Raw genomic sequence first — 115,343 nt, 5'->3', positions numbered from 1 at the left:
TGATGGTTTTGTTGATATAGTTCCTTCTGAGGGTCTTCTAAATTTGGGTCAAGTGTGCCTAATGCAGAACCATGTAAGATCATCATATTTTGTTCGTTAATGGTTAGCCAGTACTTCACCCGGTCACCATATTCTTTGAATAAAACTTCCGCATATCTCTCAAATGCATCCACTACTTCACGTCTTGACCATCCGCCTTTTTCTTGTAAGGCATTGGGTAAATCAAAATGATACATAGTTACAATCGGTTCAATTCCATTGGCAAGCAATTCATCAATTAAATCACTATAAAATTGAATCCCCTTTTGATTGATTTCCCCTGTACCATTTGGAATAATCCGTGTCCATGCAACCGAAAAACGATAGGCTTTAAACCCCATCTCCGCAAATAATTTAACATCTTCTTTATAACGGTGGTAATGGTCACTTGCGATTTTATAGTCCGTTGTCCCTTCAGGGATTTTCTTAACATCAATAACAGATAGACCCTTTCCATCCTCATTCCATGCACCTTCAACCTGATAAGCAGATGTAGAAGCACCCCAGAAGAAGTCCTTATTGAATGCTTTTAATGTTTTAAATTCCACATTTATCCCTCCCATTGTTAATGTAAGAAAAGAAGGAAAGTCATATATTCTTTCCTTCTTTTCTAGAAATCATTGTTTATGCCTTTTTCTCCAATTCAATTAAAACGTCCCCAACCTTCATTTGTTGGCCTGAATAGATCTTCATTTCAAACTGCCGAAAATTGGTAACGACAACAGGTGTTGTCACAATATAGCCTGCTTCTTTAATTTTCTCTGGTTCGAACTCAATTAAAAGCTGGCCTTTTTCAACTCGGCTACCCTGCGAAACTTTTGATGAGAAGTGTTTGCCTTCAAGCTGAACTGTATCCATTCCAATGTGAATCAGGATTTCTGCTCCTTCTTCACTTGTGATACCGATCGCATGGTTCGTAGGGAATAGAGCAGTTACTGTACCTGAAATTGGCGCATATAATTTCCCTTCTGCAGGCTCGATTGCCACACCTTGTCCAAGTGCTCCAGATGCAAAAGCAGCATCCTGTATTTCAGATAATGGTAAAACTGCACCATTAAATGGACTGTATACAGTTTCATTTTGAGTATTTTGAGTAGCTGCTACTGGCTTTGTTTCAGATGTTACAGCTGCTTCTGCTTTAGCAGTTCCAACATTTTTGCCAGTTGTTTCATTTGCTGTTGATCCTTTTTTATTTACTCCACCGAAAAACAATGTTAGGACAAAACCTAAAACAAATGCTACTACTAACGAAAGAATCATTCCCCAGAAACCTGCATCAATCCCATGTTCAGGATGAATGAAAGTTGGTATTTTAAAGATTCCAAGTGGACCAGCTGAATAAAGAGCTGAACCTGTTACTGCAATGACCGCTCCACCAACACCAGCTGCGATACAACTCATGATGAATGGTCTTTTAAGTGGTAATGTAACCCCATAAATGGCTGGTTCTGTGACTCCAAAAATCCCTGAGATAAACGCTGGAATACTTAATGATTTCAATTTTTGATTTTTTGTTAATACCAGTACCCCTAATACAGCACCAATTTGTGCAAAAGAAGCTGGAATTGTCATTGTAATAAATGTATCGAAACCATGTACAGCTAAGTTATTATAATAGATTGGAATTAATCCCCAATGAACTCCAAAGATAACAAGCACTTGCCAGAATCCACCTAACACTAAACCTGCAACAATCGGAGCCGCTTCATAAATAAATGTTGCACCTTGACCAATAGAATTTGCAGCCCAAGTTGCAACTGGACCAATAATCAAAAATGTTAATGGTACGATGACAATTAATGTAAGGAACGGAACTCCGAATGATTTCAAAACTGTAGGAACAATTTTCGCGAATGCTTTCTCAAGTTTCGCAGCAAAATAGGTTGCTAAAATAATCGGAATAACGGAAGATGTGTAGCTCATTAAAATGACAGGTATACCTAAGAAGGTAATTTGTACTGGCGACTCAAACATCGTTCCACTAAATAGTGTCATGATTGCTTCGCCGGCTTTAATTCCTGGTAGACTAGGATGAACTAACGCTGTCGCTATTGCCATTCCTAGGAAAGGTGTCCCACCAAATTTTTTCATCGCAGTATATCCTAAGAATATTGGTAAGAATACGAAGAATCCATCTCCGATTGCATTTAACAATAGATATGTGCCATCGGTGTTTTCAAGCCAACCTAACGCAAGGAATAAAGAATTAAAACCTTTGATAATACCTGTAGCGGCAAGTAAGCTTAGAACAGGTTGGAATATACTTGAAATAATATCGATAAAACGATTGAACAGGTTTTGCTTTTCTCCATCACCCTCATCTGCATCAACTGGTTGTGCTGAATCAAATCCACCAACCCGAACAACATCCTTATAAACATCAGGTACATGGTTCCCAATTACCACCTGATATTGACCACCACTTTTCATAACAGTGACGACGCCATCCATATTTTTTAATACATCTGTGTTTGCTTTGTCCTCATCTTTTAGCTTAAAACGTAAACGAGTGATACAATGAACAACATTGTTAACATTTTCTTTTCCACCGACATTTTCAATAATGTCTTTGGCCAATTGATCATATTTCATAGTTGACCCTGCTTTCTTTTGAATTTTTACAAATAAAAAACCTGAACCAATTTAAATACACGCTTAACGTGTTTTTAAATCGATTCAGGTTATGCCCAATTAAGGTAACATTCCTTCGAAGGATATGAATTTTACAATTTCAATATAGCATGTTGATTTCTATCTTGTCAACGCTTTCTTAGACAAAATAATTCTTTTTTCGACAAAGTTCTACTCTATCTTTTGATTGAGCAAATGGCGATTTGTGACTCGATGAATATGCACCGTTAAATATATCTCTTCCTCCTTGGAAATCTCCCAGCCAAACTCTTTATTCAAATAGGTAGCCACTTTTTGCGTACATGCGTAAGCATCCGAGTACTTAAGCTTAATCTGCTCATGGAAAAAGTCGTCAATAAAATCCGTCGATTTTTCATTACGCATGTACCTCATTCCAAAAAAGCGCAGATGTGTTAAAAACCGTTCATAATTCAATGAGGTTTCATCGAGTTCCATTTTAAAATGGTATTTAACAATGTTTAAAATATCATTCACCATTTGTGTTATTTGAATCGTTGCCGCCATATTATCCCCTGAGACCTGACCGTTCACCAAATGCAACGCAATCGATGCTGCTTCATTCTCATCAAGCCTGATACCTGTTTCTTGTTCTATGATATCCAGTGCTTTTAAAGCGACCTGAAACTCTTTTTTGTAATATTTTCGGATTTCCCATAATAAAGCATTTTTGAACTGTATTCCTTGCTTATGGCGACTGATTGCAAAGCTTAGGTGATCTGTTAAGGCCACATATAAAAAATCATCCAATTTATTTGGCAACTGGGTTTTTGCGTATTCTAATACTTTGGAGGATATACTTAAATAAAGCTCTGATGTGTCTTCAAGCAATTTGGCAAGCTTTTCGACAATTCCATGCTTTTGTAGTATAAAGGTTTTCTCAACTTTTGAAACATCAATGATGTCTCCAGATTTTCGTTGAAAGGCTAAACCCTTACCCATTGCGACAATTTCTTGGTCTGATTCATTTCTACACATCACAACGTTGTTATTTAAAACCTTTTCAATTTTCATGCTTCCACCTCGCCCTTAGCCAAACAAATAAAAAAACCTATATTTGTACATAAGAATACCATTGTTGATATTCTACCACAAACATAGGTTTTGCCTGCCGAACAGTAACAATCCTTTTAACTTTGCAAACGATTACCCTTTTTATATCAAAAATATTTGAGCCTGTCAACGGTAATGCTTTATAGGTGATACTCCCTCAACATCTCTTCGATTGCAAAAGCAACCCCATCTTCCTCGTTTGTTTTCGTCTTAAATTTGCATAGATTTAAAATTTCTTCATCGGCATTCCTCATTGCAACGCCACGTCCTGCCATTTCAAGCATACTTTTATCGTTTAAATTATCTCCTAATGACATGACATCCTTCATGTCAATCCCCATACTTTTTGCCAATTCCTTAAGCGCTAAGCCCTTTTTAGCCTCTGGATGGTTAAATTCAAGATTTAAATATCCTGAGGAGGTTATCACCACTCCGGCCTCATCTTTTAGTTCATTAAATACTTGTTTATGCCCTTCCTCATCTTCCGCAAAGCTTAACAGTTTATAAATTTTCAGATCGTCAATGGCCTCTAATTGCTCGTAATCCTCAACAAACTGAACACTCTCATTTTGGAAACGAAACTCAATCTTTTGATTAATTTCCTCATCGGTAAAATAAGGATTAACTGTTTTCCACCATCTGGTCATCCGCTCAATAAATCTTTCTCTTCCAAATGAAAATAAGCCCTTGTTCGTAAAAAACTCAGTATACATTTCACCGTTATGACATGCTATGTACACCTTCTTACAAACTGACGCATCCATTGGAATATCACGTAAAACATTTCCGTCTATATCAAATGAACTCGCACCGTTTAAGGTAATAATCGGACAAGTGATCCCAACTTCCTGAAGTGGCATATTTGCAGCATCATAGGATCTTCCAGTTGCAACAACAAATTTTACTCCTTTTTCCATCGCTTTTTGAATGGCGCGTACATTAGCCTTACTTACCTTGCTATTTTCGTTTAAAAGAGTCCCATCTAAATCAGAAGCAATCAGTTTCATCCCAAATCCCTCTTTCTTATAAAAAGTAAAAAACCTAAATAAACTGTCTCTCCAAAAGAAACACCTTACTTAGGTTTTGCCTGCTTTACCAGTAACAATCCTAGTATCTATTATAACAAGATATATAATTTTTACAAAGGAGAAGCCATATCCCTTAAATTTCCTTTTCCTTTTTTGAGTTTAGCGTGGGCCCATCAAAATCTAATGCAATTAAATTCATGACTTTTACCATCTTTATATGAATCTTACATAAAGAAAGTTAAATAATTTAATAAAGTTGGTTTTGACATAAAATCAAATCCAACCTACCATCAATTGATTTTCCCAACTTTATAATGAAAAATGGGGGAAATTTTTTATGGAATTTCCTATAATTCTTCACCATTTGTTCTAATAACATTTTGATACCAGTAAAAGGATTTTTTCTTCTTACGCTCTAATGTTCCGGTTCCGTCATCATGTTTATCTACATAAATAAAACCATATCTTTTTGCCATTTCCCCAGTTCCAGCGCTAACAAGATCAATACACCCCCAGGAAGTATATCCAATCATTTCTACACCATCTTCAATAGCATCAGCCATTGCTTTAATATGTTCTCTTAGATATTCAATGCGGTATTCATCGTTAATCGATCCATCTTCTTCTATTTTGTCATAAGCACCTAGTCCATTTTCTACAATAAATAATGGTACTTCATAACGGTCATATAATTCATTTAGAGAAATACGAAGACCAGTAGGGTCAATTTCCCATCCCCAATCACTGGCTTTAAGAAATGGATTTCTTAGCCCGCCAATCATATTTCCTTCACCTTTATCATGATTATCCTTTTTATCAGTACGTGACATATAGTAGCTTAGTGAAATAAAATCTACTTTTCCTTCTTTAAGCAATTCTAAGTCTCCGTCTTGTATATCAAGTTCAATATGATGTTCTTTGAAATATTTAGTAATAAATCTAGGATATTTACCTTTTACTTGAACATCTCCACAGAAATAATTAAAGAAACGTTTTTCTTCTAAAGCAAACATCACATTTTCAGGATTACAGTCGTAAGCATATACTGGTGCATAAAGAATCATACAACCAATTTGAGAATCTGGAATGATTTCATGCCCAAGTTTAACAGCTATTGCACTGGCAAGGAATTGATGATGAAATGCTTGAAATGTTGGTTGATATTTATCTTCTTCTGTTTTTCTAATAAATCCAAGTCCATAAAGAGGGATTCTTAATCCACTATTAATTTCATTAAATGTTAACCAATATTTAACTTTATTTTTATAGCGATTAAAAACAGCACTAGCATATCTTTCAAAGAAAGTGACGACTTCACGGCTTCTCCAACCACCATATTCTTTAATTAAATGGAGTGGCATTTCATAATGGGAAAGAGTTACCACTGGTTCAATTCCATACTTGTGTAATTCATCAAATACTTTTTCATAGAAAACTAAACCGTCTTCATTAGGTTCTAATTCATCACCATTCGGGAATATTCTAGACCAAGCAATGGACATACGATATGCTTTGAATCCCATTTCTGCAAATAAAGCTATATCTTCTTTATAATGATGGTAGTGGTCAATCGCTTCATGGTTTGGATAATGATATTTATCATTGTTAATGGTAAAGTCAAAATTAGGATCTATTCTTAAAGAACTTCTGATTTTTCCTCCTGGTAAAACATCAGCTAAGTTCAAACCTTTATTACCTTCATTAAAGCCACCTTCTAGCTGATTAGCAGCTGTTGCACCACCCCATAAAAAACCTTTTGGAAACTTTTTATTATTTTTCATCCTATTTATCCTCCATATAATAATTTTCTTAAATTATTTAATTCTAGTAAAAACAAAAAAAGACAGACAATACCAGTTACATAAATTAAATACATCTCGTGTATTTTAATAAATGTAATTAGGTTTTGCCTGCCTTACCAGTAACAATCCTTATACATAAAGATATTTTGCTTTTACAATCTACTTAAACTATATTGACTTCTTAAAAGATTGTCAAAAGATTTTATATAGAGGGTTTTGGATGTCCGCATTTTCAATAAGATACAAAAAACACGATGAGCGGTTGATAACTACGCATCGTGTTTTGTTCGTACCTTATTCTTCAATTGGTTCTGCGCTTAGAGAGCCATTTTTGATAACGCTAATTAAAAATCCGATTACCCCACCAACAATCGCAGGGACAATCCACCCTAACCCTACAGTATAAAGAGGAAGAACCGCTGTAAATAGGTCATTAATAGCAGCAATTTTCACACCTGCCGCATTCAATCCATCATTCACACTTAAGATAAATGTAACTAAAATACTTACTTGGTATACTTCCTTACGCCCTTTAAAGAGAGGATGCAAGAAAGTTAAGACCATTAAACACATTGCTAATGGATAAAGTAAAACTAACACTGGAATCGAAAAGCTAATAATCGTGTTTAACCCAAAGTTCGAAATAACAGCACTGAACAATGTAAAGATAACAGCCCACTTCTTATAAGAAAGAGCAGGAATTAATTTTGTGAAATAAGTAGCACATGATGTAATAAGTCCAATACTTGTAGTTAAACATGCTGCGATTACAATTACTGCAAGAATGACTTTCCCATACCATCCGAAGAAATGTTGAGAAGCAGCCGCTAAAACAGCACCGCCATTGTCTAAAATTCCAAGTCCCTCTACACTTGTTGCTCCTAAAAATGCAAGTGAAGAATAGATAGCACCTAGTAATACACCTGCAATTAATGCCACTTTACCTGTTGAAATCATAATTTCTTTTTTCGTTCTTGCGCCGCGTTCCTTCATGATATTTATGACAATAATTCCAAATACAAAGGCTGCAAGTGCATCCATTGTATTATAGCCATCTTGGAATCCCTTGAAGAAGCTATTTGTCATATAAGTTTCTGTTGGTTCTTGAATCGCCCCAATTGGGTTTACAAACGCCGCAATAATTAAAATCGCAATCACGATTAATAATATCGGTGTTAACATCTTTCCAACGATATCTACTATCTTACTGGATTTCAGTGAAAAGTATAAAGTTAATCCGAAAAAGATAATTGTATAAATAACTAATGGAATAGAACTTGCTGGGTTCGAAACAAATGGTGCAATTCCAATTTCATAAGAAACCGTATTTGTTCTTGGTATTGCAAATAACGGACCAATTGTTAAATAAAGTGCAACAGTAAAAAACACTGCATAAAGCGGATTAACTCGACCAGCTAGTGACTCCAAATCGCTCTTTCCAGAGAATGCTAAAGCCAAAATACCCAGAACGGGTAAACCTACGCCAGTTATAAGAAAGCCAAGATTCGCTGAAAAAACATTTTCTCCAGCTAACTGACCTAATTGTACCGGAAAAATTAAATTCCCTGCACCAAAGAATAATGCAAATAACATAAACCCTACTGCTACTAAGTAGCTAAATGAATCTCTTGATGACATATCTATTCCTCCTAAAACACCCTAGATATTTTTTAAATAATCGTTCTCCTGATAGCAAATCTAGAGCACAAAAATTATTCTAGTAAACTCACTTGCTTACAAATCTCAATTTGATAGTCATTAATATATCACACAAAATACCCAAAAGCAACACTTTTCAGAAAATAGAATTATATCAAAATATTATTTATAATAAATGTAAGCATTGGAATTTAGTTCCATTGTACTAGAAGGTCTTTAGTGAAGGTTCCATTTGTCCCGGTGCTTTCATGGATGTACTTTAGTTTTTGGCATAAGAATCACTCACTTAGAACAAATTAAGAAAAAATTGGTTCGAAAGGATTGTTTTACATGATGAAAAATTCACTGAGAGTCCTTATCGTTTTATGTTCGGTGGTTGCTGCAGTGTTCCTTCCTAAAAAATCGTACATTACATATTTACCTGTTGCCTTATTTTCTACGAGCGTTCTATTGTTTGAGATCTTCTATTTTACGGTACACAAACTATGGACGGTAAAAGGCAGCGTTCGGGAAATGGTATGTGATGCCCTAATCTTTATTTTAGGTCCCTATTTATTCGCGAATTTTTGGGTGTTTAATCTAACTCGCGGGAAATTTGTCCCATACACAATTATCAATCTTGTATCAGATTTAATATTTGCATACCCAGTCATTACATTATTAGAAAAGCTAAATTACTTTAAAATAAAAATTAGTTCAGCTAAGTTATTTACATTAATCTTCTCAACTTCACTTACCAATTTTATCTTCTATAAATTTTATGAGGTATTCATCGCTCCAAAACGATTGGAATATGACCTGGAACTCAGCGAGGCTGACTTTTATTGAAATGTATAAACCAAAAGAAAAGAGACCTTTTTAATTCACTACGAATTAAAAGGTCTCTTTTAAAGAATACTTTAAAATGGTTTCTCATTAATGTGTTACTCTACTACAGTATCGGCCCCACCTTCGCCAAATACCATGATGACCACACATGTCATCCACCTGATTTTATTATAGTTGATAGCGCTTTCATTTTCAATAAAAACAATTCCCTAAGATTCGACAGAATCAACCGAGGGATGGTTGTATTGGTCCATTCCTAGAATTCAACCTGTTTTCAAACTGGCATGTTTAAGTGCTCGTCGATCTTTGAACCATTGAAAACTCCATATTGAAAAACCTATCCATGTCGCACTCGCAAAATAGCCGCCAATTATATCGGTTGGGTAATGGACTCCCAAATAGATACGGCTCATTCCAATGCCAACAATCATAATTGCACTAAATAAAACCAGAGCTGCCCTCCTCCACCCTACTCGAATATGACGCCACAACAGGAACGTGAAAATCCCATAAAACGTAAAAGCATTCATCGCATGTCCACTTGGAAAGCTATAGCCCGAGATTTCGACTAATCTGTGGAAATCAGGTCTTTCCCGTACAAAAAATCCTTTTAGCAAGTAATTTAAAATGGGTGAGCTGACCATCACTCCAATAAACAAGACTAACTCATAACGGTGCTTTAATACATTATAAAGGAAAAACAGAATAACAATTGATAAAACGATTATCACAGGAACTGACCCAATAAACGATAAGAATTTCATTAGAAAAGTTAGCCACACAGACTCCAGCCCCTGGACAAACGTGATTACACGGCTATCAAATCGAAGAATATCATGGCCATGAACAACATACGCAAGTAAGCCAAACACGATAAATGAAAAAAGAAAAAGAACAAACGCTACAGTTAAAGGACTTTTTAATTTCATATACAGCACATTCTTTCCTATTAATACCCTTAGTATTTTTTTCTTTAAAAAGGATTATACAACTAGCCGTCCTCGTGAGGAAGGCGGATGTGATAGAATAGAGGCACATAAAAAATCGTTGTTGGTAAAGGTTGTGTCATGTGTGAAGCGAATGCTTGCGATAAGTGATATTCATGGGGATTTAGATAAATTTGAGAGGCTTTTAGAGCTTGTACAATATAATCATGAGCAAGATCAGCTTTTACTCCTAGGAGATTATGTGGATCGCGGATTCCAATCAAGGGCCGTTTTAGAAAAAGTAATTCAATTATGCAAGAATGGAGCGATTGCGTTAATTGGTAACCATGAAAAAATGATGATGGAAGCCTTTCGGGCTGATTCGATGAGCGTCAAAAGATGGTTTTACAATGGCGGGATTAAAACCCTGCAAAACTACGGTTATTACATTGAAAAAGATGATGCAAACTATTGGTACACGACTGAGGAAATGCCAAATCTTCTGGAAATGAACGAAGAAATCCGCCCGCACTTGGAGATGTTAAAACAGCTTCCTTATTACTTTGAAACAGATTCACATATTTTTGTTCATGCAGGAGTTCATCCGGAAACACCCTTAGAAACAACAGATCCCCATTTACTCGTCTGGATTCGAGAAGAATTTCATAATGGATATTCCGGTGAAAAGACTGTGATATTTGGCCATACCCCTACAAAATATTTACATCAAAGCAGTGAAATGTTTTTCGGTAAAAATAACATCATTGGCATTGACGGGGGCTGTGCTTATGGTGGAAGACTTTATTGCTATGACGCTACTAATTCGAAAATTTACTATGTCGAATGAGTACCCGGACGGTTCAAATGGCAGAAGAACCGTCCCCATGATTCCTAATAATCTCCAAGAACTTCGTGGACGCAGGTGACAATGGTACGTTTTTGACATAACAGATGCCAATGCTTCGATTAGGAATCCTTTCTTTTAGTTGCACTTCATGCAAGATGCCCTTCTCTAAATATTCCAGTGAAAACTCTTTTGTGACACAGGCAATTCCTAGATTGATTTTTGCAAACTCTAAGAGTAAGTCATGGGAGCCCAACTCAAATTCTGGCGAAATCCTTAATCCTTTCGATAACAAAAACTCATCTACATATTTTCGGGAAACCGACTTTGGTTCAAGAAAAATTAATGGATGCTGAATTAATTCTGTCAAGCTTACCACCTTCGGCAAGAGTCTTTTGTAAGTATCTCCACAAACAAAGACATCATGAATATCCATGCATGGTATTTGTGCTAAGGTCGGATCATCCACTGGGAAATTACAAATCGCAAGATCAACCTCTCCTAACTTTAATAATGAAATAAGCTCATGGGTTGTCCCGTTTTCAATTTTGAACTTAATATTAGGGTATTCTGTGTGAAAAATTTCTAAGTACGACAGCAAAAAGTACTTCGAAATGGTGTCCCCCACACCAATTCTCAATTCGCCTTTTGTTAAATTTTTAAATTCTAAAATCATTTCTTCCCCAACATTGAGGAGATTCATCGCAGAATGAACATATTCAAATAACAACTTTCCCTCATTTGTCAAAGTAACCCCTTTTGGCGTCCGATTAAACAGCCGGATATCCAGTTCCCGCTCCAGCTGCATCATCGACTGACTAACTGCAGGCTGTGTCATAAAAAGGTCCTTTGCTGCCTTTGAAAAACTCCCATTCTTTGCAACTACAGTAAAAACATTATATAAATCTAATTTTCCTATCATATAACTCACCCTTATACCTGTTATTAGATATATTAATTTTACTTATATCACATATTAGATGTATAGTACTAGTGGATACTATTTACATTAATCTTATCAGCATGTAGGAGTGATTGTTTTGGAAAGAGTAGTAGGAACAGTTGTAAGGGGTTTACGTGGTCCAATTATCAATAAAGGTGACAGCATTGAGCAAATCGTTGTTGATACTGTATTAACAGCTTCTGAAGTTGAAGGCTTTGCTATACAAGATAAAGACATCGTGACAATAACGGAATCCATTGTCGCTCGTGCTCAAGGAAACTATGCGACCATTAATGATATTGCAAAAGATGTAGAGGCCAAATTTGGTAACGACACAATCGGTGTTATTTTCCCAATCCTAAGTCGTAACCGTTTTGCAATCTGTCTTCGTGGAATTGCGAAAGGTGCGAAAAAAATTGTCCTTATGTTAAGCTATCCTTCAGATGAGGTTGGTAACCACTTAGTGGACCTTGACCTTCTTGATGAAAAAGGAGTAAACCCATGGACAGATGTATTAACTGAACAACAATTCCGTGACCTTTTTGGACACAATAAACATCCTTTTACTGGTGTAGATTATATCGATTACTATAAATCATTAATCGAAGAATATGGGGTTGAATGTGAAGTTATCTTCTCAAACAATCCAAAAACTATTTTAGACTATACTAAGAACGTTCTAACTTGTGATATTCACACAAGAAATCGCACGAAGAAAATTTTAAAAGAAAACGGCGGCGAAAAAGTATACAGCCTTGATAATATTCTTTCTGAATCAGTAAATGGCAGTGGCTACAATGAACAATATGGTTTACTTGGTTCAAACAAAGCGACAGAGGAAAGTGTGAAGCTCTTCCCTCGTAATTGTCAACCAATCGTTGATCAAATCCAAGAACTTCTTAAAGAAAAGACCGGTAAAAATGTTGAGGTAATGGTATACGGAGACGGCGCATTTAAAGACCCTGTCGGAAAGATTTGGGAGCTTGCTGACCCAGTTGTTTCCCCTGCTTATACTGCCGGACTTGAAGGTACACCTAATGAAGTAAAATTAAAATATCTTGCTGATAACAATTTTGCAGACTTAAAAGGTGAAGAACTTAAAAATGCAATCTCTGAGTTTATCGCAAACAAAGAGGGTGACTTGGTTGGTCAAATGGAAGCTCAAGGTACAACACCTAGAAGATTAACTGACCTAATCGGTTCACTTTCTGACTTAACGTCCGGAAGTGGAGATAAAGGTACACCATTCGTGTATATCCAAGGTTATTTTGATAACTATACAAAGTAATAATCGTTCCCCTGTGGTTGCACAGGGGGTTTTTTTATATAGAAAATATGTTTCATATTAGTGGAATGTGGTATCCTCTTACTATGAAAAAAGATAAGTACGAGGAAGGATGATAATAGCTTGTTTGATTTACTCATTATTAATTGGGAGCCCCTGCTAATCAAAGTAGGAATCATCGCCCTAAAAATAATTGGAATACTTATAGCGTTTGTCATTGTAAAAAAGATTGGGAACAAGGTCATTGACCGTACTTTTACAAGATTACAGGATAAACAAAATATTTCATTGGGACGGGCCCATACCCTCCAAAAGTTAATGGAAAACATCCTCTCGTATGCGCTGATCTTCATGTTAGTGGTTTCAATCTTTGGGATTTTTAATATCCCTGTCGCAAGTCTTATTGCTGGCGCTGGAGTCGTCGGACTAGCAATTGGATTTGGAGCGCAAGGACTAGTTAGTGATGTTGTAACTGGCTTTTTCTTATTGTTGGAAAAGCAAATTGATGTGAACGATTATGTAACCCTCGGAGCTATCAATGGTATTGTTGAATCTGTAGGATTACGTACTACGCAAATCCGTGGTTTTGATGGAACCTTACATTATATTCCGAATCGTGATATCAAAAGTGTCAGCAATCATTCTCGAGGAAATATGCGTGCTCTTGTTGATATAAAAATTTCTTACGATGAGAACATTGATCAAGCCATTATTCTGATGCAAGAAGCTTGTGACCAAGTTGCTGTTGATAATCCATCTATTGTCGAAGGACCAAATGTCATTGGTGTTCAAGAGATTGGAACTTCTGATGTTGTGTTACGAGTAATTGCTAAAACAGTAAATGGCGAGCAGTGGGAAGTTGAACGTCAATTGCGGAAGGCAATCAAGGATGCATTTGACGCAAGAGGTAATTCTACTATCACATCAACTCAACCTTCATCTTAATAGCGAAGGACCGGATAAAATAGACTGTATAAATGGAAAAAGGGGCTTCCATTTTACTGGATGCCCTTTCACGTATATAGTGTTGTTTTCACAATTTATTGTGCTGTATATCCACCGTCAACAATTAAGCTGTTTCCTGTCATGAATGAAGAATCGTCACTAGCAAGGAATAAAACAGCTTTCGCCATTTCTTCTGCTTGTCCAAGACGCTTCAATGGAGTCATACTGCGCAATACTTCTTTGCTTTCTTCAGGAATGATTGGAGTATCAATGAATCCTGGGCATAAAGCATTCACACGAATGTTTTGTTCTGCATATTCAAGTGCAAGTGAACGAGTTAAGTTCACTACGCCACCTTTTGCTGCATTATAGGCTGCTGAACCTGGTGATCCAACCCAACCGTACATAGAAGCAGTGTTTACAATTACTCCGCCATCTGCTTTTAAGAATTCACGGATTGCTTCACGTGCAACTAAGAAAACGCCGTCTAAGTCAACGTTAACCGTATTTCTCCACTCAGAGTATTCTAATTCATGTGATGGTTGAACACGTCCGATTCCTGCATTATTGAAAACAACATCCACTTTACCGAATGCTTCAATTGTTTGTTTATAGATATTTGCAACTTCTTCTTCACTTGTAATGTTAGCTTTTACAAACAAAGCCTCTGCGTTTAGCGCTTTCAATTCTGCCTCAAAAGCTTTTCCTTTTTCCTCGTTTAAATCCACTAGAACAACTTTAGCTCCTTCTTCAACAAATAAACGGGCTGTTGCTGCTCCAATTCCAGAAGCTCCACCAGTGATGATTGCCACTTTATCTTGTAATTTACCCATTATGAAGTCCTCCCCTTAATATAGAATATAGTATTACCCTAGTGTAGGATACTAGTTTTCACAAATGATATTGTCACCATTTGTTCACAATTTCATTCTACTATTCTGGGTATAATAAACAATCATCAAAGAAAATCAAAATGTCTAACTGGTAGACAGTTCTGACAAAACTGTCTATTTTGGGGAGGTTTTTTACATGCATGGTGAAAACGATATCCTATCGAAACGTCGAATTCGAACAAAAGAACATCTAAAGCTCGCTCTCATTGATCTCATCAAAGAAAAAGGCTATCATTCCGTTTCTGTAAAGGATATTGTGAACAAGGCTTCCTATAACCGCAGCACTTTCTATGTTCACTACCAGGATAAAATTGATTTAGCTGAGGACTTACTAGATTCCATGATGACAGGATTATGGAACTCTGTAGGAAAGCCATATACCCCCGGGCAAAAAGTACTAACAGCAAAGATCAGCAAACCGTCTTTTAATATTGTTTCTTTTATTGATGAGCATCGTAATTTTTTTGAACTCATAAAATATGACGACACATTACCGGGATTACACACGAGTTTCCCTCAAACCATTTTGAAAATATATCAAGAGAAATTCATCTTTGAAACGATAAACAATATCCCAGTCAACATGGACTATTTTAAACGCTACACAGCATTTGGCTTTTACGGGCTTATCCAAAATTGGATTACAAATGGTTTCAAGGAATCTCAGGAAGAGTTTATTGAAGAGGCCATTGAGTTAACAAAAACACATATCTACTCATTTAAATATACGGGGAATTGAATGAAGAAATCCTTTACATAACAAATAAGAGAAGGAAGGGCAGCCCCCTATCCTTCCCTTATTCTATTACTATATTATTTTTCTAGTATTAAACGTCTTCTTTTTGAAACGACGAAAATCATAGCTCCCGATAATAACAGAGAGGTTCCAACTAAAAGCAAATTGTAATAATTTGTTGCTGTTTTTGGCAATTTACCTTTTGATGTACTTTTCTTTGTATCCTTTTTTGTATCCTTTTTACCACTATCTTTTGGTCCTTTTGAAGGATCTTTGGCAACAGGAGGCGGTGTCCCACCGTCATCCTTTGGATCGTCTACAGGATCTTTAGTAACAGGAGGTGCTGGTTTATCAACTTGGGCAAATACACCATAGTTTGAAAAATGTGTTACATCCAAGCTGATTGTCTTTAACTCCTTATTCTTTTCACCTTGCTGAATTTCCCATTTGCCACTCTCTTTATTAAAATGATAAATGGCAACATTATCTGGTGAGTCGGTGTCATAACCCATTGTTAGCCTAAACGTGCCGACAAAGTCTTCAAATTCCTCTGGGTATTTAAATTTGAAATTCAAAGCAGCCCCAAAAAGCTCTAATTCTCCTGTTTTTGCTTTAGAAAGCACCTCCTCACTTGTTGTTGTAACAGAAAGTGTTGTTCCTTCTGGTAGGTTATCTGGTAATAATAAGGTCACATTCGTTCCTTTAATTTTAATAAATTCATCTGAGTTTACAAGAGTCTCTTCCCCTAAATCAATTTCTTGTTCAATTGGAGAAGGTTCGGTAACAACAGGATATGCAACATTTATTTGAGCCATGAATGCACTAGCAAGAGCTCTATACCCCGCTTCACTAGGATGAATATTTCCCGGATTTGGTAGATACGTTAGATGGTTTCCTTCAAACAAATCGGCAACAGGTACGAATGTCGCACCTAATTGAGTGGTAGCTAACTCGATTGCCTTATTTAATTTATCAAGTATCGGTTTTGTCATGCTTTCTTGTACTTCAGTAGGTAAATACGGTAAGGCATTATAGTAACCCATGACGTAAATCTTTGCAGTAGGGTTTACCTTTCTAATTGAAGTCAGTATTTGCGCTGTATTCGTGCCAACATTCTTTAGAACCTCCGGGACTTTTACTCCAACTGCTTCTGCTATGGCTGTTGTTGCGGCAAGTTGTGCCGCTTCAGCTTTTGCCTTTGCTTCAAAATACGTATTTACTGCTAGTTTAGTAGATTCAATTTTTGAATTCGCAGAGTCCATTCCTGTAATTGCTTCATTTGCCTTGGCTTTAACGTTTAGGATATTGGGAATAGCCAATGAAATATTTAACGACTCGATCATTCCAATTACATCCACTACTGAGTTTAATTTTTGTGCTGCAATGCCTAGATGGCTTGTAACTGCCTCTAGGTTCCCTAGGACATCTTGGGCATTTGTGTCAAGAGCCAACGTTGCACCATCTACATTTTCTTCTGCTTTAGTTATACTAACCTTTGCTTCTTGAATAAGACCGAGCGCGGGAGTTATTTTAGCCAATTGCTCAGGTGTTAGATATTGCCCAAGCAAGCTTATTTCCTCAGATGCTAAAGTTACAGCATCGTCAACCTTCACAATAGCTGTTTTAGCTTCATCTACTGATAGTCTTACCGCGTTAATCGCATCAGACGCACTACTTTTTGCGATTAACGATTCTTGTGTTGCTACCTGTGCCGCCTGCTGTAAACCAAGTACCGGTTGAACCACAGCTAATATATCATTAGCACCTGCACTAATCGTAATAATATCGGCATTTGCTATTTCTAAAATAGGTAACCCTGCAAGTACATTCTCTGTCTTAAAACCACGATAACCTGCATTATGTACGTTTATCTGGTATCCGTTAGTCTCAAGATCGCTCTTTATCATTCCTACATATCCACTTCCGAATGAACTATCCGATAACATTCCTTCTGCCAATGAATCCCCTAATGCAACATAATTAATTGTAGGATTTTCCCCTTCGGCAAGTACAGATAATGGTGAAAATGCTAGCATGACCATGAGCATAATCAACAATGAACGGGTTCTTCTCATTAATTTCTGCAAACTTAAATCCACTCCTTCCCTATTAGGTTTTGCCTTCATTTTGCTTTTAACAAATTACAATCACAACACTTTTTTAATTTGTGCTCAATAAAGAAATAAGCCTCCTTATTTCGTTCTTTATATAAGTTTAACAGAAACCAACTCCATTGCAATACTCTACCTACCAATTACTTGAATATTTTTACTATTGAAACACTACAATTTTTCTCATACTAAAAACACCTCTAAAAGGGCTTCCCACTATAAGAGGTGTTTTAATGATCTAATGATTATTTAGCAGATTTATCCATTTTTCTAGATCTTCTTCCTAAGCTCCGACGCTACCAGTTGCATATCTTCAAGAAGAAGAGGATACAAATTTGGCCTTCTTCTAGCCGCAAGTGGATGGTACGCAACTGTCGTTTGATAGCCGTTCATCTGATAAAAGTTTCCTCTTAATCCTTTAACCTCTAGCTCTGGATTTCCGAAAAAAGACTGAACCGCCACATTTCCAAGACATAAGATGAGCTTGGGTTTTTGTTCTTCCAATTGTGCATACAAATGCTGGATACACGTTTTCCTTGTATTTTCCTTATCATAGGCTTTTACCGGTCTTCTTTTTAAAATATACGTAACGTACAAATGCTCTTTATCAATACCAGCTTCATTGGCAGCTTTCTGTAAAGTCTGCCTTGTCCCACAAATCATTGCATTGCCTTCACGATCTTCACGCGCCCCCGGATTATCCAATATAATCATAATTGGTGCCTTCGGGTTTCCCTCACCCCATACCATTCGTGAACCTTGTTGATACAATCCGCACTCTTTACAGTCCTTCTGGTCCTCTGGAATCCGATCCTCATTCCACATTATCGGACAAAATGAACTCACATCGCTCACACTCCTTATGGTTAGGATAACCAAATTCGGAAAGTGAAAATCTAGACTGTTTTATATAGTCCGGATATTTTTTTACGTCCTATTGGACACAAAAAATTAACATATTTTTCACATTTATATATTCAAATTTCTTTTACAATAAGACATAGAAAGGAAGTGGAAGTATGATACTTAAAACACGAACGGAATCAAATGAACTGTTAACGCTGAGATCATTAAATATAAGATCTGAGTTAACAACAAAAGAAAGATTTTACTATGAAAACCTAGAAAGAGGCTATGAGGGAGAGTTAAGATTTGTCTCTTTATCACAAAGTCTTCAGGAGGAAAGGTATATTATTAATGACTTATTACTAGAAGTAAACAATTCATTTTTCCAAATTGATACCCTGATTATCTCAAAGAGCGTTATTCATCTTTTGGATATTAAAAATTTGGAGACTGTTACCTTAACTCAGACAATCTTTATTCTGTTTCAACTGGCCGTGAATATAAAAACCCCCTAAATCAATTAAACAGATGCTCCTCTTTATTCCGCCAGCTACTGCAAAGCCTCAATCTTAATTTCCTTATAGATGCATCCATTATTTTTATCAATCCAGAATTTACATTATACCAAGCACCTCTTAATCAGCCTATCATTTTACCAACCCAAATAAACCGGTTTTTAAAGGAATTAGATAATGAATCTTCCCAATTAAATGAAGATCATAAGAAACTAGCCAAAAAATTACTGGAGTTACACCAACCAAAAAACCCTTATGAAAAGTTGCCGGCTTATACGTATGGTCAACTTAAAAAGGGATCCTACTGTAAGAACTGTAAATCATTTCGGGTGATCATAAAAAATCGCGAGCTATTATGTACTAACTGTGGTGAACAGGAAAAAATAGACCAAGCTATTTTACGAAACGTGAAGGAATTTAATTTATTATTTCCTGATCAAAAAATAACAACCCAAGCAATATTTGATTGGTGCCAGTTAGATTTATGTAAGCGGACGTTTTCAAGAGCCCTAAAGAAAAAATACATTTCGGTTGGCAATACAAGAAATACTTTCTTTAAACAGAGATAATAGGAGTAAACATTGCATCTCACATACCCTGCAGATTTTAAGGCAGGGTATTTCCATCGTCGTTAAGAGAACTTTGAATTAAGCTTTCCATATTGTCTTTTTTATCCCTATACTGCAAAATGGAAATCATTTTTAGACTCTTTTTTTCTTTTTCTCTATCTTTCTGTCAGATTCACAGCGGGATTTGGACTACGTTCCGTCATTTCACTACCGGTCTGTCCAAATGACACCCTTATCCCTCATTTGGACTCCGATATTCTAGTTCAGACTCTATTCAGCCTCTTCTTCCTCCCCATCCAAACCTACGTGTTCTGAAAAACAAAAAAACCACTTGCTTCACGTCAAAGCAAGTGGCTTTCCTTTATATTCTCTACCCCATAATTAGCAAATAAATAAAGAATACGACCATCACAACTAATCCAAATGGCACACCAAATTTTGCCCATTCTTTACTAGTGATTCCAAGTTTGTTAGCTGAAATGATGTTTGGAATATTTCCCGGGATTAGCATTCCACCACTAATGATTAGTCCTAGCAGCAAGAAGCGAATCGTTTCCGTAGTCATGGATGGACTTATTTCAGCTGCAGCAAGTGTAGCATTATCGAGCACGGCTGAAATCATATTAATCCAGTACAAGGCACCTGGCTGTAAATGCAGTAAATATTGATTTACTAGTGGTTCATAACCAGCTCCTAGTAATGTTAGACCCATTACAAATAGATAGATTTTAAATGAACGAACAATAATCTCAGAGTAGCTTTCTGCCTGGTTGTCCCCTTCCAAGCCACGTCTACCTTTAGTAGGCTTTAATGCAAAGAATGCGACAACACCTATCAAAACTACTGCAATAATTACTTCAGCACCTATCAATTCAAACAGATAAAAGAAATCCTCTTTTAGTTTGCTTGTGGTAATTGTTGATAAAGGTTCCCCAACTGGTGTAAGGACCGCACCTAACCCAATCGAAAAACAAGCCAAAATAACAGTTCGAATCTCAGTTCTGCGATCCAAACTTAAAGTACTTACAACCGACACAAGCACGATCGCAGCAATTATGGCCGTAATCACGCTTGATAATAATCCTAAAACAACAATAATGATTGCAAGGAATAGACGAATGTCCATTTTGTGACTTACCTTTAAGATAGCCCCTTCAATTGGTGTCTTCAACCATTTGAATAGTAAGCCCGCGATAAGTACGGCAAGCGTAATGAAAATAGGATCCTTCAAAGCATGAACGAACAATTCCAGATTAAAGACACCACTTACTAGTGCTGCCAGAAAACCCATAACAAATAAAAAGGGCTCTAAGTTTCGTTCAATTGGTTTTACAACGAATGGTAAAAATAATACGAGTAGTAAAATGATAATTAGACCAGCAGTCATAGTTTTTCCTCCCATCCTCTATGGTGTCGCGACTACTTTCTAGTAGGATAGCGCCGCAGAGTTCGACCAGAAGATATCCAGTCTATGATAATCTTATTTCGACTCTATCTATTTTAACACACTTTTCAGAAGACTTTACTTAAATTTTTCTGAAAATAATTCTATGAATACTACTTTTTAATAATATGTAAACCTCTACTTGCTAAATCCGAAAATTTTATAATCTGTATCCTGCTTTACAATCTAAAAAACAACATAACACTCACATTTCCATCCATTCTTATTCCATAATTCGGTATTTGGTACCATTCCTAAGATAATGAGTGATTATGTCTACTAGAAAGCCTTTAATCACGTCTAAAGGCAAAATAAACAAGTTTTTCACGTTTGCAAACTTTATTTTATTACTGATATGCTTACAATTGGTTAAGCGAACCGTGCATTACTATTTATTTTGTACGAAACAAACTTGTGAAATCATTCACAAATAATAAGGGAGTTGATATGATGGGATCTGTTATCCAATCGGAGCAAAATCGCAACGACACATTAAGTGATGATTATTCCTTGGATAGAGTACCACTTAACAAGAGAAACATGAGTTGGTTAAGTATAACGAATATTACATTCGGAATTGCAACGGCTATTTTTTATTTTCAAATGGGCAGTGTGATGGCACTTCAATTTGGTGCTATTAACGCTATTATTTCCGCTATCTATGCGATTATCGTTGCCGGTATTCTTGGAACATTCATTGCGTACTTATCTGCAAAGTCGGGTATGAACGTAAATTTATTATCAAGGAGTGGCGGTTTCGGCTATATAGGCGCATCATTAACCTCTATTATTTATGCCACAAATTTCATCATGTATTGTGCACTTGAAGGTTTAATTCTAGTTTCCGCAGTCCACGAATTCTTACCCGTTATTCCTGAATGGGCTTTAATTCTATTCTTTGGTACCCTCGTCATTCCATTAAATTGGTTTGGAATCAAACAATTGGACAAATTACAAAAATGGTCATTACCACTGTTTGGCGTCTTTTTAATTGCCGCGATTATTGTCGCAGCTATGACACCGTCTTTATACGATGGAAGTTTCTGGACCTATCTGCCGGAAAATGTTCAAGTTGGAGGAACTGCACTTTTACTTTGTATTGGTATGCAGCACGGAATTATGGGATTAACTCCCCTGCTTGCGTCCGACTATGCACGTTTTCTTAAACCAAAAGACAGGAAAATTGGAATATTTGCAATTGGCTTTGTTCCGCAGATTTTCTGTTTTGGTGTAATGGGTGGCTTAGGTATTTGGTTCGGTGTTCGTCTTGGTGAACCAAATCCTGGTGTGTACATCGTTACGCTTCTAGGTATGTGGGGAGCATTATTCACAATGATTACCCAAGTTAGGATTAACGTTACAAATATTTATAGTGGTTCACTATCACTATCGAACTTTTTTGAAAACGTTTTTCATTTTAAACCAGGAAGACGTTTTTGGGTCGTTGTAACCGGAGTATCGGCCATCCTCTTAATGCTTGGTAATATTGTCAATCATCTTGGTACAGTCTTGACCTTCCAAGGAGTCTTCCTATTATCTTGGGCATCTATATTAGTGACAGATGCCGTATTCGTTAAAAAAATACTAAAGCTTAGCCCAGGTTACTATGAGGCTAAACAAGAGTACTTATATAAATGGAATCCAGTCGGCGTTGGCGCATTATTAATTTCAAGCACCCTTGGTACGGTTGCTGCGCTAGGATTTATGGGAACCTTTTTACAAAGTACAGCCGCGTTTTTTGCAAGTGTTCTTGCATCTATCCTAACGATCATTCTTGCGATTGTTACAAAAGGAAAATATTACGCGAAAAAAGAATCAACTCAAATTAATAAAGAAGAGTACGTCGCTTAACGTTAAGTGGTGGCCTATTAAAAGGTCACCACTTTTTTATTTTCATTATTGCCTCACCGAGAGACATCAGCGGTGTCCTCCCCAGAACACGCAGTGGTATCGTGGAACCTTCAAAAGAGCATTCATAAAAGAAAGAGATGGAGCAGCTCTCACTGGGAGGTATGGCTATACCTCGGCGGTGCCCATACCTTTTAACACTTTAAATAACACCAAATTTCACTGAAAAATAGATCAAATTAAGATATAATCAGAACTAGATATACCAATCTTATGAAAATTGCAAAAGGGAGGAATAACGATGTATTCTACTATTCTAAGACATCCTGGACCTACTCCGATTCCTAAAAAAGTGGAACAGGCAATGGCCCAAAACATGATTAGCCATCGGACTGAAGAATTCGTCAAGCTATATCAAGATGCCACACAACGAGTCAAAGGTGTTTTTGGGACTAAACAAGATCTTTTACTTCTGCCTTCAGGTGGAACAGCAGCATTAGAAGCAGCTGTCGTAAATACAGTTTCCCCTGGAGATGAGGTCGTTGTCATTACCGTAGGGGCCTTTGGCGATTATTTCGTTTCAATCTGCGAAAAATATGGCTTAACTGTACATAAACTGGCGAAACCTTGGGGTGAAGCTTGTACCGAGGAAGACCTGACCGAATTTTTGAAACCGCTCTCTACTATTAAGGCTGTTTTTGCTACGTACAATGAAACATCAACGGGAATTTTAAACCCCGTCAATAAACTGGCAGAAGTGGTACGTAATCATTCAGATGCTCTCTTTATTGTCGACGGCGTAAGCGGTATTGGAGGCGTACCTGCCGAAATGGATGATTGGGGTATTGATATTTTAGTAACAGGTTCACAGAAAGCGATGATGCTTCCTCCAGGACTTGCCCTACTAGCCGTAGGTGAGAGGGCCTGGAAAGTGATAGAGGCAAATCAAACAACTGCCTATTATTTAAACCTACTAAGCTATCGTGATTGGGCAGAAAAAGGAATGACACCTAATACACCAGCCATTTCGCTCATCATGGGCCTTTCAGCTGTGTGTGATTTAATTGAAGAGGAAGGTGGATTTTCGAAAACAGTTGAACGACATGAATTAATGAAAAACATGGTTCGAGAATCTATGAAAGCCCTCTCGATTGAATTATTAACAAGTGATGAGTATGCATCACCAACAATTACGGCAATCCGTGCCCCAGAAGGATTGGATCTCGCTGCCTATTTAGGATACTTAAAGAAGCAGTATCACCTTGACTTTGCTGGTGGTCTTGGCCATCTCCAAGGCAAGATTTTCAGATTTGGACATATGGGCTATTGCTTCCCTAGCGATATCCTTCAAGCCGTTTCCCTAATGGAAGCAGGTTTGCAGGACTTTGCCTATCCATTCGAGCCTGGTGCTGGAGTGAGTGCAGCACAAAATGTGTTCTTATCGTCATTAAGAAAGTAACAAAACAAGGTGTCAGACCCTCTACTAAATGGGTCTGGCACCTATCATTTCCGAACTAATTAGTCATTCATTTCAGCCTCAATTCTGCTCATGAATTCCTCTGCTGCGTTGTACCCTTGCTGCCTTAAATACCAGTTATTTGCCGCTGCCTCAATGAGACCCGCTACATCACGACCTGGCTGCAGTTGAATTTCAATTGATGGAATCTTAACCCCCATATATTCCATTGTGTTGATCTCTTGATCTAAATCATTATACAGACCGTCTTTTTCCCATTTTGTCAAATGAATATCAAGGGAGATACGTGTTTCATCTTGAAATGCTTTTCGTCCGTACATGCGAACCACGTTTAATAACCCGATACTGCGGAGGGCCAAAAACTCTTTTGTTTTTTCGTCATGTGTTCCGAGAATCGTTTGTGGGCTTAGCTTCTTCAAAACGACAATATCATCCGCTACGAGCCGGTGCCCTCTCCGAATTAACGTGTGGGCTGTCTCACTTTTCCCTACACCTGAATTCCCGCGAATAAGAATCCCAATCCCAGACACATTCATACAAACACCGTGTACGGCAATTTCTTCGGCTAATTCCTTTATCAAAAATGCATCCAGCCTTACGATAAAGTCAGAGGTAATCTCTATTTCTCTTGTTACCAGCAACGGAATTCCTTGTTCCACACAATGCCTTTTTAAATAGGTGAGCCCCTCTTCCCCACATGTAACGATAAAACAAGGTGGATGATATTGAACAACGTTTCCAATCCGGACTCTGCGTTCTTCTTTTGTAAGTTTATGTAAATAGGTCACTTCTTTTTTTCCTAAAATTTGAACCCGTTCTGTCGGAAAAAAGTCGAAATGGCCAACGAACTCTAGGCCTGGGCGATGCACCCGCGATTGCGTAATCGTATTTTGAAGTTTGCTTTCACCGGCCAATACCTTCAACGAAAACTTGCGTACCAAGTCCTCTACTGTAATCTTTTTCACCCTTCCATTCACCCGCCCAATATTATTTATTATTTGATTATACTTTAAATACGGTGGAAGCGTCATCATATTAGAGGGTTTTGTTTGATATTTTTAGAGAGAATGATTTTTTTGTCCGATATATGGTGGCGCCGGTCCGATATCTGCATGATTTCGTCCGATAAGCTCAAAAAAAGAGGCTCCAATAAGGAAAGCCCCTAAACCTCTTATAACTTTTTTACAGTTTCCCAGATATCTTTGTTAACTGGAATTCCCTCTTTTAGATTTTCCTTGCGCTCTCTAGCTGTTCTCTCACCTGGGTAAAGAATATCTGTTACGCCGTCCATTTTGGCAGAGGTCTTTATATACTCAGACATATTCTTGATATATTCATCGGCATAATTTTCTCCCGCATAAGCAGTTGGATTTATAGCAATAAATACTTGTGATATCCCTTCATCCCTCGAATCCATTCTCATATCAAACGTAGATCTTCCCATTGATAACGCTGAGACCACCATATCTATGGCGATTGAGAGTCCTGAACCTTTCCAAAAACCAGCAGGTAGAATCTCACCGCCATTTAAAATAGCGTTCGGATCCTTCGTAAGATTACGCTTTTCATCATATCCTCCATCAAATGGGAGTTTCTCTCCCGCTAGCGAATAGGTTTGTAGCTTCCCAAATGAGAAAAGAGACTGTGCCATGTCTAATAAAACATGTTCTCCGTTTTTCTGTGGAATGGATATGATCAAGGGGTTATTCCCGATTCGCTTCTCTGCTCCACCCCATGGTGGCATATTTGGAAATGTGTTGGTCATACAAATTCCAATACAGCCCGCATCAGCTGCCTTCAATCCATATGTGCCCCCACGAAGCCAGTGATTCGTGTTATTTAAGGCAACACAGCCAATGCCATATTCCCCCGCTAGTTCCACCGCTCTTTCCATCGCAATTGTTGCATTTAGTGGACCAAAGCCCAACTGTCCATCCCATTGCTCAAGTGCGCCGATGCCATTACGTTTTTCTGGACGCATATTAGGTTTTATTGCACCCTCGTCTATCGCTGTTACAATTGAGGGAAATCTGTTCAAGCCATGGGAATAAACGCCATCTCGGCTATTATCGGCAATGATTGATGCTGCCGTCTCTGCCAATTCCTCCTCAAAACCTCTTTTTAAAAGTACTCTTTTAAATTCATTTTTTAGTTCATCATATGGTACACGCATGTCCACAACTCCCCTTGCGAAAATATTAAGCTTCTTTCCCCTTTGCTACTGGGTTTTCTTCATAAGAAACCCAATCACTATAGCTTCCTGCATATAGTCGTACATTTTTAAACCCTGCCATTTTTAAAGCTATAAAGTTCGGGGTCGCCGTTACACCTGAGCCACAATAGACGATAATTTCATCTTCCTTGTTTAGGTCTGCAAATCTCTGTTTCTGGTCTTCACTATTTTTAAAGCTACCTTGAATCATTCCTTCTACCCAACACTTATTAATTGCCCCGGGAATATGCCCTGCAATCCGGTCGATTGGCTCAACTTTCCCTAAATAGCGGCTTTCATCTCTTGAATCTATTAAGATGGGTGACTTTTTCCTCTGGTTAACTATTTCTTTTACTTCCTCGTAGGAAGCTAGCATTTCTTCATGAATGTTCACTTTAAATGAAGTCGCTTCTACTTTAGGAGCTTCCTTTGACGTTGGGTATCCCGCTCCAATCCAACCGTTAAAACCCTCGTTTAAGACATATACCTTGTCATGACCAAGATACGTTAGCAGCCACCAAAAGCGAGACGCAAACTGACCCTCTCCACCATCATAGGCAATTACTGTTTTTGAATTGTCTATTCCCGCTCTTTCAACTTCTTGCCTAAACTGCTCCACACCGGGAAGCGGATGCCTTCCCCCATGCTTTGATACTGACCCGGACAACTGCTGTTCTAAATCAAAATAAAAAGCACCTGGAATATGGCTGTCCTGATAAAGCTGTTGCCCTTTGGTTGGATTTCCCAATTCAAATCGGCAATCTACTATTTTTACATCCTTATTTTGCAGATGTTCGAAAAGCCATACCTTATTCACAACAAAATCCACTCAAACCGCCTCCAAAATTTATTTACTATTTCCATTTTACAATGTATCTTGCTAATCATTCAAAGAAAGGATGATAAAAACGTTTTTTAATTCTATCTCAGGGAAAAATAGGGGGAAATAGTGATAGAAAGGAAGATTCCAATGAAGGCATCAGACGTACTAGTTCATTGTTTAGAAAACGAAGGTGTTGAGTATGTATTTGGCATTATGGGAAAAGAAACTCTGGATCTCATGGATTCATTATCAAAATCGAAACAAATTACGTATATCAACGTGCGTCATGAACAAGGAGCCGCTTTTATGGCTGACGTATACGGCAGATTAGCCAAGAAGGTTGGCGTATGCCTAGCGACCTTAGGTCCGGGTGCTACAAATCTTTTAACGGGGATATCAAGTGCAACACTTGACCATTCTCCGGTTGTCGCAATTACAGGACAAGCAGGCTTTGAAAGTCAACACAAAGAGGCCCATCAGTACCTAGATATCGTTAAAATGTTTGAACCTGCTACAAAATGGAGCGTTCAAATTAAAGACTCAAAAACCATACCTACAATAATCCGGAAAGGTTTTAGAGTAGCACAAATGGAAAAACCAGGTGCTGTCCTAATTGAGTTACCAGAGAATCTAGCACCTGAAATGACCACCTCCCAGCCAATACCGGTAACACCTATCCCGATAAGCAAACCCAATACAAATGCAATTGATGCTGCACGAATGTTAATCGAACAGAGCCAAAAGCCAGTTGTCATCGTGGGAAACGGAGCAATACGGCAAGACGCTGTACAAGAGCTTCGAAAATTCGTCGAACAACTTCAATCACCTGTGGTCCATAGTTTTATGGCAAAGGGGATATTAACAAAGGAGCACCCACTCAATTATTTTACATTTGGGTTTATAAAAAAGGATGCAGCTCTCCCTTTAATAGATGAATCGGATTTATTAATTGTCATTGGATTTGATGTAATTGAGAAACCGCCTAAGGATTGGAATAAAAAGAAATGTCCAATTTTACATCTCGATCCGCTCCCAGCCGAAGTAGATGAATACTATCCCGTTAAAGGGGAATTAATTGGCGATTTAAATGAAACATTGCGGGCACTTACCCAACAGAAACTCCCAATCAAACAATGGGTTCCGACTGGAAATCTGAAAGAACAAATTGAAACAGCATATCAAATCAATAAGATAATTAAAGGAAAACAAGCACTTTCGATAGAAAACGTTCTTACCGTAATCGAATCTCATTCAACCGATGAAACCATTGTGGTCTCTGATGTTGGGGCCCACAAACTAGCCATCGCAAGCACGTATCAACCAAAACAAGCAGGAAGACTGATTATCTCGAATGGATTGGCCTCAATGGGGATTGCCCTGCCTGGTGCCATTGGTGCCAAATTAGCACGCCCTGATGCTCCAGTTATTTGTATTACTGGTGATGGAGGAGCGTTAATGAATATTTCTGAATTAGAGACTGCTAAGCGATTAGGACTATCCATTATTGTCATTGTGTTAAATAATTTGTCGTTAAAATTAGAGGAACAAATGATGGAAGAAAAGTTCTTTAATAGCTATGGAGCAAGCTTTGGAAACCCTGATTTTTTGAAGCTTGCTGAAAGTTTTGGGGTAAAAGGAGTTAGACCTTCCGAACTGATTGAGTTTGAGAAAGTCTTCATAGAAGCATTAAACAGTGCTAATGAACTCACATTGATTGAGATTCAAATACCAAGTTGAAAAAATAAAGGGGATGATTAATATGCTCCAACGCAAAATAACCATCCCCTTCATAAATCCAGTGACTCTCTCTAGTCATTCAGTTTTTTTATAAACACAACCTTGAGGTAGTTTCCTTCCTTAAACTGCTTGATCGTTTGGAAATCCTGAGGTAATGAAAATTCTTCTTCGATTCTATATATGCTATTACTTTCCTTGAATGCCCGATCAATAAACCCTTTGAACTTTTTCATATCAAATGATGCGCTATTTGTTGAAGCGACAATGACTCCACTATTCTCCGTAATCGCAATTGCTTCCTTCAGAAGGTTCTTATAGTCTTTTTCAGCACTAAAGGTGAATTTCTTTGACCTCGCAAAACTTGGTGGGTCAAGGATAACCATATCAAATTTCAGATTCTTTTTACCCGCATATTTAAAGTAATGGAATACATCTTCCACGATAATATCATGGGCTTCATAATCAATTCCATTTACACTAAACTGCTCAATCGTCTTCGGTAAACTACGATTGGCCAAGTCAACACTTGTAGTCTTTTCCGCTCCACCCAATGCTGCAAAAACAGAAAATGCTCCAGTATATGAAAAGGTATTTAATACGGTCTTCCCTTTTGCATACTTATCACGAATGGTTCTTCTTACATCCCGCTGATCTAGAAAAACTCCAACCATCGCTTCCTCGTTAAAATAAATGGCAAAATTGACTCCGTTCTCTTTCACAATAATCGGAAACTGCCCTCGTTTCCCGTCTACAAATCCATCTTCTTCAATAAATTTTCCATCAGCACGGAACCTCTTTTTCTGGTATATCGCTTTATATTCAACTAAATTTTTAAGTGAGGCAAGCACATGCTCATAATAGGCATAAATTCCTTTACTATACCAATTAATTAAGTAATATCCAGCAAAATAATCAATGGTGAAGCCTCCGATTCCATCTCCTTCTCCATTAAATACACGAAAAGCTGTTGTTTCCTCATCTTTATAAAAGGACCTTCTTTTATCAAAAGCTGCCTTCATCTTTCTTTCAAAAAAGGTTTGGTCAATCCTTTCATCCTTGTTCCTGGTAAGCACCCAACCGTATCCTTTGTTTTGCTTACCGTAATAACCCTTAGCTATAAATGAATGCGTTTCGTCAACAAGGTTAAGCAGTGCGCCTTCTTCTACAGGATTTATGTTGTTCATTATTTCTTTTGTAATAAGAGGGTATCCTTCTCTATACTTATTAACAAGATTTGATTTTACCCTTATTGTCATTTCCGTTCCCATTATCTTCATCCTTATCTCTTGTCTACTTTTTACCTATGATACATTTCTCTACACCAATTTAAAAGGGGCAGTCCACGCTTGCTTAAAGCAACGTAGAACTGCCCCTTATGTTTACTTATTCATTGCGGAAAGGAAATCCCCTAATAAGCCATCTAAATCAGCTTCATCCTGATCATTTTCCTTTTCTTTCGGTTCATCTTGTTTTGCAGTTTCCCAGTTAAAATTATTCAAATCATCTTCAAAGGTATCTGCAGCATTCGTTGAGGTGGTTACTTCTTCCTCATTTGAAGCTGCTATTTGCGGCTCAACAGCGGAAACCTCTTCCTGAAGGTACAAAGCTTCGTCCAAATCCAAGGAATTGCTATTTAATGAAGCAAGCAGCGCAGTTGCACGAACTGGGTCTGTTAATAACTGATAAATTATACTGCCTAGCAGGGCCTCAGAGTGTTCATGCTTCAGCCAATTCCGCTGGGATTTACTTAATGTATGAGGGAGTGGCACGGTTATGACCTCTCGTTCTCTTGAGAAGGACTGGCCGACGCCCTGCATAACAAACTCGGCAATTTTACTCGAAAAGTTCCTTCGCTCTGTTTCCTTCAGCTTTTGCAGGTGCTTTAATACATGATCAGGTGTATCGGATGGAACACGAAATGAGATTGCTTGGCCTCTTTTCACCTCAGTCGAGGTCGTCTTTTTCATAGGATCACCCTATTCTATTTCTTTACTGGCTCTTTTACCGGCTCTTGTGGTACTTTTTGCTTCTCATTCTTCCTCACATAATCAGTTATAAGCTTATAATAAGCATTGGCCATCATCCAAATACTTTCTTTTTCATCTTCAAAGAATTCAATATTATAGCCATCAAGATTATTATTCAGTGTTTTAATATATTCCTTTAACACGATTGACCCGCCGCCAACGAAATAGCAGATTTCGGTTTGGGAGTTTTTTAACCAAACATTGCGGAGTAACCGATATTGTTTTTTGGCTAAATCAAGCAGGATGCGGTCTGTTATTTCATGGACGCTTGTCCGACTTCCTTTTACCATAATATGATTTCGGTTGTTTTTTCTTGTAATAATTTCGACTACATCTCGACGACTATCTAATTCGATTCCGTGCTTAGAGCGGATTTCCTCTCGAATCGCTTCCAAAGATTCAGACACTCCAAGATTAAAGCCCTGTGCCTTATCATCATCGACAGTTCGGTTACGAATGACCGCAATATCTGTTGAGAGACCCCCAATATCTTGAATTAAAATTCGTTTATCAATCAAATCCTTATTAATTACCTTCAAATTGTTATCCATTACAAGATTAATATAAGCGGCAAAGCCTTCCGGGTAGATTTTGACTTCATTAAATTTAATATTAACCTTTAGCCCTTGATATCTCGGTGTTACAAGAAATTCTACCTGATGAACGGATCCTGTTAATTTTGAACGATATCCCGCATCCTTGCCTTCCTTTACTTCACGAAGAGGCAAGCCTGTTCCAAGGTTGTAATTTGCATCAATTACATTTTTCGAGCGAGGGAAGGCAGATGTGTTTTCCTCTCTTACAGCATCCAATGCCAATGTAGTAAAAAGCATAATCAGGGTTTGATCTTCTTCTGATTTGCTGCTTCCTGGATCCAATTCTGATGCACTACTGCTCTTAGTCGCCAAATGGCCGACGCGATAAATCGCATTATTTTCTTTTAGAGCAGGGGAGTGAATCTTAATATGTATTCCTTCCAGTGGGTCCTTGCTATTTAATTCTTCTATTCCTATTACCGGACGGTCCTCAGTATCTCTTGCAATAATATTAGGTATATTTAATTCGTAATCTAGCTCTCCAAAGATTGCTTTAACAGAGTCATTACCAACATCAACCGCTGCAATTCTAGACATAGACATTTTTAACATCACCCTTTTTAGTAGATTTTTTCTTGCTATGTATGTGTGTTGACTTACTTAAAGGTTATAAGAGAATACTAGATTCCACAATGACTCTGGGCGAAAAGAAATATAAATGTAAACCTGTAAACACCTTGTAAACATGTCGACTTTTGTAAACATTTTTGTAAACTTTTGAATACAAAATTGTACACATGTTGTTACCTCGGGATGTATACAGATTTGTAAACATGTAAACGGGATTGTACACATCTTGTTTACACTTTTGTATACACGTAAACATATTTGTAAACCACAAAAATAAAAAAGGATGCTCCCAAATTTCTTGGAAACATCCTCGTGTATTTACCCTATTTTACCTTATTTGCCCATTTCCACGAATTGTATATTTGGTAGATGTAAGGGCAGGTAAACCCATTGGTCCACGCGCATGTAGTTTTTGAGTGCTAATCCCGATTTCAGCACCAAATCCAAATTCAAATCCATCCGTGAATCGGGTCGATGCATTATGATAGACGGCTGCTGCATCTATTTCTGTAAAGAATTGCTCGACATTTGCAACAGATTCAGTAATAATCGCTTCTGAATGCTTTGTTCCATATTGGTTAATATGGGCAATGGCCTCTCCTACATTCTCAACTACTTTTACGGCAACCTCTAGCCCTAAAAATTCCGTACCCCAGTCTTCCGTTTCTGCAGGAATGATGTCTTTTCCTTCATGTTGAACAGCCTCATCACCGTGAATTTGTACATCATGTTCTTGTAAAGCCGTTATTAATTCCTGTAAATGGTTGGACGCCCAATCCTTTTGGACGAGAATATTTTCAATCGCATTACATACAGATGGTCGCTGTGTTTTTGCATTAATCGCAATCTCAATTGCCATCTTTGGATCAGCTGTTTCATCAATAAACACATGACAATTTCCTGCACCTGTTTCCAATACTGGAACGGTTGAGTTTTGAACAACAGTTTGAATCAATTTTGCTCCACCACGCGGAATTAATACATCAAGATACTCATTTAGTTTGAACATTTCTGATGCAGTCTCTCGGCTAGTATCTTCTAATAATTGTACTGCCTCAATTGGCAGATGACTTAATTCAAGCGCACGCTGTATTACCTGTACAATCGCTTTATTCGAATGAATCGCAGTTGAACTACCTCGTAGCACTACAGCATTTCCTGTTTTCAAGCAGAGGCTTGATGCATCCACTGTTACATTTGGTCGTGCCTCATAAATCATTCCGATAACCCCAAGCGGAACTCGAACTTGGGCAATTTTAAGGCCATTTGGTCGCTCCCATTCTTCTAATAATTGCCCGATTGGATCTTCTAGCTTTGTTAATAGAATCAGGGCATCTGCCATATCTTGAATCCGCTGTTCGTTTAGCTTTAAGCGATCAAGTAACGACTCACTCATCCCATTTTCTCTTCCAGCTTGTAAATCTTTTTGATTTTCTTCTAAGATATACGCTTGTTCCTTTAGCAGTTGCTCGGAAATAACAGAAAGTGCCTTGTTTTTTTGTTCTGTTGTTGCTTTTGCTAGAATCGAAGCTGCTTTTTTTGCTTTCTTTGCTTTTTCAATTAGCTCACTCATACTTTACTCTCCTCCCTTTTTGACTAACCCAATTGTCTCTATGAATGACAACACCTTGACCGCTGTTTACCTTCACCATTGCTTTTGTACTCGATAATCCTTTGATTTCTATTAATTGATCGGAAGAAAAATTGACTTTTCCTTTTCCGATAATATCTCCCCCTACATTCACGACCTCAACAACGTCATTGATTCTAAAATTACCAATAATATTTGTCACTCCTGCTGGGAGAAGACTTTTACCATGTCTTAGAATAGCCGTTGCCGCACCTTGATCAACTTCAATTTTCCCACTTGGAATCGAATGTAAGGCAAGCCACTGCTTTGATGTTTTCATACTAGTTAGTGAGGAGTTCCCAATATACGTTCCATCCCCTTTACCCGCAAGAATATCAACAAATTTTTCCTCACCAGAACCAGAGCCAATAAACACTTTAACACCGAGTCCTAACGCTGTACGAGCTGCCTCTATTTTTGATTTCATTCCTCCTGTACCTACATTTGATCCCGCTCCAGTGGCACCACTTAACAGTTCATCATGAATTTCCTCAAGGAAATTATACCTTTTTGCATCTGGATGTGTTCTTGGGTTTTGATCATAAATGCCATTGACGTCTGTAATAATCATTAAAAAATTAGCATGCACAAGGCCACTTACGAGTGCCGATAACATATCATTATCTCCGAAGTTTAACTCTTCTAGTGAGACTGAATCATTTTCATTGATAATAGGTACTACGTTTCGTTTTAACAGTTCGGATAAAGTTGCATACGCATTATTATATTGATCTTTGTATAAGAAATTGTGCCTGGTTAATAGCAATTGTGCAGCAACAATCCCATGTTTCTTAAATTCCTCCGTATACCCTCTTAAAAGTAATCCTTGACCTACAGCTGCAGCAGCTTGTTTACCTGCAACCGTCTTTGGGCGGGTAGAATATCCAAGGTCCATAAAGCCAGCTGCAACCGCACCAGATGATATGAGAATGACATCATGCCCGAGTTTCTTCAATCGGGCAATCGCATCAACATGCTCCCGCAACTTCTCAATACTAAGACCACCATTTTGATTGGTTAATGAACTACTCCCTATTTTGACAACAATTCGTTTCTTCTTCTTCATTTCATTCACCACCAAATTGTAATAGTACGAAGAGTACTCCGCCTATCGGATAAACGCTTATTCCGACTGGCTTCTCCAAGCTCGATAATAAAAAAAAGCCCTTCCGTCCCTATAAAAAGGACGAAAAGACCGTATCTTTCGTGGTACCACCTTTATTGGCACTAGTATCTCTAGTACCCACTCGAAAACCTTTAACGCAGGCCGACGGTTAGGTTTTGCCTAACAGCTCAAGGGACAGGTTCAATAGCATTGCAGGCGCGTAAAATCTTTCAGCCCATGAATTTTACTCTCTTTTACCTGAGGACTATTTACTAGTTCCCTATCATTACTTCTTATATTTAACTATTCTGATTTTGAATTTATGATTAGGAATATTATGAATCATATTCGTTGCAATGTCAATGACGCTAAATGATAAAATAGATAAAGATTGGGAATAGAATTATTTTGGCTAAAATGTGTAAAATACTATTTAGTGATAATAATTAGAGCTTTATCGTTGACATAAATAATAATGTCTATATAATAATTAGTATAAACAAGTAATAATTATAGATTTTTAGTCAATACTACTAATAATCTATTTTTAAATATTATCACATTGGAGGAATTTAGTATGTCACTTATTGGAAAACAAGTAGAAGAGTTCAAAGCACAAGCTTATAATGCCGGTACTGGCGATTTTATCGAGGTTTCTCAAGAAAACCTAAAAGGTCAATGGAGTGTTGTTTGCTTTTACCCAGCAGATTTTACATTCGTTTGCCCAACTGAACTTGAGGATCTGCAAAACCAATATGCAACATTAAAGGATTTAGGTGTTGAAGTATATTCTGTATCAACAGATACACATTTCACACATAAAGCATGGCACGATTCATCAGAAGCAATTGGTAAAATTACCTATACAATGATTGGTGACCCTGCACACGTTCTTTCTCGCCAATTTGATGTTTTACGTGAAGAAGAAGGTGTTGCTGACCGCGGTACTTTCATCATTGATCCAGACGGAGTTATCCAAGCGGTTGAAATTAATGCAGATGGCATTGGCCGTGACGCTAGCCAATTAATTGATAAAATTAAAGCTGCACAATATGTTCGTAACAATCCTGGTGAAGTTTGCCCAGCTAAATGGCAAGAAGGCGGAGAAACTCTTAAGCCAAGCCTAGACCTAGTAGGTAAAATTTAAGGGGTGCTATAAATGATACTAGATGCTGATATTAAGCAACAGTTAAGCCAATATCTACAGCTTTTAGAAAATGATGTGCTGCTTAAAGTCAGCGCAGGTTCTGATGATGTATCAAAAGACATGCTGTCTCTTGTTGAAGAGTTGACAGCTATGTCACCTAAAATTAAAGTTGAACATACCCAATTAGAAAGAACACCTAGCTTTAGTGTAAACCGTGTCGGTGAAGATAGTGGAGTAACATTTGCTGGTATCCCACTTGGACATGAGTTTACTTCATTCGTGTTGGCTCTTTTACAAGTGAGCGGAAGAGCTCCAAAGGCTGACCAAAAGCTAATTGATCAAATTAAAGATATTAAAGAAGAATACAACTTTGAATCATATATTAGCCTAAGTTGCCAAAACTGTCCTGATGTTGTACAAGCGCTCAACTTAATGAGCGTACTTAACCCTAACATCACACATACGATGATTGACGGGGCTGCTTTCAAAGAAGAAGTTGAAAGTAAAGATATCATGGCAGTACCAACAGTATATCTAAATGGAGAACCATTCAGCAGTGGTCGTATGTCATTAGAAGAAATCCTTGGGAAACTCGGAAGTGCTCCTGATGCATCAGAGTTTGCTGATAAGGATCCATATGATGTTCTTGTTGTTGGTGGCGGACCTGCTGGTGCAAGTGCAGCAGTTTATGCAGCTCGTAAAGGCATTCGTACAGGTCTTGTTGCGGACCGCTTTGGTGGTCAAATTTTAGATACACTTGGCATTGAGAACTTTATCAGTGTGAAGCGTACTGAAGGACCTAAGCTTGCAGCAAGCCTTGAAGAACATGTAAAAGAATACGACGTTGATGTGATGAATCTTCAGCGTGCAAAACGTATTGAAAAGAAAGACTTTGTTGAAATTGAGCTTGAAAACGGCGCTGTTCTAAAGAGTAAAACCGTTATTCTTTCAACTGGTGCCCGCTGGCGTAATGTAAACGTTCCTGGTGAAGCAGAGTTCAAAAACAAAGGTGTCGCATATTGTCCGCATTGTGATGGACCACTGTTTGCCGGTAAAGATGTAGCCGTTATTGGTGGCGGTAACTCTGGTGTTGAAGCTGCAATTGACCTTGCAGGTATTGTAAAGCATGTAACAGTTCTTGAGTTTAATTCAGAGCTGAAAGCTGACACTGTATTGCAAGACCGTCTATTCAGTCTTCCAAATGTAACAGTTATTACAAATGCTCAAACAACAGAAATTACAGGAACTGACAAGGTAAACGGTATTTCTTATGTTGACCGTGAGACTAAAAAAGAACATCATATTGAATTACAAGGTGTGTTTGTTCAAATTGGTCTTGTTCCAAATACTGATTGGCTTGGTGACACAATCGAACGTAATCGTATGGGTGAGATTGTAGTTGATAACCATGGTGCAACAAATGTCCCTGGAGTGTTTGCTGCAGGAGACTGTACGAATAGTCCATATAAGCAAATTATTATTTCTATGGGATCTGGTGCAACTGCATCCTTAAGTGCATTTGACTACATTATCCGAAACAATTGGGATACAAAAACGGATGAAACGGATCCAAAAACATTAGTTCATCAATAAGTTTGTTGACATATAAGAAAGCCACTCTATTACCAGTTGGTAACAAAGTGGCTTTCTTTTTTTGATATAACTATAAAGTTATGTATATTTTTATTGAAGTATAGTTTTGTAGATAATCATTATAGACCACTATTTTCAGCAATTGCCCCTATCATAATCAATACCCAAAACCCCAATTTGAAGATAACTAATGAGATGATACCTAGAATTAATCCAGCTAAAGCCATACCTTTTTTCTCTTCATTATTTCTTTCTATAACCCCAAAAATAATAGCTAAAACCGGCATTACATAGCCTAAAAAAGGAATCCATGCAAAAAATAACCCAATAATACCTAAAACTAAGGCTGCTACCGCCAAGATTCCCACCTCCCTTTCTATACTGACTTCATTTATTATCTACATCAAGTAAAAGACCTACCAAGTTCATATAGTAGTACATATGAACTACCATATCAAAAGTATACAATATTATCCTGACACATGTTATTTTATTTCCATTAATTAGTTACAATTCTCGCCTTTATCTAAAATGGCGTTATTTACAAAAGCTAATGGGAAAAAGGTAAGAACATATAAAAAAATGTTCTTACCTTTTTTGTATTACTTATATATCCCTTTTATTCATGATGTTCATTTTCATTTTTGGGCAATGTCATAGGTACTTGCGCTTCAGTACCTGGTTCAACCAATAAGAATTGGCCCATCATACCGTCGTCTTCATGGCGCAACAAATGGCAGTGATACATGTAAGGTACATTAGGATCTGGATAGTTCCCAAACTCTACAACAATTCGAACCTTTGATCCATTTGGGACAAACACAGTGTCCTTTCGACCTCTTTCATACTCGGAAGGTTCTTTATCATTAATGTCTAAAATACGGAAAGCTGCATTATGAATATGGAAATTATGAGACCAACCAAAATTATTGATTTCCCATATTTCCGTCGTACCAGCTGGAACAACCTCATCAATACGATTCATATCCATTATTTTGTCATTAATCTTGTTCTCCATCGTTAATTTGAATTGACGAACTGGGGCATCCTCTGGAACTTCGATTGGTGGAACGGTTGAAAGCTGTCCTTCTATTGGCGGAACTTGGGTTAATTCATTAGCCGCAATAATCTTCAACAAATCAAACTCCCCACTATCAATACCGTTATTCCCACTATAACTACGGAGTATGGTTTCATCCCCTGGCTCGAATTCCACTACTATTTCTGCGCGTTCCCCTGGGCTTAACATGAAGCGATCCAATGTAACCGGCTCTTGAAGGAGCCCAACATCATTTGCAACAATCTTAAAAGAACGTCCATCAGTAAAGCCAAAATGATAAGCTCTAGCATTAGAGCCATTCAGCAAACGAAAGCGAATCTGATTAGATGTCACTTCAAGATAAGGGTTATAAGTTCCATTCACAAGTATTTCATCCCCAAGTGTGCCAAAGACCCCTTCGTTATCTTCCTTCATTTGGCCGTCACTTGTAAATAATTTATCTTGGATAATGAGTGGAATATCATCAACCCCATAATTAGAAGGAAGTTTTTTAGAGTCTTCATCATCAATAATGAACATGCCTGCAAGTCCACGATATACATGCTGTCCTGTTTTCCCATGTAAGTGAGGGTGATACCAGGTAGTTGCAGACGGTTGGTCGATTGTCCAATGTGGTGTCCACGTTTCCCCTGCCTCAATCATCTGGTGAGGACCTCCATCCATCACAGCTGGCAATCTCATCCCGTGCCAGTGTAAAGTGGATGTTTCCCCCAAATTATTAACAACATTAAAGGATACTTTGTCACCGCGCGAAGCCCTTATAGTTGGCCCTAAATAGGACCCATTAATTCCAAAGGTGTCTGCCATTTTCCCTGGCAACAATTCAGTTGTTCCTGTTTGCATGGTTAATGTAAAGTTTTTTGTACCATCAGGTTCTATTGTAGGTTCGACGAGTTCTGGAATTTTTAAGGCTTGCGTAAAATCTAGCTCGCCTACATTTGTTAGGATATCATCCTTGCCACAGCCTACTAAACTCACCAAAAATAACATCATTAGTACTGAAAAAAATCTATTATATAATCTCATTTTTTTCGCTTACTTCCTCTCTAACCCATTTGGTAAATAAACAATCTTTACCCTGCTTCTATTTTACTACGTTTTTTCTTTGTCCATTTTTAATCACCTTTTTGTCATAAAATCGCCATAAATTTAGTAAATAACCCCAACATCGTTTTGAGAAAGTCTTTTTTAGAATGTCTATGATCGAATAAATCGGATAAAATGAAAGTTGTATACAAACCAATTATGAGGAGTGTTGAGATGTCTGTAGATGTTTATCTTGTTTTTAATGGCAATTGCCGAGAGGCTGTTGAATTTTATGCAAAAGTGTTTAATATTGAAACACCTCAAATTATGACTTTTGCTCAAGCACCACAAAGCCCAGAATACGAGCTTCCAGAGGAAGCAAAAGATTTAGTGTTGCACGCACGTCTTAATATTGATGGAAGTAATGTCATGTTTTCAGATACATTCCCTGGTCAGCCATTTGTGGTAGGCAACAACATTACTCTTGCATTAATTAGCGAAAATATGGATGATTTAAAATCCTGGTATGAACAATTAAAAGATGGCGGAAATGTCGAAATGGAACTACAAGAAACTTTCTGGAGCAAGCTTTACGGTCAAGTAACAGATAAATTCGGAGTCCATTGGCAACTTAACTATGGGAGTGGCGAAATGTCCATGTAGAAAATGGATACAGTTTCTTTTCTTTTAGAAAAGACTGTATCTTTTTTATTTGACTTGCCGTTTTTTATTGGATAGTACGTGATAAAGTCTCCCAAAAACAACCTGCGGTTTTTCTCCATTTTAAACTTGCCATTTCTTACATGGTTTTACCTAATAAAAGACATGCTAATGAAGGATAAAGCGCAAAGCCTTCTACTACATTTCATTACTCTAATGATTTTTCGCAGCTTGATAATCCTATAGTTGAAGGGAGTTTTTTTAGTGAAATTGTTTCAGGTTAGAAAAGGACAATTTGTCTATTACAACAACGAGTTACATAAGGTTTATGGGGTAAAACCCATGTATAAGCAATCTGTTCATCTGATTCGATTAAGGGATTTATCACAGCATTTAACCAGTGCAGCACAAGTGGAAAAGTATAAACCTAAGGAGCTTGATAGCTTTATTTTCAATCATAAAGCCTATACGCTCAAACACGACCAAAATGCTGAAGAAGGGGATTATATTTTAATTCACAACCCAAGGCCAGATTCCTTAGATACGTATTCGCTAAATGAAATTGAATTGGTTGAAACAGTAGATAAAAAAGGAATCATTACAAGTAATTCTCACGGTGTCAAGCATAACGAGTATCTGTTAATGGCGCCTGGCCGGGACAAAAACAGTAACCCAATCGATTTTAAAGACATGGATTCTAGTGAGGCAGCAGACCTACAGGATGCTCCACCTCAAAATGTGAATCTTTTAGACAATGTATTACTGCCTGCCTTAGGAGACATCTATCAAAAAAAGGACAGTACAGAATTATTTATAACGATGGTTCTGGCAGTGAAAGCCGAAACTGTTTATCTGGGAGGCGGACTAGAAATATCAGCATTTGAGTTGATGAACACCGATAAGTGGGAGTTTCTTTACAATCTTCAGGACCAGGATACGTGAGTTCATCTTTAAATGAATCCTACTATTCACTTTCCAAAATATTGATTTTATCTTACAAGGAGGTTTCCATGGCTAGAAAAAGTCAAAACGGATCAAGCGTATTTATTATTTCATTAATCCTTACCCTCATTTTTATTATTTGGGGTGTCTTTTTTACAGATAATCTCGCTCATGTCACCGACATTATCTATAATGGTTCAATTGATTACCTGGGCTGGCTATATTTAGCTGCGACCTTATTCTTTGTGATTTTCTCTATATTTTTATTGTTCTCGAAATACGGTAATATTCGGCTAGGTAAGAAAACAGACCGCCCCGATTTCAATACCGCCTCTTGGCTTGCGATGTTGTTCGGTGCCGGGATGGGTATCGGGATTGTCTATTGGGGTGTTGCTGAACCAGTTACCCATTACACAAATCCTCCCTATGGGGAACCTTATACGGTTGACGCAGCGAATACCGCAATGAAATATACCTTTTTTCATTGGGGGCTGGACCCTTGGGCAATCTATACAATCATTGGTTTAGCTCTTGCTTTTTTTCAATATAACAAAAAGCTTCCCGCATCGATAAGTTCGGCGTTCTACCCAATGCTAGGCGATCGAATTTACGGACCTATTGGGAAAACCATTGATATCCTGTCCATTTTCGCAACCGTTTTTGGTATTGCTACATCCTTGGGTCTAGGTGCTATGCAAGTGACAGCCGGAATGCATGATTTATTTGGCGTTCCGAATGGATTAGTTGTCCAGCTGATTGTGATTGCAGTCGCAACTGTCCTATTTACAATCTCGATTAATACTGGATTAGAAAGAGGAATCCAATACCTATCAAATACAGCGATGATTTTATCGTTTGCGATTATGCTGATGATTTTAATTGTTGGTCCTACCTTGACTGTTATCAAAGTCTTCTTTAATACGACAGGTCTCTATATTAGTGACTTTATTCATATGAGTTTAAGGCTAAAGCCTTTTGGTGAAGGAGAATGGATTGCTTCATGGACGTTATTTTATTGGGCATGGTGGATTGCCTGGGCCCCATTTGTCGGTATGTTTATTGCTCGAGTCTCTAAAGGCCGAACAGTAAGAGAGTTTGTCATTGGTGTGTTGATTTTCCCTACACTGGGTACATGCCTTTGGATGTCCGTATTCGGGGGATCCGCACTAGAGCTTATCCTTAGCACCAACAATCAAGACCTGGCAGCCCATATTACCGAAAACGTCTCATTGTCTATATTTACATTCTTTGATTACCTCCCATTAAGTTCTCTGATGAGTATTTTGGGGTTTGCTGTGGTAGCCATTTATTATATAACAGTTGCCGACACAGCCACCTTTGTATTGGGCATGTTAAGTGAAGGAGGTACATTAAATCCTTCAAATAAAATTAAAGTAACATGGGGAGTGATTCAATCCGCGTTAGCTGCTGTTCTACTCTTAGCTGGGGGACTGAATGTATTACAAACAGCCTCCATCGCAGCTGCTCTCCCTTTTACGATTATCTTGATCATCATGTGCTTCTCGTTATTGAAAGGTTTAAAAAGTGAAGTGGAAGTACAAAGAGGAAGTAAAAATATGACTCGCTCCATAAAGAATTAACAGCACAAAAAATCTCCTTGATGATATCTTTGGTCAAGGAGATTTTTTATTGAAACGATTTCCAAATAGAACCACTCTGATAAAGTACGAAAAAGACCAGCCTCCCTCCTCTGTATGCTATAATAGTCTAATAGTTTTGCACAACAGGAGGTTTCAAAATGAAAATGAATAAGGGCATCTTATTTGTATTATTAGGTGCTGGATGTTTTGGTTTCACACCCATTTTCGCCAAATTGGGGTTCAGCTATGGCTATTCCCTTGGCCAAATTAATATCGTTCAAATGTTGATATCCTCATGTTTATTATGGTCTATCACTCTGATTAAACGCCCCAGCTTTAAAGGAATAAATAGAAAGAATGTTCCTCAAATGATGATAACCGGTTGTTTTATCGGATTAACCAGTATTTTTTATTATGGTTCGATGCAATATCTGCCGGCCTCATTGGCCATCATTTTAATGTTTCAATTCGTTTGGATCGGCATTATTCTAGAATGGATTTTCAGCAAAATAAAACCTGCACCTATCACGATTCTATCGATCGTGTTCATTTTGATTGGGGTCTTTTTTGCTTCCAACATAGTTAACGGCGATATTAAGGGACTTCCTTTCAAAGGTTTCTTATTTGGTATTCTTTCTGCATTTACTTATGCGGGGTTTATTTTTTTCAGTGGAAAGGTCGCTGTCAATGTAGATCCTTTGCCTCGTACTTCGATTATGGCAACTGGATCCACCATTTTAATACTTATCGTATTCATGCGGGATATTCCATCTGTACTACCATTGGAGGCAAATTTATTAACAACTGCCGTAGGCGTTGCTCTGTTTGGTGCAGTCCTTCCACCACTCTTTTTCGCAGTAGGTGCACCATTGGTTCCTGGTGGAATTGCCAATATATTAACATCCGTCGAATTACCGGTTGCTATCCTATCAGCTAGCCTTATCTTGTCAGAAACGGTTACCGGGCTACAATGGTTAGGTACAGCCATTATAATAGCAGCAATTGTGTTAAATGAACTTGGTAATAGAATATACAGAGCTAGAAAGCATGTTGAGGGATAGATTTTTTAGAAGAATCTTCATCATTAAAACGTCAAAGACTAGACAATGTCTTTGACGCTTTTTTATACAAAAACCATCCTATAATTTTTTAACAAATTCGGATTTTAATTTCATCGGTCCAAATCCATCAATTTTGCAATCAATGTTATGGTCCCCTTCTACTAATCGTATATTTTTTACTTTTGTACCTTGCTTTAGTATGGATGAGCTTCCTTTTACCTTGAGGTCTTTAATGACTGTTACGGTAACCCCATCCGTTAATATATTTCCATTTGCATCTTTGATTACCTCTGTATCTTCATTATTCTCCACTTCTGCACCTGAAGGCCACTCATGACCGCATATCGGGCAAACTAATAGGGCTCCATCCTCATAAGTGTATTCAGAATTACATTTTGGACAATTCGGTAGATTACTCATAATATCCTTTCCTCCCATTGTAATTTTTGAAACATCCCATACATATTAACATACTTTATATTTCACTATTTACTACTTGGATTGCTTTTGCAATATAACTGCCATAGATGTAACCAAATTAAAACCTCCCTGTTCTTTTTCTATGGAAAATCTATGTTACGATTATTTAAAATTAGCAACTAAGGAAATTGGAGGGTAATAGAATGCTTAAAAAGATGGTAGCAATTTTGGCAGGGACTGTACTCTCAGTCACAGTAAGTGCTAATGTACAAGCTTCAACGATTACAGTACAAAAAGGAGATACACTTTGGGATCTCTCAAAAGCTAATAACACATCAGTTAAAAATATTAAAATGCTAAATCAACTTTCGACAGATCTCATCCACCCTGGAGATGATTTAATTATTGTGCCAGAAAAACAATATACAGTTGAGTCAGGTGACACATTATGGGACATCGCAAGGGAACATCAGGTCACGGTTTCTCAGCTTCAAGAGTGGAACCAAATACATACTAATCCTGACCTCATCCATCCTGGATTAAATCTATCAATCTTTGAAGGTGTTAAAGCAACTGCCACTGCTAGCGCAGAAACAAAGGTACAGTCTGTTGTTAAAGCACCAAAGGAAACGACAACTGTAGCACCAGCTGTTGAAACAAAGACGAAAACGACAGCTACTGCACCAGTAACAGAATCAGTAAATACTAACACTGCTGCAGTTCCAGCTACTCAAACACAAAAAGAAAGCACAGCTGAAGTAAAAACTGCTTCCACGAGTAACAAAAAAGAAATTGTTGTAGAAGCTACAGCTTATACCGCTACATGTGAAGGATGCTCAGGGATTACATCAACTGGTATTAATCTATTAGAGAACCCAGATGCAAAGGTTATCTCTGTTGACCCATCAGTTATTCCTCTTGGCAGTAAAGTCCATGTAGAGGGATATGGAGAAGCTATTGCTGGAGACACGGGTGGAGCTATCAAAGGAAATAAAATTGATGTCTTTATTCCTTCTAAACAAGAAGCCATTAATTTCGGTAGAAAACAAGTGAAGGTGACGATTTTAGACTAATTCAGATCAAACTTGTGTAAATATCTTCAACTCGGAACACTGCAAAATAACGAAGTTCTATATTTTGCAGTGTTTTTCTTATATAAATAAAAAAAGCCACAAAAACGTGGCTTTGTCATGATTTTAATGGCTTTCTGCATTATCGAAACCATTCAAGCGAACTTGGTTCAAGATGAGTGCGCCAATCATTTGGATAATGGTCTTAACAATAATTTGCCCTAAAATAGCAGCTGGTACAGCTTCCCAAGGAAGCATATTCGCTCCAAGCGGACTTAAACCAATCACTACGAAAATAACGGAATCAAGAAATCCTCCAACAATACCACTATAGAAAACGCGCCAAGCGATTGGTAATTTTAATCGAGTATAGATTTCGGTATCTGCCGATTCAGAAACGATAAATGAAATGGCCGATGCCACCACAATCAATAATGTATCTCCAAGCATGAATGAAACCAATGCGGATAAGATTAAAGCTATGAAAATAAATAAATATGTTTTCTTTCTACCATATTTTTGTTGGACAAGGTCCCGGAGAATAAAGGTCGCTCCTACCAACAGTGTCCCCATTGGAACAATAAAAATTCCAAACTGTAATGGCGCTAAAGCTGCCGTTACCACATTCGCGGTAACAATCGATAACAAGTAAAATAGTATTCTCATGATATTACTCCTCTAAGTTTGATTTTCCTAAGTAAAATTCATCTAGCCCTTTCTTGCGCAGTTTGCACGCCGGGCATTCACCACAACCGTCCGCAATTACACCGTTATAGCAAGTTAATGTTCTTTCTCGGACAAATTCCAATGCCCCAAGCTGATCGGCAAGTTCCCATGTCTGTGCCTTATTCAACCACATCAAAGGTGTTTCAATCACAAAGGAAGCGTCCATCGATAAATTTAACGTAACATTTAAAGATTTCATAAAAATATCTCGGCAATCAGGATATCCGCTAAAATCTGTTTCGCTAACCCCTGTCACAATATGCTTCGCCCCTACTTGACGCGCTAAAACCCCGGCAAAAGAAAGAAAGAGCAAGTTTCGTCCAGGCACAAACGTCGATGGTAGCTCACCATTTTCTCCCTCTTCTACCTTTATGTCTTGACGCGTTAATGCATTCGGAGCAAGCTGATTCAGAAGTGACATATCAAGAATGTGATGTTTCACACCAAGTTCCGTTGCAATATCCTTCGCACATTCGATTTCAAGACGATGCTTTTGACCATAATCAAAAGTCACCGCTTCAACCTCTTCAAAACGTTCCCTTGCCCAAAAGAGACATGTTGTGCTATCCTGACCTCCACTAAATACAACGATTGCTTTTTCACGCTTCATAGTCAAAACCACCTTATTACGAAAAAACAGCACCTAAGAAAAAGTGCTGTTTCTCTTAGTTTTTTTAACTTATTTCAGTTGGGGTTCTAACCCCAACTGAATAAGTTAATGCCTCCGGCGGATGCCACAGATTTTCAAAGGAAGTTTTTCGAGCCTAAGATCAAAGACTAAGAACGCCACATCCTGTGGCAACGTCTTTATGACCCACATCGTGTGGGCCCAAAAAATCTGGGCGGAAATACGCCAAGGCGTATTTGATTAAAGATGCTAAAAACCTCTTTCTTGATTCTTTTTATCGATTATCAATTTTTTCAGGATTTAAGTCATGGTTCATTAAACGGTAATTAGCTATTTCCTCATATTTCGTTCCTGGCTTCCCATAGTTACACCAAGGATCAATTGAGATGCCTCCACGCGGAGTAAATTTCCCCCAAACCTCGATATATCTTGGATCAAGTAATTTAATGAGATCGTTCATAATGATATTGACACAATCCTCATGGAAATCACCATGATTTCTAAAACTAAATAAATATAATTTTAAAGATTTACTCTCCACAAGCTTTTTATCAGGAATATATGATATATATATTGTCGCAAAGTCAGGTTGATGTGTAAGTGGGCATAAACTAGTGAACTCTGGACAATTAAATTTCACAAAATAATCTCGATTTGAATGAAGATTATCGACTGCCTCCAGTACCTCTGGTGCATATTCAAATGAATATTGAGTATTTTGATTACCTAATAGTGTCAAATCCTTTAAACCTTCTTCATGGCTTCGGCCAGACATAAAAAAACCTCCTTGTAAATGTATCCCGACACTTATCAAGAGAGGTTTGGCCAATCATTCTATAAAATACGTATGTAAAAACAGAAAAAAAGCCATATCCGCTTATGGACATGGCATTTGTCATGTTTCCATAGTTTTTTATAGAGGGTATCAGCTATGAACCTCTCCCATATTTGCCTGGGCATTCTTTACTTCCGTTTACTATATAATAAATAGGTGAGAACGTCAAATGGAAATTATTATAAAGATATTATGGCTAGTTTGATGCTGCTGAGGAGGCAGCCGCTTGATCAGCCTTCACACAATCAATTGCGACAACGATTGCAATGATGATGGCCTCCATCTCTTCGTTCAAAATTTGAACCTTGTAGCTATCACCCCACGTGAACCACTCTTTGTTTACTTGACCAACTACTTTTCCATGTTGTAATACCTGAAAATCCATATCCCACCAATTTCCATGCACTTCAATACCCGCCGCGTCAATCGTATAGCGTGCTTTTAAGAAGGAAAACTCCTTCTTAATCGTTAACACTTCTCGACCATCCACTTCAACGAAAAACTTCGGCAAAAAACTGAACACCTTTTTGGTTATGAGCGCAACTTCATCTCGTTTAGTATTCATAATGGAGAAGGTCTTGGGAATCTTCATAAAACTACCCTCTACATAATATACATCCTTCTCCCGCTGGTCCTTTACCGTAAATTTGCCACTTAGACTGAATACCTTTTGCTTTATATATAGTTGTTTCATCCTATTCTCCCCCTTTCTATTTTTCACGCATAAATGCTATTTCCATTATAATCCTTTTCACCCTCGCATTTGAATCCATTCATTATATATATTCAACAAACATACGCGAATATCTTTCATAGAAAAAAGGTATTCATTTGTGCATTTTGTTCAGAAATAGTAGAGTTGTTATTTTTAAAAGGCATTTCTAGCAAACATATGCTAGAATCATTTTAATGCAAAAAGGTACCAAGCCTTTCATTGACATCAGAATGTTTGATCATCTTTGGAGGAGAGGAAAATGAAAACAAAATTAAATGAATGGCGAAGCGGGCTAAAGAATGGAATTCCCATTGCAATGGGTTATTTCGCAGTTTCGTTTACGTTTGGCATTCTTGCCGATCAAGCTGGGCTAAATCCATTTGAAGCGGTATTGATGTCCGTGACTAATTTAACATCGGCTGGACAGTTTGCTGGGCTTACATTAATTGCAGGTGCTGCAACAATAGTCGAAATTGCTGTCACTCAATTAATTATTAACTCAAGATATTTTCTCATGTCGTTTGCTTTATCCCAAAAGATTGACCCAAACACTTCCTTTTTCCATCGTTCCATAATGGCCTATGGGATTACAGATGAGGTATTTGGGGTGACTGTAGCGGTTCCTGGAAGGCTGAGCCCTTATTATGCTTATGGAGTAATGAGTGCTGCGGTACCAGGATGGGCACTAGGTACATTGTTTGGAGTTATTTCAGGCAATATTCTGCCGCCGAGATTGATGAGTGCACTAAGCATCGCCCTATTCGGTATGCTACTTGCTGTCATTATCCCTCCCGCAAAAGGGAATAAAATTCTTACCGGATTGATAGTCATTTCAATGCTACTAAGCCTAGTATTCGCTAAGTTGCCATTCATTGCGTCTATTTCATCTGGCATGAAAATTATCATCTTAACGATTTTAATTGCAGGTATCGCAGCGTTTGTCTTTCCTGTAAAGGAGGATTCGAATGAATAACGCAATTTTTTATATCTTAGTGATGGCGGTTGTCACATACCTCATTCGGGTTCTGCCACTAACACTTGTTAGAAGAGATATCAAAAATGTTTATATTCGATCGTTTTTATACTATGTACCTTATGTAACATTGGCTGTGATGGTTTTTCCGGCCATTTTAGAAGCAACTGCATCGCCATGGTCTGCACTAGTTGGCTTTATTGTTGCCATTCTCTTTGCCTACCGAGGAGCAAGCCTAGTGAATGTTGCCCTATTGGCCTGTTTATCGGTATTTGTAGTGGAATTGTTTTTGTTTTAAGTGAGGAATATGTTTGATGATGAAGAAAAGATACCTGCAAACGATTGAATTCGTAAACAGGTATCTTAGTAGTTTAATAACCATTTCGAACAAATGGATAACACGGATTTTATAGAGGGTGTTTGATTATGGTGTTGAAACCATTCTATGATTTCCAGTAAAATTGGACTCTTCTCTTCCCTCAACAACAATTGACCATATATCCCAAGGATAATGACTTGGTGGTAACGAACTAACCTCGACTGGTTCCTTCCTGACAGGATGCTCCAAAGAAAGGGAATGAGCCCAAAGTGCGAGTTGTTGGCCGGGTTTATTCAGATGTTCTCCATATTTTTGATCTCCAAAAATGGGGTTGCCCATTGTTGACAACTGAACACGGATTTGATGAGGTCTCCCGGTGTGAAGATTCACAGAGAGTAGACTAAATCCGTTTTTGGATTCGATAACCTCGTAATCTAGCGTTGCTTTTTTAGCGTTTGGATGATTAGGAGAAACCACGGACACCTTATTCTTCCGATTATTCTTATGAAGATAATGCACTAATTGGCCCCTTTTCTTTTTTGGGGATCCATGAACAACTGCAAAATACCTCCGCTCAATTACATGTCTCCGAACCATATCCGATAATCTTGAAGCAGCTTTAGATGTTTTAGCAAACACCATGGCACCGCCAACCGGACGGTCTAAGCGATGTACAAGTCCCAAATAAACATTACCAGGCTTTTGATAGCGCACTTTTATGTTATCTTTTAACATCGTTAACAAATCAAGATCTCCACTACTATCTGCTTGTACGGGAATATTAATTGGCTTTTCTACCAAAAGCAGATGATTATCCTCATACAAAATGGGAATATTCATAGAATTATCTTCTCCTTAAGGCATATTCCATCTATCATACCATTTTTCTAAAAAATATTCCGTCAATTGCTTACATTCCCCTGTTAATGTTATTCTATGTTTTTGGATACTGTGTTAACCGTGCTATATTCACTCCATTTTTTTGTATTTACAAGTAATGTCTGGGTTCTTTTTCTAAAATATGGGCAAAATATCCATTGCAATCAAAATGAGTGAGGTTGCTATGCGAGCGGTAGCAATAGTAGAAGATTATACATCATGTTTAAATTCATCAGGAGGTAACTTATGCAATATGTCATTTCAATTTTAGGTATTCTTGTTGTATTATTTTTAGCTTGGATAGCAAGCTCCAATCGAAAAAAGGTAAAAGTAATCCCCGTTATCACGATGCTTATCATTCAAATTATTTTATCGGTATTCCTATTAAATACGGAAGTCGGCACCATCATTATCACGGGAATTTCTACGATCTTTAACATACTTCTCGAATATGCAAGCGAAGGGATTTCCTTTGTGTTCGGCGGCATGGCTAATGAAGGAGAAGCCCCATTCTTTTTAACTGTATTGCTACCCATTATTTTTATATCTGTATTAATTGGGATACTCCAACATCTAAGAATTCTTCCGTTCGTTATGAGGGGAATTGGAGTGGTCTTAAGTAAAGTGAATGGGATGGGTAAACTCGAATCCTATAACGCGGTTGCCTCTTTGATGGTTGGACAATCAGAGGTTTTTATCACGTTAAAAAAACAACTTGGCCTCCTTTCAAAACAGCGTTTGTATACACTATGCGCTTCTGCGATGTCAACTGTATCAATATCCATCGTTGGCGCTTATATGACAATGCTTGAACCGAAATATGTTGTGACAGCTTTAGCTTTAAATTTATTTGGAGGTTTTATCATTGCTTCTATTATCAATCCGTATGAAGTGAATCCAAATGAAGATATATTAGAAATACAGAATCTTAGAAAACAATCCTTTTTTGAAATGATCGGCGAGTATATCCTTGATGGATTTAAGGTTGCTATTATCGTCGGCGCCATGTTGATTGGGTTCATTGCTTTAATGGCCGCAATCAATCATGTGTTTGAATTAATTTTCAGCATTTCTTTCCAACAGCTATTAGGGTATCTTTTTGCCCCAATTGCACTCATTATGGGGATTCCTTTATCAGAGGCGGTTAATGCTGGAGGAATTATGGCGACTAAACTGGTGACCAATGAGTTTGTTGCAATGTTGGATTTATCTGGAGGAAATCATGAATTTAGTTCCCGTACGCTTGGAATTTTATCTGTGTTCCTTGTTTCCTTCGCCAACTTCTCATCAATTGGCATTATCACTGGAGCAGTCAAAAGTTTAAATGAAGAGCAAGGAAATATTGTCGCAAGTTTTGGGTTGAAGCTGTTATACGGCGCCACCCTTGTAAGTGTCCTTTCTGGGATCATCGTTAGTTTAGTTTTATAAAATAAGTAAGGAACCCACTGCTCGAGTAAGGGGTTCCTTTCTATTTTTATCTACTGCTTGTTTTATAACCATTCACAAAGTTATTGATTGTTTCCTTTTCGTCTTCTGTCAGTTCCCTTTTTACGTACTTTTCGTATTCCTCTATTATTTTCCGTTCATCGCCACCACATATTTCTGTGAACTTTGCAACGGCTCTAAGTTTGGCAACTTCCTGATTAAATTCTTCTTTTGAAATTGGCCTTTGGTGGGAAGGTATATATGTATCTGCATCAAACGTTTCTAATTCATCTAATAGTGCAAGTGTTGTTTGGATGGTATAGTTATCCTTTTCTGAAAAAATATCAGGATAAATGCAATCACCAAGAAAGAGAATCTTTTCTTCTTTGATATACACGATGACTGAATCAGCAGCATGATCTCCACCGACGTGTTGAACGATACAGGTCACCCCGCCAAGGTCAATCTCCATCCTCTTGTCAAAGGTTAAATCCGGCAGAACAATCGTAATATCCCGGTGTTCTGTATATTCATTCTTAATTGCCTTTGCACAAAACTCTATTTCTGTTCCTTCTCTCACTCGTTCATCAATCGCCTCATCTGACCATGAAAGCGGAATGAGTTTCTCCATTTCCTTTTTTGTTTTTGTAGCAGCTATCGAAACGGTATGAGGTAAAGCTGAAAGCCCAAAAATATGATCCCAATGCCAATGCGTCAAAACAACTATATTGGGGTATGGGACCTCATTTTTTAAAGTTTCTTTCATAAAGTAATGTGCATGCTCTTCCGAGTTACCCGCATCAATCATTAATGTCTTGTTATTCCCTATCACCATCCCTAAAATGGGCCGATCAGTTTCCGAGATTGGCGTTATATACCAAAATCTATTTCCTATTTTGTTAATTGAGTGCATATGAAATGCCTCCTTTCTTTTATATATTTTAAGTCAAATTGAGGTTGTCTACTCCACTGAGGATTTTTTCTAAAGAATTTAACTTACCTATCAAGAACTACTAATCTAAACGTTAATCATTGAGATACAAACTCTACTATGTTTCCATCTGGATCGATAACATGAAATACCGATTGCTCCGAACTTTTTCTTCTAACATGAAAATTTCTTGTTTCTAATAACCGATAGTAAAAAAAGATCTGTATCGGTTTTTGATCTACTATTGCTTTTGTTAACGCTACAACTATTTCATGATTAGTCAATTTTCCTGTATTTACATCTAAATCTGACTTAAGTTTCCTTCTTGAACGATGTAGTGCTGTCTTAATTGATTCATCACTCACCCTCAACATTACTGCTATTTCTTTTGAAGTGTACCCAAAAACATCCTTCAAAGTAACGAGCATGGCCTGTTTCAAGGGCAAGGCGGAAAGTAAAATCTCAATTAAACCATAATATTCGATGGAATCACAGTCTACACCATATAAGTCCTCATTAAAATGAATCTGCTCTTTATTTTTTCTTTTCTCATCAATAAAAAGGTTTTTAGCCACAACACATAGAAAGGAGAATGTAAACTCTCTTTTTGGTTCTACATGTTTTAATTTAATTACTTTTAGCATCGTTTCCTGCGCTAAGTCTTCAGCAAGCCAAGGTGAACTTGATAACTTTAAGCAATATTTATATAGTTTTTTCACTTCCAACTCTAAATTCTCAAAAATCATCTTTACACCTTTTTATAAATTTTTTAATTGAATGTAACTTTCTCATTATTATATACGTTATAAAGAGGAATTTCATTTTAAGGGAGGTATATTATGTTTAAAATTGGCAGTATATTTATTCCAGTAACAAACATTGAAAAATCAACGGAATGGTATGTGAAGTTTCTTGGTGTAAAGAAAATTGAAAGTTGGGAAGATGGAGCTGGCTTTTATTTTCCTATTGGCTCAACACAGTTAGCCTTAGTAAAAGTGGATACCCCACAACCCACAGAATTTATCATTAAAGGTAATCGAAAAAATGCCTATTATAATTTTGTGGTGGAAGATATCGAAACTGCCCATCAGCATTTTAAAAACAACGGCATCGTTACGACCGACATCGATGATTTTGATGGGATGAGGTTCTTTGATTTCTTTGACTTAGATGGTAACCCGTTCAGTGTGGTGAATGAAGTGGAAGGTTCTCCTTTCCATTCGGAACATGTAAGAAAATTGCAAGAACGAGATATAATGAATGAATAAATGAAAATTAGCATAATGATTTTATAAAAAGTATGGAGTTGATTGCTTGAGCAATTTCAATCCAGAAAAACTATTTATAGAATTTATGGATGGTGTTACCGCTATTGGACCTGTCACTCCAAGGTTTTATACACTAACTCACTCTGATGTAACTGGAGATCTTTTTTTAACAATTGGCATTCATTATGCCTGCGATAAAATCAATTCGATGAGAGATGAGGTATTAGCGGAGTGGACATTAAATGGAAATTCCTTATATTATTGTGTTTATTTATATATAGACCAAGGCCAATATGACCTCCATGTATCAGAAAAACGCAATGAAATATTTAGACGTGAATTACCTCTTGCGTTAACAGCAATTCGATATGGTGATAGGTTTTTATTCAACGTATCCCCTAACCTAGACTATGCTCCTATCATCATTAACTTTATGTCCGCTTATCCTCAACTTGCTAAACAAGAAAGTTGGGGGAATTTTTACAGTTATAAAGGGAAAATCTAAATTTAAGGCTGAACCGTATAACATAAAAACCGGTATATGGTTCAGCCTTTTTTGTTTACGTCGTCACTAACAAAAGCCTCTTTACAAACTGTCAATTATCTGTTTTAAACAGCTTGTGCAAAATTAATGTCACTGCACCTAACACCATACCCGTTTTACCCAACTCTGAACATACCACGGAAATGTGCTCATGGGGGCTTTTAAAGTTATATTTCTCAATCATTTCCTTGAGTGGCGTTACAATAAAATCTCCTTCTTCAAAGATATACCCTTCTAAAATCAGTTTGGAAGGCTTTAGGATATTCACCATATTTGCTGCCGCTAGTCCAAGAGATCGTCCTGATTCTTCTAAAACCCCGATAGCAAATGGATCTCCTTCTTTAGCCGCTTTAAACACCATATCTAATGAGAGCTCACTCTTGCCAACTTTTATCCAATCATAAATGATGCTATCTTGATGGTGGTCTAATTCTCTTTTTACTTTTTCAAAAATAGCAGTTTCAGATGCATACGCCTCCAAACAGCCATAATTACCGCACTGGCATTTCGGACCATTCACTTCAATGATGGTATGGCCGATTTCTCCTCCTGTATTAAAGGGACCTCTATATATTTCATTTTTGATAAAGATACCGGAACCAATCCCCAGACCCACACTAAGACAAACAAAATCGGTGACACCCTGCCCTTGACCAAACCAGCTTTCAGCAATAGCCAATGCACGAACATCATTTTCTATGATAACAGGAAGATTGTATTCCTTTTCTAAAATTTCTTTAATTGGTATATTCTCAAGATGTAAATGCGGAGAAAAAATAGCAACCCCTCGATCCGAATCTACTAACCCATGCATAGCTACCCCGATACCAAGAATCGCTTCTCTCTTAACAAGGGAATGATGTAGTACATTATTAATGTTATCAAAGACGATGTCCATAAACTCATTCTTTGATGGAAGATGGGAGATTCTCTTACTAAAATCTGATACAATCTTTCCATCCATTGTACTCATGATGACCCGTATGACTTCAGCGGCTGCATAAACACCGATGATATAGTAGGCAGAGTAATTTATACGCAGCATGAATGGCTTTCTACCGCCAGCCACAGTTGAGTTGGCGGCCTCTTCCTCCGTAATCAGGTTCTCTTCCAATAACTCACTAACGATTGTGCTGACAGTTGGTTTCGTCAGCTTGGTCAGTTTCGCAATGTCAGCTCTCGAGATCGGTTCTTTTAAACGAATTACATTTAAAACCGTTGATTGATTAAACTGCTTCATTCTTTCAAAACTTCCGGGTTGATTATCGAAACGCATTTTTTCTCACCTTTTTCACCTATAACAGTGTATAGGAACGCACTTAAAAATAATCCTTTCTAAAAAGAGCGCTCCTCACAAAAATGGCAATTTTGATTTAAAACGACTTTTCAGAAAGGCTTATTGTTTTCCATTCTTCACTAGAATGCGTTAATTTTATAATTTTACAATATTGGAGTGCCACATATCGTTGATTTTTTTAATCTTTGACAACTCACATTTTGGTTCTCGATTATAGGTTAGTAAACCATTAATCTCTTGTTCTACATCAGTTAACTGTGTATAGCAGTAACCATGCAGTGCCTTAGAAGCATAAACTGCTTCCATAACCCTGCGATAATCAGCAATAAACTCCTGCTCATCTTTTACGGATGTATAGCCCCAGCCATTATCCTCTCCGACTTTGAATCCAATTCCACCAAATTCAGTCAAAAGGATGGGTTCACCCTGATGATCAAATCCATCTGCATAGATTCTCCGATTTGCCGGTTTGGAATCAAGAAGGTTTTCTTTGGTAGTTAAAGATTCCTTGAATGCCTCATATTTTGCAGTCTCGTCTTTTGAACCATGATTATAATTATGAATCGCGCAAATATCCGTTATTGTCTGCTCCCAACCATCATTAGAGATTACCAGGCGGGTTGTATCAAGAGAATGGATTAGATGGTATAAGGATAAAGAATGATGTTGCTGCTGTTTATTTGCTTTAATGAATGGTACTCCCCAGCTCTCATTAACAGGAACCCAAGCGATAATGGATGGATGATTGTAATCACGTTCGACAATTTCTATCCATTCCTTCGTTAATCGAGCTGCGGCATCCTCACTATAAGACGGCGCTGCAGCACATTCTCCCCAAACAAGAAACCCTAATTGGTCTGCCCAATATAGGAAACGTGGATCCTCCACTTTTTGATGCTTTCTACACCCATTAAAGCCCATTTCTAAAGCTAGTTCAATATCTTTTTTCAGGTCCTCATCCGTAGGAGCGGTCAGCAATCCCCCCGGCCAATACCCTTGGTCAAGGACTAACTTTTGATAGTATGGCTTGTTATTTAAATAAACCATTCCATTCTCGATATGAATCTTTCTCATGCCGAAATAGGAATCAATCTCATCATAAATTTCTTCACGATCATTCTTAAGAGAAAGCTTGATATCAAACAGATTTGGATTTTCAGGTGTCCAGTTCCATCCATCATGATGGAAGGAAGTTCTAAATACCTTTCGATTGTACAAATTGATTGCTCGTTTATAATAACTTTCGAAGAATTCAAATGTATCACGAGCTACTACTTCACCCTTAAAATTTACTTCAATGTCCACTTTTTTATTTAAATAATCACCGGCAACCTCGAGCTCGACAATCACATCCCCACGGTCGATATCCGGGGTCATTCTAAGCTTCGATATTCTAGTTGAATTAACTGGCTCCAACCAGACAGTCTGCCAGATCCCCGTTGTACGGGTATACCAGATAGAATCTGATTTCTCAATCCAGAATTGCTTTCCTCTCGGTATAGTTTCATCTGTCGAAGGGTCTTCTACTCTTACAACTAGATATTCATCATTCCAAGTTAAATATTCAGTGATATCAAATGAGAAAGAAGTATTACCACCTTCGTGGAAACCAACATACTGGCCATTCACATAGATCCATGCCCGGTAATCTACTGCTCCAAAGTGTAATATGACTCTTTGATTTTTCCATTCTTCAGATACTCTAAATTCACGACGGTACCAAACATGGTCATGAAATGTTGGATCATTGATCCCACTTAACTTGGTTTGATAGGCAAATGGAACTGTGATTTTCTGTATAAACGCTTGTTCATGTTGAAACCATTTTTCCTTTACACCAATATTTTCATCATCAAAGGCGAAATCCCATTCACCATTTAAATTCAACCAATCCTTTCTTACTAGTTGCGGTCTCGGATATTCATTGCGAGGAATTGTCATAATTTTGTTCTCCTTCCTGGATGGTTTTATTTCCTTTTTATGGAAATCCTTATTTAATTCCGGTTTGATTGACACCTTTAATAAAGGAGCGCTGACCAATAATAAACAATAGAACAGCTGGAATCGTTGCAATAGATGTTAGTGCCATCAATCTTCCTGGTGAAGATACAAAACTTCCTTGCTGCATGATTGCAATACCAGTAGTAATGGTTCTCATTTCCGGCGAGTTCGTTGTGACGAGTGGCCATAAGAAGTCATTGTAGATACTCATAAATGTAAAAATGGCTAATGTCCAGATAACAGGACGCGCTGACGGTAGGACCACCTTAACGAACACCTTCCATTTATTGGCTCCATCAAGAAGGGCTGCTTCTTCCAACTCCTTAGGAAACCCCCGAAAATATTGATATAGCAAGAAGACGCCAAAAGCATTTGCTGAATATGGAAGAATTAATACGGCATACGTGTCCAAAAGACCTAGTGCATTAAATTCCATATATAATGGTAAGAAGGTTATAACCCATGGGATTGTCAATGACCCAATAAAGATACTGATCAGTAGCTTCTTAAATGGGACATCAAGACGGGCTAGCCCATAAGCTGCTAATGTATCGACGATTAAAACAATAATCGTTCCTGTAATTCCAACAAATAACGAATTGCCCATCCATTTTAATACCGGTGTATCAGTATCTCCTGCTAATGAGTACTGATAATTTTCAAGTGTAAATACTTCCGGAAGCCACTTAATACCTGCGGTGAATGCTTCCTGATCCGTTTTAAAGGAAGTAGCCAGCATCCATAAAATCGGGATGATAAAAATAATACCTAAAATTATTGCAACGACAACCATGAATGTTTTAAACATTTTGCTTTGCATGCTGATCTACTCCTTTCTATTGGTTACTCGGAATTGTATGACAGAGATAATGATCATAATTAATGCCATTAATATAGACATAGCTGCGGCATTTCCTAATTGTCTTTGTTCGAAAGCCTCATCGACAATATTCATTAGTAATACCTTCGTTTCTGTTCCAGGGCCTCCACGAGTCATTAAATACGGCTGTCCATAGATATTAAACGAAGCAATGGTTGATGTGATTGTGACAAAGAGCATCGTTGGTTTAATACTTGGTAATGTGATATGAATAAAGCGATGCCACCGGTTTGCCCCATCGAGTGAACTCGCTTCATATAGTTCCTCCGATACATCATTTAAAGCATTAATAAAAATAACCATATTAAAACCAATCGTCCACCAAAGTGTTGCTATAACCAGTGATACCCACGCCCACGGGATATCTGTTAGCCATGGAATTACCGGCATACCCCATTTTAGTAAATATTGATTTATTAACCCACTGTTCGTATCAAGAATCCATAACCAAATAATCGCCACAACTGAAACAGAAACAGCATAAGGCACAAAATAAATCGTACGGAATAACCCTTTAATCCTTACCGGGAGTGCGTTAACTAACAATGCAAGTCCTAAACCTACGGCAATCAATAATGGGACGCTATAGACGACAAATTGGAATGTATTTTTCAATCCTTCAAAAAATAAACCATTTAAATAAGAGTCACCATCAAAGATGTTTAAGTAATTTTTAAACCCGACAAATTCATGTACTGGATTTAACAAATCCCAGTTATGAAGACTCATCCATGCACCATAACCGATTGGGAACAAAAGAAAAACCACAAATAATAACAAATAAGGAAGAACAAACAGACTTGATGTCAATTGTGATTTCCAGCTTGATTTACCCATATTTCTTCCTCCTCTCTCACTCCAGCCCATCATTTTTTAATAAAAGAGAGACGTACAGGTGAATACTATATCCCCTGCCCGCCTCCATTACACATTACTTATTTAACAACTGCTCAGCCTTTTTATTTGCATCTTCTAGTGCTTGCTTCGGTTCCTTCTGACCAAGTAGGGCCAGGTTCACTTCAGCCCATAAAGGTTCAGATAATTGACCCCAGTTTGCAATTACAGGTGCGAATTTAGAATATTCGAATTGAGATGCAACAATCGGCTGTTGCTTCATTTGTTTAAATTCTTCACTTTGCTCATAGATTGCTTTTGAAGCTGGTGCTTGTCCTGACTTAGCCCACTCCATTGTGTTTTCAGCAACGAACTTCAAGAAATCAGTAATACCTTCTAATTTTGATTCATCTTCTACAGACGTCGGAATTACAAAATTATGCCCGTTTGCATAAACAGCTTGTTGCTTTGTACCAAGCTGTGGAACTGGTGCAACGCCATAGTTGATTCCTGCTTTATCCCACTGCTCCATCATCCATGGACCATTTAGATGCATAGCATTTTTCCCTTGTAAGAATAAAGTCACTTCACCATCTTGTTGAACATTTTCTGGTGAAACTTTTTCCTTCTTAATCAAATCACGGTAGAAGGTTAAGGCTTCAACAGCTTCCGGGCTGTTGTAATTAGGCTTACCATCCTTCATTAACTCGCCGCCATTTTGGAACAGAATAGTTGGGAAAATGAATTGGTTTGGCCAAAGTGTCGGTACAACAAATCCGTACTGATTTTTAGAAGAATCTGTAAGCTTTTTAGCAGCAGCAACGAATTCCTCTCGATTTGTTGGTGGACTCTCAGGATCTAGACCAGCTGCTTCAAATAAATCTTTGTTATAGTACATTACTAATGGGTGAATATCCAATGGAATGGAATACTGTTTACCATCTATATTCCCAGCGTTCCATGCAGTTTCGGAATAGTCTTCGGCTTTTAAGCCTGTTTTTTCAATTGTTTCGTCCAAGTCTTTTAATAAATTCTTACTAGCATAGTTTTCCATCTGGTCAGTGTGCACTATTAAAACATCCGGTGCACTCTTTTGACCTGATAATGCTAAATCTACTGTTTTATAATAGTCTGATTGTGGAACAATTTGAAAGTCCACTTCATATTTGTCCTGTGAATTATTGTAATTTTCAACGATTGTCTTCATTCTTGGTCCATCTGCACCAGAAAAAGGAGCCCAATACGTAATTTTATTGCCGCTTGCTCCACCGCCATTTTCCTTTGTCTCTTCTTTTGCTCCTCCACTACAACCAGCTAGCGTTCCAAGCGCAAGAGTTGCAGTCATTGCAATTCCTAGCCATTTCTTTTTCAACATTTTCTCCCCCTTAGTCGAAATTGATAATGTTACATCACAAAAATAGGAAACGTTTTCAGTTAAATTTACTCTTGGTTAGTTAATTTAATTTACCAACTGAAGTTATAATATAACTGAAAGCGCTTTTTGTCAATTATTTTTTTCAATTGAATTATAGCAATACAAGATACTAAAAAAGGAATTGCAAATATCGGTAAGTTCGAAAATTAGGGCTTTATTAGAAAAACAAAAGATAAAAAGGATTTAGTTTAAGAGTCGAGGTGAAGAGGATCCTTCTCAATAAAAGTCCAATTAATTAGATCAAAAAAGCAGTTTTAATGATATTGTTAAAGGTAAAATGTATTAATTAGGGCTAGCTAGCAATTTTCTATAATATATATCTAATTTTTCCTGAAAAATAAGTTTTTAAAATAACCGCATCTATATATGATATGGTTCCCCCTACCAATGAAAGATGCGGTTTTTATAGTGCGGTTCAAGAATATTTTCCTTATACACGTTCAACAGAAGGATTAATAGGTAAGTTAATATCAATGGTTGTACCTTTGTTTAACTGACTAGATACTTTCATCGTACCACCATGATTTTCAATAATTCGAAAGCTAACCATTAAACCTAATCCTGTGCCATTTTCTTTTGTTGAGAAAAAAGGTTCTCCTAATTTTGGGATTTGTTCCTCGTCTATTCCTACTCCTTCATCTATAATTTGGATATTAACCATCTCATTACTAGTTACATTTATCTTCACATGAATGTTTCCACCTTGAGGCATTGCTTCAATCGCATTTTTTACAATATTTATAAATACTTGCTTCAATTGATTTTGTTCACACCTTATGAACGGTATTTCATTATCAATTTCGAGATGGAATTGTATATTTTTTAATATTGCGTGTGGCATTAGTAATGAAATAATACTATTCAATATCTGTTTAATATTTATATGCTCATACTTTGTTGCTTGTGGCTTTGAAAGAATAAGAAATTCACTGACTATGAGGTTAATCCGATCTAACTCGGTTAACATAACATCTACATACTGTTTATCAATGCTTGACTTAAATAATTGAACAAACCCTTTAAGTGTTGTTAACGGATTTCTAATTTCATGAGCTACTCCTGCAGCTAGTTGACCAACAACTGATAATTTATCAGACCTTCTAATCATTTCTTCCGTAAAAATTGCTTCGGTCATATCTTTCGCAATTTCATAAATACCAAAAAGTTGATTATCGATAATAATTGGAATCATTTTTAAACTAACGACTCTTTCACTGCCATCTTTATGAATCATCGTTACTGTACATTCCTGTTGTTTTCCTTCATTAACATACTGAAAATACTCTCTGTGTAAATCTATATATTTTGAAACAAAGACAGATTCCCACTCTACTTTTTTGAGATCTTCAATCTTGTAACCTAGTAGTTCTTCACCTGCTTCATTTGCCTCTATTAATTTTCCATCTAAATTGAATGTAAAAATAGCGTCTGAATTATGGACAAATAAGGACTTAAACCGTTGTTCTGTTTCTTCCAAACGTCTTTCTAATAGTTTTTGATTTTGTTCTTGGCTAAATTTAAGTAATTCCTCAACTTTCTTACGCTTATCGATATCAATATCAATTCCATTCAATTTAACAAGTATTCCATTCGAGTCCAAAATGGGCTTAACACGTTTTTGAACCCACTTTAATTCACCATTTGGGAGCTGGATTCGATATTCACCTATTCCACTTTCTCCCTTGTAGACTTTTCGCTCTATTTCTTTTACAATGTCCATGTCCTCTTTAAAAATTACTTCTTTCCATAAATTTGAGTTTTTTATAAATTCATGAGCTTCATACCCATATAACTCACTAATTTTCGATGATACCATCGTGTGATTAGTTCGACGATTAATCGAATAAATGACCGCATCAACACCCTCAAAAAGTTCGACGATTTCTTTATCCTTTCTCTCCAATTCCTTAGCATAATATTTTGCCTTATCAACTTGGAAACCAAACCACCACACAGGGAATATAGATATGAATGTCAAAATCCATTCACTTGCTGGTAAATATCCTAGTGATAAATAAACATTTATTTTAAAAATTGTTGTGGTAATAAACAAAATTGAAATTGATAATATTCTCCATCTATACTTCATTTCTTAAACCCCTTAGTTTCCAACTATTATGCGCCTAATGACATTTTTACTATCTACACTACTTTCGTATTAGTACAATACATATAGTACCATAGTACTTTTTATTTCTTAATTATTTTTTGGAAACTAGTTGGAAATACAGCAAAAAATCGCTCCATTGACATAGGAATAATAAATTTTTTTCATAATAGCCCCCTTAAATTAAGTATAAACTTAAATATATTTGCTTTTCTAAAATATCTATACTCCCTTTTATTTAGATACATTTCTCCCAAACTTAATTATGAATAATCATTAAAAATAAAAGGCTTGGTTATTTTGAATAATCCAATCCATTTAATGGTAAGACAGTCTACATATAGTTTTCCTAATGTCCTAAAATTTCCTTTTTCCTAACACTAAAAGATAACCATACATTAAGCAAAAAGGAGATTTCTAGTTATAATGCCTAATCTATCTGTTAGAATTGTCTTTTCACAACTACGTAATGCCTCTTTAAATCATTTAGCAGCATTTGAAAGAGGGCTGGCTAGAAATTAATCTTTGTACTCACTTTAATGGGGCGATCTCATAGCCCCTATTATTTTTTATCATTTTCATTTACTTTCTCGTAACGGAAAGAAGACAGGTTTCCCTGTCTAAGCGTTATTAAATTATTTTAACTTTTCGAGCCACTATTTCTAATACGGTTCTCCGTTGTGATTATGGTGGATAATAAAAATACTTCGGTTAAAGAATCAATCTTTCACTCAACTTTTCCCATGTATTTTCTACTGTGATAAAGATAAAAGAGGTGTGATGAAATAATTTAATTTGGTCAAAAACTACCTAATTAGAATACATTGTTCATATACATACTTTATCAAAATTTCTAATTAGGAGGAATTATGGAACATTCAAACCACGATAAAGTGAGGCCGTATTTATTAACACGTTGTTTGTTACCTGAAAATCAGGAAACACCCATTCAATTTATCAATGCTAACATTATAGATAATAAATTATTCTATAGGCGAAACCACTTTTATTATCCAACTCTTTCTTACTCAAACTTTTGGCTACCGATTAATGGGATAGTATCAAAACCCCTACTCCTTTCTATGCAGGACATTCTACAATTACCTTCAAAAACAATACAGGTTGTTCTTGAATGTTCAGGAGATAAGCGCAACCTTTTCGAACCAAGAGTATTTGGTGAACAATGGGAAAAAGGTGCTATAAGCCAAGGCTATTGGAAGGGTGTACCGTTACGAATTTTACTGGAATTTTCCGGAATAAAGAAAGAAGCAAAAGAAATTGTTGTAGAAGGATATGATTTTGGAGAAAGAACTGACCTAAATAAGGTTTTTACCTACGCTCGAAGTTTGCCTATAGAGAAGGCGCTCCATCCTGATACCATTATTGCATATGAATACAATAACCGGCCAATTCCTTTTAAACATGGTTATCCATTGAGATTAATTGTTCCACAGTGGTATGCAATGGCGTCTGTTAAATGGATAAAGCAGATTAGTGTTATTGATTCTAATTTTACAGGACCCTTTCAAACAATCGATTATGTATATTATCCAAATAAAGAAAATAATAAAGATGCCTTCCCTGTTACTACAATAAACGTAAACTCAACGATTCAAAGGCCATTGGATATGGAAGTTTTAAATACTGGTAAGCATTTGATTAAAGGGATTGCTTGGACAGGCAAAGGCTTTATTACAAAGTTAGAAATCAGTGTAGACGGTGGAGTTACTTGGCTAAATGCTAATTTAGAGCCCATTAAAAAGGATCGTTATGGCTGGCAATCTTGGTCTTATGAATGGACTATATCACAGAAAGGTGAATATGTGATTATGTCAAAAGCAACAGATTCATATGGTCGGACCCAGCCAAATACACCTTTTTGGAATAGAAAAGGATATGGGTATAATGCTTTTGATAAAATCAATGTTAAGGTCGAATAGCAGGAATTTATATTTCCTGCTCTGATCAATTTTATGGATCATATTAGACTTATATTATCCGTCCATTCTTAAGCAGAACTTTAACTTTCTGCTTTACCACTATTTGTGATACGGTTCCCCTCTATTAATCCGAAACGCCCTGTACACTTGCTCCACCAAAATCAGCCTCATCAATTGGTGCGGGAAGGTCATCTTTGAAAAAGATAATGTATCATTGGCACGCTTCATAACATCTTTGCTTAACCCTAGTGATCCCCCGATGACGAAAGCAATTTTACTCTTTCCATAGGTTGCTAGGTTATCAATCTCCGCTGCTAGTTGCTCGGAAGATTTCATCTTTCCTTCAATGGCTAACGCAATTACATGGGTGTCATCTGAAAGCTTTGCAAGAATTCGTTCCCCCTCTTTTTGTTTTACCTGCTCCATTTCCGTCTCGCTTAGATTTTCTGGTGCCTTTTCATCAGCGAGCTCCACGATTTCCATTTTTGCATAGGCTGTTAATCGTTTTAAGTATTCGTTAATCCCTTGGATTAAATATTTTTCTTTCAATTTACCAATTGTCACAATTGTGATGTTCACAGTTATCCCCACTTCGCTCACATTATACAAACAAACTATCCACAAGAGTTATCCACATATCCACATTTTCTATCCACATCTTGTATGGGAATATTAGTTCCCCACAACATATACCGCCTTATTTTGACAAAATTCACAGGTTGTTGATAAGTTTTCATCTTCAATTTTCGTCATAATAGGCGCTACCTCATGCTCGTCTACCACGATATCTAACGCTAATTCGATATGTTCTTCACAACATTTAATCATGATTACGTCCTCCAACTATCTTACCCACAACCCCCTGGGAATTATGGGTATAACTTTTTTTCTTTATCTTCATTATCCACATGTTATTATCTTACCCATTTTAGCATATTATTTTGTCCACAAAAAACAGGAGAATCCATACTCTCCTGTTTCAATTCTTACATTGATTCTTTTGCCAATTTCATGGTCACCTTTTGTTTTTCTCCCGCTCGGTAGAATGTTACCTCCATTGTGTCACCTACTGATTTTTTATATAAATACTCTCGTAGCTCTACCACAGATGTAATTTTTTCACCATCAAGCTCGGTAATTACATCAAGCTCCCGTAATCCTGCTTGTGAGGCTGGGGTATTTCGGAACACTTCTAAAACGGCTACTCCCTCTGTGATATCATTTGGTAAATGTAAGGTTTGCACACGATGATAGGAGGAAATTTCACTTAGTGACCTAAGCTGACCCACTCCCATAAATGGCCGCTTTACCTCGCCATACAGTTCAAGATCTTCAATAATCGGCTTTGCACTCGTAATCGGAATCGATAGCCCAATCCCCTCAACCGCTTCCTGTGCAATTTTCATTGAATTGATCCCGATTACTTCTCCCTTAATATTCACAAGCGCGCCACCACTATTCCCTGGATTAATCGCAGCATCTGTTTGCATAACATCGGCATTCCAATCAGGTACACCATCCTGATTAATATCAACCGGAATCGTCCGATTTAAGCCCGAAATAATTCCTAGCGTTACAGATCCGGAAAATTCAAGCCCCAATGGATTTCCAATCGCAATGACCGGCTCGCCAAGATTAATATTATCGGAGTTCCCAAATTGAGCAACATTTTCGACATGGCTTGCATCAATTTCAACCACTGCCAAATCAGTCCAAATGTCACTCCCAAGTAACCTGCCCTTCACCCTTGACCCGTCACTTAAACTTACTTCTAGATCTGATGCTCCTTCGATAACATGGTGATTTGTGACTATAAAGGCCTTGCCATTTCCTTTTTTATATACGACTCCTGAACCTGTACCTGCTGTTGTTGATTCCTCCGACCAAAAGTTCGTTTGTTGAAGGTTCACAATTCCAACGACTGCATCACTTACTCGATCCACAGCTTTAGTGATTTCGGATGTCACATTTACGTTAATTGTCTGCTGGACACTTTCTCCGGTTGTCGGTGCCTTTTTATCTACATCATCAAGTCCATTTGCCTCTTCAGGTGATACATCTTCCTCGTATGGGAGTAGATGATACTTCGTTAATGTCGGTATAAGTACAATAACGAGCAATGCCCCAATGATAGCCCCCAATAGTGCTGTAAAAAATAATCCGCCACGGCCTCTCCTCCGTTTAGATCTTTGATTTTCATACCCCTGATCATAATACCCCATACTGCCATTTCTCCTTTTAAAAAACATTCTATCTTCAATTTTACCCACATTTTACATAAATCATGACCAGGCCTAGACGCACCAAAGGCAGGAGCCGACCGCCCCTGCCTTTAATTACTACTATCATTATGCGTTTTTCCGTTCCATTACGTTAATTCCAATTCCGATTAGCACAACTCCCATTAATGTCAGAATGCTCATCGGATAGAATAACTCACTCATTGGAGCTCCGTATATGGTTGCAGCCTTTAAGCCTTCCATTCCATGTTTAATCGGCACAATGTCCGAAACCATTAATAAAAACTCTGAGCTGACAATTTCTAATGGCCAATAAGCCCCACCAAGCATTGACAAAGAGACAGATACAAGTGAAATAATCGCATTGAATTGCTGAGTGCTTTTTACAACACTGACTAGAAATAGAGCTAACGCGACAATGGAGAACACGTATGGAATTAAAACAATCAATGTTTTTCCAAATCCCCCGTAAAAATCTACCCCGACTGCATACCGGAACACTAAGAAGATGAGAGCAACTTGAGCATATCCCATCAGGAAGCTATACACTAAATTGCCTGCGTACATCTCCCATTTTTTTAAAGGGGATAAAATCATTCGGTCCCAAACTCCCCATGTTTTCTCCTGTAAAATGTTATGAACATTATAGGAGATTGTGTAAATGACAAAGAATAAGGTAAATCCAAAAATCGTCTGCAGCTGGTTATCGATGATCACCGCATCATCGCCACGAAATGAGGCAGCCTGTATCTTGAATAACGGGTTCTCTTTCGTTTCCTTTAATTCTTCTAAAATCGCATCTGAATCAATATGGCTACTCGTGGCCGTTGCCTCTTTAATTTGGTCATCCAGTAAAACGTCCCCATAAAAGGTTTGAAGATAGCTGTCTAATAGATGAAGATTAGACGACGTTTCTGTCACTACAACAATCGTGTAGGAGTCCTCTTTAAGCTTCACCGCTGCTTCGGCATCGCCTTCACTGACCATTTTCTTCGCTTCAGCCTCTGCTGCTAATTTAAACTCAAAGGACTCAGACTTAGTTAATTCCTTCCAAAGTGCCGTTTCCTCTATATTTTCGATATCTGTATAAACGGGAACATTGATATTTGAATAATTTGCAGCACCTAATAATAAGGCAAATACAATACTCATCACGGTCATGCCAATCATAAGCATTGGCTTTCTCAGAAACAATTGAAATTTTGCTTGTAAAATACTTATCATATGGCATCACCTCTTTTCGGAAAACTAAACACAGCGACTGTCAGCATGACTAAGCCAAAACCAACTAAATAAAAAATATGATGAGCAATTGATGATAGCTCTACTCCTTGCAGCAATTGCAATAAGGCTGTCATGCCTGCACCATTTGGCGTAAAATTACCTAACAGACCAATCAGTGATGAAGATTCACCAATCGGCGTGAAGCTGCCACCTAAAAAGGCAAAAATCGCGACGATCACATTTCCAAAAAAATTCGACACGCCTTCTGAATCAATTCGGAAGTTAATGGCCGTCAACAACGCCCCGACTCCACCAATCGCAAAACATAAAGCTAAATTAACGGCGAAAAACCCGAGCAAATCTTTCCAAACGACATTAAATACTAACGAAGTCACTCCATATAAAATCGCCTGCTGAACAATAGAAATCACGATAACGGAGAAGAAAATCCCGCCCAAATATGACCATCTTGATGTATTGGATAAAATAATTCGGTTAAACACCTCTAACTGCTTTTCACGATACGCAAATGATGCTATATGGGAAGCAATAAACATAATAAACATGACACTCATACCGACAGAATAATATTGCAAAGAGTTGATTGGTTCTCGTTCCGTTACCGTTTCAATTTGTCCTAGCTTCTTACTTCCGACCGCATCTAACTGGATTCCCGCTTTCCCAATGACAGTCATAGAAGTCATCTGCTTTTGAAAATTAACTAAAATATCCTCCACTACCTTTGGAGAAATTTCTTTTCCTTCATTTTTATATAGCTTAAGTGTCGCCGTAGAAGGCTCATCAAGTAAAGCTGCTGAAAGGATATTGAATGTGTATTGTTCTGGTATTTCGATGACGGCGGAATAACTGTCATCGTTTTTTATTTCATCTAGTTTTGCTGGCTCGACTCTCTCAAGCTCAACAATTTCTTTTAATTCCTTACTACCAAACACTTCATCTCGTAAGATCTGAATCGGACGAAGCTGATTTGCTCCTTGAATTAATGCTGTTTCTGCTTCAGGTGGCAGTCCTTCTGCCTTTACCTTTTGGACAAAATCATCGATATCCTTTTGTTCCTCACTATAATCAATCAATGCAACCTTAACTGAAATCGCTTCGGTACCACTACCCATGACCCCGCCTAAGGCAAAACCAAGAATGGCAATTAGGATGAGTGGCATTAGCACTAAAACGAGCAGCTCCTGAGGATTCCGTACTAACACCAACAGGTCTTTTTTTATAAATGGAATAATCATCACTTCACCCCCTAGTCTCTTAGTGCTCTACCTGTAAGATGAAGGAAGACATCTTCCAGTGTCGGTGCTTTTACTTCAACTGAGATTAATGATGTTGCGGTTTCCTCAGCAAATTGGGAGATTTTTTTGAATAAATTGTACTCCTTTGGCACGATCACAGTAACATCACGATCCTGTACCTTTACTTGACGAACAGTCGAATCCGCTTCAAGAAGCTGAATAAATTCCTCTTTCGCTCGCTCTACCTTGATTGAAATGGTATTTTCGGAGGATAAAATATTCTTTAGTTCCTCTTTTGTACCAGAGGCAATGATATGACCTTTATCCATAATATATATCCGGTCACAAAGGAACTCGACTTCCTCCATGTAGTGACTCGTATATAGCACGGTCATTCCGCGTTCTTTGTTAAGACGCTTAACGGTTTCTAAAATATAGTTACGTGATTGTGGATCGATTCCAACAGTCGGCTCATCCATAATGATGATTTCTGGATTATGCAAGAGGGCCACTCCAATATTCAACCTTCTTTTCATTCCACCTGAAAAGGTCTTCACGAGATCCTTTCTACGGTCCGTCAGGCCAATTTGCTCCAATACTTCCTCGATTCGCTGCTTCAGCTCAGCACCCTTTAACCGATAAATCTCGCCAAAAAAACGTAAATTTTCTTCCGCAGATAAGTCCGTATACAATGCAATTTCCTGTGGAACGACTCCTAAGATTTTCCGGATCTTCTGTGGATGCTTAATCGTGCTTTCATTCAGTAACCGTACATCCCCTGAAGTCGGAACAACTAGTGATGAAAGCATGGAGATCGTCGTCGATTTCCCCGCCCCATTCGGACCTAATAACCCAACAATCTCACCTTTTTCCAAAAACATATTAATTCCTTGTGCGGCATACTTTTGTTTATATTTCTTCGATAAATCAATAACCTCTAACATCCCGTCAACCTCCCTTATGCTTCTATCATAGACTTTCTCGTCTCCATACAGCACTATCCCGCGTCACTTGTTGATGTAAAAAACATGACTTTAGTCATTTAATAAAAAAAAGGGCTATCCACTTTGTTTGGACACCCTTACGTAATATCATTTTTCACGGCAAAAATCGCTAACTGCGTACGGTCGCGAAGCTCCAATTTATGCAAAATTTGTGTTATATGGTTTTTTACCGTTCCAATCGATAAAAATAATTCATCTGCGATTTCTTTATTTGTCTTTCCTTCCCCTACTAGTCTTGTAATATCCAGTTCCCTAGCGGACAAAGGCAATTCAATTTTTTTCTCTATCTTATGTAATAAACGTGGCATCACCTTTGCCACAACCTCTTCATGTATGGGCAGTCCTCCTTGAAAGCAGCTATGTACAGCATGGATCAGTGTTTGTTGATCTGATGTTTTTAATAAAAAGGCGTTGGCCCCATATTTTAATGCCTGAATTGCATATTCATCGTCATTAAAGGTTGTAAGAATTAAAATCTTTACATTTGGCCAGCGTTCCTTAATTTTTCTTGTCGCATCGAGGCCATTCATAACCGGCATTCGAATGTCCATTAGCACCACATCAATAACATGGGCCTCCATCTTATTGATTGCGTCTTCCCCATTTTCCGCTTCCGCTACTACCCGTATTTGCTTATCTTGCTGTAGCATAAGCTTTAAGCCCTGTCTCACAATGGATTGATCTTCTACAATTAACACATTTAACATGTAAGTTCCCTCCCTTACATTTTCACTAATGGAATCATCCCTTTTATCACAAACTGTTCATCCGTTTGATAGACTGCGAGCGTTCCATCTAATTCCTCTACACGTTTTCGCATATTTGATAGTCCAAATCCTTCTTGAAAGGGTTCTTTCCTATGAATGCGATTTTTAACGATACATTCCATATTCCCGTCTGCTGTTTTTCCTAGTTCCACCTGTACCTCACGTGAATGAGCATGACGCATTGCATTTGTAAGCCCTTCTTGGATGACACGATAAAGCACGACACTTTGTTTATTTGTGAGCTGCTCAGAAAGAATTCCCTGCCTTGTTGTAAACTGGACCAAAATATGACTTTCAGATTCAAGCTTTTTAATCAGCTGCAAAATCGTTGCAATTCCTTCATGTTCTCTGTCCTTTAAGGTTCGAACAGCATAACGAGTTTCTTCTAAACTCTCTTTCGCCAATTGCTTTATTTCTTTGTAGTGTTCAGGCCCTTGTTGGATGGAAAGAATCTCTACCTGCATTAATAGGGCTGTTAATTTATGTCCAACGGAATCATGAATGTCTCTTGCAATCTTTGTCCTCTCCTGATAGCGTGCCTCCTCTTCCATAGCAAGTGCTACCCTTTTTAGCTTCCGATATTCCCCAAGCAATTCTTCATAAAGATTCCGCTGCTCTTCCCGCTTCGTCCATAGATCATTCACCTGGAGTGCAAGAAGATAGAATAAGAGAAAATAAACGTACATGGACAATTCAATTTCCACCACAAAAATAAACCCCAATAAGGATGCTGCCGTTAAAGCCACAAGTCCCTTAAATGGTTTACCTTCCAATTGATTCGCTCCCAATAGCGTCACATACATCAATAGTAAAAACACAAATGGGTTTCCAGCTTCTGCAACTCCTAACACAAGCAAGAGCCCAGTAATGATTCCATATAAATGCACTGGCTTTGGTGTGATTCTCAGAAAGAAATAGAAAGACATAACTGCTGCACAAATCATGATTGAAGAGGCATTTGGTATCGACTCATCATAAATGAAAAACAATCCCCAAAGCGCCATTAAACCTGCCGTCCGTAAAACAAAAGATTTCATACGCTCACCACTTTCGTCTTAGTTTCAAATTACTAGAATTTGCTAGCTACGGCAAGTGTTTTTCCAAACAAAAAGCCCATCTGAACAAAATCAGATAGGCTTTGTCTTTAGATCAAAAACGACTTGCCGTTTTTGTGCCCAGATTTTCTCGAGCTTGCTCGAAAAATTCCTTTGAAAATCTGTGGCATCCGCCGGAGGCTCTAACTTTAAATAGGAGGGGTTTAACTCCTCCTATTTAAAGTTAGACATATGCAAGCTTGGTTGGAATCTTGGGATCTGTATCATACAACTCGAATTGCTCGCCAACGTCATACCCCTTGCTTTCCAAGGTTTGCTTGACCGACATGCGTGCTAATTCTTTTAAATTATTATCCTTACTTAAATGGGCCAAATAGATACGTTTCGTCCGGTCCCCGATAACATCGGACATCGCAAGGGCCGCATCCTCATTCGAAACATGCCCGACATCACTTAAAATACGACGCTTAATGCTCCATGGATAATGCCCCATTTGAAGCATGGACACATCATGGTTGCTTTCAAAAACATACGCGTCCGCATTTTCAATTGTACCCTTCATTCGGTCACTGACATAGCCTGTATCCGTAATTAAAGCAACCTTTTTCCCCTCATGATGGAATACATAAAACATCGGTTCAGCAGCATCATGAGAGACACCGAACGATTCAACATCCATATTTCCAAATGTCTCTACCGTCCCCATTTGAAAAATGAACTTTTGCTCTGTCGGGATGTCCCCAATATTTCGCTCCATTGCCTTCCATGTCTTTTCATTCGCATAGATTGGAAGCTTGTACTTTCTTGCAAGTACACCAAGTCCTTTAATATGATCACTGTGCTCATGTGTAACTAGAATCCCTGAAAGATGCTTAATTTCTTTTTTTATTTCTTTAAATAACAGTTCTAGTTGTTTACCACTTAACCCGGCATCTACAAGCAAGGATTGCTTGTCTGTCCCAACATAGAACGCATTTCCCGTGCTTCCACTTGCAAGCACACTAAAATGCAACCCCATAGTAGTTCACTCTTTCTTATAAATAATTTGTCCTTCAATAGCATTTACATAAATATCGACCTCGTCATCAATGACAACATGCCATGTTGGTGCCAATAGCTGTGATTCTGAATAAGGAACAAGTGGGTAATACCCAATTTCCACTTTCGTCACATGACTGCCTGATTTTAAATGACTATTTTTAAAAAGGTTTTCTAGAGTTTCCTTTGGCGTAATCAAATCCTCCAGCTCATGCTCTATAAACTCAGGGATTAGTGTTTGCTCATAGGAGACGACTTCATGGTCGTCATTCACATATAAATAAATGACCCCGCTAATATTTAGAGACTGTCCAAAGACCTTGTAATCGTTATGTGTTTGGACTAAAACAATGGTCCCTTCCTCTTCATTTACACTCCATAGGGTATATTTCTCACCATCTAACAAATTGTCTTTTACAAATTGTTGGATTCTCACTTGGTCGGTAAACGATATTTTAACAGGATCCTTGAATTTCCCCTTTAATACACCAGCAGTTTCGAGGTTTACATCCTGATTTTTGAGGCTTTTGACATCTTCCTCTGTAAAAATCTTAACCTTTCCGCTAATATAACTTAATTCAACCGGTTCCTTTGGCAAAGCCTCATACGTAATTTCTTCTGCCGCTAATTCCTCATCAATACTCAATTCCGAGAGGACATTCAGCTGACTACTATCCCTTTTTTGAACGAGCTGATACCCTAAAAAGATGTTAAGAATCAGGAAGGTAATGATAAATAAGGACTTGGTTTTACTCCAATCCATCTTCATTCCCCCCTAGACTTTCATCTTTTATCTCGACCTTTGACCAACTTCCATTATACCTGTATGTCCAAATCGGTTGAAGTGAAAGAAACTGGGAATGATCTTCTGTCTCCTTCATTTCATAAGCAATCATCACACTATCTAGTAATTCAGGATTAAAATCAGAAATACCCTTGATGGACTCCATGACCTTTTCTCCCTTTGGAAGTCTAATTTTTACTTGGTCCCAATCAATTTGAAGACTTATGGATGGATGGGTATATTTCACAATTTCATTGTTTTCCCAATGCTGCGTGATATCAGCTAGCCTATTACTACTAAAGACCGGAATGTTTTTCACATATAATTTAAACACAGTCGTTTGGGTCTCTTTATTCCAGCTAAAAAAGCGGTAGTCATCTGTCCAGCCAACGTGTTCATTGACAAAATCAATGCTTGTTTGAATTAAATCTGACGTGGCTGTCTGATTTCGAGTTATGATCGTTGGATTAAGGAATTCAATATACTTTTGATTATGATAGACTCTCAGAAGTCTTGTTCCATCCGTACGAACCTCACCCGTTGTAAGCATGTCCCTTTTGACATGGTCTGGGTTTGCAAATAAGCGCTCAACAAAGGTATTAATCTCAATTTCATCGATATAGTAATCCAGACGATCTACAACCGTGGTATCCTTCGGTAAATATACGGAATTGGTTTCTGATAGCGTATATTCAATCTGTTCAGGATATCTTGTCGCAGTTGTATAAAAACTTCTTTTAAAATCCTTTGTTAACCTGCTATCAACCTGACCTTCATACACCAAGTTATCACCTGTTGATACAAAGTACACAGATCCTTGACCACGATTCTCTGAATCAACATCAATGACAAATCGATCAAAGGAAATCAGAGAATGTTCTTTATCATTAATTTTCATAAAAGATTTATAAAGTTGCAAAGGAAATGGATTTGGAAAGTCAATTTCAACATGTCCACTTCGACTTAAAAAGTCTGCTAAGCCTTCGTTTTGTACAGTGTGTGTAATGTTTTGAACATCATAAATCTCCCAGGTGCTGATCTCTTTCATCACTTTATTTAGTTCTACTCCATTAAAGGTACCAAAATGCTGACCCTCGATATGATAGAGAATGTTACTAGGTTTAATCACTTGAGACGTTTCCTTAAAGACATTTTCCGTTACTTCCTCTACTAAATCATCTGTTGGTTCTAGGTCTTTGTATTGGGGCTGATAGGTCCACAAAGTCCATGTCAGAACAATGCTTGAAAGCACCAAGATGATTAATATGGTTGTTTTTATTGATTCATACTTCATCCCAATCATCCTCTAGCTCCTCTTGAATATCAGCTGTTGGCAGGGTAAAGAATACGGTTGTTCCAACCCCTTCTTCACTTTCAGCCCAAATCCTACCTCCATGAGCAACGACCATTTCTTTGGCAATCGCAAGCCCTAACCCGGTTCCCCCTAATTTCCGTGTCCGCGCTTTATCTACTCGATAAAAACGGTCAAAAATACGATTAATATTATCATCAGGGATCCCGACACCTTGGTCAGACACACTAATCACAATTTCTTCATTTTCCTCGAATGCTTTGAAGGTGACTGTACCACCCTCTGGTGAATACTTCAATGCGTTTGATATGATATTATCTAGTACCTGCGTAATCTTATCCTGATCCATTTCAAGATAAATCGGTTTTTCTGGTAAATTACGGACAAATGATACATGTTGCTCCTTCGCCATTTCAAACCGATCAATAATTCTATGAAAGTACTTTGTAAAATTAATTAAGTCCTTTGAAAATTGATAGTCCTTGCTGTCTAGTTTTGACAATTTAAGCAGGTCATTCACGAGTCGAATCATCCGCTCTGTCTCAGTTTGTGTGACATTTAAAAATTGGGGTGCGATCTTTTCATCCTTCCAAGCACCTTCTGCCAATGCTTCAAGATAACTCCGCATGGTCGTTAACGGCGTTCGTAATTCATGCGAAACATTCGCTACAAACTCACGGCGTTCGCTCTCAATCTTCTCTTGCTCAGTTACATCATATAAAACCGCAATCAAACCATTAATAAAGCCTGACTCCTTTTTAATAACTGAAAAGCTAACCTTGATAATGTATTGCTTTTTATGAGTACTAAAATCTAGAATTTCTGTATCAATATCATGAACAAGCTGTTCAAACGTATATTGATCGTCTAAGCCTAGAACAGATACAATGGATTGTTCTAAGACTGTTTCACGTGAAACATCCAGCATGCTTGCGGCAGGTTCATTAATTAAAATGACCTGCCCCTTTTTGTCTGTCGCAATGACCCCATCTGTCATATGTGCCAATACAGAGGAAAGTTTCCTACGTTCACCTTCTGTTGTCGCCTGGGCATCTTCTATTTTTTTGGATAAATTATTAAAGGTCATGGCTAATTGACCAATCTCATCATGGCCAAATACCTTTACTTTTTTCGAATAATTCCCTTTTCCCAATTCCACAACATGCTTCCTCATCGCAGAAATAGGTCTAGTGATGGTTTGGGCAACAAAAATTCCGAGAATCGCAGTAATCGCCATTGCAATTCCTGTCCCTGTTACAAAAATATCATTGATTTCTTTAATGTCATCGTAGACATTTTCCATCTTTCCTTTTAAATAAATGGCACCAATAATTTCCCCATTTGAACGAATAGGTGTAGAAGATACATACACGCGTTCATAGGATTTTTTATCCAAACGTACGTCATCTGGGTTGTCACCGAGCAATAATGTTCGTTTGACAAAATCCTGATTGGTTTTTCGTCCGACATAACTTTGGTTGTACGGATCTGAACTTCCAATTACACGGCTTTTATTATTAATGACCTGTATTTCCTGAATATCCTCTGACTCATAGTCTTGTAAGATACTCCGAATATCCTTTTCTAAAGTAGAGGGGTCCTCCCTCTCCTTCATCATTTCCTGCTCCATGCTAAACGCTAGCATATTGACACGTTCATTTAACGATACTTTAAAGTTTTCTACTAATCGCAACTCCAGTTTCCCAATAAAATATACCCCTATAATTTGCATGGCAATTAAAATGAGAAGCAAATAAATAAGGGCAAATTTCATGTGAATGGATTGAAAAAATCCTAGTCTTCTCATTTTGGGATTTACTCCTGATCAGGGTTTCGTAAATAATAGCCTACTCCACGTCTTGTTACAATCCAAGTTGGGTGGCTTGGGCTATCTTCAATTTTCTCGCGTAAGCGACGAACGGTTACGTCTACTGTCCGTACATCACCGAAATAATCATAGCCCCATACCGTTTGCAATAAATGCTCTCTTGTCATAACTTGGCCTAAGTGCTTTGCTAAATAATGCAAGAGTTCAAATTCACGGTGCGTTAACTCAATTGTTTCACCACGTTTACTTACAACATATGCATCAGGATGAATGACAAGTGAACCTACTGTTATTTCACTTGATGTATCCTGGCTAACTGCCTCAGAAATTTGTTGGTGTCTACGTAGATTTGCCTTCACACGTGCAAGTAGTTCTCTAGTGCTAAATGGCTTTGTTACATAATCATCCGCACCAAGCTCAAGACCTAATACTTTATCGATCTCAGAATCCTTTGCTGTCAGCATGACAATTGGCATATCATGTTTTTTTCGTACCTCACGACATACCTCCATACCATCTTTATGAGGCAGCATGATATCGAGAAGAATAAGGTCTGGATTCACTTCTTCCACTTTTTCTAATGCCTCGTTGCCATCATAGGCACAAACCACCTTGTATCCTTCTTTTTCAAGATTAAATTGTAATATATCCGCAATTGGTTTCTCATCATCCACTACAAGAATTACTTTTTCCATTCGCCTTATCTCCTTCACATAATAATAAATTTATGAGGCTACATGTATATAGTTCGTATCGTTCCTTTTATTTTGCTCCTTTATCTCTAACTTTAGCAGAAAAAGGGAGGTATATCATCTGTCTGTAAGAAAAAATCAATGATTTAGGACGTTTGTCCATCCCTTTTCCCCTTTCATCATTCTTAATACTTATGAAAAAACCTTCAGCATCATGCCGAAGGTTTAATCCTAAATATTTTTATAGATAATCGATTGGGTTTTTCAGAACCCCATTTATATATAATTCAAAATGTAAGTGCGTTCCGGTTGAGTGACCAGTTGATCCCATCACACCGATTTGTTGGCCTTTCGTCACAGTTTGTCCCACACTGACATGAATGGATGATAAATGTGCATAAATTGTTTTCATTCCATTATTATGGTTAATCACAATTTTATTACCAAAACTTCCATCATATCCCGCTTCTACAACTGTTCCATTGTCAGCTGCTTTAATCGCATGATTACTTGGTCTTGCAATATCAAGTCCTTTGTGGAGTCTTCCCCATCTGTACCCAACATGACTGGAGATATAACCACCAACTGTTGGCCATGCAAGCTGACCAGATCCTCGAGATGGAACAACCTTTGTTCCTTTTTCGATAATCTCAGCTATTGGTTCTTTGATAATGGATTCCCCAACTTTGTTTGTTTCTGTTGTCTTGCCATTGATTGTTTTATATTCATAGTGAACAGACTTTTCACCATCTTGACCTTCTTGGGTTACTTTTCTGTCACCTTTAAACATATTTGCATTCTCATTTATCTTTGTTTCAAATTTGATTGTTTCTTTTTTGTTTTGCTCTTTTTTAACAACAACTGTTAAAAACGGCTTATATGCTGTTACATTTAACTCTTGTCCAATTCGAAGGAGTGAATCTTCCTTCATCTCTGGATTTAAGGCTAAAAGTTGAGATGTTGTTAAATCATGATCTACTGCGATAGAGCCTAGTACATCCCCTTCTTTAACCTGATACTTTTTCTCTTCTAAAGTTCCCTTTTGAAGCAATGTAACAGTATCAGCAGGGTTATGAACCTGCTCAGGTAAAACTTTTTCATCTGAAATTGAAACTTTTTCTTTAAATGAAACGTCTAATAAACGAGATTGTCCTTCAGCTAGTGCTGGTAAAGGCTCTTCTGAGTCTGCTCTAGCTTCTAGCTCTTGCAACTCATCTTCGTTTACATATTGTAATTTTAGTTGTTTAAGAGCTTCATTTGCATCTTCTTCATTCTTAAGGTATGCAACTGGCTCTCCATCAACCGTAATAGCTTTCACTTCTGCTGCAATCTCCAGCTCAGCCTCTAATTTTTTTGCAGCTGCTGTATTATCAAAAGTCGGAAGAAAGGCTTGTTCTTCAACAACTGAAATATTATCTGCGACTAAGGATAGTCCTTGATACTGGTCCTGTAAAGAGTCTACTTCCTGATCAATTACATTCTCAACAACATCTTTGGAATCAACTGTTCCGATTCTTTCGCCATCTATGTATACGTGATACACGGTTTGGATTTTAGTATCTGCGGATACTGTTCCAAACACTAGTGTTGAAAGTGCTACAGATGTAATAGCCACTCGTTTAAACAAAGTCATGTATGTTCTTGGTGCTTTTTCTTTTTTATTTTGGTTTGACACGGTCTTTCCTCCCTGAACAAAGGTTGCTTGTCCGAATGATTCGTTCCTCTCACCCTGTGAGTTGAAAAGCGTTGTCTTACAAAATACGCCAAGACGTATTCGATAGTTCGACAAATCTCTCTATTTTATACTTTTTTAATTTACCATAGAATTAGAAAAATAGTATACTAGTTTCCAATATGTAATATAATTGTAGTATTCCTGACATATTTTTACACGAAAAATGTAGATTTTTGGCATTCATATGAGTCTTTCCTCATACAACACCACGCTTTTCTTAAGGATTCCTGTCGATTTTGCACATCGAAAGACATCTTAGTAGAATTGTTACATAGCTAAATTGGCATATAATGAAAAAAGACGTATCACATATGTGACACGTCTTTTTGATTACGCACCTGGTGGCATACCGGCATCATCAAATCTGCGTTCGAGATTGACGAATTTATTGTATTCTTTTACGAATGCTAACGAAACCGTTCCTACCGGGCCGTTACGCTGCTTTGCGATGATAATCTCAATAATATTCTTATTCTCTGATTCTTTGTCGTAATAATCATCACGGTATAAGAATGCTACAATATCCGCATCCTGCTCGATACTTCCAGATTCACGAATATCTGACATCATCGGACGCTTGTCCTGTCTTTGTTCCACACCACGGGATAGCTGTGATAAGGCGATAACTGGAACCTTTAATTCACGTGCTAATGCTTTTAAGGAACGTGAGATTTCAGAAACCTCTTGTTGGCGGTTTTCTCCGCTTCTACCGCTCCCTTGAATCAATTGAAGGTAATCGATCAGAATCATCCCTAATCCACTTTCCTGCTTAAGTCTACGGCATTTAGAGCGAATCTCATTCACACGAATACCTGGGGTATCATCAATATAAATTCCTGAATTTGATAAACTCCCCATTGCCATCGTTAGCTTACTCCAATCCTCAGGTGTTAAAGAGCCTGTACGTAGGTTTTGCGCATTGATGTTTCCTTCTGCACAAAGCATCCTCATTACTAGCTGCTCTGCCCCCATCTCAAGGCTAAAGATCGCGACATTCTCATCGGTCTTGGTTGCTACGTTTTGAGCGATATTAAGAGCAAAGGCTGTCTTACCAACAGATGGACGGGCCGCAACGATAATTAAGTCATTTCGTTGGAATCCAGCAGTCATTTTATCAAGCTCAGTAAACCCTGTTGGAATTCCCGTAATATCACCTACACGATTATGTAGGGTTTCGATATTATCATAGGTTTGGACGAGAACATCCTTAATATTTTGAAAGGCACCCGCATTTTTACGGTTTGCCACTTCCATAATATTTTTTTCGGCCTCACTTAAAAGAGAATCTACCTCGTCTTCACGTGAATAACCATCCGTTGCAATTGTCGTTGCCGTGCGAATCAGCCGGCGTAAAATCGATTTTTCTTCAATGATTTTGGCATAGTATTCAATATTGGAGGCTGTTGGAACAGAGCCTGCCAAATCACTTAAGTACGAAACTCCACCAATTTCGTCCAAAATCTTTGCATCCGCCAACTCAGAGGTAACCGTTACAAGGTCGACCGGTTCACCTTTATCTGAGAGATTGAGCATCGCGTCAAAAATCTTTTGATGGGCTGCCCGATAAAAGTCTTCTGGAATTAATATTTCTGAAGCCAGAGTTAGTGAGCTCGGTTCTAGAAAAATCGCACCTAAAACTGCCTGTTCCGCCTCTATATTTTGCGGAGGAATACGATCAGCAAAAATGTCACTCAACTATTCTCCACTCCCTTTATCTGTAGTTCTTTATTTTATAGTCTATCTAACTATTATACTTATTTCAGTATGAAAAAGCTTGTTATATGAAAAAATGTGATCTTGTCTGTAACAAAACCACATTCTTCATTCTATCTGTTTTCTATGTTGTTTTTCAATGGAAATTACTGTTCTTTGACATGTACTTTTACAGTTCCTGATACCTCAGGGTGTAGTTTTACAGGTACATTTGTATAACCTAATGCTCTAATTCCATCTGGAAGCTCAAACTTTCGCTTATCAATTTTGATTCCATGCTTTTTCGCTAACTCATCAGCGATTTGTTTACTTGTTACTGAACCGAATAATCGGCCGCCCTCACCCGCTTTTGCTTGTAACTCAACTGTTAGGGCTTCAAGCTTTTCTTTCAATTGCTTTGACTGTGCTAATTCTTCTGCAGCTTCTTTGGATTCTTTATTTTTCTTTGCTTCTAATGTTTTCATGTTTGCTGGTGTCGCTTCAATCGCAAGGTTTTGCTTGAATAGGAAATTGTGTGCGTATCCATCAGATACGTTCTTCACTTCTCCCTTTTTTCCTTTACCTTTTACATCTTTTAAGAAAATAACCTTCATTCCTTGGTACCTCCCTCTAAATACTCATCTATCACTAAAAGTAGCTGTTCTTCTGCTTCTTCTATTGTTGTATCAGCTAACTGTGTTGCTGCGTTTGTCAGATGACCTCCGCCACCTAAACCTTCCATAATCAACTGTACATTAACCTCTCCCAATGAACGAGCACTGATTCCCACTCTTAAATCATGGCGGATGGAAATCACGAATGATGCGACTACGTCATTCATCGTTAGCAATGTATCTGCTGCTTGTGCAATCATCACTTGGTCGAAAGTCTCATTCTCTTTGCCTTTTGCAATCGCAATTCCATTTTTATAAATAAACGCTGACTCAATCAGCCTTGAGCGCTTTTTAAAATGTTCCATATTTTCCTTAAGGAATTTCTGAACAAGGACAGTGTCTGCACCTTGAGCTCGTAAATAGGATGCCGCATCAAATGTTCTTGACCCTGTCCGAAGCGTAAAGCTCTTTGTATCAACAATAATTCCCGCAAGCAAAGCCGTTGCCTCAAGCATATCGATTTTCTTCCGCTTTGGCTGATATTCGAGAAGCTCTGTAACCAACTCAGCTGTCGAAGATGCATATGGCTCCATATATACAAGTAATGGAGATTGTATAAATTCCTCGCCACGACGGTGATGATCAATGACCACAACCTTATCAATTTTAGATACAAGTTTTTCCTCAATCACGAGCGATGGTTTATGAGTGTCCACAACAACAAGCAGCGTGTCATTTGTAGCGATTTCAAGCGCTTGTTCCGGAGTAATAAAATACGACCAAAGTTCCGTATTTTGCTTTACTTCCTCTAGTAGACGACCTACACCTGAATCAATTTCATTCGGGTTTAACACAATGTACCCTTCTTTATGGTTCATTTGTGCCACTTTTGAAATTCCAATAGCAGCGCCTACCGCATCCATATCAGGGTATTTATGACCCATTATGATGACTTTATCACTGTCTGTAACAATTTCCTTTAATGCATGTGAAATCACGCGTGCGCGGACTCTAGTCCGTTTTTCCATTGGGTTTGTTTTTCCGCCATAAAACTTAACCTTTCCATTCGGTAGCTTTATCGCTACTTGGTCTCCCCCCCGTCCCAATGCCAGGTCCAAGCTCGATTGTGCAGCAACACCCAACTCTGGTAGGGTTGGAACCCCAATTCCAATCCCAATGCTTAAGGTTAATGCTACACTATCCTTCGCAGTATTTTCCCTCACATCATCCAATATTGTAAACTTTGTCTTTTCAAGATTGGACAAGATTTCTTCATTCAACACTGCGATAAATCGCTCGGATGAAGTCCTTTTTAGAAATACGCCATGTTCGGTCGCCCATTCGTTAAGAAGCGATGTAACCTGGCTATTTAACGAACTCTTTCGTTGATCATCCATCCCTTGGGTTACTTCATCATAATTATCTAAATAGATAATTCCTAATACCGTACGCTCAGCTTCATACAATTGCACAATTTCCATTTGTTCCGTAACATCAAAGAAATAAAGCAAGCGTTCTTCTCTCTTTATAATGACCTTAAATTTCTGCTCATTTAACGTAATTGTGTCACTTTCGACTTCTTGTTGAATTAATGGAACAATCAGTTCTTCAACCTCATAAAGAGATCTCCCTACAAGAGTATCAGCATCAAGAAAATTCGATAAATAGGCGTTCGCCCACTCCACCTGAAACTCATCATTATAAAGCAAGATCCCAATCGGCATTTCCATTAAAGCTTCTTCGCCAACTTTTTTTAAACGGTACGAAAGGGTCGAGATATAATGCTCCATTTCTTTTTTCATAAGTGAGTTTGCTTTGTATAAAAAATACACAATCAATCCAAGGAGCAAAAAACATGCTAACCCAATTATCCATTTAAAATAAGTAAGAATTGCACTAAAAATACCTGTAATCACAAGCAATGCATAGATAGGATAGCGAAATAACCTTCTGTTGTAAAAGTCTGGCATGTAATTTCAGCTCCTAAAGCTTTGATTTACTTCTTTCCACTAATTCGATTTCGCAGTTGGAATCCTAAGTCAATTATACCTAAGATTCGAATAATATAAAGGAGAAATGGTGAAAGAATCGTCAGTACAATAGGCACAGCCTTTGTAATTCCTTTTTGATGACAAAAATAATAAATAAAAGATAAACCTTGAATCACCATAAACATCTGCAAAACAAAAAAGAGATTTAAAAAGGCAGTATACCCAAACGTGCCTTTTTCCATTTCAACAAAGCTAAAAAGTAAAATCAGTAAGTAATACCATAAGATGCTCTTAGGAAACGAAATCTCACGAAATGGCGGAAATGGATTCATTTTAACCTGAAGTCGTACAAGCACCGGTTTCATGGCGACAACCGTTACAAAAGCAAAAAGCATTGCAAGTAAAACAAACATGCTTGGGATCATGTACTGCATCATCTCTATTGAGTCTTCCAGTTGCGTTACGACCTCGGTATTTACTTCGCCTCCTGTTGCCCTCATTATACTCTCAGCCATTGCAAAAGATTCCCGTGAGCTTTCACGAATCATATCAAAGACATCAATTTGCAAAACCAAAATGGCTGTTACATACAGAAGCACGATTGAGAACAAGTATGACAAACAAGACCCCAAAAATAGATCAATCCCGCTTCTTCCTCGGTTAATTAGTTCACCTAACAGGATTCCTGTAATTCCAAACATAATCGTATGTATAACCCCAAAGACAGAACCTAATAAACCCGATAATAAAAAAGCAATTAGAATAAATAGCAATGACTGCTTAACCTTATATTTCACCGTAAACAGGATAAACGGAATGGGCAAAAGGAATGAAAGTACTACTCCAAGCAGTGGTAGATATAATGTAAGGAGTAACAATACACTATATATGGCTAATAGCATTGCGCCTTCTGTTATAATTTTTGCGTTTTTCACCTTTTCACCTCAACTTATATGGCAACTGAACCTATTTGTTCATCACCTTCTATTTTAAAGATTTACTAGAAAGTCTTCAACTTTTGGAATTCCACAGGATTTAGTGACTTCGTACGTGTCGCTTTCAATCAAAGTCCCTCTGTGCCGAATCTTTTTGTTTTACTTTTCCCTATTTTGGATTATGATAGTATTTATATAAGGAAACGTAACCACAAGGGGAGCAATTTTGCTGAGAGTGAACATGAATGTTCAGACCCTTCGAACCTGTTAGTTAAATCTAGCGTAGGGATGTGGAAAAATGTTGAGAACCACTACTTTTATTAAAGTTGTTCTCCCTTGGGGTACGTTCATTTACAACATACTTCAAGGGGGATTTTTTTATGAGAAACACAAGATTACAGGCAATGATCGAAGCTGCGATTTTTGCGGTATTGGCGCTAGCGCTGGATATGTTTGTACCATCAATTAAATTCGGGCCATCAATCTCGATATCATTTGCAATGATTCCGGTATTTATTGTAGCTCTTAGATGGGGATTTAAAATTGGATTTCTTTCAGGATTCTTATGGGGACTTTTACAAGTCATTTTTGATCCGTGGATTATCCATCCAGTTCAAGGGGCCATTGACTATTTCTTAGCATTTTCTTTCATTGGGTTTGCTGGATTATTTAAAAACAGTGTTCAGAAAAGCTTAAATGAAGGTAATAAAGGAAAATCACTAGCCTTCATTATTTCAGCCATTTTTATCGGCAGCTTAGCTCGTTATTTCTGGCATTTTGTATCAGGATTTGTCTTCTTTGCTGAACAGCTTACAGGATTTGACGCCATATGGTTCTCCTTAACGGCGAACATCATCACTATGCTTGGTGCTTTCATATTCTGTTCCATAGTCATGACTTTATTAATACTAGCTTCACCACGCTTTTTTGTATTAAAACAAAGTATATAAGTTTCAAAGGGACCATAGAAATGGTGCTTAAGAATTTCAATAAGAACTAAAAAAGCGATGACCGCATTGGCGATCATCGCTTTTATTTATTACTCACCAGATACATATGGTAATAATGCCATTTGACGAGCACGTTTAATAGCAACTGTTAATTTACGTTGGTATTTAGCGCTTGTACCTGTTACACGACGAGGTAAGATTTTACCACGCTCAGAAACGAATTTTTTAAGTAAATCTACTTCTTTGTAATCGATGTGTGTAATACCATTAGCTGTGAAGTAACACACTTTACGACGTTTTGCACGTCCACCTTTACGTCCGCCTGCCATTTGTTTTTCCTCCTTCCAAATTATATTATATTGAATGACTTACAAGTTAGAATGGAAGATCATCATCTGAAATATCAATAGGTTGTCCGTCATTTGCAAATGGATCTTGATCTACTCTTGTAGGTCCCTGGTTTTGATTTGGGTTCTGACTCTGTCCAAATGGAGAGTATCCGCCTTGGTTTCCACCCTGGTTGCCACCATATCCACCTTGATTTCCACCATAGCCTCCGCCTTGGTTTCCGCCAAAGTTACCTCCACTGCTGCGCTGTTGGTCATTCGCATTTCTAGGTTCAAGGAATTGAACACTTTCCGCTACAACCTCAGTAACATATACGCGTTTGCCATCCTGACCTTCATAATTTCTTGTTTGAATACGACCATCAACGCCAGCTAAGCTTCCTTTTTTGAGGAAGTTTGCAACATTTTCAGCTGGTCGGCGCCAAACAACGCAATTAATGAAGTCAGCCTCACGTTCACCTGACTGATTCGTAAATGCTCGATTCACTGCAAGTGTGAAGGTTGCAACTGCAACTCCACTTGGGGTATATCGTAATTCTGGGTCCTTTGTAAGTCTCCCTACTAGAACGACACGATTCATCATCAGAACCATCTCCTTAACAGGATATTAAAACAGAGTCTATACTCTAAACAATTCTTATTCTTCTTCTTTAACAATGATATGACGGATAATGTCTTCACTGATCTTTGCTAAACGATCGAATTCGCTAACAGCTTCAGCATTAGACATAACGTTAAGAATCATGTAATAACCATCGCGGAAATCATTGATTTCATAAGCTAAACGGCGCTTACCCCATTCTTTTACGTTTGTAATCTCCGCACCATTGTCAGTTAAAACGCCATTAAAACGCTCAACTAAAGCTTTCTTCGCTTCATCATCAATGTTTGGACGGATGATATACATAATTTCGTATTTTCTCATCACGTTACACCTCCTTTTGGACTAACGGCCCTTTACCTAAAAAGGGCAAGGAGCAATTATTTCAATTACTCACAGAAAAATATTATACCACATGAATATTTTATAGGCAAGGAGTGTTTAATTTTACTCACAGAGTTCTTATTAAACAAAAAGCCACAAAACGAAACTTCGTCCTGCGGCTAACATCAACATACCTTATACATTAAATCGGAAATGGATAACATCTCCGTCTTGAACTACATATTCTTTTCCTTCAAGACGTACTTTACCTGCTTCACGAGCAGCCGTCATTGAGCCGCCTGCAAGCAAATCTTCATACGATACCGTCTCAGCACGAATAAATCCTCTCTCAAAATCGGAGTGAATGATCCCTGCGCATTGTGGAGCTTTCATTCCTTTTCTAAACGTCCACGCTCTCACTTCTTGTACACCAGCTGTAAAATATGTAGCTAGTCCTAGTAAATGATAAGCAGCGCGAATCAACTGATCAAGCCCTGATTCCTCAATTCCAAGTTCTTCAAGGAACATCGCTTTTTCTTCCCCTTCGAGCTCCACAATCTCAGATTCAATCTTCGCACAGATAACAATGACTTCTGCATTCTCTTTTTGAGCAAACACACGAACTAACTGAACATACTCATTTGAAGAAGGATCCACTATATCATCTTCACCAACATTAGCAACGTATAAAACTGGTTTGCTTGTTAGTAAATGCATGCCCTTTACATATTTCATTTGTTCATCCGTAAATTCAATTGCACGAGCCGGCTGTTCATTTTCAAATGCTTCTTTTAACATTACAAGCACTTCATGTTCAGCAACGGCATCCTTATCCTTCTGCTTTGCAAGCTTCGCTACACGGTCAATCCGCTTATCTACAGATTCTAAATCTGCTAAAATAAGCTCTAAATTGATTGTCTCAATATCTGCAATTGGATCAACCTTACCTGATACGTGTGTAATATTGTCATCTGCAAAACAGCGCACAACATGGCAAATTGCATCCACTTGACGGATATGTGATAAGAATTTATTACCAAGACCTTCCCCTTTACTGGCCCCTTTAACAATCCCAGCAATATCCGTAAATTCAAAGGTAGTTGGGACTGTCTTTTTTGGTTGTACTAATTCTGTCAATTTATTTAAACGCTCATCCGGTACTTCAACAATTCCCACGTTTGGGTCAATTGTACAGAACGGATAATTCGCTGATTCCGCGCCTGCCTGTGTTATTGCATTAAAAAGAGTTGATTTTCCAACGTTTGGAAGACCAACGATACCTGCTGTTAACGCCATTGATTTTTCCACTCCTCTTATCCGTAACATACTAACTAGCCTTCAACAATTATAGATATTCCTTATCAAAAATACAAGCCGTTTCAGCTGGAAACGGCTTTCGGAAAAATACCGATATCTTATTCATTCACCTTTTCTATTCCAACAAGGCAGTCATATAACGTACTGCCAAGACCATTGTCAGAAACCTGATGAGAGGTAAGTTGATTCACACTGCCACCAAAAATATGCCATTGTCCTTCATCTATACACACAATATTTGGTGCAGAGTCCTTTAAAATTTGGACCTTTCCTGTGATATCTCCGCGTTCGTTAAATACCCTCACTCGATCATTTGGCTCAAGACCCTTTTGCTCTGCAATGTCCTTTGAAATCTCAACCTTTACTGTTTGTAATCCTTCGATTAAATGATAATTTTGTGAATGGTTTGAGCGTAATGGATGAATGGTTAATAATGAATATGGATATTTTTTTGATAATTCTTCGTTTGAATGAATCGATTCTCTCGGATATGAAATTTTCAAACGCCCATCATATCCTTTTATCTCCCCGAGTGTCGACGTAAACTCAAATTTTCCAGACGGGGTTTTAAATTGAAAGTCTTGCCACGGAACAAGCTGTACAGGAAGAGGAACATGGCTTTTCTCTTTTATATATTCCAGTGTAATTCCTTCATCCTGTAATGAACCTAATCCCATTTTAATAAACTCTTCTCTCGTATAATTAAAATCTTCACCAAAACCTAGTCTTTTTGCTAGTTCTGTCCAAATCCAAACATCCGATTTTGCCTCACCACGAGCTTCGACTAACTGTGGTCCATAATTTACATAGTGATGGTACATGGAAGAATAATAAATATCTTCTTCCTCAAAAACAGTCGCTGACGGAAGTACATAATCCGCTAATCTTGCTGTATCTGTCATGAACTGTTCTAGAACAACCACCGTGTCTACTGACTGAAATGCTTCCTGAACAAGAGCTGTATTCGGTACCTGCGTTAATGGGTTTCCGCATGATACCATGATCATTTTAATCGGTGGCTCTGATGCTGTTAAGATTTTTTCAGCTTGTTCAGCCATCACAAATGCCCTTGACTCTTTCTTCCTCTCAGGAAGTGTCAGTGCTTCACTATCAAAACTTTGACCAACCTGTGTATTTCCAAAATTGGCACCACCACCTGGAATACCAACGTTCCCGCTCACTGCAACAAGGGCATCAATTAAACGAATTGTATTTCCCCCATTCGCGTAGCGCTGCATGCCTAAACCCAAATAAGTTACGGTTGGACCATTACTATAAACACGGGCTAAATGTGTAATTGTTTCACGTGAAACATTTGTTACTTCCTCAATTTGTTCCATTGTGATCGACTGCAAGACATCCACTAGATGTTCAAATCCAACTGTATGTGTTGAAATAAAATCTTGATCCTGTAGTCCTAAACGAAGTAACTCCTTCATAATTCCAATTGCCAAAAACCCATCCATTCCTGGAGTAATGGGGATATATGAATTTGCGATTTTAGCCGTACCATTATAAATCGGGTCAATGACGATAATATTGACCCCCTTCTTTTTCACTTCCTGTAAGTAAGCAAAAAGATGCATATTCGTACGTGTCACATTTCTTCCCCAAATAATTACATTTTTACTATTGTAGATATCCTCGGGAGCGTGGCTAGCCGCATTTCCAAAATCCCAATTCTGTGCTTCAATTCCCGAACCCCAACATATGCTACCGATTAATTCCGTCGCACCTCCAAAACAATTAAAAAAGCGATCTGGAATTTTTGTTAAAAGCCCTCCATTTGCATAGTCATGACTGTGCAACACAGATGTGGAACCATATTTCTGTTTCACCTCTGAAAGTTTCGCTGAAATTTCCGTTAAAGCCTGTTCCCATGTAATTCTTTGAAACTCTCCATCTATTTTTTTCAATGGATAAAGAATCCGGTCATCAGAATTTGTTCTTGCTTCCAGCATACGGCCCCTACCGCAAATTTTACCCTTTGTAATCGGATGTTCTTTATCTCCATCTATTTTTAAAATTTTTCCGTTTTCTACTTCAACAACAAAACCACAGCTGTCCCAACAATTTAACGGACATGCAGATTTAATTGTGGTCACTCTACTCATCTCCCTACAAAGCTCCAACTTTCATAATGTTTATTATAAATGACCGATTCAAAAATTCTATAAAAAAGATTTGCCAGAAATATAAAAAAAAGCACGAGGCTTTATTCCTCATGCTTAACAAGTATCTTTTTCAACTTTCGTCCAAATTCTTTTCGTGGGATAAGCACACTATGTTCGCAGCCCTCGCACTTAATTCGAATATCCATTCCAAGTCGGATGATTTTCCATTTATTAGTTCCGCACGGATGAGGTTTCTTCATTTCTACAATATCATGTAATCCGTAGTCTTTATCAACCATGACATTCACCCTTTATCCTCGTATATTTTATATCTTGTATTGTAACAGGAATTCATTTTAAATTGTAGCGATTTACAATTGGATACAGTAAGATGACCGCTAACAGGTATAAATTAGCAATACCATATAAAGGATACAAAATTGAAACGAGGGTCGAAAAACCAAAGGTAGTAAAAGGTGTCATCAACAATATTAAAATGATGGAAATTATCCACAATGGCATTTTCATTTTTTCTTTAAAACGTGTGGATAATCCTAATAAGCCAGACGCTGCTGTTGTGAATATCGCACCAAATAAAAGGATAGACATGATGAACACAGCTACATAAGGAAAACCTTTCAAGATTACAAACAAGGGAATCTCGTAGAGCATAATCTCCTGTGCCACTTCAATAAGTGCTTCATTATAAATATAGGTGATAACACCTAAAAACAAACCGCTTCCAACACTTGCAACCCAAGCCTCTCCTTTTGATTTCATCTCCTTTCCAATTGCACCTAACACCGCAACAAGTGGTAAAATATTTAGTGCTGTAAACGTAAAGGCAGACGGCCAATTGCTTTGTTCATGAAGAATAAAGGAAAACTCCTTACCATTCGATGATAAAAAAATGAACAAGACTGTGACTAAGAAAATAATTAAGGCAGGAATAATGGCCATATTAATGGAGACCAAACCATTAATATTCCATAGAAAGACCAAAACAAGGAGAAAACCAAAAATAAGGATCCCCCACCAAAATGGAATATTAAACAACTCCAAAGTAGCACCACCACCCGCTAACATTACGACTGTGGTAGAAAATAGGTATAAAATCGTTATTACATCATACACATGTGAAACTTTTTCTCCTACTAATTCTTTTAAAACAGGAACAAAGTGTTCTGCTTTTTTTTCATAGCTTATTTTCATAATAATATAACAGCAAATAATAAAGATGAAGGTAAAGAAAATTATCGCTAAGCCACTCTGCTCACCATAAAACTGCCAAATTTCTCTTCCTGATGCATATCCTGCACCAATAGCTGTACCTAAAATTAAAAACATCCAACGAATCCCTGCCTGAAACATTCAATCCCTCCACCACTCATAATCCTTTTATCTAATTCGAACAAATTACAACTCTAAGATTCTTTTTTTCAGATGTATAGAATGTAAGATTCTTCCGTATACTGTTACTACAGTTTAAAAGGGGTGAAAACCTATGAATCTTAGATATAAATTTTTTGACCATCTAAAAAATGAGCCATTTCGAATTCCACATGATCAAGAATTAGCTGACCATCAAATTTCTTTAAAAATCACTTCAATGCTCCCAACTACGACCAATCAACCAATCATATTTTTTTGCATCGGGACGGACCGTTCCACTGGCGACTGTCTTGGACCTTTAATCGGTACAAAAATCGCTGAAAAAGGATTGTCCCACTTTCATGTATATGGCACATTGGACGAACCTATTCATGCAGTTAATCTTCAAGAGAAAATTGAAGAAGTTAATCAGAAATATACAAACCCCTTTATTATTGGAATAGATGCCTGTTTAGGCAGATTAAAGAGCGTGGGGTCTATTACTATCGGTGAGGGTCCAATCAAGCCAGGAGCTGGCGTAAATAAGGAATTAACCCCTATTGGTGATATGCATATAACGGGAATTGTCAATGTGAGTGGATTTATGGAGTTTTTTGTCCTTCAAAATACGAGATTAAGTCTAGTTATGAAACTTGCTAATACTATTTCGAGTGGCATTTGCAAAGCTGAATTTAATTATCTGCGAAAGTTAGACTTTGACCCAATTGAAAAAGATCGATTTACTTTATAAAAAAACCTCTTCCGTGAGAGAAGAGGTTTAAAAAATAGCTTGTGCAAAATAGATAATAGAATTCCAATAGTGCAGCACTGATACGAGGATTGCGACTACTAAAATACCCGGTAATAAGTTAGCAACACGAATATTCGTAATGCCTAATAGATTTGTTCCGATTGCGACAATCATTAACCCACCCGTTCCTGTCATTTCGACAATAAACGTGTCCATAAGCTCAGCTGGAATCCACTTATCAATTTGTGTCGCAAATAACGCAATAGAGCCTTGATAAAGAATAACAGGCACAGCCGAAAATAGTACACCTATACCTAACGTCGTTGTTAATATTAAACTAGTAAAGCCATCTATAATGGACTTTGTATATAGAACACGATGATCATTCCTCAAACCACTATCAAGCGCGCCAATGATTGCCATTGCACCTATGACAAAAATCAAGGTCGCCGTCACAAAGCCCTTCGCAATCGTACCTTCACCTGAAGATGAGCCGACCTTTTTTTCAATCCAATTTCCTAACTTATTTAATTTATCTTCAAGCCCCCACCATTCGCCGAGAACAGCTCCGAAAACTAAACTAAAAATAACAATTAAAAATTGTTCGCTTTTTAGTCCCATTTGAATTCCCAATAAACAAACAGCAAGTCCAATTCCATGCATAACAGTTGTTTTTACCCTTTCAGGAATTCGGTGTAATACCTTTCCTAGTATGGTTCCAGCTGCAATACACAGCCCGTTTACAATCGTTCCTAAAAGAACCAATTTTCATTTCCCCTAAGTATATAAATTTAGTTTGTAATAAAAAACACTGCACGGTTTATTTGATTAAATAAAAACATGCAGGTCTTCTTTGTATTTTATGAAATTTTTGGTGACTCTAGCAGTTCAAGTATTCTTTCAAGGTCCTCATTTGAAAAGAACTCAATTTCAATTTTCCCTTTTTTCTTCGTTTGTTTAATCGTTACAGATGTACCAAAACGTTCACGAAGGAAGGACTCTTGTTCTTTAATAAAGACGTCTTTTTCCTTTTTAGGTGGTTTGGATGTTTCACGTGGAACATTTTGATTCAATTGATTAACCAATGCTTCCAATTGACGAACGTTAAGCTCCTCTGCAAGGACCTTTTCAACAACCGCATTCAATTTTTCCTTCTTTTTAAGTCCTAATAATGTACGACCATGCCCCATGGATAATTTTCCTTCTGAAATCAAAATCTGCACATGTTTAGGAAGAGATAAAAGACGGAGATGGTTTGCAATATGAGGTCTGCTTTTTCCTAATCTTTTCGCAAGCTGTTCTTGGGTGAGTTTTAAATGGTCTAATAAGGATTGGTAAGCAAACGCTTCTTCTATTGGTGATAAATCCTCACGCTGTAGATTTTCGAGCAATGCAATTTCCATCATTTGTTGCTCGTCTAATTCTCTAACAACAACAGGAACAGTATCTAGCTTTGCTTCTTTGGCAGCACGGAAACGTCTCTCACCTGCCACAATTTGATATCCCTTAATCGTTTTTCGAACAATTAAAGGTTGTAAAACTCCATGTGTAAGGATGGACTCCTTTAGCTCAGCAATTGCCTCTGGCTCAAATGTCTTTCTTGGTTGATATGGATTTGGCTTTAACTCCGTAACTTTAATCTCTTGAACAACCTCTTCTTTCCCTACTTCCATCGTTGGGAATAAAGCATTAAAACCTTTACCTAACCCTTTAGCCATTTACAATCACTTCCTTTGCAAGATCTAAGTATACTTCAGCACCTCTTGATTTAGGATCATAGATGATGATCGGTTCTCCGTGACTTGGAGCTTCACTTAATCGTACATTTCTTGGAATAATTGTTTTATATACTTTGTCTTGGAAATACTTTTTCACTTCTTCAATGACTTGAATACCTAAGTTTGTTCTAGCATCAAGCATCGTTAAAAGTACTCCATCAATCATTAAATCTGTATTAAGATGTTTCTGAACCAAACGAATCGTATTCAATAGCTGACTCAAGCCCTCAAGTGCATAATATTCACACTGAACTGGAATAATCACGGTATCAGAAGCTGTTAAAGCATTTAATGTTAACAAACCTAATGATGGTGGGCAGTCAATAATAATATAGTCATATTGGTCTCTAACTTCATCTAAGGCTCTTTTTAGACGAACCTCGCGAGAAATTGTTGGCACTAACTCAATTTCAGCACCCGCTAATTGAATTGTTGCTGGAATCATATATAAATTTTCAACTGTCGTTGGTACCGTAACATCCTTCGCTTCTACATCATCCACAAGCACATCATAAATGCATTGATCTACATTTGCTTTTTCTATGCCACAACCACTTGTTGCATTCCCTTGAGGGTCAATGTCAACAAGTAAAACCTTCTTTCCTACATAAGCTAAACATGCGCTTAGGTTTACAGAAGTAGTTGTTTTCCCTACTCCACCCTTTTGGTTAGAAATTGAGATGATTTTCCCCACGATGTCACCTACTTTCACTTTTAAACTACTATTCTACATTTTTCTACAAAGTGAGGTCTTTATAAATCTTTCACTTTTACTATTCTATCATGAAAAAATGATAGGGTTTATCTTTTTTTATAAAAAATGTTTCACGTGAAACATTTCTAAGGACAATTTATTTTTTTCACTAGGATATTCATTGCTTTATAAAACTAAAAAAAATTCCCTTACCGCGTAAAGGTAAGGAAATCGATTTGTTTATTTATTTTTAGGAATTCGAATCGTAAATTGGAAATATTCGTCGAATTCTTCCTCTTCTGTATTTAAATTGACGCCACTTTCCTCAACCATCGTTAATGATTGACGAATCGTATTCATTGCAATTCTCATATCACGACTAACTGCTTTAAATTTAGGCTTAGGTCGCTTTTGTTCCTTTTCTAATTCAAGAATTTTAACAACGCGATCCTCTGTCTGCTTAACATTCAACTCTTTTTCAATAATGTCATGCATAAGCTTAATTTGCTTTTCGGGATCTTTAAGAGGAATTAAAGCTCTCGCGTGACGCTCTGTAAGCTTTTTTTGCATAAGCATTTGATGGACTTCTTCAGGCAACTTTAATAAACGCAGCTTATTAGCGATTGTCGACTGACCCTTCCCTAATCGCTGAGCTAGCGCTTCCTGTGTAAGATTATGTAATTCTAGTAATCTAGCATAAGCATACGCTTCTTCAATCGCTGATAACTCTTCTCGTTGGAGGTTCTCGATCAATGCAACAGAAGCCGTTTCAGCATCATTGAATTCTTTAATAATGGCCGGAATTGTCTCCCATTCAAGAGTCTGAACAGCTCTCCAACGTCGTTCACCAGCAATAATTTCATATTGATGATCAGCAAATTGTCGAACTACAATGGGTTGAATAATTCCATGTGTACGTATGGTTAATGCAAGCTCTTTAATTTTATCCTCTGCAAACACAGTTCTCGGTTGATATCGGTTTGGAACAATCTCATTTATCGGAATTTGTCTTACTTCCTCCAGGTGTGTCGCTTCGTCATCTATTGAATCCTCTATTTGTGTTTCTTCCACCTGTTCTTGATTCATTTGTTGTTTATCATCTTTTTCACCGATGCTGAATAATCGTGAAAATGGATGCTTCATAATTCCACCACCCCTTAGAACTCCCACTAATCAAATGCGCCTTGGCGTATTTGCGCCCGATTTTTTTAGGCCCACACGAGGTGGGTCACAAAGACGTTGCCACAGGATGTGGCGTTTTTAGTCTTTGATCTTAGGCTCGAAAAATTCCCATTGAAAAATCGTGGCATCCGCCGGAGGCTTAACTTTATTTAGCCACGGGTTGACCGCCTCATGTAAATCGTTACACCGTACATTCATCCTACCACTTAGACAAGTAGAAAATTCTGCTGAATAAAGTTAATAATTCTCTATTTACTCTCTCATTCCTTCTATTATAACATGAATTTTACAAAAATCTTACTATCTTTCTACTAATTCATGGGGTTATCAATGATATACATGTAATAAAATCGTCCACCACAGCTTATTTAATGGGTGAACGATTTGGTGTCCCTGGTTTACGAGGGTATTTTTTTGGTGTTGGTTTCTTCTTTTCGATGATTACAATGTTTCGGTCACTATTTTCAATTGGTAATAAAAAGTGATGGACCTCTTTTAGGTTGCCGCCCAGTGTTGTGATCGCCTTTTTTCCATCTTCTAGTTCTTCGGCTACTGAAGCAGCCTTCATTGCAATGAATGTCCCATTTACTTTTACTAATGGTAAACACAATTCACTTAATACAGACATTCTAGCAACAGCTCTTGCCATTACAAGATCAAAGGATTCACGAATTTCTCCCTTTTGCCCAAAGGTTTCGGCTCGGTCATGATAAAATGTCACATTATCGAGATGAAGCTCCTTTGAAAGCTCGTTGAGGAAAGTGATTCGCTTTTGGAGTGAGTCCACAATTGAAATTTTTAAATTTGGAAAACAGATTTTTAATGGGATACTTGGAAAACCAGCCCCCGCTCCTACGTCGCAAATCGAATAACCCTTTGTAAAATCAAAATAAAATGCAGCCGAAACAGAATCATAAAAATGCTTTAAATACACCTCAGGCTTCTCTGTAATCGCCGTCAGGTTCATTTTTTCATTCCATTCAACCAATAATTTAAAATACGTTTCAAACTGATCCAGTTGAGTTGGAGAAAGGGAAATCCCCTTCTCCTCCAACATAGATGTAAATAATGAAGTATCCATTTTGTATTTCCTTCCACTGTTAATCGAATATATCTTTTGTGTTTAGTTTACCCGTGCAATTTTTCCTTGCTCCAGGTAGACAAGCAGAATGGAAATATCAGCTGGATTCACACCTGAAATCCTGGACGCTTGAGCAATTGACAAAGGATGTACCTCTTTCAAATTTGCTCTTGCTTCATTTGCTAGACCAGAAATTGCATCGTAATCAATGTTTTCTGGGATTTTTTTATCTTCCATCCGCTTTAATTTATCAACCTGCTGTAAGGATTTTTGAATATATCCTTCATACTTGATTTGAATCTCTATTTGCTCTGCAACATCAGGATGAATCTCTTGATCACTTGGTGCTAATTTTCGAATATGCTCATATGTCATTTCCGGACGTTTCAATAAGTCAGATGCTAAAATACCATCCTTTAATTCACTTCCACCAACTGAACGGATTAGTTCTTGAACCTCAGCTGTTGGTTTAATTCGAATTCCTTGAAGACGTTCCATTTCTTTTTCAATCGCTTCTTTTTTAGTTAAGAACTTTTGGTATCTTTCTTCTGAAATTAACCCAATCTCATGACCAAGCTCAGTTAAGCGTAAATCTGCATTGTCATGGCGAAGAAGTAAACGATACTCTGCACGTGATGTTAAAAGACGATAAGGCTCAGTTGTGCCTTTTGTAACTAAATCATCAATAAGTACACCGATATAAGCATCTGAACGGCTTAAGATGACTTCCTCTTTACCAAGAGCACGTCGTCCAGCATTAATCCCCGCCATAATCCCTTGGGCTGACGCTTCCTCATACCCGGACGTTCCATTAATTTGCCCAGCTGTATAAAGATTTTTAATTTTTTTCGTTTCAAGTGATGGCCAAAGCTGGGTAGGAACAATCGCATCATATTCGATCGCATATCCCGGTCTCATCATTTGAGCATTTTCAAGTCCTGGAACAGATGCAATTAAACGATGTTGAACATCCTCAGGTAAACTTGTAGAAAGCCCTTGAACATAGACCTCCTGTGTGTTTCTTCCTTCAGGCTCTAGAAAAATTTGATGTCTAGGCTTATCATGGAAACGCACTACCTTATCCTCAATTGATGGGCAGTAACGTGGTCCAGAACCTTTAATCATTCCGGAATACATCGGGGAACGATGTAAATTCTCATCAATAATTTGGTGTGTTTTTTCACTTGTATATGTTAACCAGCATGGAAGCTGATCGGTGATGTATTTTGTCGTTTCATATGAAAAAGCTCTAGGTGTCTCATCACCAGGCTGGATTTCCGTTTTACTATAGTCGATCGTATGACTGTTTACACGTGGTGGTGTCCCCGTCTTAAATCGTACTAAAGTAAAGCCTAACTCCTCAAGTTGCTCAGACAGCTTGATAGACGGTTGTTGGTTATTTGGTCCACTAGAGTACTTTAATTCACCAATAATGATTTCACCACGTAAAAAGGTGCCAGTTGTAATAACAACTGTTTTGGCATGGTAAGTGGCACCCGTTTTCGTAATAACACCCTTACAAATATCGTCCTCAACGATTAAACGTTCCACCATTCCTTGAACAAGAGTTAAATTCGGCTCATTTTCTAATGTTTTTTTCATTTCGTGCTGATAGGAAAACTTATCTGCCTGTGCACGTAATGCACGGACAGCTGGGCCCTTACCCGTGTTCAGCATTCTCATTTGAATATGTGTTTTATCAATATTTTTTGCCATTTCGCCGCCTAAGGCATCGATTTCACGGACAACTGTTCCTTTTGCGGGTCCACCTATGGATGGATTACATGGCATAAATGCAACCATATCTAAATTGATTGTAATCATCAGTGTTTTTGCACCTAGACGAGCTGAGGCTAAACCTGCTTCACTGCCCGCATGCCCGGCACCAATGACGATGACATCATAATTTCCAGCTTCAAAGCTCAATGTTACTTCCTCCTCTTTAAGGATGTTCAAAAAGGCAGTAGATCATGACAACTCCCTTTGACTCATACTTATTATCTATTTTCCTAAACAAAATTGTGAGAATAGCTGATTAATTAAACTTTCGTGAACAGCATCCCCTACAATTTCTCCTAATAGTTCCCATGTTCTTGTTAAATCGATTTGAACCATATCAATTGGAAGATCAGACTCTACTCCCGAAATAGCATCTTCAATTGATTTTTTCGCTTGCGTTAACAGGGCAATATGACGAGAGTTAGAAACATATGTTAAATCATTTGCTTCGACGTTTCCAGTAAAAAACAAGGAGGAAATCGCAATTTCTAAATCATCTACCCCTTTTTCCTCGAGTAAAGAGGTTGAAACAATGGGAGCATCTTTCGAAAGTTCCTTCACTTTTTCCATATTTATTTTTTGCGGCAGGTCTGTTTTATTAATAATGACGATTGTTTCCATACCTGAAACAGCTTCAAATAAACGCTCGTCCTCTTCTGTTAAGTCATCCCCATGGTTTAACACCAGTAAAATGAGATCTGCTTTTTTCAGAACCTCTCGTGAGCGCTCAACACCAATCCGTTCCACAATATCCTCCGTCTCACGAATTCCTGCTGTATCCACAAGACGTAATGGGACACCACGTACATTGACATATTCTTCAATTACATCACGAGTTGTCCCCGGAATATCAGTAACAATTGCCTTATTTTCGTGAACAAGGCTATTTAACAGTGATGATTTTCCAACATTTGGCCTGCCTATAATAACAGTAGATAAACCTTCTCGTAAAATTTTCCCTTGATTAGAGGTTTCTAATAAATTTATGATTTCATCGCGTACGATGTTTGCTTTTTCAAGCAGCACACGATGGGTCATTTCTTCAACGTCATCGTACTCTGGATAATCAATATTGACTTCGATATGTGCAAGCGTTTCAAGTAATTCCTGACGCAAGCGATTAATAAGGGTCGATAATCGCCCTTCCATTTGCCCAATGGCTACATTCATTGCACGGTCAGTCTTTGCACGAATTAAATCCATAACTGCTTCTGCCTGCGAGAGATCAATTCGGCCATTTAAAAAGGCGCGCTTTGTAAATTCACCTGGTTCAGCTAACCTTGCCCCATTTGTGAGGACAAGCTGGAGAACTCGGTTTACTGAAACAAGTCCACCATGGCAATTGATTTCAATAACATCTTCTCTCGTAAAGGTCTTTGGTCCTCTCATCAAGGTTAGCATTACTTCCTCTATGACTTGGCCCGTATCTGGATCTACGATATGTCCGTAATGAATCGTATGTGAGTCAACCTCTTTTAGGTTCTTCCCTTTAAACACTCGATTAGCAATATCAATTGCTTCATCCCCACTCAATCGAACAATTGCAATTGCTCCTTCTCCCATTGGAGTTGAAATGGCTGCTATTGTATCAAACTCCATTTTCTCACCTTCTTATATATCAACATTTCAATATGACTTCTGCTTTATTCAAAAATAAAAACTGTGAATAACTCTCATTTGCTAGTATTGCCTATTTGTCCACAAGGAAAACAAATCCTTGTCTCCTCAAAATAAACTACACTCCATTTTATCTTATCCACATGTGAATAACAATAATGAAGAATTCAACTTCCTGCAACAATTAAACAAAACACCTGTACTATAACAACTTGTTCTTTAAAAAGACCAAGAACAATCCTCATAAAAAAAGGCACAAAAAAACCTAGGCAAACGCCTAGGTATCTTTTACTACATTATTCTGCTGGTGAAATCACAATATGTCTGTTTGGATCTGAGCCACTTGAAGATGTTTTAACCTTTGCATGATTTGCAAGGGCTGTATGAATAACCTTACGCTCGTACGATGGCATTGGCTCTAATTTAACATCTTGCTTTGTTCGACTTACCTTATCAGCAAGTCTTTCGGCTAGTTGAACCAAGGTTTCTTCACGACGACCACGATAATTTTCAGCATCTACCACTATGTTTAAATAATGATCTGAAAATCGATTTGCAACCAGTTGTGTTAAATATTGGAGTGAATTAAGGGTTTGACCCCTTTTCCCTATTAAAACAGCTATTTTTTCACCGGATAATTGGAATGTTACATTTTTACCATTTCTCGTAACATCCAACGTAGCTTGAACCCCCATTGACGAGACAACTTTTTCTAAAAACTTCTGTGCCTCTTCTACTGGATCCATTTTTACAGTTACTTTTACAACTGCAGGTTTCGTTCCGAAAATCCCAAATATTCCTTTTTTACCCTCATCGATGATTTGTATTTCGGTGCGGTCTCTTGTTGTACTTAATTGAGCTAAAGCTGATTCTACTGCTTCATCGACGGTTTGCCCTGTAGCAGTTACTTGTTTCACTTTTTGGCTCCTCCCGCATTGCCAGATTTAGCTGCTCTAATATCTGGACCTTTAATTAATATTGTTTGAACAATCATAAAGATATTACCTACTACCCAGTATAATGATAAAGCTGCTGGGAAGCTGATTGCAAAGACAACAATCATAATAGGCATTAACCATAGCATCATTGCCATTTGTGGGTTATTATCCATGCCCACCATTGTAATTTTTTGCTGAATGAATGTTGTCACACCAGCAACTAAAGGAAGTATATAATATGGATCTGATTCACCTAAGTCAAACCATAAGAAGTTGTGTTCAGCAATTTCTCTCGTTCTCATAATCGCATGGTAGAAACCAATTAGAATTGGCATTTGAATCAATAATGGGAAGCATCCCGCTAGTGGATTGACACCATGCTTTTGGAATAGCTGCATCGTTTCTTGTTGCAGTTTTTGCTGTGTTGCTTGGTCCTTTGAGCTATACTTTTCACGTAGTTCCTTTAATTCAGGTTGAATTGCTTGCATTGCTTTTGAACTTTTTGTTTGTTTAATCATTAATGGCAATAAAGCAAAACGAATTAAAAGAGTTACGATGATAATTGCTAAACCATAGCTATTACTTGTTAGTTCAGCAAAATAAGTAATCAGCCAAGATAATGGATAAACAAAGTATTTGTTCCATACCCCTTCGCTTTCAGCGGTAATCGGTTCATTGATTTGGGCACACCCAGATAATAGAAGAACCAACCCTATTAGCGCACTTATTAATAATATTCGCCTTTTCAACTACTTTTCCTCCTAGTTCTAAATATCTAAAGGTAAATATATATATTTGAAAACATATTCATTCGAAGAAAATCAATATGTACCCTTGTATTCTACCATCTTTATAGGAAAAATTCTTTCTTTCCTTTCAAAAAAGTCGCTTATTTAGGGACTTTTTTGAACACTTTTGCCACCTTTAAGACATGAAGCAAGCTTTTCTTCACTTCTTCATAGTTCATTTCGGCAACAGGCTTCCTAGCAATGATTACATAATCCTTAGTTTGAACCTGTTCTTTGTGCTCAAGAAAGAATTGTCGAATTAATCGTTTGATACGATTTCTAGTAACAGCGTTTCCAATTTTTTTACTCACGGATAAGCCAATGCGGAAATGCTCTAGTTCTTCTCTAGAGTATACGTAGACAATAAATTGCCGATTGGCTGAAGATCTTCCAGATTTAAACACCGTTTGAAAATCTTGATTCTTTTTTATACGGTATTCCTTTTTCATTCTTTACAACTCCCGTACGGCATGTCCTTTTAGAAAAAAAGACCACTGAGCTTTCAGTGGCCTATGCTGATAATACTTTTCTTCCTTTTTGACGACGACGAGCAATAACTTTACGTCCGTTTTTTGAACTCATACGACTACGGAATCCGTGAACTTTACTGTGCTTACGTTTGCTTGGTTGATATGTTCTTTTCATTATATGACACCTCCCTGAGGAATTAACTCTCAATTTATACATCAGACAGTCTTACTAATTATAGTGAAAACCAATAAAAGATGTCAACCTTATTTGAACTACTATATTTTGGATGGAAAATGATCATTTAGAAAAATAAGTCGAGATCTGCAATTACCTCTAAAAATTCACCCATATCTAAATACCCATTTTCGCTACTTTTAAAATGTCCAGCTCCAGCGACTAGAAACTCGAGAAATTTCATCTCCTCCTGCAGAGGTAAAATACACCTCTTTGTCGGAGCTTCCAGTTTCCTCATTTCTGAGCAAGGCGTTTCAACTTTTCTAGGTTGTGGACAACTTTTTTCGACAGTTTTTTTAATCCACAACATTTATCGACAAGTTTTACACATCATCTTGTGTTGTGGATAATTATTTTCCACAAGGTATAGATTATGTGGATAAGTTTTCAAAAACCATTGATTATATAGTCATTATCTGATATTATAGTTTTGTTTTCACTCGTAATAAGTTATCAACATAATTCATTTATCCACAGATTGTGGATATCATGTGGATAGGTTTTTACACATTGTGAATGAATACTTGTCCACAATCAGTGGATTATGTCGAAAAGATGTTTTTCTACTATATTATATCTTTATTCACAATTTACCCAGAATGTATATTTATAAAACCTTATTCATTTTAGATTAAATGGCTGCATAAAGACTTATTTTTATACATTTGACTCATTATACTTAATAGAATCGTGATACAAAGGAGGGATATTGTTGGAGAATATTGCAGATTTATGGGCAAAAGCACTCCAGGAGATCGAGAAAAAATTAAGCAAACCTAGCTTTGAAACGTGGCTGAAATCTACAAAAGCACATGCCCTGCAAAAAGATACACTTATTATTACGGCTCCTAATGAGTTTGCTAGAGATTGGCTAGAATCTAGATATCTGCATCTTATTGCTGAAACGATATATGATTTAACCGGTGCAGAACTCGGAATCAAATTTATTATTCCTCAAAATCAACTAGATGAAGAATTCGATTTGAAAACACCTGAGAAAAAAGCTACGAAACAAGATGAACCAGCTGAACACTCTCAAAACATGCTAAATCAAAAATATACATTCGACACATTTGTCATTGGATCTGGTAATCGCTTTGCACATGCTGCATCCTTAGCTGTTGCAGAGGCACCAGCAAAAGCCTATAATCCACTATTTCTATATGGTGGTGTTGGATTAGGTAAAACGCATTTAATGCATTCAATTGGCCACTATGTTCAAGAGCATAATCCGAATGCAAAGGTCGTCTATCTTTCATCAGAGAAATTTACAAATGAGTTCATTAACTCAATTCGGGATAACAAAGCTGTTGAATTTCGAAACAAATACCGAAATGTCGACATCTTACTTATAGATGATATTCAGTTTTTAGCCGGAAAAGAATCAACTCAAGAAGAATTTTTCCATACCTTTAATACCTTGCATGAGGAAAGTAAGCAAATTGTCATTTCAAGTGACAGACCGCCGAAGGAAATTCCAACTTTAGAAGATAGGCTTCGTTCCCGCTTTGAATGGGGATTGATTACAGATATCACTCCTCCTGATCTAGAAACAAGGATTGCAATTTTACGCAAAAAGGCAAAAGCAGAGGGACTCGACATTCCAAATGAAGTCATGCTTTATATCGCGAACCAGATCAACACAAATATTCGTGAGCTCGAGGGTGCGCTGATTCGTATCGTTGCCTACTCATCGTTGATTAATAAAGACATAAATGCGGACCTTGCTGCAGAAGCTTTAAAGGATATTATTCCAAGTTCAAGACCAAAAGTAATAACTATTTTTGAGATTCAAAAGGTAGTTGGACAGCACTATAATATAAAACTGGAAGACTTCAAAGCAAAAAAACGTACAAAGTCAATCGCATTCCCTCGTCAAATTGCCATGTATATTTCTAGGGAATTAACTGACTCTTCACTACCTAAAATTGGAGAGGAATTTGGTGGGCGTGACCATACAACTGTTATTCATGCTCATGAGAAAATTACAAACCTATTAAAAACAGATACTCAACTACAAAAACAAATTAATGAAATCATTACCCAGTTAAAGGGTTAAGAATAAAATTAGTTTCATCTTTTATTTTTGGACAAGTACTAGTAACGTGAATACTGTGAATAACTTCTTTGTTGTTGCGCACAGTCTGTCCACATGTGGATAGGCTGTTTTGATTTGTTTTATGCGAGTTATCCACATACTCACAGGCCCTACTAGTACTTCTACGATTTTATCTTTAAAAAATAAATATATATAACTTACAAATGTATTCGCATGAATTCAAAAGTAGAACGATCTTTTAGGAGGATTTTTGATGAAATTTATCATTCAAAGAGACTATCTTGTACGAAGCGTTCAAGATGTAATGAAAGCTGTATCTTCAAGAACAACTATTCCAATTTTAACTGGGATCAAAATTGTAGCAACAAACGAAGGAGTCACACTAACAGGTAGTGATTCTGATGTTTCAATCGAATCCTTTATTCCTACCGAAGAAGCTGGAGATGAAATTGTTGAAATTAAAGAAACAGGAAGTATTGTTTTACAGGCTCGTTTCTTTAGTGAAATTGTTAAAAAGCTTCCTAAGGATACTGTTGAAATTGAAGTCCAATCGAACCTACTTACTATTATTCGTTCAGGAAAAGCTGAATTTAATTTAAATGGTCTAGATGCAGATGAATATCCACAATTACCCCAAATTGAAGGTAACAATGGATTTAAAATTCCAGCAGATCTACTAAAAAATATGATTCGACAAACAGTATTTGCAGTATCAACCTCAGAAACTCGTCCTATTTTAACTGGAGTAAACTGGAAGGTTGAAAATAATACCCTGAATTGTATTGCGACAGACAGCCATCGACTTGCGATGAGAACAGCGACGATTGAAACAGAAAATGATGGGACATACAGTGCTGTCATCCCTGGGAAAAGCTTAAACGAATTAAGTAAAATTCTTGACGATACAACAGATTTAGTAGACATCGTAATAACAGAGAACCAGGTACTCTTTAAAACCAAACATTTATTATTTTTCTCTCGTTTATTAGATGGGAGTTATCCAGATACGTCTAGATTGATTCCTTCTGAAAGTAAAACAGAGATTGTTTTAGCGGCAAAGGAATTTTTACAATCTATCGATCGCGCTTCGCTACTCGCAAGGGAAGCAAATAATAATGTCGTGAAGTTTACGACTTTACCTGATGGTGTTGTCGAAATTTCATCCACCTCTCCTGAAATTGGAAAGGTAAATGAGGAAATTCAAAGTAAATCAATTGAAGGTGAAGAATTAAAGATTTCTTTTAGTGCAAAATATATGATGGACGCATTAAAAGCGTTAGAAAGCTCTGAAATTCGAATTAGTTTTACTGGTGCAATGAGACCATTCTTTATAAAGGCACTTGATGACGATACAGTCTTTCACTTAATTCTCCCAGTACGCACTTACTAAATTGATCAAAGACTAAGAACGCCACGTCCTGTGGCAACGTCTTTGTGACCCACCTCGTGTGGGCCTAAAAAACGAACTACTAGGCCGTAAAAACCTAGTAGTTTTCTTTTCTAGTTGTAATTTCTTTAGTAAAATAAAAGAAAGAAGGCGAAAAAATGGCAAAGGAAATAGAAATTTCAACGGACTTTATCACATTAGGACAGTTTTTAAAGCATGCGGATGTCATCCAAACAGGCGGAATGGCAAAGTGGTTTCTTAGTGAACATGAAGTCTACGTAAATGGAGAGCTAGAGAATCGCCGAGGAAAAAAGCTAGTAGATAAAGATGTAGTAGATATTCCTAGCTTTGGAACGTATGTCATATCAAAAGCATAGCACGAGGGATTGGCCCTCAAGCTGTGCCAAAGGGTGAATCCATTTGTTCATTGAAGAAATAGAGCTAACAAATTATCGAAACTATGAAAAAGTTTCCATATCATTTGAAGATAAAGTCAATGTTATTCTAGGTGAAAATGCTCAGGGCAAAACAAATGTAATGGAATCCATCTATGTTTTAGCGATGGCAAAGTCACATCGTACCTCAAATGATAAAGAATTAATTCGCTGGGATGAAGAATATGCTAAAATAGAGGGTAGGGTTCAAAAAAGGAACGGCCCTCTATCCTTGCAGCTTGTCATTTCTAAAAAAGGTAAAAAAGCCAAAAGCAATCATTTGGAGCAGCAAAAGCTGAGCCAATATGTAGGAAATATGAACGTGGTTATGTTTGCCCCTGAGGATTTAAATCTCGTTAAGGGAAGTCCACAGGTGAGAAGACGATTTATTGATATGGAAATTGGTCAAGTGTCGGCTATCTATTTACACGACTTAAGTCAGTATCAAAAGATCCTCCATCAGCGAAATCACTATTTAAAGCAGCTTCAAACAAAAAAGCAACACGATCAAACAATGCTTAGTGTGTTAACCTCACAATTAATTCAGGCTGCAACGAAGATTGTTAAAAAAAGGGTTGAATTCCTCATCTTATTGCAGAAATGGGCTGAACCTATCCATTATGGAATCAGCAGAGGGCTCGAAACGCTTCAGATTCAATATAAACCGTCTATTGAGGTATTAGAAACGGCTGATTTGTCGAAAATGGTAGATGTATACGACGAAAAATTTGCTAAAATAAGAGAGAGGGAAATTGAAAGAGGCGTTACATTGGCGGGGCCACATCGGGATGACCTTGCATTTTTTGTGAACGGAAAGGATGTTCAAACCTTTGGATCCCAAGGCCAGCAACGTACGACAGCCCTATCATTAAAGCTAGCAGAAATAGAATTAATTCACTCAGAGATTGGGGAATACCCTATTCTATTATTAGATGATGTTCTATCGGAACTGGATGATTTTAGACAGTCCCATTTATTAAATACAATTCAAGGCAAAGTGCAAACCTTTGTCACAACAACAAGTGTAGAGGGAATTAATCATGATACATTAAAGCAGGCCGCAACATTCTCCGTGTCTGCAGGGGTCATAACAAAGCTAAAATGAGGTGATGAAGTTTGTTCATACATTTGGGAGACAATGTAATGGTTCGTTCATCAGATGTCATTACGATATTAGATCGACAGCTTTTAAAATCCTCCTCTATCGTGAATGAGTTTTTAGATGTACAAAAAGACAGAGTGGTAGAATTGTCTAATGGTAATACAAAGTCAGTGGTGGTAACGGTAGATAAAGTATACTTTTCACCTTTATCCTCTAGTACATTAAAAAAACGATCACAGCATGTATCTGATTTTGAAACGATTTTTGAAGAAGTATAAGACTAAAGAACGACTCGATGTCCAGCTCCAGCGCCTAGCCCCTCGAGGTCACAAGCCAATCCATCAAGAAGGTCAAAGGACGACCTTCTCGCTGTCTTGTCTTGTGCTTGTCGGGGCTGAACAAGGCGCTTGCGCATTTCTTAAAATAAAGTGTAGGTGATATTGGTGGCAATGGAAGAAAAAGAACTGCAACAACAAGAATATGATGAGAGTCAAATCCAGGTTTTAGAAGGTTTAGAAGCGGTTAGGAAACGCCCTGGTATGTATATTGGATCAACATCTGGAAGAGGATTGCACCATTTAGTATGGGAAATCGTTGATAATAGTATTGACGAAGCATTAGCAGGCTATTGTGATGAGATCAATGTCATCATTGAAGAAGATAATAGTATCACAGTGAAGGATAATGGACGTGGAATCCCAGTCGGAATACAAGAGAAAATGGGTCGTCCGGCTGTCGAAGTCATTATGACTGTTCTTCATGCCGGCGGGAAATTTGACGGTGGCGGTTATAAGGTATCTGGAGGATTGCATGGAGTGGGTGCGTCTGTTGTTAATGCCCTTTCCACAAGCCTAGAAGTATATGTACACCGTGATGGAAAAATCCATTATATTGCATTTGAACGTGGTCATGTTGTTTCAGAGTTAAAAGTAATCGGAGAAACCGATCATACAGGTACAACTACCCATTTTAAGCCAGATGGGGAAATTTTCACTGAAACATTAGAGTATGACTTTGATACATTATCTACCCGTCTTCGTGAGCTTGCCTTTTTAACAAGAGGGGTTAAAATTACAATCGAAGATAAGCGCGAAGAGAACAAGCGTAAGGAGTACCATTATGAAGGTGGAATCAAGTCATATGTTGAACACCTTAACCGTACAAGAGAAGTGATTCATGAAGAGCCAGTATTTGTTGAAGGTGAAAAAGAAGGAATCGCCATAGAGATCGCCCTTCAATATAACGACAGCTATACTAGCAATATTTATTCTTTCGCTAACAACATTCACACCTATGAAGGTGGAACACATGAATCTGGATTTAAGACGGCATTAACGCGAATTATTAATGATTATGCACGTAAAAATAATATTTTCAAAGAAAATGATACAAATTTAACAGGCGATGATGTTCGTGAAGGATTAACCGCCATCATCTCTATTAAGCATCCAGACCCACAATTCGAGGGACAAACAAAAACAAAGCTTGGTAACAGTGAAGCAAGAACAGTGACGGAATCTGTGTTTTCCGAGAAATTCGAATCATTTTTACTAGAAAATCCATCAGTTGCTCGAAAAATTGTCGATAAAGGCACAATGGCGGCAAGGGCACGAATGGCTGCAAAAAAAGCACGTGAATTAACAAGAAGAAAAAGTGCATTAGAGGTTTCTAGCCTACCAGGAAAGCTTGCTGATTGCTCATCAAAGGACCCTTCCATTAGTGAGATTTATATCGTTGAGGGTGATTCAGCTGGAGGATCTGCAAAGCAAGGTCGTGACCGTCACTTCCAAGCAATCCTGCCACTACGAGGAAAAATCCTGAATGTGGAAAAGGCAAGACTCGATCGCATTTTATCCAATAATGAAGTCCGCTCGATGATCACAGCACTTGGAACGGGTATTGGGGAAGACTTTGATATTACAAAAGCACGTTATCATAAAGTAGTTATCATGACCGATGCCGATGTGGATGGTGCACATATTCGAACTTTATTATTAACGTTCTTCTATCGCTTTATGCGTCAAATAATTGAACATGGCTTTGTTTATATAGCACAACCGCCATTATATAAAATTCAACAAGGGAAACGTGTTGAATACGCGTATGATGACCGAGAGCTTGAGCAGTATTTAGCAGAAATGCCAAGTAATCCAAAGCCAGGAATCCAGCGCTATAAGGGTCTTGGAGAAATGAATCCTGAGCAGCTTTGGGAAACAACGATGGACCCAAGCAACCGTACGATGCTACAAGTTACCCTTCAAGATGCAATCGAAGCGGATGAGACCTTTGAAATGCTAATGGGCGACAAGGTTGAGCCAAGACGTAATTTCATTGAAGAAAATGCTCAATACGTGAAAAACTTGGATGTTTAACGAATTCAGGCAGGATGGTTATTACTAGACTATCCTGCTTGCATAATTGAATGGGTTAAAATAAGAATCCGAATTTATTTTATACCCCTGATAAGGGAGGCTTCTTTTTATGTCTGAAAATCAAAATTCGCATGTTCAGGAAATCAATATAAGTCAAGAGATGAAAACATCCTTTTTGGATTATGCGATGAGTGTTATTGTGTCACGTGCCTTACCGGATGTTCGTGATGGTCTAAAGCCGGTTCACCGCCGGATTTTATATGCGATGAACGACTTAGGTATGACGGCTGAAAAAGCCTATAAAAAATCTGCACGTATCGTCGGTGAAGTTATTGGTAAGTATCACCCGCACGGGGACTCTGCCGTTTACGACACAATGGTTCGTATGGCACAGGATTTCAACTACCGTTATATGCTTGTAGACGGCCATGGAAACTTTGGTTCTGTCGATGGTGACGCAGCCGCTGCGATGCGTTATACGGAAGCACGTATGTCTAAAATTTCAATGGAGCTTCTTCGTGATATTAATAAGGACACCATTGACTATCAGGATAACTATGATGGTTCTGAAAGAGAGCCAGCTGTTCTTCCTGCCCGATTCCCTAACCTTTTGGTAAACGGAGCAGCGGGTATTGCTGTAGGTATGGCAACGAATGTTCCACCACATCAATTAGGTGAAATTATCGACGGTGTCCTAGCTATTAGTAAGGATCCTGAGATGACAATTGCTGAGTTGATGGATATTATTCCTGGTCCAGACTTCCCAACTGCTGGTCATATTCTTGGCAGAAGCGGGATTAGAAAAGCTTATGAAACTGGTAAAGGTTCGATTACCCTACGTGCAAAAGTTGAAATTGAACAAATGAAAAATGGGAAGGAAGTTATTCTCGTAACTGAACTTCCATATCAAGTAAACAAAGCGAAATTAATTGAAAAAATTGCTGAATTAGTTCGTGATAAAAAAATTGACGGCATAACCGATCTTCGTGATGAATCAGACCGTACTGGTATGAGAATCGTGATGGAAGTAAGAAGAGACGCCAATGCTAATGTTCTTTTAAATAATTTATATAAACATACAGCATTGCAAACAACGTTTGGAATCAATATGCTTGCCCTTGTAAATGGTCATCCACGAGTTCTAAACTTAAAGCAATGCTTGCAATATTACTTAGACCATCAGGTCGTAGTTATTAAACGTAGAACAGCATTTGAACTTCGAAAAGCTGAAGCAAGAGCACATATCTTAGAAGGTTTACGTATTGCGTTAGATCATATTGATGAAATTATTACGTTAATTCGTGGATCCCAAACGACAGATATTGCTCGTGAAGGCTTAATGACAAGATTTAACTTATCTGAAAAACAAGCACAAGCGATTTTGGATATGCGCTTGCAGCGTTTAACAGGTTTAGAACGCGACAAGATCGAAGCAGAATATCAAGAACTTGTAGCGTTAATTGCTGAGTTAAAAGCAATTTTAGCAGATGAGGAAAAAGTACTTGAAATCATTCGTGAAGAACTGCTAGAAATTAAAGAGCGTTTTAACGATACAAGACGTACTGAAATTTTAGCTGGTGGACTTGAAATGATTGAAGATGAAGATTTAATCCCGAGAGAGAATATCATCATCACTCTTACAAATAAGGGTTATATCAAGCGTCTACCAGTTTCAACATACCGCAGCCAAAAACGTGGCGGTCGAGGAATTCAAGGAATGGGTACAAATGAAGATGATTTTGTTGAACAACTTTTATCAACATCAACCCATGACACGATTCTATTCTTCACAAATAAAGGAAAAGTTTATCGTCTAAAGGGTTATGAAATTCCTGAATTTAGTCGAACAGCAAAAGGAATTCCAATCATTAACCTTCTAGAAATTGATAAAGAAGAATGGATCAATGCGATTATTCCAGTATCTGAACTTGTTGATGATTGGTTCTTATTCTTTACAACAAGAAAGGGTATTTCTAAACGAACTCCATTATCATCCTTTGCAAATATTCGTAAAGGCGGTTTAATCGCTGTAGGACTCCATGAAGGTGATGAACTTATTTCAGTTCGATTAACAGATGGATCGAAAGATATTATCATCGGAACGAAGGATGGCATGCTTATTCGCTTCCCAGAGTCAGATGTAAGATCTATGGGTCGAACTGCTGCGGGAGTTAAGGGAATTAACCTTTCTGAAGGTGATGAAGTAGTGGGAATGGAAATCCTTGAAGACAATCTAGATGTTCTAATTGTCACTGAACATGGATATGGTAAGCGAACTCAAGCAAGTGAATATCGTATCCAAAGTCGTGGTGGTAAGGGCCTCAAAACCGTCAATATCACTGAAAAGAATGGTAAGGTTATTGCAGTTAAAGCAGTAACAGAGGAAAGTGACCTCATGCTTATTACTGCTGATGGTGTTCTCATTAGAATGTCAATTAGTGATATCTCGCAAATTGGTCGTACAACGCAAGGAGTTAAGCTCATCCGTTTAGATGAAAATGGACATGTAGCGACAGTTGCGGTTGTTGAGAAGGAAGAGGAAGAAGATCTAGAGGCTGATTCTGAAGAAGTAGTGAATGAAACAGTTGAAGAAACAACTACAGAAGCCCAAGCAGATACTGGAGCCGAACCAGATACTGAGGACGATACTGAATAAACTATGTAAGAGAAATGCTGCTGATGCAGTATTTCTCTTTTTTTGGTAAAATAATACTAGTATTCGAATGAGAGACGAGGGCGGAACAATATGCGTGTGAGGATTAGTCAATTACAAGAAGGATGCATTCTGTCAAATGACATCTTTTCCTTAACAAATAAACCAATTATTCCTAAAAAAACGGTTTTAACCAACGAACATATCCAAGTTCTTCAAATGTTTTTAGTAAAAGATGTGCAGGTTGAATCATTTTTAATCAATGGAGAGCCCTTCACCCCTACTGAACTAATAGAAGAAGTAGAAGTGGTGGAAAAAGTAAATACAATCGTGGAGGATTACCTTATATCTGTAAAGGAATATAAGCGGTTATTTCAGAGTTGGCGGGCTGGCGCACTTGTCGAGATCTCCAAAGTACGTCAAATCCTTCTCCCTTTGTTTAAAAGAATACTTGAACAACCAAAAGAACTCTTCTCTTTACATAGATATACTAACCGAGAAGACTATATATACCATCACTCTATTATGCTTGGTTTACTTTCAGGATATTTAGGAAAAAAGCTTAAATACAGTGAAGCGGATTGCAATCATCTAGCAATGGCGGGACTACTAAGTGATTGTGGAATGTCTAAAATAGATCCAAAAATTCTTTTAAAAAATTCATCATTAACATTAGCTGAATACAATGAAGTAAAAAAGCATCCTTTATATAGCTATCGAATGATTGAAAAGATAGCACTTATAAAAGATAGTGTTAAACTAGCCGTTTTCCAGCATCACGAAAGAATGGATGGAACAGGCTATTTACTTGGGGTTACCGGGGAAAGACTACATCCATTTAGTAAAATTGTTGCAGTCGCGGACGTGTACTCGGCGATGACCCTTGAGAAACCATACAGCAACCGCCAATCCCCATTTAAGGCACTCGAGGAAATTAGAAGGGAGTCGTTTGGAAAATTTGACATGGAAGCAGTAGAGGCACTAACAAACGGGGTCGGAAACATATCAATCGGAACAAAAATAAAACTCTCAAATGGACAATCTGGAGAGATTGTATTTATTGATAAATCTCATCCGACACGACCTTTATTAAAGGTGAGCGAAAATGAATTTCTAGATTTAAAAAACTATCGACAAATATTTATAGAAGAAATCATCTAAAACCTCCACCTTCGGAGGTTTTATTTTTAAAGATGTAAAAGTGAATAATATTTATAGAGAAAATACTTGATTAACATGTGATTTCCGTTTATACTTTTAAAGTTGTAACCGAGACAAATTATTATTTTAAAAAAGTAATTGACTTTATTAATGATAATATGATATATTAATAAAGTCGCTTGAGGGCGACAATAAAGTTCTTTGAAAACTAAAC

104 protein-coding genes, 1 pseudogene, 2 riboswitches and 1 other annotated feature (1 of these 108 running past the window's edge) are annotated in these 115,343 nt (G+C 37.6%); of the genes and pseudogenes, 33 read left to right on the top strand and 72 right to left on the bottom strand.

Going from position 1 to position 115,343, the window contains the following annotated elements:
- The 6 genes from V7138_RS16630 to brnQ all read right to left on the bottom strand — a co-directional run.
- A protein-coding gene (locus tag V7138_RS16630; protein WP_335399341.1) for a glycoside hydrolase family 1 protein crosses the window boundary here: on the bottom strand, positions 1–587 show its 5' portion. Its footprint begins 823 nt before the window's first position; 587 of the gene's 1,410 nt are visible here — the first part of the coding sequence; the start codon lies at positions 585–587; its stop codon lies beyond the left edge, outside the window.
- 76 nt (positions 588–663) lie between these two features.
- Positions 664–2,631 (bottom strand): beta-glucoside-specific PTS transporter subunit IIABC, encoded by a 1,968-nt coding sequence (locus V7138_RS16625; protein ID WP_335399339.1) that lies wholly within the window; start codon positions 2,629–2,631, stop codon positions 664–666.
- 210 nt (positions 2,632–2,841) lie between these two features.
- A complete protein-coding gene (gene licT / locus V7138_RS16620) occupies positions 2,842–3,702 on the bottom strand; it encodes a BglG family transcription antiterminator LicT (protein ID WP_335399337.1) in 861 nt (286 codons plus the stop codon).
- Positions 3,703–3,881: 179 nt separating this feature from the next.
- Positions 3,882–4,748, bottom strand: coding sequence for a Cof-type HAD-IIB family hydrolase (locus V7138_RS16615; RefSeq protein ID WP_335399335.1), 867 nt, complete (start codon positions 4,746–4,748; stop codon positions 3,882–3,884).
- Between the two features lie 368 nt (positions 4,749–5,116).
- Positions 5,117–6,550, bottom strand: a complete 1,434-nt coding sequence (locus V7138_RS16610; protein ID WP_335399333.1) for a glycoside hydrolase family 1 protein — start codon at positions 6,548–6,550, stop codon at positions 5,117–5,119.
- Between the two features lie 315 nt (positions 6,551–6,865).
- Positions 6,866–8,209, bottom strand: coding sequence for a branched-chain amino acid transport system II carrier protein (brnQ, locus tag V7138_RS16605; protein ID WP_335399331.1), 1,344 nt, complete (start codon positions 8,207–8,209; stop codon positions 6,866–6,868).
- Positions 8,210–8,560: 351 nt separating this feature from the next.
- Here brnQ and V7138_RS16600 point away from each other — a divergent pair, with 351 nt between their 5' ends.
- Positions 8,561–9,058, top strand: coding sequence for a hypothetical protein (locus tag V7138_RS16600; RefSeq protein ID WP_335399329.1), 498 nt, complete (start codon positions 8,561–8,563; stop codon positions 9,056–9,058).
- A gap of 263 nt (positions 9,059–9,321) precedes the next feature.
- Here the strand turns inward: V7138_RS16600 and V7138_RS16595 are convergent, their stop codons facing one another.
- On the bottom strand, positions 9,322–9,987 hold the full coding sequence (locus V7138_RS16595; protein ID WP_335399327.1) for a phosphatase PAP2 family protein: 666 nt from the start codon (positions 9,985–9,987) through the stop codon (positions 9,322–9,324).
- 142 nt (positions 9,988–10,129) lie between these two features.
- On the opposite strand from V7138_RS16595, the gene V7138_RS16590 reads away from it, so the two are divergent.
- Entirely contained in the window at positions 10,130–10,831 is a 702-nt protein-coding gene (locus V7138_RS16590) for a metallophosphoesterase family protein (RefSeq protein ID WP_335399325.1), read from the top strand.
- Between the two features lie 13 nt (positions 10,832–10,844).
- Here the strand turns inward: V7138_RS16590 and V7138_RS16585 are convergent, their stop codons facing one another.
- The gene (locus V7138_RS16585; RefSeq protein ID WP_335399323.1) at positions 10,845–11,750 is read right to left on the bottom strand and encodes a LysR family transcriptional regulator; all 906 of its coding nucleotides are present in this window, start codon (positions 11,748–11,750) and stop codon (positions 10,845–10,847) included.
- 118 nt (positions 11,751–11,868) lie between these two features.
- On the opposite strand from V7138_RS16585, the gene V7138_RS16580 reads away from it, so the two are divergent.
- Positions 11,869–13,059 carry a coenzyme F420-0:L-glutamate ligase gene (locus V7138_RS16580; RefSeq protein WP_335399321.1) on the top strand — a complete coding sequence of 397 codons (1,191 nt, stop codon included), beginning with the start codon at positions 11,869–11,871 and terminating at the stop codon, positions 13,057–13,059.
- Positions 13,060–13,179: 120 nt separating this feature from the next.
- On the top strand, positions 13,180–14,001 hold the full coding sequence (locus V7138_RS16575; RefSeq protein WP_335399319.1) for a mechanosensitive ion channel family protein: 822 nt from the start codon (positions 13,180–13,182) through the stop codon (positions 13,999–14,001).
- Positions 14,002–14,096: 95 nt separating this feature from the next.
- Here V7138_RS16575 and V7138_RS16570 read toward each other — a convergent pair whose 3' ends face one another.
- Positions 14,097–14,834 (bottom strand): SDR family NAD(P)-dependent oxidoreductase, encoded by a 738-nt coding sequence (locus tag V7138_RS16570; protein ID WP_335399317.1) that lies wholly within the window; start codon positions 14,832–14,834, stop codon positions 14,097–14,099.
- Positions 14,835–15,030: 196 nt separating this feature from the next.
- On the opposite strand from V7138_RS16570, the gene V7138_RS16565 reads away from it, so the two are divergent.
- Entirely contained in the window at positions 15,031–15,633 is a 603-nt protein-coding gene (locus tag V7138_RS16565; protein WP_335399315.1) for a TetR/AcrR family transcriptional regulator, read from the top strand.
- 74 nt (positions 15,634–15,707) lie between these two features.
- On the opposite strand, the gene V7138_RS16560 is transcribed toward V7138_RS16565, so the two are convergent.
- Entirely contained in the window at positions 15,708–17,717 is a 2,010-nt protein-coding gene (locus tag V7138_RS16560) for an SGNH/GDSL hydrolase family protein (RefSeq protein WP_335399313.1), read from the bottom strand.
- A gap of 294 nt (positions 17,718–18,011) precedes the next feature.
- A complete protein-coding gene (locus V7138_RS16555; protein WP_335399311.1) occupies positions 18,012–18,587 on the bottom strand; it encodes a uracil-DNA glycosylase in 576 nt (191 codons plus the stop codon).
- Positions 18,588–18,760: 173 nt separating this feature from the next.
- Between V7138_RS16555 and V7138_RS16550 the strand changes: the two genes are divergently transcribed.
- Positions 18,761–19,102, top strand: coding sequence for a nuclease-related domain-containing protein (locus tag V7138_RS16550; RefSeq protein WP_335399309.1), 342 nt, complete (start codon positions 18,761–18,763; stop codon positions 19,100–19,102).
- 939 nt (positions 19,103–20,041) lie between these two features.
- Here the strand turns inward: V7138_RS16550 and V7138_RS16545 are convergent.
- Positions 20,042–21,058, bottom strand: a complete 1,017-nt coding sequence (locus tag V7138_RS16545) for a DUF1646 family protein (protein WP_335399307.1) — start codon at positions 21,056–21,058, stop codon at positions 20,042–20,044.
- Between the two features lie 507 nt (positions 21,059–21,565).
- On the opposite strand from V7138_RS16545, the gene V7138_RS16540 reads away from it, so the two are divergent.
- The gene (locus tag V7138_RS16540; RefSeq protein ID WP_335399305.1) at positions 21,566–22,966 is read left to right on the top strand and encodes a purine-cytosine permease family protein; all 1,401 of its coding nucleotides are present in this window, start codon (positions 21,566–21,568) and stop codon (positions 22,964–22,966) included.
- A 298-nt stretch (positions 22,967–23,264) separates the two neighbouring features.
- A complete protein-coding gene (locus V7138_RS16535; protein ID WP_335399303.1) occupies positions 23,265–24,422 on the top strand; it encodes a pyridoxal-phosphate-dependent aminotransferase family protein in 1,158 nt (385 codons plus the stop codon).
- A gap of 59 nt (positions 24,423–24,481) precedes the next feature.
- Here the strand turns inward: V7138_RS16535 and hprK are convergent, their stop codons facing one another.
- The 3 genes from hprK to V7138_RS16520 all read right to left on the bottom strand — a co-directional run bounded on the left by hprK (position 24,482) and on the right by V7138_RS16520 (position 27,481).
- Complete coding sequence (gene hprK / locus V7138_RS16530; RefSeq protein WP_335399301.1) at positions 24,482–25,405, bottom strand: HPr(Ser) kinase/phosphatase; 924 nt, start codon at positions 25,403–25,405, stop codon at positions 24,482–24,484.
- 206 nt (positions 25,406–25,611) lie between these two features.
- Complete coding sequence (gene yiaK, locus V7138_RS16525; RefSeq protein ID WP_335399299.1) at positions 25,612–26,613, bottom strand: 3-dehydro-L-gulonate 2-dehydrogenase; 1,002 nt, start codon at positions 26,611–26,613, stop codon at positions 25,612–25,614.
- Between the two features lie 25 nt (positions 26,614–26,638).
- A complete protein-coding gene (locus tag V7138_RS16520; RefSeq protein WP_335399298.1) occupies positions 26,639–27,481 on the bottom strand; it encodes a sulfurtransferase in 843 nt (280 codons plus the stop codon).
- Between the two features lie 120 nt (positions 27,482–27,601).
- On the opposite strand from V7138_RS16520, the gene V7138_RS16515 reads away from it, so the two are divergent.
- Positions 27,602–29,212 (top strand): acetolactate synthase large subunit, encoded by a 1,611-nt coding sequence (locus V7138_RS16515; protein WP_335399296.1) that lies wholly within the window; start codon positions 27,602–27,604, stop codon positions 29,210–29,212.
- A gap of 71 nt (positions 29,213–29,283) precedes the next feature.
- Here the strand turns inward: V7138_RS16515 and V7138_RS16510 are convergent, their stop codons facing one another.
- The 5 genes from V7138_RS16510 to proB all read right to left on the bottom strand — a co-directional run bounded on the left by V7138_RS16510 (position 29,284) and on the right by proB (position 35,101).
- The gene (locus tag V7138_RS16510) at positions 29,284–30,480 is read right to left on the bottom strand and encodes a class I SAM-dependent rRNA methyltransferase (protein WP_335399294.1); all 1,197 of its coding nucleotides are present in this window, start codon (positions 30,478–30,480) and stop codon (positions 29,284–29,286) included.
- A gap of 111 nt (positions 30,481–30,591) precedes the next feature.
- The gene (locus V7138_RS16505; protein WP_335399292.1) at positions 30,592–31,179 is read right to left on the bottom strand and encodes a hypothetical protein; all 588 of its coding nucleotides are present in this window, start codon (positions 31,177–31,179) and stop codon (positions 30,592–30,594) included.
- 14 nt (positions 31,180–31,193) lie between these two features.
- Entirely contained in the window at positions 31,194–32,378 is a 1,185-nt protein-coding gene (locus tag V7138_RS16500; protein ID WP_335399290.1) for a ParM/StbA family protein, read from the bottom strand.
- A gap of 355 nt (positions 32,379–32,733) precedes the next feature.
- On the bottom strand, positions 32,734–33,978 hold the full coding sequence (locus tag V7138_RS16495; RefSeq protein WP_335399288.1) for a glutamate-5-semialdehyde dehydrogenase: 1,245 nt from the start codon (positions 33,976–33,978) through the stop codon (positions 32,734–32,736).
- Positions 33,971–35,101: a glutamate 5-kinase gene (gene proB, locus V7138_RS16490; protein ID WP_335399286.1), complete on the bottom strand. Its 1,131-nt coding sequence runs from the start codon at positions 35,099–35,101 to the stop codon at positions 33,971–33,973. Before proB ends, V7138_RS16495 begins: the two co-directional genes overlap by 8 nt.
- 113 nt (positions 35,102–35,214) lie before the next feature.
- Positions 35,215–35,436, bottom strand: a binding site (T-box leader).
- A gap of 281 nt (positions 35,437–35,717) precedes the next feature.
- Between proB and ahpC the strand changes: the two genes are divergently transcribed.
- Together ahpC and ahpF are read left to right on the top strand one after the other, a co-directional pair.
- The gene (gene ahpC / locus V7138_RS16485; RefSeq protein ID WP_335399284.1) at positions 35,718–36,287 is read left to right on the top strand and encodes an alkyl hydroperoxide reductase subunit C; all 570 of its coding nucleotides are present in this window, start codon (positions 35,718–35,720) and stop codon (positions 36,285–36,287) included.
- 12 nt (positions 36,288–36,299) lie between these two features.
- The gene (ahpF, locus tag V7138_RS16480; protein WP_335399282.1) at positions 36,300–37,880 is read left to right on the top strand and encodes an alkyl hydroperoxide reductase subunit F; all 1,581 of its coding nucleotides are present in this window, start codon (positions 36,300–36,302) and stop codon (positions 37,878–37,880) included.
- A 119-nt stretch (positions 37,881–37,999) separates the two neighbouring features.
- Here the strand turns inward: ahpF and V7138_RS16475 are convergent, their stop codons facing one another.
- Both V7138_RS16475 and V7138_RS16470 read right to left on the bottom strand, forming a co-directional pair.
- Positions 38,000–38,248, bottom strand: coding sequence for a DUF4190 domain-containing protein (locus V7138_RS16475; RefSeq protein WP_335399280.1), 249 nt, complete (start codon positions 38,246–38,248; stop codon positions 38,000–38,002).
- A gap of 251 nt (positions 38,249–38,499) precedes the next feature.
- The gene (locus V7138_RS16470) at positions 38,500–39,966 is read right to left on the bottom strand and encodes a multicopper oxidase family protein (protein WP_335399278.1); all 1,467 of its coding nucleotides are present in this window, start codon (positions 39,964–39,966) and stop codon (positions 38,500–38,502) included.
- Positions 39,967–40,200: 234 nt separating this feature from the next.
- Here V7138_RS16470 and V7138_RS16465 point away from each other — a divergent pair, with 234 nt between their 5' ends.
- The 4 genes from V7138_RS16465 to V7138_RS16450 all read left to right on the top strand — a co-directional run bounded on the left by V7138_RS16465 (position 40,201) and on the right by V7138_RS16450 (position 44,230).
- Entirely contained in the window at positions 40,201–40,629 is a 429-nt protein-coding gene (locus tag V7138_RS16465) for a VOC family protein (RefSeq protein ID WP_335399276.1), read from the top strand.
- Between the two features lie 261 nt (positions 40,630–40,890).
- The gene (locus V7138_RS16460) at positions 40,891–41,568 is read left to right on the top strand and encodes a hypothetical protein (protein WP_335399274.1); all 678 of its coding nucleotides are present in this window, start codon (positions 40,891–40,893) and stop codon (positions 41,566–41,568) included.
- 68 nt (positions 41,569–41,636) lie between these two features.
- The gene (locus V7138_RS16455) at positions 41,637–43,169 is read left to right on the top strand and encodes a glycine betaine uptake BCCT transporter (RefSeq protein ID WP_335399272.1); all 1,533 of its coding nucleotides are present in this window, start codon (positions 41,637–41,639) and stop codon (positions 43,167–43,169) included.
- 158 nt (positions 43,170–43,327) lie between these two features.
- The gene (locus V7138_RS16450) at positions 43,328–44,230 is read left to right on the top strand and encodes an EamA family transporter (RefSeq protein WP_335399270.1); all 903 of its coding nucleotides are present in this window, start codon (positions 43,328–43,330) and stop codon (positions 44,228–44,230) included.
- Positions 44,231–44,308: 78 nt separating this feature from the next.
- On the opposite strand, the gene V7138_RS16445 is transcribed toward V7138_RS16450, so the two are convergent.
- On the bottom strand, positions 44,309–44,650 hold the full coding sequence (locus V7138_RS16445) for a zinc ribbon domain-containing protein YjdM (RefSeq protein WP_335399268.1): 342 nt from the start codon (positions 44,648–44,650) through the stop codon (positions 44,309–44,311).
- A 203-nt stretch (positions 44,651–44,853) separates the two neighbouring features.
- On the opposite strand from V7138_RS16445, the gene V7138_RS16440 reads away from it, so the two are divergent.
- Entirely contained in the window at positions 44,854–45,723 is an 870-nt protein-coding gene (locus V7138_RS16440) for a LysM peptidoglycan-binding and 3D domain-containing protein (RefSeq protein WP_335399266.1), read from the top strand.
- Between the two features lie 123 nt (positions 45,724–45,846).
- On the opposite strand, the gene V7138_RS16435 is transcribed toward V7138_RS16440, so the two are convergent.
- The 4 genes from V7138_RS16435 to V7138_RS16420 form a co-directional block, all read right to left on the bottom strand.
- Complete coding sequence (locus tag V7138_RS16435; RefSeq protein WP_335399264.1) at positions 45,847–46,386, bottom strand: VUT family protein; 540 nt, start codon at positions 46,384–46,386, stop codon at positions 45,847–45,849.
- Positions 46,387–46,390: 4 nt separating this feature from the next.
- On the bottom strand, positions 46,391–47,062 hold the full coding sequence (gene queC / locus V7138_RS16430) for a 7-cyano-7-deazaguanine synthase QueC (RefSeq protein WP_335399262.1): 672 nt from the start codon (positions 47,060–47,062) through the stop codon (positions 46,391–46,393).
- Positions 47,063–47,348: 286 nt separating this feature from the next.
- Positions 47,349–47,849 carry a preQ(1) synthase gene (queF, locus tag V7138_RS16425; RefSeq protein WP_335399260.1) on the bottom strand — a complete coding sequence of 167 codons (501 nt, stop codon included), beginning with the start codon at positions 47,847–47,849 and terminating at the stop codon, positions 47,349–47,351.
- 124 nt (positions 47,850–47,973) lie between these two features.
- Positions 47,974–48,020, bottom strand: a riboswitch (PreQ1 riboswitch).
- Positions 48,021–48,105: 85 nt separating this feature from the next.
- Entirely contained in the window at positions 48,106–48,603 is a 498-nt protein-coding gene (locus tag V7138_RS16420; protein WP_335399258.1) for an LURP-one-related/scramblase family protein, read from the bottom strand.
- 280 nt (positions 48,604–48,883) lie between these two features.
- Between V7138_RS16420 and V7138_RS16415 the strand changes: the two genes are divergently transcribed.
- Complete coding sequence (locus tag V7138_RS16415) at positions 48,884–49,597, top strand: AzlC family ABC transporter permease (protein WP_335399256.1); 714 nt, start codon at positions 48,884–48,886, stop codon at positions 49,595–49,597.
- Entirely contained in the window at positions 49,590–49,895 is a 306-nt protein-coding gene (locus tag V7138_RS16410; RefSeq protein ID WP_335399254.1) for an AzlD domain-containing protein, read from the top strand. Before V7138_RS16415 ends, V7138_RS16410 begins: the two co-directional genes overlap by 8 nt.
- 126 nt (positions 49,896–50,021) lie before the next feature.
- Here V7138_RS16410 and V7138_RS16405 read toward each other — a convergent pair whose 3' ends face one another.
- Positions 50,022–50,756: an RluA family pseudouridine synthase gene (locus tag V7138_RS16405; protein WP_335399252.1), complete on the bottom strand. Its 735-nt coding sequence runs from the start codon at positions 50,754–50,756 to the stop codon at positions 50,022–50,024.
- 285 nt (positions 50,757–51,041) lie between these two features.
- On the opposite strand from V7138_RS16405, the gene V7138_RS16400 reads away from it, so the two are divergent.
- On the top strand, positions 51,042–52,223 hold the full coding sequence (locus V7138_RS16400) for a NupC/NupG family nucleoside CNT transporter (protein WP_335399250.1): 1,182 nt from the start codon (positions 51,042–51,044) through the stop codon (positions 52,221–52,223).
- Positions 52,224–52,269: 46 nt separating this feature from the next.
- Here the strand turns inward: V7138_RS16400 and V7138_RS16395 are convergent, their stop codons facing one another.
- Both V7138_RS16395 and V7138_RS16390 read right to left on the bottom strand, forming a co-directional pair.
- Positions 52,270–53,133 (bottom strand): MBL fold metallo-hydrolase, encoded by an 864-nt coding sequence (locus V7138_RS16395; protein WP_335399248.1) that lies wholly within the window; start codon positions 53,131–53,133, stop codon positions 52,270–52,272.
- Positions 53,134–53,249: 116 nt separating this feature from the next.
- Positions 53,250–53,897: an RNA polymerase sigma factor gene (locus V7138_RS16390; RefSeq protein WP_335399246.1), complete on the bottom strand. Its 648-nt coding sequence runs from the start codon at positions 53,895–53,897 to the stop codon at positions 53,250–53,252.
- 93 nt (positions 53,898–53,990) lie between these two features.
- Here V7138_RS16390 and V7138_RS16385 point away from each other — a divergent pair, with 93 nt between their 5' ends.
- Together V7138_RS16385 and V7138_RS16380 are read left to right on the top strand one after the other, a co-directional pair.
- Positions 53,991–54,419 carry a VOC family protein gene (locus V7138_RS16385; protein WP_335399245.1) on the top strand — a complete coding sequence of 143 codons (429 nt, stop codon included), beginning with the start codon at positions 53,991–53,993 and terminating at the stop codon, positions 54,417–54,419.
- A 46-nt stretch (positions 54,420–54,465) separates the two neighbouring features.
- Positions 54,466–54,924 (top strand): staygreen family protein, encoded by a 459-nt coding sequence (locus V7138_RS16380; RefSeq protein WP_335399244.1) that lies wholly within the window; start codon positions 54,466–54,468, stop codon positions 54,922–54,924.
- A gap of 91 nt (positions 54,925–55,015) precedes the next feature.
- On the opposite strand, the gene V7138_RS16375 is transcribed toward V7138_RS16380, so the two are convergent.
- From V7138_RS16375 to V7138_RS16350, 6 genes are all read right to left on the bottom strand, one after another.
- Entirely contained in the window at positions 55,016–56,239 is a 1,224-nt protein-coding gene (locus V7138_RS16375; RefSeq protein ID WP_335399242.1) for an ROK family transcriptional regulator, read from the bottom strand.
- 156 nt (positions 56,240–56,395) lie between these two features.
- Complete coding sequence (locus V7138_RS16370) at positions 56,396–58,201, bottom strand: glycoside hydrolase family 2 protein (RefSeq protein ID WP_335399240.1); 1,806 nt, start codon at positions 58,199–58,201, stop codon at positions 56,396–56,398.
- Positions 58,202–58,250: 49 nt separating this feature from the next.
- Complete coding sequence (locus V7138_RS16365; protein WP_335399238.1) at positions 58,251–59,081, bottom strand: carbohydrate ABC transporter permease; 831 nt, start codon at positions 59,079–59,081, stop codon at positions 58,251–58,253.
- A 6-nt stretch (positions 59,082–59,087) separates the two neighbouring features.
- Entirely contained in the window at positions 59,088–59,978 is an 891-nt protein-coding gene (locus tag V7138_RS16360; protein ID WP_335399236.1) for a carbohydrate ABC transporter permease, read from the bottom strand.
- A 94-nt stretch (positions 59,979–60,072) separates the two neighbouring features.
- The gene (locus V7138_RS16355; RefSeq protein ID WP_335399234.1) at positions 60,073–61,350 is read right to left on the bottom strand and encodes an ABC transporter substrate-binding protein; all 1,278 of its coding nucleotides are present in this window, start codon (positions 61,348–61,350) and stop codon (positions 60,073–60,075) included.
- 490 nt (positions 61,351–61,840) lie between these two features.
- Positions 61,841–63,499 (bottom strand): PAS domain-containing sensor histidine kinase, encoded by a 1,659-nt coding sequence (locus tag V7138_RS16350; protein ID WP_335399232.1) that lies wholly within the window; start codon positions 63,497–63,499, stop codon positions 61,841–61,843.
- Positions 63,500–63,958: 459 nt separating this feature from the next.
- Between V7138_RS16350 and V7138_RS25315 the strand changes: the two are divergent.
- Together V7138_RS25315 and V7138_RS16345 are read left to right on the top strand one after the other, a co-directional pair.
- Positions 63,959–64,039, top strand: a pseudogene (locus tag V7138_RS25315) (ferritin-like domain-containing protein); the annotation flags it as partial.
- Between the two features lie 347 nt (positions 64,040–64,386).
- Positions 64,387–65,457 carry a sulfite oxidase gene (locus tag V7138_RS16345; RefSeq protein WP_335399230.1) on the top strand — a complete coding sequence of 357 codons (1,071 nt, stop codon included), beginning with the start codon at positions 64,387–64,389 and terminating at the stop codon, positions 65,455–65,457.
- Positions 65,458–65,556: 99 nt separating this feature from the next.
- Here the strand turns inward: V7138_RS16345 and rlmH are convergent, their stop codons facing one another.
- From rlmH to V7138_RS16255, 18 genes are all read right to left on the bottom strand, one after another.
- Positions 65,557–66,036, bottom strand: coding sequence for a 23S rRNA (pseudouridine(1915)-N(3))-methyltransferase RlmH (gene rlmH, locus V7138_RS16340; RefSeq protein WP_335399228.1), 480 nt, complete (start codon positions 66,034–66,036; stop codon positions 65,557–65,559).
- A 93-nt stretch (positions 66,037–66,129) separates the two neighbouring features.
- Positions 66,130–66,285: a CxxH/CxxC protein gene (locus V7138_RS16335; RefSeq protein ID WP_010677398.1), complete on the bottom strand. Its 156-nt coding sequence runs from the start codon at positions 66,283–66,285 to the stop codon at positions 66,130–66,132.
- Positions 66,286–66,443: 158 nt separating this feature from the next.
- On the bottom strand, positions 66,444–67,679 hold the full coding sequence (locus V7138_RS16330; protein ID WP_335399226.1) for a S1C family serine protease: 1,236 nt from the start codon (positions 67,677–67,679) through the stop codon (positions 66,444–66,446).
- A 126-nt stretch (positions 67,680–67,805) separates the two neighbouring features.
- The gene (locus V7138_RS16325; RefSeq protein ID WP_335399224.1) at positions 67,806–68,921 is read right to left on the bottom strand and encodes an ABC transporter permease; all 1,116 of its coding nucleotides are present in this window, start codon (positions 68,919–68,921) and stop codon (positions 67,806–67,808) included.
- Complete coding sequence (locus V7138_RS16320; protein WP_335399222.1) at positions 68,918–70,177, bottom strand: ABC transporter permease; 1,260 nt, start codon at positions 70,175–70,177, stop codon at positions 68,918–68,920. Before V7138_RS16320 ends, V7138_RS16325 begins: the two co-directional genes overlap by 4 nt.
- An 11-nt stretch (positions 70,178–70,188) precedes the next feature.
- Positions 70,189–71,121 carry an ABC transporter ATP-binding protein gene (locus tag V7138_RS16315; protein ID WP_335399221.1) on the bottom strand — a complete coding sequence of 311 codons (933 nt, stop codon included), beginning with the start codon at positions 71,119–71,121 and terminating at the stop codon, positions 70,189–70,191.
- A 137-nt stretch (positions 71,122–71,258) separates the two neighbouring features.
- Positions 71,259–71,888 carry a response regulator transcription factor gene (locus V7138_RS16310; RefSeq protein ID WP_335399219.1) on the bottom strand — a complete coding sequence of 210 codons (630 nt, stop codon included), beginning with the start codon at positions 71,886–71,888 and terminating at the stop codon, positions 71,259–71,261.
- Positions 71,889–71,902: 14 nt separating this feature from the next.
- Positions 71,903–72,985 (bottom strand): sensor histidine kinase, encoded by a 1,083-nt coding sequence (locus V7138_RS16305; RefSeq protein WP_335399217.1) that lies wholly within the window; start codon positions 72,983–72,985, stop codon positions 71,903–71,905.
- A gap of 241 nt (positions 72,986–73,226) precedes the next feature.
- A complete protein-coding gene (locus V7138_RS16300; protein WP_335399215.1) occupies positions 73,227–74,021 on the bottom strand; it encodes an MBL fold metallo-hydrolase in 795 nt (264 codons plus the stop codon).
- Between the two features lie 6 nt (positions 74,022–74,027).
- Positions 74,028–74,804, bottom strand: a complete 777-nt coding sequence (locus V7138_RS16295; RefSeq protein WP_335399213.1) for a two-component system regulatory protein YycI — start codon at positions 74,802–74,804, stop codon at positions 74,028–74,030.
- Entirely contained in the window at positions 74,791–76,128 is a 1,338-nt protein-coding gene (locus tag V7138_RS16290; protein WP_335399211.1) for a YycH family regulatory protein, read from the bottom strand. The genes V7138_RS16295 and V7138_RS16290 overlap by 14 nt, the downstream gene beginning before the upstream one ends.
- A complete protein-coding gene (walK, locus tag V7138_RS16285; RefSeq protein WP_335399209.1) occupies positions 76,109–77,944 on the bottom strand; it encodes a cell wall metabolism sensor histidine kinase WalK in 1,836 nt (611 codons plus the stop codon). Before walK ends, V7138_RS16290 begins: the two co-directional genes overlap by 20 nt.
- A gap of 8 nt (positions 77,945–77,952) precedes the next feature.
- Complete coding sequence (gene yycF, locus V7138_RS16280) at positions 77,953–78,660, bottom strand: response regulator YycF (RefSeq protein ID WP_335399207.1); 708 nt, start codon at positions 78,658–78,660, stop codon at positions 77,953–77,955.
- A gap of 238 nt (positions 78,661–78,898) precedes the next feature.
- A complete protein-coding gene (locus V7138_RS16275; RefSeq protein ID WP_335399205.1) occupies positions 78,899–80,332 on the bottom strand; it encodes a M23 family metallopeptidase in 1,434 nt (477 codons plus the stop codon).
- A 390-nt stretch (positions 80,333–80,722) separates the two neighbouring features.
- Positions 80,723–82,087, bottom strand: a complete 1,365-nt coding sequence (gene dnaB / locus V7138_RS16270) for a replicative DNA helicase (protein WP_335399203.1) — start codon at positions 82,085–82,087, stop codon at positions 80,723–80,725.
- Positions 82,088–82,251: 164 nt separating this feature from the next.
- Positions 82,252–82,698: a 50S ribosomal protein L9 gene (gene rplI, locus V7138_RS16265; RefSeq protein WP_335399201.1), complete on the bottom strand. Its 447-nt coding sequence runs from the start codon at positions 82,696–82,698 to the stop codon at positions 82,252–82,254.
- Complete coding sequence (locus V7138_RS16260; RefSeq protein WP_335399199.1) at positions 82,695–84,668, bottom strand: DHH family phosphoesterase; 1,974 nt, start codon at positions 84,666–84,668, stop codon at positions 82,695–82,697. Before V7138_RS16260 ends, rplI begins: the two co-directional genes overlap by 4 nt.
- 26 nt (positions 84,669–84,694) lie before the next feature.
- Complete coding sequence (locus V7138_RS16255; protein ID WP_335399198.1) at positions 84,695–85,624, bottom strand: YybS family protein; 930 nt, start codon at positions 85,622–85,624, stop codon at positions 84,695–84,697.
- A 204-nt stretch (positions 85,625–85,828) separates the two neighbouring features.
- A riboswitch (TPP riboswitch) is annotated at positions 85,829–85,930 on the top strand.
- 74 nt (positions 85,931–86,004) lie between these two features.
- On the opposite strand from V7138_RS16255, the gene thiT reads away from it, so the two are divergent.
- Positions 86,005–86,574: an energy-coupled thiamine transporter ThiT gene (gene thiT / locus V7138_RS16250; RefSeq protein WP_335399197.1), complete on the top strand. Its 570-nt coding sequence runs from the start codon at positions 86,005–86,007 to the stop codon at positions 86,572–86,574.
- A gap of 89 nt (positions 86,575–86,663) precedes the next feature.
- On the opposite strand, the gene rpsR is transcribed toward thiT, so the two are convergent.
- From rpsR to V7138_RS16215, 7 genes are all read right to left on the bottom strand, one after another.
- A complete protein-coding gene (gene rpsR / locus V7138_RS16245; RefSeq protein WP_010677416.1) occupies positions 86,664–86,903 on the bottom strand; it encodes a 30S ribosomal protein S18 in 240 nt (79 codons plus the stop codon).
- 46 nt (positions 86,904–86,949) lie between these two features.
- Positions 86,950–87,504 carry a single-stranded DNA-binding protein gene (gene ssb, locus V7138_RS16240; RefSeq protein ID WP_335399194.1) on the bottom strand — a complete coding sequence of 185 codons (555 nt, stop codon included), beginning with the start codon at positions 87,502–87,504 and terminating at the stop codon, positions 86,950–86,952.
- Positions 87,505–87,558: 54 nt separating this feature from the next.
- Positions 87,559–87,846: a 30S ribosomal protein S6 gene (rpsF, locus tag V7138_RS16235; RefSeq protein WP_335399192.1), complete on the bottom strand. Its 288-nt coding sequence runs from the start codon at positions 87,844–87,846 to the stop codon at positions 87,559–87,561.
- 195 nt (positions 87,847–88,041) lie between these two features.
- The gene (gene ychF / locus V7138_RS16230; protein WP_335399360.1) at positions 88,042–89,142 is read right to left on the bottom strand and encodes a redox-regulated ATPase YchF; all 1,101 of its coding nucleotides are present in this window, start codon (positions 89,140–89,142) and stop codon (positions 88,042–88,044) included.
- Between the two features lie 119 nt (positions 89,143–89,261).
- Complete coding sequence (locus tag V7138_RS16225) at positions 89,262–91,268, bottom strand: molybdopterin-dependent oxidoreductase (RefSeq protein WP_438824367.1); 2,007 nt, start codon at positions 91,266–91,268, stop codon at positions 89,262–89,264.
- 110 nt (positions 91,269–91,378) lie between these two features.
- Positions 91,379–91,576 (bottom strand): DUF951 domain-containing protein, encoded by a 198-nt coding sequence (locus V7138_RS16220; protein ID WP_335368137.1) that lies wholly within the window; start codon positions 91,574–91,576, stop codon positions 91,379–91,381.
- Between the two features lie 52 nt (positions 91,577–91,628).
- A complete protein-coding gene (locus V7138_RS16215; protein ID WP_335399188.1) occupies positions 91,629–92,648 on the bottom strand; it encodes a YkvI family membrane protein in 1,020 nt (339 codons plus the stop codon).
- Positions 92,649–92,781: 133 nt separating this feature from the next.
- Here V7138_RS16215 and yyaC point away from each other — a divergent pair, with 133 nt between their 5' ends.
- Positions 92,782–93,399, top strand: coding sequence for a spore protease YyaC (gene yyaC, locus V7138_RS16210; RefSeq protein WP_335399186.1), 618 nt, complete (start codon positions 92,782–92,784; stop codon positions 93,397–93,399).
- Positions 93,400–93,426: 27 nt separating this feature from the next.
- Here the strand turns inward: yyaC and V7138_RS16205 are convergent, their stop codons facing one another.
- The 11 genes from V7138_RS16205 to rpmH all read right to left on the bottom strand — a co-directional run bounded on the left by V7138_RS16205 (position 93,427) and on the right by rpmH (position 103,901).
- The gene (locus tag V7138_RS16205) at positions 93,427–94,164 is read right to left on the bottom strand and encodes a DUF554 domain-containing protein (RefSeq protein WP_335399184.1); all 738 of its coding nucleotides are present in this window, start codon (positions 94,162–94,164) and stop codon (positions 93,427–93,429) included.
- A gap of 95 nt (positions 94,165–94,259) precedes the next feature.
- Entirely contained in the window at positions 94,260–95,117 is an 858-nt protein-coding gene (locus V7138_RS16200; protein WP_335399182.1) for a ParB/RepB/Spo0J family partition protein, read from the bottom strand.
- Positions 95,110–95,871: a ParA family protein gene (locus V7138_RS16195; RefSeq protein ID WP_335399181.1), complete on the bottom strand. Its 762-nt coding sequence runs from the start codon at positions 95,869–95,871 to the stop codon at positions 95,110–95,112. Before V7138_RS16195 ends, V7138_RS16200 begins: the two co-directional genes overlap by 8 nt.
- A 240-nt stretch (positions 95,872–96,111) precedes the next feature.
- Entirely contained in the window at positions 96,112–97,014 is a 903-nt protein-coding gene (noc, locus tag V7138_RS16190) for a nucleoid occlusion protein (RefSeq protein WP_335399180.1), read from the bottom strand.
- A 403-nt stretch (positions 97,015–97,417) separates the two neighbouring features.
- On the bottom strand, positions 97,418–98,134 hold the full coding sequence (gene rsmG / locus V7138_RS16185; protein WP_335399178.1) for a 16S rRNA (guanine(527)-N(7))-methyltransferase RsmG: 717 nt from the start codon (positions 98,132–98,134) through the stop codon (positions 97,418–97,420).
- A 42-nt stretch (positions 98,135–98,176) separates the two neighbouring features.
- A complete protein-coding gene (mnmG, locus tag V7138_RS16180; RefSeq protein WP_335399177.1) occupies positions 98,177–100,060 on the bottom strand; it encodes a tRNA uridine-5-carboxymethylaminomethyl(34) synthesis enzyme MnmG in 1,884 nt (627 codons plus the stop codon).
- A 75-nt stretch (positions 100,061–100,135) separates the two neighbouring features.
- Positions 100,136–101,512 carry a tRNA uridine-5-carboxymethylaminomethyl(34) synthesis GTPase MnmE gene (gene mnmE, locus V7138_RS16175; RefSeq protein WP_335399175.1) on the bottom strand — a complete coding sequence of 459 codons (1,377 nt, stop codon included), beginning with the start codon at positions 101,510–101,512 and terminating at the stop codon, positions 100,136–100,138.
- A gap of 314 nt (positions 101,513–101,826) precedes the next feature.
- The gene (gene jag, locus V7138_RS16170) at positions 101,827–102,447 is read right to left on the bottom strand and encodes an RNA-binding cell elongation regulator Jag/EloR (protein WP_335399173.1); all 621 of its coding nucleotides are present in this window, start codon (positions 102,445–102,447) and stop codon (positions 101,827–101,829) included.
- Positions 102,444–103,217 carry a YidC family membrane integrase SpoIIIJ gene (gene spoIIIJ, locus V7138_RS16165; protein WP_335399171.1) on the bottom strand — a complete coding sequence of 258 codons (774 nt, stop codon included), beginning with the start codon at positions 103,215–103,217 and terminating at the stop codon, positions 102,444–102,446. Before spoIIIJ ends, jag begins: the two co-directional genes overlap by 4 nt.
- A gap of 140 nt (positions 103,218–103,357) precedes the next feature.
- Positions 103,358–103,705, bottom strand: coding sequence for a ribonuclease P protein component (rnpA, locus tag V7138_RS16160; protein WP_335399169.1), 348 nt, complete (start codon positions 103,703–103,705; stop codon positions 103,358–103,360).
- Positions 103,706–103,766: 61 nt separating this feature from the next.
- Complete coding sequence (gene rpmH / locus V7138_RS16155; RefSeq protein ID WP_335399168.1) at positions 103,767–103,901, bottom strand: 50S ribosomal protein L34; 135 nt, start codon at positions 103,899–103,901, stop codon at positions 103,767–103,769.
- 772 nt (positions 103,902–104,673) lie between these two features.
- Between rpmH and dnaA the strand changes: the two genes are divergently transcribed.
- The 8 genes from dnaA (at position 104,674) to V7138_RS16115 (ending at position 115,129) form a co-directional block, all read left to right on the top strand.
- Complete coding sequence (gene dnaA / locus V7138_RS16150; protein WP_335399166.1) at positions 104,674–106,020, top strand: chromosomal replication initiator protein DnaA; 1,347 nt, start codon at positions 104,674–104,676, stop codon at positions 106,018–106,020.
- Between the two features lie 253 nt (positions 106,021–106,273).
- The gene (dnaN, locus tag V7138_RS16145) at positions 106,274–107,410 is read left to right on the top strand and encodes a DNA polymerase III subunit beta (protein ID WP_335399164.1); all 1,137 of its coding nucleotides are present in this window, start codon (positions 106,274–106,276) and stop codon (positions 107,408–107,410) included.
- 155 nt (positions 107,411–107,565) lie between these two features.
- Complete coding sequence (gene yaaA / locus V7138_RS16140; RefSeq protein WP_335399162.1) at positions 107,566–107,784, top strand: S4 domain-containing protein YaaA; 219 nt, start codon at positions 107,566–107,568, stop codon at positions 107,782–107,784.
- A 43-nt stretch (positions 107,785–107,827) separates the two neighbouring features.
- Positions 107,828–108,946 (top strand): DNA replication/repair protein RecF, encoded by a 1,119-nt coding sequence (recF, locus tag V7138_RS16135; RefSeq protein ID WP_335399161.1) that lies wholly within the window; start codon positions 107,828–107,830, stop codon positions 108,944–108,946.
- Between the two features lie 11 nt (positions 108,947–108,957).
- Positions 108,958–109,221, top strand: a complete 264-nt coding sequence (gene remB / locus V7138_RS16130) for an extracellular matrix regulator RemB (RefSeq protein ID WP_335399159.1) — start codon at positions 108,958–108,960, stop codon at positions 109,219–109,221.
- A 171-nt stretch (positions 109,222–109,392) separates the two neighbouring features.
- Positions 109,393–111,315, top strand: coding sequence for a DNA topoisomerase (ATP-hydrolyzing) subunit B (gene gyrB, locus V7138_RS16125; RefSeq protein WP_335399358.1), 1,923 nt, complete (start codon positions 109,393–109,395; stop codon positions 111,313–111,315).
- Positions 111,316–111,424: 109 nt separating this feature from the next.
- Positions 111,425–113,971, top strand: coding sequence for a DNA gyrase subunit A (gene gyrA / locus V7138_RS16120; protein ID WP_335399157.1), 2,547 nt, complete (start codon positions 111,425–111,427; stop codon positions 113,969–113,971).
- Between the two features lie 90 nt (positions 113,972–114,061).
- Positions 114,062–115,129 carry an HD-GYP domain-containing protein gene (locus V7138_RS16115; protein WP_335399155.1) on the top strand — a complete coding sequence of 356 codons (1,068 nt, stop codon included), beginning with the start codon at positions 114,062–114,064 and terminating at the stop codon, positions 115,127–115,129.
- The last annotated feature ends 214 nt before the right edge of the window (positions 115,130–115,343 follow it).

The organism is Bacillus sp. JJ1533 (assembly GCF_036965045.1).
Taxonomy (GTDB): domain Bacteria; phylum Bacillota; class Bacilli; order Bacillales; family Bacillaceae_L; genus Ferdinandcohnia.
Note: the sequence above shows the minus strand (reverse complement) of the source record. Positions and strands in the feature narration are given on the sequence as shown.

What these genes read in the sequence shown, in the direction of transcription:
- V7138_RS16330 (WP_335399226.1), bottom strand. Translation starts at nt 67,679, where the DNA reads ATGGGGTATTATGATCAGGGGTATGAAAATCAAAGATCTAAACGGAGG.
- V7138_RS16415 (WP_335399256.1), top strand. Translation starts at nt 48,884, where the DNA reads ATGAAAACAAAATTAAATGAATGGCGAAGCGGGCTAAAGAATGGAATT.
- V7138_RS16215 (WP_335399188.1), bottom strand. Translation starts at nt 92,648, where the DNA reads ATGTTTCAGGCAGGGATTCGTTGGATGTTTTTAATTTTAGGTACAGCT.
- proB (WP_335399286.1), bottom strand. Translation starts at nt 35,101, where the DNA reads ATGAAGAAGAAGAAACGAATTGTTGTCAAAATAGGGAGTAGTTCATTA.
- V7138_RS16505 (WP_335399292.1), bottom strand. Translation starts at nt 31,179, where the DNA reads ATGAAAAAGACGACCTCGACTGAGGTGAAAAGAGGCCAAGCAATCTCA.
- V7138_RS16325 (WP_335399224.1), bottom strand. Translation starts at nt 68,921, where the DNA reads ATGATAAGTATTTTACAAGCAAAATTTCAATTGTTTCTGAGAAAGCCA.
- V7138_RS16220 (WP_335368137.1), bottom strand. Translation starts at nt 91,576, where the DNA reads ATGGTTGATAAAGACTACGGATTACATGATATTGTAGAAATGAAGAAA.
- V7138_RS16420 (WP_335399258.1), bottom strand. Translation starts at nt 48,603, where the DNA reads ATGAAACAACTATATATAAAGCAAAAGGTATTCAGTCTAAGTGGCAAA.
- ahpC (WP_335399284.1), top strand. Translation starts at nt 35,718, where the DNA reads ATGTCACTTATTGGAAAACAAGTAGAAGAGTTCAAAGCACAAGCTTAT.
- rpsF (WP_335399192.1), bottom strand. Translation starts at nt 87,846, where the DNA reads ATGAGAAAATACGAAATTATGTATATCATCCGTCCAAACATTGATGAT.
- V7138_RS16455 (WP_335399272.1), top strand. Translation starts at nt 41,637, where the DNA reads ATGGCTAGAAAAAGTCAAAACGGATCAAGCGTATTTATTATTTCATTA.
- V7138_RS16365 (WP_335399238.1), bottom strand. Translation starts at nt 59,081, where the DNA reads ATGCAAAGCAAAATGTTTAAAACATTCATGGTTGTCGTTGCAATAATT.
- licT (WP_335399337.1), bottom strand. Translation starts at nt 3,702, where the DNA reads ATGAAAATTGAAAAGGTTTTAAATAACAACGTTGTGATGTGTAGAAAT.
- V7138_RS16440 (WP_335399266.1), top strand. Translation starts at nt 44,854, where the DNA reads ATGCTTAAAAAGATGGTAGCAATTTTGGCAGGGACTGTACTCTCAGTC.
- ssb (WP_335399194.1), bottom strand. Translation starts at nt 87,504, where the DNA reads ATGATGAATCGTGTCGTTCTAGTAGGGAGACTTACAAAGGACCCAGAA.
- V7138_RS16395 (WP_335399248.1), bottom strand. Translation starts at nt 53,133, where the DNA reads ATGCACTCAATTAACAAAATAGGAAATAGATTTTGGTATATAACGCCA.
- V7138_RS16570 (WP_335399317.1), bottom strand. Translation starts at nt 14,834, where the DNA reads ATGGGTAAATTACAAGATAAAGTGGCAATCATCACTGGTGGAGCTTCT.
- V7138_RS16465 (WP_335399276.1), top strand. Translation starts at nt 40,201, where the DNA reads ATGTCTGTAGATGTTTATCTTGTTTTTAATGGCAATTGCCGAGAGGCT.
- V7138_RS16410 (WP_335399254.1), top strand. Translation starts at nt 49,590, where the DNA reads ATGAATAACGCAATTTTTTATATCTTAGTGATGGCGGTTGTCACATAC.
- V7138_RS16390 (WP_335399246.1), bottom strand. Translation starts at nt 53,897, where the DNA reads ATGATTTTTGAGAATTTAGAGTTGGAAGTGAAAAAACTATATAAATAT.
- dnaN (WP_335399164.1), top strand. Translation starts at nt 106,274, where the DNA reads ATGAAATTTATCATTCAAAGAGACTATCTTGTACGAAGCGTTCAAGAT.
- noc (WP_335399180.1), bottom strand. Translation starts at nt 97,014, where the DNA reads ATGAAGCATCCATTTTCACGATTATTCAGCATCGGTGAAAAAGATGAT.
- rsmG (WP_335399178.1), bottom strand. Translation starts at nt 98,134, where the DNA reads ATGGATACTTCATTATTTACATCTATGTTGGAGGAGAAGGGGATTTCC.
- V7138_RS16545 (WP_335399307.1), bottom strand. Translation starts at nt 21,058, where the DNA reads ATGACTGCTGGTCTAATTATCATTTTACTACTCGTATTATTTTTACCA.
- V7138_RS16320 (WP_335399222.1), bottom strand. Translation starts at nt 70,177, where the DNA reads ATGATTATTCCATTTATAAAAAAAGACCTGTTGGTGTTAGTACGGAAT.
- V7138_RS16300 (WP_335399215.1), bottom strand. Translation starts at nt 74,021, where the DNA reads ATGGGGTTGCATTTTAGTGTGCTTGCAAGTGGAAGCACGGGAAATGCG.
- ahpF (WP_335399282.1), top strand. Translation starts at nt 36,300, where the DNA reads ATGATACTAGATGCTGATATTAAGCAACAGTTAAGCCAATATCTACAG.
- V7138_RS16540 (WP_335399305.1), top strand. Translation starts at nt 21,566, where the DNA reads ATGGGATCTGTTATCCAATCGGAGCAAAATCGCAACGACACATTAAGT.
- rnpA (WP_335399169.1), bottom strand. Translation starts at nt 103,705, where the DNA reads ATGAAAAAGGAATACCGTATAAAAAAGAATCAAGATTTTCAAACGGTG.
- V7138_RS16500 (WP_335399290.1), bottom strand. Translation starts at nt 32,378, where the DNA reads ATGTCTATGTCTAGAATTGCAGCGGTTGATGTTGGTAATGACTCTGTT.
- V7138_RS16470 (WP_335399278.1), bottom strand. Translation starts at nt 39,966, where the DNA reads ATGAGATTATATAATAGATTTTTTTCAGTACTAATGATGTTATTTTTG.
- V7138_RS16355 (WP_335399234.1), bottom strand. Translation starts at nt 61,350, where the DNA reads ATGTTGAAAAAGAAATGGCTAGGAATTGCAATGACTGCAACTCTTGCG.
- V7138_RS16200 (WP_335399182.1), bottom strand. Translation starts at nt 95,117, where the DNA reads ATGGCTAAAGGGTTAGGTAAAGGTTTTAATGCTTTATTCCCAACGATG.
- V7138_RS16360 (WP_335399236.1), bottom strand. Translation starts at nt 59,978, where the DNA reads ATGGGTAAATCAAGCTGGAAATCACAATTGACATCAAGTCTGTTTGTT.
- V7138_RS16370 (WP_335399240.1), bottom strand. Translation starts at nt 58,201, where the DNA reads ATGACAATTCCTCGCAATGAATATCCGAGACCGCAACTAGTAAGAAAG.
- V7138_RS16335 (WP_010677398.1), bottom strand. Translation starts at nt 66,285, where the DNA reads ATGATTAAATGTTGTGAAGAACATATCGAATTAGCGTTAGATATCGTG.
- rpmH (WP_335399168.1), bottom strand. Translation starts at nt 103,901, where the DNA reads ATGAAAAGAACATATCAACCAAGCAAACGTAAGCACAGTAAAGTTCAC.
- yyaC (WP_335399186.1), top strand. Translation starts at nt 92,782, where the DNA reads ATGAATCTTAGATATAAATTTTTTGACCATCTAAAAAATGAGCCATTT.
- mnmE (WP_335399175.1), bottom strand. Translation starts at nt 101,512, where the DNA reads ATGGAGTTTGATACAATAGCAGCCATTTCAACTCCAATGGGAGAAGGA.
- V7138_RS16450 (WP_335399270.1), top strand. Translation starts at nt 43,328, where the DNA reads ATGAAAATGAATAAGGGCATCTTATTTGTATTATTAGGTGCTGGATGT.
- V7138_RS16315 (WP_335399221.1), bottom strand. Translation starts at nt 71,121, where the DNA reads ATGTTAGAGGTTATTGATTTATCGAAGAAATATAAACAAAAGTATGCC.
- V7138_RS16600 (WP_335399329.1), top strand. Translation starts at nt 8,561, where the DNA reads ATGATGAAAAATTCACTGAGAGTCCTTATCGTTTTATGTTCGGTGGTT.
- rpsR (WP_010677416.1), bottom strand. Translation starts at nt 86,903, where the DNA reads ATGGCAGGCGGACGTAAAGGTGGACGTGCAAAACGTCGTAAAGTGTGT.
- V7138_RS16400 (WP_335399250.1), top strand. Translation starts at nt 51,042, where the DNA reads ATGCAATATGTCATTTCAATTTTAGGTATTCTTGTTGTATTATTTTTA.
- V7138_RS16535 (WP_335399303.1), top strand. Translation starts at nt 23,265, where the DNA reads ATGTATTCTACTATTCTAAGACATCCTGGACCTACTCCGATTCCTAAA.
- V7138_RS16625 (WP_335399339.1), bottom strand. Translation starts at nt 2,631, where the DNA reads ATGAAATATGATCAATTGGCCAAAGACATTATTGAAAATGTCGGTGGA.
- yycF (WP_335399207.1), bottom strand. Translation starts at nt 78,660, where the DNA reads ATGGAAAAAGTAATTCTTGTAGTGGATGATGAGAAACCAATTGCGGAT.
- V7138_RS16350 (WP_335399232.1), bottom strand. Translation starts at nt 63,499, where the DNA reads ATGAAGTATAGATGGAGAATATTATCAATTTCAATTTTGTTTATTACC.
- V7138_RS16260 (WP_335399199.1), bottom strand. Translation starts at nt 84,668, where the DNA reads ATGCCAGACTTTTACAACAGAAGGTTATTTCGCTATCCTATCTATGCA.
- V7138_RS16115 (WP_335399155.1), top strand. Translation starts at nt 114,062, where the DNA reads ATGCGTGTGAGGATTAGTCAATTACAAGAAGGATGCATTCTGTCAAAT.
- thiT (WP_335399197.1), top strand. Translation starts at nt 86,005, where the DNA reads ATGAGAAACACAAGATTACAGGCAATGATCGAAGCTGCGATTTTTGCG.
- gyrA (WP_335399157.1), top strand. Translation starts at nt 111,425, where the DNA reads ATGTCTGAAAATCAAAATTCGCATGTTCAGGAAATCAATATAAGTCAA.
- V7138_RS16375 (WP_335399242.1), bottom strand. Translation starts at nt 56,239, where the DNA reads ATGCGTTTCGATAATCAACCCGGAAGTTTTGAAAGAATGAAGCAGTTT.
- yiaK (WP_335399299.1), bottom strand. Translation starts at nt 26,613, where the DNA reads ATGCGTGTACCATATGATGAACTAAAAAATGAATTTAAAAGAGTACTT.
- V7138_RS16585 (WP_335399323.1), bottom strand. Translation starts at nt 11,750, where the DNA reads ATGATAGGAAAATTAGATTTATATAATGTTTTTACTGTAGTTGCAAAG.
- V7138_RS16595 (WP_335399327.1), bottom strand. Translation starts at nt 9,987, where the DNA reads ATGAAATTAAAAAGTCCTTTAACTGTAGCGTTTGTTCTTTTTCTTTTT.
- V7138_RS16295 (WP_335399213.1), bottom strand. Translation starts at nt 74,804, where the DNA reads ATGGATTGGAGTAAAACCAAGTCCTTATTTATCATTACCTTCCTGATT.
- V7138_RS16565 (WP_335399315.1), top strand. Translation starts at nt 15,031, where the DNA reads ATGCATGGTGAAAACGATATCCTATCGAAACGTCGAATTCGAACAAAA.
- yaaA (WP_335399162.1), top strand. Translation starts at nt 107,566, where the DNA reads ATGGCAAAGGAAATAGAAATTTCAACGGACTTTATCACATTAGGACAG.
- queF (WP_335399260.1), bottom strand. Translation starts at nt 47,849, where the DNA reads ATGTCTGGCCGAAGCCATGAAGAAGGTTTAAAGGATTTGACACTATTA.
- V7138_RS16495 (WP_335399288.1), bottom strand. Translation starts at nt 33,978, where the DNA reads ATGAGTGAGCTAATTGAAAAAGCAAAGAAAGCAAAAAAAGCAGCTTCG.
- rplI (WP_335399201.1), bottom strand. Translation starts at nt 82,698, where the DNA reads ATGAAGGTTATTTTCTTAAAAGATGTAAAAGGTAAAGGAAAAAAGGGA.
- V7138_RS16385 (WP_335399245.1), top strand. Translation starts at nt 53,991, where the DNA reads ATGTTTAAAATTGGCAGTATATTTATTCCAGTAACAAACATTGAAAAA.
- V7138_RS16445 (WP_335399268.1), bottom strand. Translation starts at nt 44,650, where the DNA reads ATGAGTAATCTACCGAATTGTCCAAAATGTAATTCTGAATACACTTAT.
- V7138_RS16615 (WP_335399335.1), bottom strand. Translation starts at nt 4,748, where the DNA reads ATGAAACTGATTGCTTCTGATTTAGATGGGACTCTTTTAAACGAAAAT.
- walK (WP_335399209.1), bottom strand. Translation starts at nt 77,944, where the DNA reads ATGAGAAGACTAGGATTTTTTCAATCCATTCACATGAAATTTGCCCTT.
- V7138_RS16550 (WP_335399309.1), top strand. Translation starts at nt 18,761, where the DNA reads ATGATACTTAAAACACGAACGGAATCAAATGAACTGTTAACGCTGAGA.
- V7138_RS16345 (WP_335399230.1), top strand. Translation starts at nt 64,387, where the DNA reads ATGGAACATTCAAACCACGATAAAGTGAGGCCGTATTTATTAACACGT.
- gyrB (WP_335399358.1), top strand. Translation starts at nt 109,393, where the DNA reads ATGGAAGAAAAAGAACTGCAACAACAAGAATATGATGAGAGTCAAATC.
- V7138_RS16435 (WP_335399264.1), bottom strand. Translation starts at nt 46,386, where the DNA reads ATGAGAATACTATTTTACTTGTTATCGATTGTTACCGCGAATGTGGTA.
- V7138_RS16510 (WP_335399294.1), bottom strand. Translation starts at nt 30,480, where the DNA reads ATGGGAACGGAAATGACAATAAGGGTAAAATCAAATCTTGTTAATAAG.
- ychF (WP_335399360.1), bottom strand. Translation starts at nt 89,142, where the DNA reads ATGGCGTTAACAGCAGGTATCGTTGGTCTTCCAAACGTTGGAAAATCA.
- V7138_RS16310 (WP_335399219.1), bottom strand. Translation starts at nt 71,888, where the DNA reads ATGTTAAATGTGTTAATTGTAGAAGATCAATCCATTGTGAGACAGGGC.
- brnQ (WP_335399331.1), bottom strand. Translation starts at nt 8,209, where the DNA reads ATGTCATCAAGAGATTCATTTAGCTACTTAGTAGCAGTAGGGTTTATG.
- V7138_RS16305 (WP_335399217.1), bottom strand. Translation starts at nt 72,985, where the DNA reads ATGAAATCTTTTGTTTTACGGACGGCAGGTTTAATGGCGCTTTGGGGA.
- V7138_RS16290 (WP_335399211.1), bottom strand. Translation starts at nt 76,128, where the DNA reads ATGATTGGGATGAAGTATGAATCAATAAAAACAACCATATTAATCATC.
- V7138_RS16405 (WP_335399252.1), bottom strand. Translation starts at nt 50,756, where the DNA reads ATGAATATTCCCATTTTGTATGAGGATAATCATCTGCTTTTGGTAGAA.
- V7138_RS16610 (WP_335399333.1), bottom strand. Translation starts at nt 6,550, where the DNA reads ATGAAAAATAATAAAAAGTTTCCAAAAGGTTTTTTATGGGGTGGTGCA.